The organism is Bacillus sp. T17B1 (assembly GCF_026796395.1).
GTDB lineage: Bacteria > Bacillota > Bacilli > Bacillales > Bacillaceae > Bacillus > Bacillus spizizenii_A.
Genome location: NZ_JALAYA010000015.1, coordinates 57672 through 138969, shown reverse-complemented (window position 1 = coordinate 138969; position 81298 = coordinate 57672). Strand labels below are relative to the sequence as shown.

Below are 81298 nucleotides of genomic sequence, written 5' to 3'. Positions count from 1 at the left end.
TAGGGGGTCACTTCACTTCAGGCGTCTTTTTTAATTACACCTGCTTTCGAAACAGGTAGCTTTCTATAGAAAAACCCATTTTGTCTGTATAAAATCGGTGTGCGTCCTTACGCTGAAGGCCAGATGAAAGACTGATAAAGCCAAATCCGGCTTTCCTCGCCCAGTTTGCCGCATAATCTAAAAGCATTTTGCCGTATCCCTTTGATCGGCAAGGCGCGGTTGTCACAAGATCCGCAATCCATAAGTGCTCCCCTTTATGAATGGATACTCTCGGCAGCGCGCCGCACAGCGCTCTGATTACTGTATCCTCATATAAGGCAAACAGCATATACGATTCTTTCTGTACACAGGCTTCAAGCCTGTGTAAATACGTCTCTTCATCCAGTTCTGTTCTCAATTCACTCATTACCGGATACGACTCGGCCCATTCTTCTTTTGTGGTTAGTTGTTTCATATAAATCATCTTCTCAATCCCCTTTCCTTTCGTTACAATGATCATAGCGAATAAATGGCATTTGCCAAATAGCCAATATTAGAAAAAATGACCATGCCAGATACAAAGGAGATATGAGATGGATATCACGCCGTTTCTTGATAAAAAAAGCAAAACACCGTTGTATGAGCAACTTTATACCTTTTTCAAACAAGAAATTTCACATGCGCGAATCACGAAGGGAACAAAACTTCCGTCAAAACGCAGCCTCTCCGGCTTGCTCGGTGTCAGTACGGCAACAATCGAACGGGCTTACGAGCAATTAACTGCTGAAGGCTATGTCAAAAGCAAACCAAAAATCGGCTGGTTCGCGGCGGGAGTAGAAGCGGCCTTCCCGGCGGCTCCTATCCATTTCTACCAGTCTATGCAGCAGGTCTTACATGAGAAAAACGCACCTTCTATTGACTTTCATCAGGGCAATGTTGATCATATCCACTTCCCCTTTAACGCCTGGAGAAAAAGTACGGCAAAAAGTCTGGAGTGCTATCCTGGATCGTTCCACACCTCTGGAGATCCACAAGGAGAACCTGAACTCAGGCACATGATTTCCCATTTCGTCAGAATGTCACGAGGTGTCAATTGTGAGCCCAGCCAGATCATCATCGGCGCAGGAACAACCGTGCTTCTGCAAATTCTCTGCCTTACGCTTGAGCCAGGAACAAAAATCGGCTTTGAAGAACCGGGCTTTCACCGTTCAAGAAGGATGTTTGAAGCAAATCACATGAATGTCATTCCGATTTGTTCTGATGAAGAAGGCGTCCTGTTGGGTGAGCTTGAACGCCAGAATCCGTATCTCGTGTATACGACTCCTTCGCATCAGTTTCCGCTCGGGACCATCATGACAATAACCCGCAGACAGGAGCTGCTGACATGGGCGAAAGAATCAAACTCGTTCATTATAGAGGATGATTACGATGGAGAATTTCGTTACAGCGGCCATCCTATTCCCTCTTTGCAGGGTCTTGATCCGAATGGCAGAGTCATATATCTTGGCACTTTTTCAAAGTCACTGTTGCCTTCCTTGCGGCTTAGCTACATGATTTTACCCCCTGCACTCATTGAAGCGGTCAGAAAGAACGCTCAGTTAATGAAGCAAACGGTCTCTTTCCACTCGCAAATGGCACTGGCAGACTTCATCGAAAGCGGAGAGTGGCAAAAGCACGTAAATAGAATGAGAGCCTTATACCGAAAAAAACACGCTGTCCTGTTAGATGCCATACGCTCTGAACTGGGAAATAGCGTTGAGATTCTCGGTAAAAACTCCGGGCTTCACGTCCTGCTGCGGATTTTGTTTCCAGCAAGTGAAGAAGAAGCGATCAAAGCTGCCGCCGACAACGGCGTAACCATCTATCCCGTATCCCCCTCCTATAAAGGACAGCCGCCATTTGTTTCTGTCTTAATCGGCTATGGCAGTTTGTCAGAAGAGGACATCAGGCTCGGTATCGAAAAACTGAAAACGGCATGGGCACCGTTTATATCATCTTATTAAATAAAAAAACAGGCCCCGGAAGCGGAGCCTGTTTTTTAAAATCATAAAATCCCGATTAAATTTAAGAATACAATAATAATAGCTAATGGCACGATAAACCGCAGCAAATAAAACCATGTGTAAAAGAATGCTTTACCTGCATGTGATCCATTTCTCATTTCTTCCCAGAGCTCGCGCTTCGAAATTTTGAGCGGGATAAAAAGAGAAATTAACAGAGCGCCTAATGGCATTAAAACATTGCTGACGGTAAAATCGGCAATATCAAAAAACGTTTTACCAAATATGTGCACATCGCTCAGTATCCCATAAGACAAGCAGCAAGGGATTCCGACCAAAAAGATGAAAAGCCCGCTCGTCCATGACAGTTTTTTTCTCTTCTTTTCATTTCCTTTTCCAATTGTGGCGACAATAATTTCAACCATCGAAAACGCTGAGGTTAAGGCTGCAAATAAAAACGCAACGAGAAAGCCGATAAAAAACAGCGTGCCGAACGGAAGCTGTTCAAATACGGCCGGAAGCACTGTAAACAGCAGTGTCGGGCCCTCGTTTGGCTGAAAGCCGAATGAGAAAACCGCCGGAAAAATAGCCAAACCAGCCAAGAGTGTCACAATAATATTCATCACGACAATTGAGGCTGCCGAACGAGGGACATTTTGTGTTTTCGGCAAGTAAGAGCTGTAAGTCACCATCACCGAAACACCTAGTGTCAACGTAAAAAAGGCCTGTCCCAGCGCAAATAATATGGATTCAGGAGTCAGCTCGCCGAAATGAGGCACAAGCAAAAATTTCACACCTTCCATCGCACCATTAAGTGTGAGAGACCGAAGAACGAGAAGAATAAACAATATAAACAAAACCGGCATGATCACCGCGCTGACCCGTTCAATCCCTTTTTGAACCCCTCTGGCGACTACTAAGACAGTCAGCACCATAAATACGAACTGAGCCGCGAGTGTCTGCACCGGGTTTTGGATAATAGAAGAAAAAAGGGTGCCATACTGCTCTTCAGAAAGTCCGGCCAGTGAACCTGATGCTGTTTTCACGATATACAGCAAAATCCATCCTCCGATTACACTGTAAAACGACAGTACTAAGAAACATGCGGCTACGCCGACCCACCCTGTAAGAAACCAAGCTGTTCGCGGCGCTTCTTTTTTATATGCATCAATGGCATTCGTCTGGTTCCGTCTTCCAAAAATAAACTCCCCCACTAAAAGCGGATAGCCTAAGAGGATGGTAAATAACACAAAGATAAGAAAAAAGGCTCCTCCTCCATTGGTCCCCGCTACATAAGGAAACTTCCAAATCGCGCCCAAGCCGATGGCCGAGCCGGCTGCTGCCATGACGAAACCGATTTTCGAAGCCCATTGGACTGGTTTTTGCTCAGACAATAAACGTCACTTCCTTTCCAGCCTATATTATCTCTTATTTTTATCTTCATTTCTATATATCATGATCAAGAATATAAAAGAGAGCGGCCTGAATCACCGCTCTCTTTTTGAAAAGATTATTGATTTAATTTTGAATGCTTTCTTGAATACAGAAAATAGATTGCCAAACCGATTAACAGCCACACAAGGAAGCGGACAATCGTCACCCATCCAAGATTTAAAATGAGGAACAGGCAGAACAGAATTGCCAGGCCTGGAATCACTGGAACTCCCGGGCATTTAAAAGCTCTCGGAAGATCCGGCTGTTTCTTTCTCAAAACGATAACTGCCACAGAAATCAACACAAACGCTGACAGCGTCCCGATGTTTACCAGCTTTGCAAGTTCATCCAGCGGAACAAGTGAGCCGAGAAGCGCTGACATCGTTCCGAAAAACCAAGTGGCCACATAAGGTGTTTTGTGCTTTGGATGCACCTTAGAAAGGGAGCCGGGCACCAGTCCGTCACGTGACATGGAAAACATGACGCGTGTCTGTCCATAAAGCATTACGAGCATAACTGTTGTCATTCCCAAAACAGCGCCAATATCAATAATGCCTGCGACCCAGTTTTGCCCGGCGCTTTGAAGAACAAGAGAAACCGGATGAGCCACACCCGCAAACTCAGCAAATGGGATTACCCCTGTCATAACCACTGATACGGTGACATATAAAGTGGTGCAAACCAATAAAGAGAATAGAATGCCTTTAGGCAGATCCTTCGCAGGATTTTTCGTCTCTTCTGCTGCAGAGGATACAGCGTCAAACCCAATAAATGCAAAGAATACGAGCGCCGCTGCACTGAATACGCCGCCAAAGCCCATCGGCATAAACGGCTGCCAATTATGCGGCTTCACGTAAACGGCTGCCACCGCGATAAACAGCAGAACGACCAGCACTTTCAAGATCACCATGATGTTGTTGACTCTTTTGGATTCTTTAATGCCTAAATAAAGCAAAAACGTTATCGCCATGACAATCACGAATGCAGGCAGATTAAAAATGGTAAAGGTGCCTTCCACCGCTCCCGGTGCCGCGGTTAAAGCAACCGGTAGATGAATGCCGAGCCCTGATAAAAACGATTGGAAATAACCAGACCAGCCGACTGATACTGCACTTACCGCCAGCATGTATTCTAAAATTAAATCCCACCCGATAATAAAGGCCATAAGCTCTCCCAATGTCGCATAAGTGAATGTATACACCGAGCCTGAAACAGGCACACTTGAAGCAAATTCTGCGTAAGACAGAGCGGCGAATAAACAAGCCAGCGCCGCCACAACAAATGAAATGGTCAGCCCGGGACCTGCCGTGACTGCACCTGTACCTGTCAGCACAAAAATCCCTGTGCCAATAATGGCTCCAATTCCAAGCAATGTTAAATCGAATGCCCCTAATTCTCTTTTTAAAGATTTTTCACCGCTCGTCGCAGCAAGTAAATCCTGAATGCTTTTCTTCCTAAATACGCTCCCTTTCATTCCCCTTCAACTCCTAGACTCATTATCTATTCCTCATCTATTTTATTTGAATATTCTGAATTCATGTGCGACAATGGTCATTTTTCTTTTTTTCTACTCTATTTGTACCAGTGGCGATTCATCCCTTTCTCCTATTCAATATTTTATATAAAATCACAAAATTGAAAACAAAGTTGTTAGAAAGATCGACAAACTTCTTACTTTTAGAATTTTTTATCATAAAAAAACCAGCCCTCGGCTGGTTTTTCGTTAATTATGTTGAAATAAAACGTCCGCCATTCACATGAATGGTTTGACCTGTCATATAGGAAGATTCGTCAGACGCCAGCAGGACATAGGCACCTGCATGCTCAACCGGCTGTCCCGGTCTTCCCATTGGCGTATCCAAACCGTGCTGTTTCACTTTTTCCTCAGGGAATGTCGCCGGAATGAGCGGTGTCCAAATCGGGCCGGGCGCCACCGCATTTACTCTGATGCCTTTATCCGCAAGCGACATCGCCATAGATCGCGTAAAGGAGACAATCGCACCTTTCGTGCTGGAGTAATCAATTAATGCCGTGTCCCCTTCGTAAGCGGTAATCGATGTCGTATTAATAATAGCACTCCCCTCTTTCAAGTGAGGCAACGCTTTCTTCGTCATATGAAACATGGAAAAAATGTTTGTGCGAAATGTTTTTTCCAGCTGGTCTGTTGAAATATTGAGAATACTGTCCTGCGGGTCCTGTTCAGCGGCATTGTTCACCAAAATATCAAGTTTGCCAAAATGGTCTACGGTTTGCTGCACAGCTTGTTCACAATGGTTTTCGTCACCCACATCTCCCGGAATAAGCAGGCAACGGACATTTTCCTTTTCGATCCGTTTACGCGTTTCCTCTGCGTCCGAGTGCTCATCTAAGTAAAGAATGGAGACATCAGCCCCTTCTTTAGCAAACGCAATAGCAACTGCTCTCCCTATTCCGCTGTCGCCCCCGGTAATGATGGCGACTTTTCCTTTCAGCCTTCCGCTTCCTTGATAATCCTCGTCCTCTGACAGAGGAAGCGGATTCATTTCAGACTCAATGCCCGGCTGTCTATTCTGATGCTGCGGGCCTTGTCCTTCTGTTTGTCTGTCCATTGGGTTCATATTCATCACTCCTACACATGTGGTTGATACTGAACGTTACCACGCCATAGAAGCGAATAAACGACAAAATAGGTTATGAAAGAACTTCTTCAGGAATGAAGCCTGTATATTTTGCTGATGGACGGAAAATCATGTTGTTTTCAGCCTGCTCCAACACATGGGCGCACCACCCTACCATTCTGCTTGCTGAAAAGGTCGGTGTAAACAATTCATCGTCAAAATCGATCGCCTTCATGACAGCCGCCGCATAAAATTCAACATTTGTATAAAGCTTGCGTCCCGGTTTGTAGATTTCAAGCAACCGAATCGCTTCTGCTTCTACATGCAGCGCAAGATCAAGATCGCGGTCATTGCCAGCCACCTCTTCTGCTTTCTGTCGCAAAGCTTCGGCCCGCGGGTCCTTCGTCTTGTACACCCTATGGCCAAATCCCATCAGGCGCTCTCCTTTTTCGAGTTTTTCTGACAGATATGCTTCAGCATTTTCTTTTTCTCCAATGTCTTCAAGCATTTTTGTCACCGCAGAAGGAGCGCCTCCGTGCAGCGGGCCTTTCATCGTGCCAAGAGCAGCAGTGACAGCAGACACTATATCACTCTCTGTCGATAATGTGACCCGTGCCGAAAAAGTGGATGCGTTCATGCCGTGCTCCATGGCCAGAATCATATAAGTTTCAAGCGCTTTCTTTTTTGCCTCTGAAGGCTGTTCACCTGTGAGCATATAATAGTAGTTTTCGACATGTCCGTACTGGGAAGATGGCGCAATTGCCTGTTCACCGCGCGTCCATTGTTTTCTGTACGCAATGATGGAAGGCGTGATTGCAATCAGCCGAAGCGCTTCTTCTGTTTTTGGATGGAATGTGTACGCATTTTCTCCCAAAGCTGAAACAACCGTTCTCAGTACCGACATGTCGTCCATGTTGTTTGGCAATGACTGAATCAAGCGCTCGATGTGTTTGGGCAGATGCCGCTCCGCAGCCAGCTTATTTTCAAATGTCTGCAATTCTTCAGTTGATGGCAGCTTACCAAATAAAATCAAATAAGCGGCTTCCTCAAAGCTGTAATTCAAAGCAATGTCTTTTGCATGATGGCCTCTGTAAATCAGACGGCCTTTTTCGCCATCAATATGGCTGATAGATGTTTCCACACATGTAATTCCCTTTAATCCGTAATGTACCATTTGTATTCCCCCTATCCTTTTCTGTTATTATAGTAAATATAATATTTAAAAAATAATGAATATTTTAAAGCAAATTAATTAAAAATATTAATCAGAGGGAGAATAGAAATGGATTTCAAATGGCTTCACACTTTTGTGACCGCTGCGAAATATGAAAATTTCCGAAAAACAGCGGAAACACTTTTTTTATCTCAACCCACTGTGACTGTGCATATCAAGCAATTAGAAAAAGAAATCAGCTGCAAGCTGTTCGAGCGAAAAGGCAGGCAGATTCAGCTGACTGATGAAGGCAGGGCTTATTTGCCGTACGCGCTCCGGCTACTTGATGATTACGAAAACAGCATGGCAGAGCTTCATAGAGTGAGACAAGGCTACTCTCAAACCTTACAGCTCGCGGTCTCTCCGCTAATTGCAGATACTGTGCTCCCTTCTGTCATGAAGCGGTACACAGCGATAAATACGGAAACAGAAATGGCAGTTACAATTTTCGAATCGGCAGAAATTGCGTCACTGATTAAAGCCGGGGAAGCAGATATCGGTCTGAGCTGTTTAAAAGTACAGTCTTCCTCTTTAACCTGCCACTGCTTATATAAAGACCCTGTTGTCCTTGTTGCTCCGCCCGATCAGCGTTTTTTAGATGACAAAGAAATTGATGCCAAAGAGGTGCTCGAGCAGTACCTGCTTTTGACCCACAATCACCCTGATTACTGGGACGACTTGCTCCGTCAAGTCAGAGTGGCATTTCCATTTGTAAGAACAATGAAAGTCACACAAACACATATAACGAAACGGTTTATCAAGGAAGGACTCGGAGTTTCATTTCTGCCCTTATCTACAGTAAAGCGCGAATTGGCAGAAAAACAGATGATCAGAATCCCTTATCAATCTGTACAGCTGCCCTATGCCGGCGCTTACGCAATCGCCCTTTATGAAAATAAGAAAGAAAAAAAATTTTTGGATTTTTTATCACATTTTCATTTTTAGGAGCAACCTAAACGGATGTGCTCCGTCTAATGAAAAAAACCCGTTCCAATGAACGGGTTTCCTTGAAAATTAGAATCTTTTCGCACCGAGGTAGCGAGGCTTCCAGTAGCTGTTGTCCAGGCTGCTGATTTGCACGCCGTCAGAACCTGCATGTACGAAACTGTTGTTTCCGACATAAATTCCCATGTGGGAAGGGCCGGATTTATAAGTTGTGAAGAAAACAAAATCTCCGACAGACGGGCTGGAAATGCTCTTCATAGAACTCCAGTATCCCGCAGTGCTTGTTCTGCCCACGCTTGTTTGCTTATTCAGTACGTACCAGATGAATCCGCTGCAGTCAAAGCCGGAAGTTGTCGTTCCGCCCCATTTGTATGGCGTTCCAATTAACGCTTTGGCATCAGAAACCAGCTTGTTCACATTAAGTGATGTGGTAGATGATGGTTTACTGCTTGAAGATGCTGAAGAGCTGGAAGAAGCAGGTTTTGAGCTTGTGCTTGTGCTTGTTCCTTTTACTTTCAACACTTGGTTGACATAGATTACATCTGATTTTAACCCGTTTAAGCTTTTTAATTTGCTAACGGTCGTGCCGTATTGCTTTGCGATTTTAGACAGACTGTCCCCGCGCTTCACTTTATAAGTTGAACTTGATGATGTTGATACGCTTGATGAGCTTGAGCTGCTTGAACTTGCTGAACCTTTCAGTTTCAGCACTTGTCCGATACGAAGCAAGTCTGACTTTAAGCCATTCAGTTTTTTCAGTTCACTGACCGTCATGCCGTATTTTTTCGAAATTTTCCAAAGGCTGTCCCCGCTCTTTACTGTGTATGTAGAAGAGGATGAAGAACTGCTGCTATTTGAACTTGTAGATTTGCCTTTAATCGATAAAGTCTGCCCTACATAAATAATGTCTGAACGAAGGTTGTTCTCTGATTTTATTTTACTGATCGTAGTGTCATATTTTCTCGAAAGATCCCATAAAGTGTCGCCTTTTTTCACCTTGATGCTTTGTGCAGATGCCGCTCCTGCAAATAATGTTGATCCTAAAACAACTGCTGTCGTAGCTGTAATGATTTGCTTTTTCATATTCTTCCTCCCAAAATTTTATATCTATATATGTATCTCTTTTTTAAATTAAACTTATTGTTTTCTATTATAAGGATAGATTCCCAACATAAATAGTCTTGACTTCATACGACAAATTACTTAATTATTCGTTCTTAAAAAAAGTTTTTAAGGGTATAAAATATTTCATTTTCGTTTCAAAGGTGACAAAAAACGAGTGCTTTTGTCATGTTTTATGGGAGGTTTTTCAATAAAAAGGAAGCAAATGAAAAACTTTCGGGGTCAACTCACTTATTGGAGAATTGTGTGATAAAGAATATACGAGGAAAGCTGCGGTTATCCGCGGTTTTTTTTATTTAAACAAACATATCATGCAAGGACAAATCAGGTAAAGATCTTTCTGAAAAATGAATGCTTTCAACTAACTAAGGCAAAATAACGAAACGACGTTTTTCATTTCCTTACAATGCTTTACTTAATGTTTACACGATCACCAGATGCATTTAACAAAATTCCCCTAATATAATATACAGAATACCTTAAAGGAGGCATGCAAAATGAATTTGTTTCAAAACATGAAGTCAAAACTTTTGCCAATTGCCGCTGTTTCTGTCCTTACAGCTGGGATTTTTGCCGGAGCCGATCTGCAGCAAACTGAAACGGCAAGCGCCAAAAAACAAGACAAAGCCGAGATCAGAAATGTCATTGTGATGATCGGAGACGGCATGGGAACTCCTTACATAAACGCCTACCGTTCCCTGAAAAATAACGGCGAAACACCGAATAACCCGAAGTTAACTGAGTTTGACCGGAACCTGACGGGGATGATGATGACGCACCCGGATGACCCTGACTATAATATTACAGATTCAGCAGCTGCCGGAACAGCATTAGCGACGGGCGTTAAGACATACAACAATGCAATTGGCGTCGATAAAAACGGGAAAAGAGTAAAATCTGTACTTGAAGAGGCCAAACAGCAAGGCAAATCAACAGGGCTTGTCGCAACGTCTGAAGTTAACCACGCCACTCCAGCCGCATATGGCGCCCACAATGAATCCCGGAAAAACATGGATCAAATCGCCAACAGCTATATGGATGACAAAATAAAAGGTGAACAAAAAATAGACGTTTTGCTTGGCGGCGGAAAATCGTATTTTAACCGCAAGGACAGAAATTTGACGAAGGAATTCAAACAAGCAGGCTACAGCTATGTAACAACAAAACAAGAACTGAAGAAAAATAAAGATCAGCAGGTGCTCGGGCTTTTCGCAGACGAAGGGCTTGCAAAAGCGCTCGACCGTGACAGCAAAACACCATCTCTCAAAGACATGACGGTTTCAGCAATTGACCGCCTGAACCAAAATAAAAAAGGATTTTTCTTGATGGTCGAAGGCAGCCAAATTGACTGGGCGGCCCATGACAATGATACAGTAGGAGCCATGAGCGAGGTTAAAGATTTTGAACAGGCCTATAAAGCCGCGATTGATTTTGCGAAAAAAGATAAACATACACTTGTCATTGCAACTGCTGACCATACAACCGGCGGCTTTGCCATTGGCGCAAACGGCAAAAAGAATTGGCACGCGGAGCCGATTCTCTCCGCGAAAAAAACGCCCGAATTTATGGCCAAAAAAATCAGTGAAGGCCAACCGGTCAAAGATGTACTCTCCCGCTATACAAATCTGAAATTTACATCAGAAGAAATCAAAAGTGTTGAAGCCGCTGCACAGGCTGACAAAAGCAAAGGCGCCTACAAAGCCATCATCAAGATTTTTAACACACGATCTAACAGCGGCTGGACGAGTACCGATCATACCGGCGAAGAAGTGCCAGTATACGCGTATGGCCCCGGAAAAGAAAAGTTCCGCGGACTGATTAACAACACCGATCAGGCAAACATCATATTTAAGATTTTAAAAACAGGAAAATAAAGAGGATGCAGAACGCTGCATCCTCTTTTTTTTATAAATACCTGCGGTGAACACCTTTTCCGTCATACGAAAACATGACTTCCTTCCCCTCAAGCACAGATTCGATGTGTACGCTTCTTCCCCATAGCTGAAATAAATAAGGAAGCACTTTCTCCAAATATTTCAAATCCAGTTCTATGCCTTCATACCAATGCTTTATATAGAGCTCGTTATTTTTCATGTAATCGCCGTCGTTTACTGTCAAATATGGAAACCCGCCGTTTACCCGCATGCTCACAAGCTGGTCGCGCACAGCCTCCCACTCTTTATCGACGATTTTGTAGTCTCTGCCCTGCTTTTGGAACAAGTAAAGGTCCTCGCGCATCACTAAATCTTTTGTTAAATAATTGCGGATGAATGAGATATCTGATTCAATCTCTCTGACTTCAAACATTTTTTCCCGGCCCGCGTTCGGCTTGACGCCCATTTTCTTCATTTCCTCAGTCGGATTGTTGTACCGTTCCTCAATATCTTCAAAAATCTTCAGTCCCAAATAATAAGGGTTGATTCCCGTTTTTGACGGCTGGACAACCCCGGCATTCAGCTTGGCGAACTCTATCGCTTCATCAGAGGTTAAATCAAGCTCCCGGATAATTCTTTGATGCCAGTATGAAGCCCATCCTTCATTCATAATCTTCGTTTCCAGCTGAGGCCAGAAATAAAGCATTTCTTCTCTCATCATCGTCAAAATATCACGCTGCCACGGCTCAAGTTCCCTTGAATGCTCCTCAATAAAAAGCAGAATATCTTTTTCGGGCCGAGGCGGGAAAGGTTTTTTTGATTTTTTCAATTGTTTTCTCGGTTTCTTCTCATCTAAATTCCATAGATCATCGTACGGCGTAGCCATTTCCTCACACTCTTCTTCCTCATCATCCACACTCCACTGGAGCTTCGGACGCACCAAAGACGGATCGATATGCTCCTGGATTGAAAGAATTGCGTCTAAAAAGGCCTCTACCTCCTGTATTCCATGAATGCGTTCATAATGCTTAATCCGCTCCGCCGTGGCTGCCATGCTTTCCACCATGTCACGCTTCGTGTTTTGGAAGCGGCAGTTGTTTTTGAAAAAGTCACAGTGGGCGAGAACGTGGGCGACAATCAATTTATTTTGAATCAGTGAATTGCTGTCAAGCAAAAAGGCGTAGCATGGATCTGAATTAATGACCAGCTCATAAATCTTGCTTAATCCAAGATCATAATGCAGCTTCATTTTGTGAAACTGCTTGCCAAAGCTCCAGTGGCTGAATCTTGTCGGCATCCCGTACGCGCCGAATGTATAAATAATTTCAGCCGGGCAGATTTCATATCTCATCGGGTAGAAATCAAGGCCGAATCCTTTTGCAATTTCGGTAATTTCCTCAATTGCCCGCTGTAATCCCTTCTTCTCATCCGCGTTCAACCGAATCCCCCCTACTTGAACTTATCTATAATGTATGAGCCCGCCTGACAAAAGATGATAACCCCACTTGGGCAAGAAGAAATTCGATTTAGCTGTTTGCTGATTGTGGCAGTGCGATACCCATTTAATGTAGCGGACATGCTTTCTTCCTCAGTAAGCTGCCAAACTTATTTGCTTTACTCGTCTTTTAGACGGATGGGCTCTTGCTAAAATCATTGTTTACAAAGGGCTCAGAATAACAAAAATCGACAACAAGCGCTTTGCTGGGAAAAAGCCATCACGCTATTCTCCAGATAAAGTCATATCATTCTATTATTTTAAATTCCAAAAACAGTGGCGTCACCGTTTGTCAGTATGCTAAAAAGGCACGTTTTTTTGTGGGAAATTCCTTTTTTTTCATTTTTCAATTGATTATGATAAGATATAGAAAATGTCTTATTAAGAGGTCTTATTATTATGAAGTTAACAAATTATACAGATTACTCATTAAGAGTGTTGATTTTTCTGGCTTCAAAGCGTCACGAAGAACTTTCAAATATAAAACAGATTGCCGAAACGTATGCTATCTCAAAAAACCATCTCATGAAAGTAATATACAGGCTCGGCCAGCTTGGCTACGTAGAAACAATACGCGGACGAGGCGGCGGTATCCGCTTAGGCATGGAACCTGAAGACATCAACATCGGTGAGGTTGTCAGAAAAACGGAAGACGATTTTAATATTGTGGAATGTTTTGATGCAAACAAGAATCTCTGTGTTATTTCCCCGGTGTGCGGCTTAAAACATGTGCTTAACGAAGCGCTTATGGCCTATCTTGCTGTTTTGGACAACTACACTCTGCGTGACCTTGTCAAAAACCATGAAGACATCATGAAGCTTTTAAGAATGAAGGAATAGATATAATTCCTTCTTTTTTATGTCCTTTTTCCCCCTTTTTTCTGAGATAATATGGCTGTTTTTCAAAAAAGGCAAAACGATGGGGCGAACTTGCCGATATAATAAAGAAACAGCAAAATCATTGGGGAAAAAGGAGAGCTCAGATGAAAAAGAAATTAGCAGCAGGGCTGACAGCATCTGCAATTGTCAGTACAACTTTAGCAGTGACACCAGCTGAAGCAGCAACGATTAAGGTCAAAAGTGGAGATTCTTTATGGAAACTGGCCCAAAACTACAACACAAGTGTGGCGGCGATCACATCCGCCAACCATCTTTCGACTACCGTTCTGTCTATCGGCCAGACGCTTACGATACCGGGAAGCAATACAGGCAACTCATCTACTTCAAGCTCAACAACCAAGAAGAGTGGAAGTTCTGTTTACACAGTGAAAAGCGGAGATTCTCTTTGGCTGATTGCAAATGAATATAAAATGACGGTGCAGGAGCTGAAAAAATTAAACGGACTAAGCAGCGACATGATTCGTGCAGGTCAGAAATTAAAGGTAGCCGGTACGGTTTCTTCAAGCTCCAGCGCTAGTTCCAGTACAAAAAACAGTTCCAATAAGAGCTCAAGCTCTTCATCTTCTACCGGAACATACAAGGTGCAGCTTGGAGATTCGCTTTGGAAAATTGCAAACAAAGTCAATATGTCCGTCGCTGAATTGAAAGTCTTGAACAACTTAAAATCGGACACCATTTATGTAAATCAAATATTGAAAACAAAATCAAGCGGCTCTAATACGTCATCCAAAGATACTTCATCCAATTCGAGCCACACTTCAGCAACAAAGACTTATACTGTAAAAAGCGGAGATTCACTTTGGAAAATTGCAAACAACTATAATCTGACTGTACAGCAAATCCGAAACAGCAACAATCTAAAATCAGACATGCTGTACGTCGGACAAGTGCTGAAGCTGACAGATCAAGCATCTACAGGCACTTCACCATCATCGTCCTCTTCGTCAAATGCCAGCTCAAGCACGACGACTACATACACGGTGAAAAGCGGCGATTCCCTATGGGTGATTGCACAAAAGTTTAATGTGACAGCTCAGCAGATTCGGGAGAAAAACAATTTAAAAACTGATGTCTTGCAGATTGGCCAAAAGCTGGTCATTACCGGAAAAGCTTCATCTTCTTCCTCTTCTTCATCCGGTTCTTCAAGCAACACCAGCTCAACAAGCGCGAAGATTAACACAATGATTGCCGCCGCTAAAGAGCAGCTTGGGGTTCCGTATCGCTGGGGAGGCACGACACCGGCCGGATTTGACTGCAGCGGATTCATTTACTACGCACTGAACAAAGTCACATCCGTATCTAGATTAACGGCAGCCGGATATTGGAACACAATGAAACCAGTCAGCCAGCCAGCTGTCGGAGATTTCGTTTTCTTTACAACATATAAAGCCGGCCCTTCCCACGTCGGAATTTATCTTGGAAATGGGGAATTCATTAACGCCAACGATTCCGGAGTTGTCATTTCCAGTATGAACAACTCTTACTGGAAACAGCGCTATCTCGGTGCAAAACGATATTTCTAAAAATAGAAACTGTATGGCCTTAGCGGCTGTACAGTTTTTTTTGATTAGAGCCTAAAGACGTTGATGCTGATCATATGCTTTGTCACCGGATGAAAATAGACTTCGGCCCGAACAGAAAAAGTATCAGCTTTCTGTCTGACCGTCACCCGAAAAACATCTTTCGTCTGCTCATCATTCACCTCTGTCCGCCCCATGTAATCGTAATCAGAAAATGAAGCGTCCTTATATTCATCCTGAATTTTGCTCCAGGCGAGCTGTTCCCACTTTTGAACGGACTCGTCTGTGTCCGCTGAATGCCCTTTTGCAGCCATTGACATGATGATTAATCCGCAAAAAAGAAGCGCAATGGTATACGGCAGAGATTTCATGTTTTCAGTCTCCTGTACCCAGATTATGTTCTCTCATAGGTTTTCCAAAAGCAACGGCTTCATTCAGGCATTTTGATTTTATGTCTCCCTCATATTACTATCCCTGTAAAGCCGCAGACGCCAAGTTTTGCCCCGTCAATAACCTGGGATGCGGCATAAACTAATCATGAACTTCTCACACAAGAAAGGAGAAGCGATTCATGGATTATGCCGATTACGATAAAGCGCTGTATTACACCCATCGTTCTCAATGGGATAATTTATTAATTTTAATGGTGCGTACAGAGGATGATTTGTTATCAAAACGAATCGAACATTTTCTGCATGCGTATCATTTTGAACAGGATTACGCGGTTCTTGAAAAGATGCTGTACTCCCTTCTTCGTTATATTGATCATGCCACAGAGCTGACTTATGAAGATCAATTAGCCTTGCTCACATAAACAAATCCCGGCGTTCAGACGCCGGGATTTCCTGCTTTTGCAAACTGGCCGAGTTCTTCGACAAGCTCTTTTATGCTGGCCTTTATATTTTCCGTCACTGTTGCATTGTCAATATCAATGTCCACCGGATCAAGCACGAGCTGCTTCGGAATGACATTGGCGTAGACACCCCGCATTACCGTTCTCATATTGTTCAGCGCGTTGATGCCGCCTTTTCCGCCTCCCGCCACTGCCAATAATGCCACGGGCTTATATTTAAATTGTTCGCTGCTTAGAAAATCAAGCGCATTCTTTAAAGCGCCGCTCATGCCGCTGTGATATTCAGGAGATAATAAGACAATTGCATCTGCTTTAGTGACGCGCTGCCTAAGCTCCTGTACCTGCAAAAGTTCGGATTGCTCCGCTTCACCGTTAAAAATCGGCAATATAAACTCGCTTAGGTCAATTAAGTCCGTATGATACAACGCTGAAATATAGGATGAGGCAATTCTCGTTCTTCCATGTTTTCTAGGCGTACCGTTTATGACTAACATGTTCATTTCGTGATCTCTCCATTCAGGTTATATTTCACTGCGAAAAGCGCTGCTTGCGTGCGATCGGCCACTTCAAGCTTCGCTAAAAGATTTGACACATGGGTTTTCACTGTTTTTTCTGATATAAACAAAGCTGCCGCGATTTCTTTATTGCTTTTCCCGTTCGCAATTTCGTTTAGAACGTCCTTTTCCCTGCGTGTTAATTGATAAAATTTTTCTTTTTCCGGATCATGCTGATTTTTCATATGTGTCAGCACATGGGGCATAATAGCTGAAGAAAGCTTGTATTGGCCGGCATGCACTTGTCTTAGTGTTTTCACCAATTCCTCGGGTTCCGTATCCTTTAATTGATACGCCTTCGCACCTGCCTGAAGCGCGGGGATGACGTGCTCCTGATCGGAGTAGCTCGTCAGCACAATGATATTGATCCCCGGAAATTGCTTTACTGCTTTTTTTATCGCTTGAATGCCGTCCATCTCAGGCATAGACAGATCCATCAGCACAAGATCAGGTTTTGTCTCTTCGATGACACGAAGAGCCTCTGCTCCGGTAGCCGCCTCGCCAACAACTTCAAAATCACCCTGGGTGGCAAAGAAAAAACGAAGCCCCTTTCTGACAACATGGTGGTCATCCGCAATTACAATTTTCATTGCACTGTCCTTCCTTTCCGATTGGTAAGCGGAAGCCTAATGGACAGATTTGTCCCCGCTCCAATTTCTGACTCAATCAAAAACTCCGCGCCGGCTTTTTCCGCCCGTTCTTTCATCCCCTTGATGCCGAGTGTAGGCAGACCTTCATGTGCTTCATAGCAAAACCCTGCCCCATGGTCGATGATACACAGCTCCGCATGGCACGAAGAAGCAGTCAGACTGACATACACCGTATCAGTTCCGGCGTGCTTTTTACAGTTATTTAAAGCTTCCTGAACAACACGCCACAGCATATGCTCCTGCTCATCGGTAAGAATAGGACAGCCTTTTTGTGTAAAAATGACATTCAATCCAATCAGCGCGCCATAGCTTTTAATGGCTTCAGACAGCCCTTTTTCCAATCCTCCGGGGCGAAGCTGCCAAATTAACGCTTTCATCTCTGCGAGCGCGTCCTGTGATAGATTTTGAATGAATTCAATCATCTGCTGCAAATTCTCATCTTTTGTCAGTGTCTTTGCCGCTCTGGCTGTTAAACTGACGGAAAACAGCATTTGATTGACAGAATCGTGAAGCTCCTGGGCGAGGCGGTTGCGCTCCATTAAAAGAGCATTTTTTTGTTTATATTCAGAAAGCTTTATACGCTGAATCGCCGTTCCGATCTGAAAGGCGACAGATTCCAGTAAATGCAGCTCTTCCTCATCAAACATGGTTTTTCCGGCTGCTGCTACATTTAACAACCCGAATCTCCTGTCCCCGCCTTCTAAGGGCACAGTTGCATGATGCGTAATCCCTTCTGTGTCAAAACAGTGCAGTTCCTTAGCTGATTCTATGCGCTTGCAGTTCATTATATTAGCCGCCCTTCTAAGCCCTCCGTTATTGAATTTTGTCAGGCAGTAGCACTCCCCTTCGCACATCAGCACTTTTTCCTTACTGCTTAAAGCCGGGGGCAGATAAGCGTCGGCTGCTAACGTATAGGACCCGTCTTCTTCGATCAGAAAAATCCAGCCGGATTGAAGGTTCGTCAGACTCAGCAATTCTTTTAAAACCTCATCCAGTGTTGCTTTGACATCGTGCCCTTGGTTTAAGGTTTCGGCAATTGTTTTCAGCGTTTTTAATTTTTCCATCCTCGTTTTGGTCACGTTTCTCACTCCGGCAATGGTCTTGTTATTTAAGATTATACCAGTTTTTTGTATGTCTCTACTTCGCTTGAAGGAGGATTTCCTTTCATACTTTTGTATGAGAAAAAGAAAAAAGCCGGATCATTTACAATGATCCAGCTATACTCAAATTATTTTGCTGTATCCTCTACAATGTCATCTACCGTCTTCATTACATCGTCAGAAAGAGCGGAAAGACGCTTTTCACTGTCTTCTAAAGAGGTTCCTTTTACGGCGAAATAAAATTTGACCTTCGGCTCAGTTCCGGAAGGACGAAGGCAAAACCAAGACCCGTCTTCCAAGAAGTATTTCAGTACATTTGATTTTGGCAAGTCGATCGCTTCTTTTTTGTTTTCCTTCAGAAGCGTTCGTTTGCTTACAGCGTAGTCTTCGGCTGTCACAACCTGTTTACCGGCCATTTTTTGCGGCGGATTTTGTCTGAAGGAAGCAAGGATCGCTTCAATGTGCTCTGCTCCCTGTTTTCCTTTCAGCGTTAGTGATTTCAGTCCTTCACGGTAAAAACCGTACTCGTTAAAGAGTTTGATGAGCGCTTCATACAATGACATCCCTTGTTTTTTATAAAACGCGCAAACCTCAACTGCCAAAAGCGCTGCCTGAATAGCGTCCTTGTCGCGGGCAAAATCCCCAATTAAGTAACCGTAACTCTCTTCATAACCGAATTGGAAGGTGTATTGGCCTGATGCCTCGTATTCCTTAATTTTTTCACCGATAAACTTAAAGCCTGTCAGCGTATCAATCGTATCAAGGCCGAACGAAGAAGCAACCGCACGCCCGATTTCACTTGTGACAATTGTTTTGAGTACAACGCCATTTTCAGGCAGGATGCCTTGTTTTTTCTTTTCAGAAAGCAAGTAATGAAGCAGCAGCGCACCGGTTTGGTTTCCTGTCAGTACTGTATATTCGCCTCGTTCGTTTTTTACTGCTATACCGAGACGGTCAGCGTCCGGGTCTGTTGCGATAAGAATATCTGCGTTCTGCTCCTCCCCGAGCTTAATAGCATATTCGAATGCCGCATGCTCTTCCGGGTTTGGAGAGGCAACAGTAGAGAAGTCTGAATCCGGCAGTTCCTGTTCTTTGACAACCGTTACATTTTTGTAGCCGAGTGCTTCAAGACCGCGTCTCACCGGTTTATTCGCAGTTCCATGCAGCGGTGTGAAAACGACGTTTACATCTACTTCTCCGGATAATTCAGGATGAACGGAAATGGACGTCAATTTTTCTGTATAGACTTTATCAATCTCTTCACCGATGATCTTGATTAAGCCCTTTTCTTTTAACGCGTTTTCATCGGCGACTGTGATCGTCAGCTCATTTTCAATCGCGTTTACCTGCTCAATGACGATGTCCGCTTCCTTTGGAGGCAACTGGCCGCCGTCATCCCCGTATACTTTGTAGCCGTTATATTCAGGCGGGTTATGGCTTGCCGTCACCACAATTCCCCCATAGGCGTTCAGCTGTCTGACAGCGAATGACAGCTCTGGTGTCGGGCGAAGCTCATCAAATACGTATGTTTGGATGCCTTGTGTCGCAAGTGTTTTTGCCGCTTCCATCGCGAACTCCGGCGATTTATGGCGGGAATCATAAGCAATGACAACGCCCCGTTTTTTCGCTTCCTCACCTTGCTGCGAGATGTATGCCGCAAACCCGGCTGATGCTTTGCGCACAGTGTAAATATTCATCCGATTCGTCCCGGCGCCGATTTCTCCGCGCATTCCTCCGGTACCGAATTCAAGATTTTTATAGAAACAGTCCTCAAGAGCCTGTTCATTCCCCTCTAATTCAATGAGGCGCTCTTTCAGTTCCGAATCTAAATTTTCTGTCTGTTTCCAACGTTCATAGCTCTTTCTCCAAGTCATATTCGTCCTCCTATGTATCAGCTTATGCCATTATTTTATATGAAGCGGGTGCCTCTGTCACTTGATAACCTGAGGTCTGGCACTTTCGGCACATAAAAAGAAATAACGGGCTGAAAGACAGCCCGTTATGATTTATTGTTCGAGCGGTACAACCGCATCGTGTAAAAGCTTGTTGAGGTTTTCTGTATGTTGGTTTTTCGCCTGCTCATCCCATTGGAATCGCTCGCTCATAAAATCAATAACGGCATCTTTATATGTTCTTACCCAATTGATATCAAAAAATAAACGTCCCGTTCTGCGGACAAAGAAGTCAGCAGGTGTTGCAGTCATTTCTTCTTCTATACTGTATTCTGCCTCAGCAAGAATATGAACCGGAATGTGACGTTTCGCAGCCTCATCTTTCAGTGCTTCTACCCGGTTAAATACTCGCTCTACATTGGAGCCGTATCTGATCGCCAGCTGTTTTGCATCTTTTTCTGATAAACCGGCTGCGATTCCTTCTTTTGTTTTCGTAGCAACGAAGGACATGAGATTTTTCGAACCGCCGACGTGCCCTCCTGAGATTGGCATGTTTTTCGTTTTACATGGACCGAAATCCTTTTCGCCTTCTTCTTTTAAGCGATCACGCACAAGATCGACAATGTGCTCCGCCATTTTTCTGTATCCTGTCAGCTTCCCGCCGGCGATGGTAATCAAGCCTGAGTCAGATGTCCAAATCTCGTCTTTCCGTGAAATTTCTGAAGGGTCTTTGCCTTCTTCATGAATCAGCGGACGCAGCCCCGCCCAGCTGGATTCGATGTCATTCGCAGTGATATTCAGTTCCGGGAACATGTAATTGATTGAGTTGATGACGTAATCACGATCCTCCGTTGTCATTCGCGGATGCTCCAGCGCCTCTTTGTAAACGGTGTCTGTTGTTCCCACGTATGTTTTACCTTCACGGGGAATCGCAAATACCATACGGCCGTCAGGTGTATCGAAATATACTGCCTGTTTTAACGGAAAAACAGACTGGTCAAATACAAGGTGAATGCCTTTTGTATGTTGCAAATGCTTTCCGTTTTTTGAATGGTCTTTTTCCCTGAGCTGGTCTACCCAAGGGCCTGTCGCATTGACAATTTTTTTCGCGTACACTTTATATTCTTTCTTTGTCAGCATGTCTTCAATTAATACGCCAACTGCTTTCCCTTTTTCATAAAGGAGCTCTTTCACTTTGGAATAATTCACAGGCTCTGCCCCAAATTTGACTGCTTCCTTCATGACCTCGATTGTCAGTCTTGCATCGTCAGTGCGGTATTCCACATAGTACCCGCCGCCTTTTAAGCCGTCTTTTTTCACCAATGGCTCTTTTTGCAGCGTTTCTTTTGCCGAAAGCATGCTTCTACGTTCTGATTTTTTCACACCTGCCAGGAAATCATAAACTCTTAAACCGATAGAGGTTGTGAATGAACCGAATGTGCCGCCTTTATGAAACGGAAGGAGCATCCATTCCGGTGTAGTGACGTGCGGGCCGTTTTCATAAACAATCGCCCGCTCTTTCCCTACCTCAGCAACCATTTTCACTTCAAATTGTTTTAAATAGCGCAAGCCGCCATGAACCAATTTGGTTGATCGGCTTGATGTTCCCGCCGCAAAATCCTGCATTTCGCTAAGCGCGACTTTCATTCCCCTTGATGCCGCGTCAAGAGCTGTTCCCGCTCCTGTAATTCCTCCTCCGATAATAAATAGATCATAGGTTTTTTTCGTCATGTCTGTCAGCATGCGGTCTCTTTCAAGACTTGAGAATTGTTGTTTCATTATTGCTCCTCCTTGTTGTCACGGTGTGTAAATAGAAAAAGAGACCACAACAGCCAAAGTGCATGCTTACACTTTGGTGCTGTGGTCTCTCCTCATCTCAGGACCGTTCTTATTAACTTGTAACTATTATATCATATTATGATTTTATTTAAAAGCCATAGCTGCTTTGACGGCTTTTTGCCAGCCTTTATACAGTTCATTTCGTTTTTCTTCTTCTAACTCAGGTTCAAACCGTTTATCCAGATTCCACTGGTTCGCGATTTCAGAACGGTCCTTCCAGAATCCCACAGCAATACCTGCCAAATAAGCTGCACCAAGCGCAGTTGTTTCATTAATTTCCGGACGCTCAACAGGAACATTCAGAAGATCCCCCTGGAACTGCATCAGGAAATTATTTTTCACAGCCCCTCCGTCTACACGAAGCGTCTTTAACGAAATGTTTGAATCAGCTTCCATTGCATCAAGCACATCTTTTGTCTGATAAGCCAATGACTCCAGTGTCGCACGAATAAAGTGCTCTTTTGTTGTCCCTCTTGTCAGGCCGAAAACCGAACCGCGCACGTCGCTGTCCCAGTATGGCGTTCCCAATCCGACAAATGCCGGAACAACATATACGCCGTCAGTTGAATCCACTTTCTCTGCATAAGATTCACTAAGCGAAGAATCTTGGAACATTCTCAATCCGTCTCTCAGCCATTGGATGGCAGAACCTGCGACAAAAATGCTTCCTTCTAACGCATAGTTAACTTTTCCGTCAATGCCCCAAGCGATTGTTGTCAAAAGCCCGTGTTCGGACTTAATTGCTTTTTCCCCTGTATTCATCAGCATGAAACATCCAGTGCCGTATGTGTTTTTCCCCATGCCTTCTTCAAAGCACGCCTGGCCGAACAGTGCGGACTGCTGGTCACCCGCCGCTCCCGCTATCGGGATATTTTGTCCGAAGAAGTGATAATCAATAGTTTCCGCATACACATGGGAAGACGGCTTCACTTCAGGCAGCATGGATTTCGGAACGCCTAGGATGTCGAGCAGTTCTTCATCCCATTTTAAATCGTAAATATTAAACATCAGCGTTCTGGAGGCATTGGAGTAATCGGTCACATGCGCTTTTCCGCCTGACATTTTCCAAATGAGCCATGTATCAATCGTTCCAAACAGCAGCTCGCCTTTTTCCGCTTTTTCTCTTGCGCCTTTCACATTGTCTAAAATCCATTTCACCTTCGTGCCAGAAAAGTATGGATCGATTAAAAGACCAGTTTTTTCTCTGAATTTATCATTATATCCTTTTTCACGAAGTTCCTCACAAATGCCCGACGTCTGTCTGGACTGCCAAACAATTGCATTATAGACAGGCTTTCCTGTATCCTTATCCCACACAACCGTCGTCTCACGCTGATTCGTAATGCCGATGCCGGCAATTTGAGAAGCGCTGATGCCCGATTCAGAAATGACTGATGCAATAACAGCGAGCACTGATCCCCAAATTTCATTCGCATTATGCTCAACCCAGCCTGGATGCGGGAAGTATTGTGTAAATTCCTTTTGAGCGGAGTGAACGATTTTGCCTTCTTTGTTAAACAGAATCGCTCTTGAACTTGTCGTCCCCTGATCTAAGGATAAAATGTACGTTTCCATAAGATGTCTCCCCTTTGATTACATATATTCTGAATTTGATAATGTTTTAGCAGAATGTGATTTCGTATAGACATAGAGTCCTAACAATACCACAACCAATACAACGCTTACAATCCAGAAACTGCATGTGATGTGCCCTTTAAATGCGGCATTGTAAAATACGCCGCCGAATGAGCCGCCCAAAATCGGGCCGACTACCGGAACCCATGCGTACTTCCAGTTTGATGATCCCTTACCTGGGATCGGAAGAAAAGCGTGTGCAATCCGCGGACCTAAGTCACGGGCCGGATTAATCGCATATCCTGTGGTTCCTCCTAGAGAAATACCGATCGCTACAATGAGGAAACCGACGATTAAAGGATTAAGCCCTTCTGTAAATTGATTTGCCCCAATGGCCAGGATTCCAAGCACAAGGACAAATGTCCCGATCACTTCACTTAAAACGTTTGCAAATGTATGCGGAATGCTCGGGCCTGTTGAGAAAACACCCAGCTTGGCAGCGGGGTCATCCGTTGACTTCCAATGAGGCAGGTAATGCAGATAGATAATCACCGCACCGATGATCGCCCCAATCATTTGCGCCGCAATGTAAACCGGTACTTCATTCCACGGAAATTCACCAACAAAAGCAAATGCTATCGTTAACGCGGGATTAAGATGGGCTCCGCTGATGCCGCCGACCGCATAAGCTGCCATTGCCACACCCAACCCCCATCCAAATACAACAACAATCCAGCCAGATTGATATGAAAGCGATTTCTTTAAATTGACTCCTGCACAAACACCTGCACCAAAAATAACAAGCAGCATCGTACCGATTAGTTCTCCCCAAAATGCTGTCATAGATAATTCCTCCTAAGTTGCGATTAAGAAGTATGATAGAGAATAAAAAAACCACAACAAACCGCTTTACGGGTGCATAAACATTTACCGTAAAGAGCTGCTGTGGGTCTCCGGATTCTCCATCACATTGTATTAACCTAGTGCTATTGTATCAGTGAATGAAAGCGGTGTCAATCACTTTCCGTTCAAAAAGTTTTCATACTTCTTCCATAATTTGGTATTAGATGTTGTAACAGCTACAGCCCCTGCTTTCAAGGCCTTGTCTACATCCTCTTCCGTACGAATGAAACCGCCAGCAAAGATGGGAATTCCCGTTTTCTCTTTAATTTCTTGAATGAGTGATGGGACGATGCCGGGCAGCACTTCAATAAAGTCGGGCTTATGCTTGCCGACAAACTCCATGCTTTTCTCCATCGCACTTGTATCAAGCAGAAACAGGCGCTGAATCGCATAAATTTTCTTCTGCTTCGCCTTGGCAATCACGTTTGATCTTGTGGAAATAATACCAGCGGGCTTGATGTCCTGGCAAATAAACTCGGCTCCGTATTCGTCATGCTTAATTCCTTGAATGAGGTCGACGTGTACCATCATGTTCTTTCCGTGCTTTTGCGCTTCTCTGATTACGCCTTTTAGCTGGCCGAGATGAATATCAAGAATAACACCGTAGGTAAATGAACTGTTCAAAAACTCATCAAATTGCTTCATATTGCGAATAGCCGGTAAAATGGGCTGGTTGTGAAAACTCATCGTGTGCTCCTTTAACAAATCACTTTTATTAAATCGTCTGGAAGCTATCTTTCACCGTTTTCACGATAAAGGAAAGGTCCTCTTCTGTCAGGCAAAATGGCGGCGCGAGCTGGATGACGTTGTTGTAGCCGGCGACTGTATCGCCGTTTTTGCCGATGATCAGCCCCTTTTCTTTGCACGCCGCAACCACTTGGTTTACTATACCGGCATCAGCCGGCTCTTTTGTCAATTTATCTTTGACGAGCTCGATTCCGATCAGCAGTCCTTTCCCTCTAACATCTCCGACTGCCGGGTGCTCTCTTAAAGCCTGAAGCTCACCCAAAAGTGTTGCCCCAAGGTCGCGGGATCGCTGAATCAGCTGTTCATCCTCCATAATTTGCAGGTTTTTCAACGCCAATGCACAGGCAGCCGGACTTCCGCCGAACGTGTTTACGTGGCGGAAACGGTCATAGGGAGCTTCACCTTGATATGCTTCGAAAATGTCCCGTTTAACAGCAGTCGCTGACAATGGCAAATACGCGCTGGTGATTCCCTTTGCCATCGTAATGATATCAGGCTTCACACCATAATGCATAAATCCGAACGGCTCGCCTGTCCGTCCGAACCCGCAGATGACTTCATCGCAAATCAAAAGAGCTCCGTGACGGCGGCAAATGTCCTCCACCTTCTTCATATATCCTTCCGGCGGCATTAAGATGCCTCCGCCTGTAATGATGGGCTCCATGATGACCCCGGCAATCGTTTCGCTTAATTCCCATGTCATGATGCGGTCAATTTCATTTGCGCTTTCTAGCGTGTCCGCATCCTCTGGATTCCGGTATACATCTGGAGGAGCTGCATGCAGGAACCCCTGGCTTAAAGGCTCATATTTATATTTTCGCTGCGCCTGGCCGGTAGCTGAGAGCGCTCCCAATGTGTTGCCGTGGTACGCTCTGTATCTAGAGATGAATTTATAACGGCTGTGGTCGCCGTTTTGCAGATGGTATTGGCGGGCGATTTTAAAAGCAGTTTCATTTGCTTCCGATCCGCTATTGGAAAAAAAGATGACATAATCGCCGCCAAGCCATTCATTCAGCTTTTCCGCCAGTTGAATCGCCGGTGTGTGACTTTGCGTTAACGGGTAGTAAGGCAGCTCCTTTAATTGCTCATAGGCAGCCTCCGCAAGCTCTTTTCTCCCGTAACCAATGTTGACACACCACAAACCGGACATTGCATCCAAATAGCGGCGTCCATCTATGTCGGTCACCCAGGCTCCTTCGGCCTTTTGGGCAATCAGGCTGTCCGCTTGATGCGCTCCCTTCATAGCATGCCACACAAATTGCTCATCTTTTTGCTTTATTTCCTGATTTTGCTGAATGTTTTCCATCCCATCATCTCCATTTCATTAGCGTTCACTAAAGTGCCAATTCAATTGAAACAGACCTATTCTTATGTGATGTCTTGGTGATGATTTCCCTGCCTTCAATATAAAGCCAGACGGGGTTGGAGTCAATAAACCCAGGAAATAATAAAACTTCCTCTTTCTCAAGTTGAAAGAGGATGCAGCATCCAAAGCAAAACAGGCAAGGTGACAATACTCAGCATCGTGCTGATAAAGGTCGCGCTCGAAACGACTTCCGGCCTTGTATTAAACTGGACAGCCATTAAAGTCGTATTGGCAGCTGTCGGCATAGCGGCGACGAGAATCATGATTTGTTTTGTCATGTCATCCACCGGCAAGATAAACGTGAAGCCAAGCGCAATTACCGGAGATACCATCAGCTTTAAAAGCAATGCATAAGAAATTTTTCTGTATTCAATATGCTTAAAAGATATCAGTGCAAGCTGCATGCCAAGTATGATCATAATCGTCGGAATGGCCGCATTTCCGACCAGTTCAATACCCGTCATTATCTCTTTAGGAATTGAAATACGCGTAAGCTGTAGTATTGCGCCTAAAAGTGCACCATACGCAACAGGCATACGGATGACCCGGGCCATGACCATTTTAAATCCGCCTTCCTTCGAACCTCCTTTTGCCGCATAATACATGCCAATAGTGCTCATGATTAACTGCTGCAGCACCATTAACACAACAGCCGTGTCCAGCCCGGCTGTCCCAAACACCAGCAGAACAACAGGCGTCCCGTAATTGCCGTTATTCATAAAAGCGGATGATAGGATCATGGCACAACGATCTTGATTCGGGTACTTATGAAAGAAAGATAAAAAGTAGACAAATAGAACAAGAATCAAGCAAAGCCCCAGCACAAAAATGGAAAGATAGACATAATCCATCGTCAGTTTATTCGTATAAAACGTATCTAACGCCAGAAACGGAGACATTAAGTATAATGACATTTTGGACAGTGTTTGAATATCAAAGCCAAGCGTTTTCTGTCCGATATAACCAATTGCGAAAATTCCGAAAACAGGAACTAAAACAAGCAGAAACTCCATAAGGGCACCTTCTATTCCAATATACAATTTACTTTTATTTTAAAGAAAGCGCGTAATCGTTTCAATTCCGTTTTCTTTTAAAAAACCCGCCAATTCCAGGCGGGTTTCGGGATTATTTTTTATATTGAATATGATAAACATCTCGCCGTCTGTCTTTTAGCTGGCGCACCGTACCGTTTTGGCGCTGCCTTCTGAGAATTTCCAGGTCAACATCGCCGATGACGACCATTTCGATATTCGGATTTGTTTCACCGACAATACCGTCTCTGGCGAATTCAAAATCTGATGGTGCAAAGATGCCTGACTGAGCGTATTGGATATCCATATTTTCCGTTTGCGGAAGGTTTCCAACCGTTCCTGAGATAACCGTATAAATTTGATTTTCAACTGCTCTAGCCTGCGAACAGTATCTGACACGCAAATAGCCTTGGCGGTCTTCTGTACAAAATGGCGTAAAAATGATCTTTGCGCCTTTATCCGCCGCAATCCGGGCGAGCTCAGGAAATTCAATGTCATAACAGATTTGAATCGCGATTTTTCCGCAATCCGTATCAAACACGCGAACCTGGTCTCCGGCGCTGATTCCCCACCATTTACGTTCATTCGGCGTAATATGGAGTTTATATTGCTTCTCAATCGTTCCGTCCCGTCTGAACAGGTAAGCGATATTATAAATCTTGCCTTCCTCTTCAACGAAATGAGATCCGCCGATAATGTTGACGTTGTACTTCACGGCCAAATCAGTAAATAGGCTAATGTAATCTTCCGTATACTCGGTAATTCTCTGTATCGCCAAGCTCGGTGACCGTTCCTCAAGGAAAGACATGAGCTGGGTTGTGAAAATTTCCGGGAACACCGCAAAATCAGATCTCGCGTCAGAAGCGACATCGACGTAGTATTCCACTTGATTCGCAAATTCCTCAAAGGAATAAATTTTCTTCATTTCATATTGGATCACACAGATTCTCACAGGGAACGCCGATTTATAATAACGTTTTGTCTGCTGCGGAAGATAATCGACATTATTCCATTCCATCAGCGTCGCATATTTGATCGAAGCTGTATCATCCGGGAGATAATTCGGATTAATCCGCATAAGGGTAAAGCCGTTCATCAGTTGAAAAGATAGGACCGGATCGTAAATTTGGTGGCGGGTTACTTGTTCAACATACTCTCTCGCCGTCATTTCTTCTGCATATTTATGATAGTTCGGGATCCGACCTCCTATAATGATGCTTTTCAGATTTAAGCGTCTGGCCAAGTCCTTTCTCGCCTCGTACAAACGGTGGCCGATCTTCATTCGTCTGTACTTCGGATGCACCATGACCTCAATTCCGTACATATTTAAGCCGTCTGGATTATGGTTGGTGATGTAACCATCATCTGTAATGTCCTGCCACGTATGGCGGTCATCATATTCATCAAAATTAATCAGGAGACTTGAGCACGAACCGATAATTTCACCTTCAAATTCTGCACAAAACTGCCCTTCGGGAAAGTGTTCCAGATGGCTGATTAAATGCTCCCGCTTCCAAGGCTCCATTCCTGGAAAGCTGTCCTTTTGAAGATCGATAATCTTGTCAATGTCTTTCTCTTCGATATTGCGAATGACCATTTTCTTTTCAAAACGGGTCAAATCTAATTTCTCAGACAATCTACTCGCTCCTCTCTAGTGTTTATTCAGATGATCAAGCAATAAGGCGAGTTCCATCTCCGCCATTGATTCAAGCCTGTGATCATAATCTTCAAACATCAAGGTGCTTGTTACTTTATTCGGGACGATGACACACTTCATGCCCGCTCTTTTCGCAGCAATCGAACCATTGACCGAATCCTCAAACGCGAGACATTCTGATGGTGATACGCCCAAATTCTTTGCGGCCAATAAATACAGTTCAGGATTCGGCTTCACCTCTTCCACATCATCCGCCGTTTGAATGACCTCAAAATCATCAAACAGGCCGATTTGCTTCAAATGGCCCGATACCCATTTATAATCAGAGCTGGAGGCAAGGCCTACTTTTAAGCCTAAATCCTTTGCCGCATTCAGATACGCCTCGACACCCGGTCTTGCTTTTTCTGTTTCGATGCGTTTCGCAAACCGTTCTCTTCGCAATGTTGTCAGCTCTTCATGGTTCAGCTTTTTGCCGATCTGCTCTTCTAAATATTCAAACGGCCGAAATCCCGCGGCTGTTCCAATGACCTTTCCCCAGACGGATAACGGCAGGACTGAGCCGTGTTCCTCAAATATTTCCTGAAGGACTTCATATTCGTGTGTTTCTGTATCAAGAATCAGTCCGTCAAAATCAAAAATTAACGCTTTAATCACTGCGTACAACTCCTTTAATCCGAATTAAGACATATGTATACACTCACTATACCCCGAAACATGCCTGCTTTCAAAAAGTAAGGTTTATGTGAAGAAAGAGCCTGCACACCGCAAGCTCTTTCTTATTAATGAATGTTTTGATGAGAAATGTTTGTCAGCGCTTCTCCAGCAGACTCGTTCGACATCTGATTGACTGCCAGGTCTCCAAGCGCAACGATCCCGACTAGATTGTTTTGATCTACAATAGGAAGGCGGCGGATTTGGTGCTGGGCCATCAGCTGTGACGCGTCTTCCAGACTCATATTAGGATTTCCCGATACGAGGTCTGTTGACATCACTTCTGAAACGGGTGTCTGGCCATCTCGGCCCTGAGCTGTGGTTCTTAATGCAATGTCACGGTCAGTCAGCATTCCTTTTAAAACACCTTGCTCTACAACGGGAATTACCCCGACGTTATGCTGTTTCATGAGAGAAGCCGCTTCCTGAATCGTTTGATTCGGAGAGACGGTTGCCACCTGCGTTGTCATTGTATTTCTTACTGAACTCATTGTCAGCACCCCTTTCAATCATTAGTATGTTCAGACACGTGCCGATTAAAAAGGGAGTTAGAGGAAAGGTTTTATGATATGATTTCTCTGATACAAAAAAGAGCTTTTCTGAAGATGAAAAAGCTCTTGCTGCCTAATTATATCAGCCTTCTGTTGCCGAAAAAGGCTTTGTTTGTCTTCGTTTGAAAGTCAGAAAAAGCAAACGGAAAATAAATCCCAAAATCATTCAGCATTTTGCTGTTTCTATCAAAAATCTCTTGATTATTCAAATCAGTGTGCGGTGAAGGCTTTGTCAGGATAATATGTATCATTTGGAGACAAGCCATGATTTGAAATGCTTCTTTTAATGTTCCTTGGTAATAATGGTTATTGAAAGACAGAACGCCTTTCTTTTTAAAGCGCTGAATGTCCAGTTCGGAGAAATAAAAAGGAAAAACATCATGGATCAGCTCCATTGACAGCTCCTTGATAACGCTCTCCTGTTCTGCAGTTGCTGCGTTCACAATTCTCACGTCAATCACCTTTCTTGCCATCGAATATCCTAAGTCTTAATCAAGAATAGCACAGAAAAAAACACGAAAGCTAAGGTAAGTGTTTCCTATGAGAAACAGCAGCCTTCTGCTTCGAAAAGGAGCCAATTAGCATGAAACAAAAAGGCAGAGGGCTTGAGCTCCTCATCAATGAAAAACAAGATGGCCAATGGCTGTTTTCTGTACTGAAAACAGCGCTTAAAGCCTCTAAACCCGTGATTCAAGACTGGATGTCCCATCATCAGGTAAAGGTCAATCACGAATCCGTCATAAATAATGTTATCGTCAAAAAAGGAGACCGTGTGTTCATTGACCTTCAGGAAAGTGAAGAATCATCCGTCATACCAGAGTATGGAGATCTTGATATTTTATTTGAGGACAATCATATGCTGATCGTCAATAAGCCTTCGGGCATACCAACGCATCCAAATGAGGATGGCCAAACCGGCACACTGGCTAATTTGATTGCTTACCATTATCAGGTGAATGGGGAAATAGGCAAGGTGCGCCACGTCCATCGTCTTGATCAGGATACGTCTGGCGCAATCGTTTTTGCCAAGCATCGTTTGGCACACGCCATCCTGGATCAGCAGTTAGAGAAAAAGACGCTAAAGCGCACGTATACCGCCATGGTTGAAGGAAACCTAAAAGCAAAAAAAGGTACAATTGATTCACCGATCGGCAGAGACAGATCACACCCGACAAGACGCCGGGTTTCACTAAGCGGACAAACAGCTGTCACGCATTTCAATGTAATTGCAAGCAATGCGAAAGAGCGACTGACGCTCGTAGAATTGGAGCTAGAAACAGGCAGAACACACCAAATTCGTGTTCATATGGCGAGCATTGGCCATCCGCTGACAGGAGATGCGCTCTATGGAGGCGGGAGCAAGCTGCTAAACAGACAGGCGCTGCACGCCAAAAAGGTACAAGCTGTTCACCCGATAACCGGCGAGCTGATTGTTGCCGAAGCGCCTTTCCCAGTTGATATAGAAAACCTGTACGACACATATTTTTCATGAAGAAAAGCCGCAGGAATTGACTGCGGCTTTTTAAGTGACTCGTTTTCCGTATATAATATACCGCTTTGGGGCGTTTCCGACATATGAAAACGGATAGCAGGTCGTCAGAATGAGCTCTTCCTTTTCATGCTGGAGCGTAATAATGGATGTGTCATCTTTATCGACAATTTTTGTTTTCACAATTTCATATGTGAAATCTCCATATGACAGGATTATACGAAGCCTGTCCCCTTTTTCCAGCTCCCCCGTCCGGCGAAACACGGTATCCCGATGTCCCGACAGCACAATTTGCCCGTTTTCGTCAGGATAATAGCTGTCCTTGTAATGGCCGACACCTTTTTCTAAATCATCTGCATCGGTACCCTCAACGATCGGAAGCTCTGCGTTGATTTTAGGTATTTCTAAAATGCCGCTCGCTTGGCCGGTCTCAGGCTTAAATGATGCTTTGTTCCCTGCTTGACCTGCGCTTTGTTTCGTATCAGAAGCTTCCTGCGACTTTTTAGTCGCCAGTTTTGCTTCTTTTAATGTCTGTTCGGTCTTCATATTCGTATCGATCAATTTAAAGCCCCCATAGCCTATGATCACAAGACCGACCACAATGATGACGAGTGGAATAACCTTTCTCACGTTCTGGAGGCGCTCCTTTTTCTTCTGACATATAGATAAGTTCCTGACAGTGTGACCGCCGCACCGATTACCATAAAGTTATAATGGCCTGCTGAAGTATCTGGAAGCTGATGTTCAGACCCGCCTTTCGAAGTTCCGTTTTGTAAAGACAATGTGCTGATCTTGCCGGCAGTGTTAGCTTTTCTTTCACCACTCGGCTTTTCACCTAATCTCAACATGTCTGAAGGCGGCAGCTGATGAACTGGCACAGTACCTGGAGTTTCTTTTATATCAGTCTGGTCTTCCCCAGGCTCTGGATCCTCTTTAACCGGCTCTTCCGTAACTGGGGCTTCTGTTACTGGGTTTTCTGTTATTGGGTCTTCTGTTACTGGGTCTTCTGTTACTGGGTCTTCAATGCCAATTGCTTCAGCTAGTTTAATTCTTCCCTCTTTTGTATACACAATAGGCTCATCAAAGCTTTTTACGTACTCAACTGTTGCGTCCAAATCCTCAGGCCCTGTTACCGGATTTTTCCCAAGCAATCCGATTGGCTGATATTTAGTGCCTGTTGCTGTCGCCATAAAATTGTTGACTGTCAATGTATATGTGGCATCAGGCTGAATCTCGGTGCCATCTGCCATTCTCATATCGACAGCTTTTCCGGTTTTTTTGTCCCACGTATACGTAAACCCGCTGATGCTGTAGTCAGGCCCAAAAAACGGCGAGATTTGCGCATTGATAATCTCTCTTAAGTCTTTTCCTTTAATCTCAAGCTTCGTTAACACATTTCCGAATGGCTGGATATTGTAAAGATCTCCCCACGTAATGGGACCTTTCTTCAGCGCTTCCCGAATTCCGCCGCCATTCATAAGAGCAAAATCCGTTTTCATGGCCGCTCGCATGCCATCCGCAATGAGGTTTCCTAGAGGCGTATCACCGTCATTTGAATACCCCCCTTCCATATCAACAGCCGCTTCGCCGACAACCTCGCTGATAATTGGCTCAGCCATTGTTTGGTATTTCTTTAAAATGGCTGACGCGCTGGCATCCGGTTCTATTTTACTTTGATCGACATATACGATGTCGGCTGACTTTTTGACAATGTCTTTTGTCGTTTTATCGAGCTCTACATCAACAACACCTATCGCTTTTCCATATTCAAACGCCTGAACAATCAGTTTTCCATTCACTTCACCGTTAACAACCTTATGATTATGCGCTGCAAAAATGACGTCGATTTCGGAATCTGTTTTGTTTGCAAGATCAGCAGATTCACCGGTAATTGCGGCACCGTTTTGTTCGGCTGACATATGCGCGAGAACCGCGATGGCCTTCACGCCTTTTTTCTTCAGCTCTTCGGCCGCCTCATTCACTGCTGTTACTTCATCTGTAAACTCGATGTTTTTTATTCCGTCAGGCATGACCATACCCGCGGCCGACTGTGTGACAACCCCGATAAAAGCAACGGGTATGCCCTCCACGTTTATGATGTCATATGCCGGCAAAAAGGGCTCTCCTGTAGATTTCATTTTACAATTAGCGCATACTAGAGGAAAGTTCTGTCCATTATATCCGCTTGTGCCTTTCGGGTGATCTCCGCCATTTAGGATCCTTAGCAGTTCATCCGTACCTTCATCGAACTCGTGGTTACCTACAGTTCCGACATCAAATCCGATGTCCTCCATCAGTTCTACAGTCGGTTCATCTTGAAGAAGAGATGAAACTGGAGAGCTGCCTCCGATCATATCTCCAGCGTGCACAATCAGTGTGTTTTTCTTTTCGGCCTTTTTCTCTTTCAAATATGCGGCAGCATAGTCCATGCGCCCAAATGTGCCGTCTGCAGTTCCGTTCCCATCGAGATCAAGCTCATATTGCTGATCAATTTTGCCATGCAAATCATTCATGCTGAGAATTCGAAGCGGCACATTTTCTTGAGGTGCCGTTTGCCTCTTTTTATATCCTGCGTTCTCCGCTTCACTTGCTGAGGTGAAGAAAATTCTGTTTTCCACAGCAACCTGCTTCCAGTCAGCCGGATGTACATATGTTTTATTTGAAGAATCTCCCACATATCTTGTCAGGCCTTTTCCCTGCTCTCTGGCTCTAAATTCAAACGGCATTTCCAAGAGGGGATCGTCTTCATTCCAAATTCCTTTTTTCTCTTTTTTCGCAGCAGCTACGGCAGCTTGAAACTGCTGATAATCCTCTTCATTGTCAACCGGCCAAATAAAATACGTCGGAGCATAGCCATTTTTCACAAGCTCTAAGTTCACATTTGAGCCCGATTCGGTTATGACCTGTCCAAGAAGTCTGCCATAGTTGTCCTTGGCTTCACTTCCGACCTTGACAGTAATTTTATCTCCTGGGGACAAAACCGTTTTTAGATAGTCAGATGCTTTTTTGCCAAATCGTAATTGATTTTCGTCTGCTTCATTTTTGGGTGTGTGATACGTTTCAGGTGTATCTACATTTACAAACCTGATTTTTGTCGTTCCAAGTACTGGAGTTTTAAGATGAATGGTATCGCCGTCAACAACCCGGTCAACAATACCTTCATATTCACCCTCCACAGCCGGAGGTGCGGGCTGTTCTTCAAGCAGCTTCAGGTCAGACGATTTTCGCGGTAGCAGCTGAAAGGATTGGTATCTGCTTAACACACCGGTAAATTCATACCATTTGCCTTCATCAAGTTCGCCAATCACACCTGTTTCAGTCATAGCCCGGAGCGTCATCGCATGATGGTCTTCATCAATCATCGTGACATTGTAACCGCCGCCGGCAGGAGAATTTGGAATAGAGGAAACAAATGCTTTTAATGTCACAAGGCGACCTTCAAACTGATCACCAAGACTGCTGTTAATCAGTTCATTTATTGTTAAATGTATAGGAGCAGGGATAGGTTGGTTTGACTGGTTGATTTTGATGCCTGACGAGTTTGGAACGATTTCTGTCAGCCCTTGGTATGTCGTGATTTTCCCTGTTACTGTGACATCCATGCCTTCTTTTAATTCGGGAAATGATTTAGGGGAGGGCGAATAAATGTTAATGCCTCCGGTATCATCCTGCATAAAGGTTGACAGCTTTCCGCCTCCGATCGCACTTTGATCAGCAGTGACGACCCCTTTTATCGTTACTTCTTCATTCAGCCGCCCCCGCGCTTCATTTATTGTGACTGGCTGTTCAGCCGGAGGAGATGTCGTATCATCATTTAATTCCATTGACTGAACGTTCTTAAGTCCTGTCGTGTTAAAATAATCTTCAAGCTTTCCTTGAACAGTCATCTTTTTTCCAAGAAGAAGCGGATTTGTTTGCAGCCCAAATTGGCTTCTGAAGGCAGAGGGGATTTGTACGGGAAGGATGTGATCGGACGATGTCTCGTTTTTACTGTCTGCCAGTGCGACATTATAATCATTTGAAAAAGGGCTTGTCAGCTTATAGTTCCGCGGGGAAACAGCCTGTCCGACAGCGTATCCTTCGACAAGCGCCTGACCTTCTTTTTGCTGTATTGCCTTCTCAACCGATATCGGCTGGTGCGGTTCAGCTGCCTTTACGGCTTCGCACGTGTACATTACATTCAAGAACATCAATGCCGTGATCAACAAAATATGCAGAATACGCCTCATTGTTTTTTCCTCCCTTAAGATACACTTCGACTTTGTCTGCTTATCATTTCGACAAACAGCATATAATTCCTTTCAGGCTTCTGCATAAATCACGGCAGACTGACAGAAAATATAGCTGATCTGAAAAAAAAGGAGGAATTCGGTTTGGATCAGTTAAATCAGCAGCAATCCCAAATGAACAAAGGTATTCCTGGCAAGCCGCATAAAAATCACGGCGGACATGAAATGTTTGATATGCACGAGGTGCTTTCCGGAACACTTACTGTGCTTGATCAGTTTATGATGCTGAGACAATTTTGTAAGGATCAGGAATTATTAAACATCCTTGATCGTCAGCATCAATTCATTACGTCTCAATATAACTTAACTGCAGAATGCTTCAAAACAGGAAGCAAACCTTCACAAAAAACTGCAACTTATATGATGAATGAAGACAACCAGACTGTTTATGGCATGCAGCCGTCACAGCCTAAAAAACCGGTTCAATCCATGAATGATATTGATGACAGCATCATCAGCCGACAAATGCTTTGCGCAGTTAAAGCACAGGCCTCTATGCTGACAATGGCTTCTCTAGAAATGACAAACCCAGCCGTAAGGCGCGTACTGTCTGCGCAAATTCAGCAGTATGTTGAAATGGCTTTTGAAATTTTCTTATACCAAAACAAACACGGCTATTACCAAGTTCCTCAGCTAGATGCTCAGGATATGGAACAATTGAGAAATTCATTTGCTCCGGCACAAGGACAGATGCCTCCAACTCAAGGCGGTATGGGCCAGCAAGGACTTCATTAATAACAAAGGCATTGGATAGATATATCCAATGCCGCACTATTTTTTTCAAATGTTTTCTTAAAATCTCTCTCAAAATGATCAAGACTTTCATTTGTTGCCGATTGAAACCCTTTTTTAAAGTCCCCTTTTTTTGCCGTTTCCTTTATCATTTCTAAAATAATGTCTTTCCCGTATTTGCCCGTCAGCTCATTGATCATATAAAAGCTTTGCAAATAGACATCAGTGTCATATTCGACTCGGGCCTCCTGCCAATCTTGATCTGTCTGCAAACTGTCAAAGGGCACGACAGAAAAAGTGATCGGATCTATGAGCAGTTCATAGTTCGCGATCCACTCGCTTAACCCTTCGTGAAACCATAATGGAAACTCATCGGGATCAGCTTCAAGCTCCTTCAATTTCTGGTGAAACGCATGGTGCGTGTATTCATGAATCAACAATCTCTGGTATAAATATACCGCTACTTCGTCACCTTCTAAAAGTTTCGCTTTCTCTTCAGGCAACAATCCAATTAGCTGCTCCCGTTCAGAATAAAAACCGACGACATCCAGTAAACCAGAGTAAGCCTCCATCTGTTTTTCGTTAGGAAAAAAAATAATATCAATAGGCTTTTGATTCGTATATCCGATCATAATCTGATTAATACTTACCGCATATTCAAGCGTATCTTTCGTCAATGGCAGTAAGGACTTTTCCTTAGATGTGTAATAAATATCGGCCTGTTTGAATGACTCTTTCTTCATGTGCTTCGTCACTTGTTCTTTTGTTATACCAGATGCCTGCCCTGGCAAAGACAGTATATACATCGTGCTTGAAACGATGGCCGAGCTTACAGCCAGCATCACAAGGACTCCACACAGGAATAGAGCGGATGCCGCACGCTTTCCTATGCCATCCCGCAAACGTCTCCCTCCCTGAGCCGGTCCGTCTTGTACCTTTTATTTTTACTCTATGCAGCCTGCATTGGCGGTGTGTCATTAACGCAATGAAAAAGCCGCACAAATTATGCGGCTTTTTCATTTATTCAGCTTGCGGGAATATACGCTGTACAGTTTCACTGAATTCATCAAAGAATCCTGCAACCGGATCGCCATTTTGTATCCGCTCGCCATATCCCTGCATCCGGTCTACAAAGTCTGGATTCGCAGAAACGTAAACATTATCCATGTTTTTATCAGTGTCTCTCACTTTATCAGAAATTTTCTTTTTGAGATCTTTTCCAACTTCTTTATTTCCATTTGCTAATACAACCGCAACATATGCTTGATTTCCAGCAACAATGACATTTGCATGTTTTACTTCTTTGATATCTTTGATTTTATCAGCAGCGTCGTCAGCAACTTCTAATTTACGGTTATCATTACCATCGATGTTGCCGTTATCGTTATTGTTGACATTGTCAGTCACATTATTATCGACATTGTCACGATTATTATTGGCACCGTTAATATTTCCTGTGCCATTATCGTTTACTGGATTTCGGTAGTTAACGTTTTCTGGATTTGCATTATTATCACGTCTGCCCTCACCCTGATTGGCCATACCGCAGCCAGTCATAAGCAAAGGGATCAGAAGCATGGACGCAAGGACTTGTTTTTTTCCAAGCATGTGAATTCCTCCTTTATCACTTTAGTTATAGGTTTTTCTAATTGGTTCTAAATATGCATGAAAATATAACGAAATGCTTTCCCGGGAAATAAAGCGGTTAATTTGTCTAATTTGAGGGGAAAATATCAATACACTTTTAAAGGAGGGATCACGTTGTTCAATCAGCGGAAAGGACTCAGCCCCGCAACAATGATTATAGGGTCAACTTTGCTTATTGCTGCTTTATCACCACAGATCCGCCACAGAATTAGCGGGTTTATTTCAGGACAAATGAACAGACAAAATTCTAAAAATAACATGTTAGATGATTCTAATGTAGGGAATATGGTCAAACAAGCACTTGGCGGCGGTAATAATCAGGAACGTTCGCAAAATCAAAGCCAACAGCAAAATGGCCGTCAGCATCAGCACGCTGGAGCGCAGCAAACCCAGCACCAGCATACCCAGACTCAAACAAGGCAAACTGAGACAGCAGCGAAAAAAAGACAGCCGCATTATGCTGAACCCATTCAATTTGATCAAAGCGCTATGAATGTGATGGACGACAACACCATGATGGAAATGCTGGAGGACTTAGAACCCGGACGTTAAACGTGTAATCGTTTTATATTTTTACACCTGTTTTGGAGTACAATTGGTGAGCATAAAAAAAATCCTTCTATCGTTCAATAGGAAACATTGGAAGGATTTTTTTTATTTATGCTGCCACTCTATCCAAAACAATCACTATTGATCCATTGTTACTTTCCTCATCAAAAGCTGAAAAGGACAGAACATTAGATAACACCGCTACTGGTAGATCTAACCCGACTGAGATTTTATTTTTTGCTTCAACGCTCAACATATAATAGAAACAGTAGACACAGCAAAAGGATCCCTGACTGGAATATTGAGCAACAATTGTTTTTTAGATTTCTCGTTTGTTAATATGCTTCGTTTCCTCAAGGAATAATAAAAAGGATGCTACACGATCTAACACCCATTTTATGCTTTGATTCTCCATATAAACGTTAAACTAGTCATTAAAACTTCCGGCAAATATCTTGTATTGTAGAAGTAACGATATTCAGCAAAGCCTTTTATTCGTTCACCTTCGACAACCAACATGCAATCTCTAAAACTAAAGATGGGATACCCACATTAAAACCCTTGCTACTGAATCGTTTGTCTACAGCCGACATTGGACTTTTTCACCTCAATTTCTTTATATAAATAATGGATGTTAAGAAAAAAAGTATGATATATTGAGATTAAATATAATTTGGAGTGTGATAACTTGATTAAAAAATCTGCCTATCTTAGCAGCCCTCTGTTCAGTTGGAGTATCTCTAGTTACTATAAGTAGGGTCATTGAATTATCAGTTACTTTTAATTGGATAGTATTATTACTTGGTGTTGCTATGACATTATATAGTGCAGTATGTCTTGTGGCATATTCAATGCAATTAAGAGAAACAACTAAGTAGTAACTAGTGATATCTCAAATAAAAACAAGCATGTTTCAATATGCTTGTTTTTTCATTTACATAAACTGGTTGATACCTTCAAACTTCATCAGTCTCAACATTTCCATCCTCTTTAATACACCAAATCGAAACTACTTAAATGAATTATAAAGCCCAAGCATGTGAAAAATACAACCTTAATATCCCTCCAGAGTTCCAGTTGAAAGGAAAGTCTGTCTTGATAACTGAAAAAGATGATTATATCGAATCAAACAGCTGGGTCATTTATTATTAATATTTTCGTAGATATAGATCTAATTAAACAATAGTTAGTATTATTGGACTCATTGTAATTATTATGGGCATTGTTTTACGAAAAATTCTGGTAGCTATTCTGAAAAGTAATCTTTTGTCGTCGAGTTAGGTTCTATACGACGATCACGGAGTTTTCGTCAATTTGATTTATTTTAATCCTTGGGTTTGAATTTTGTAGAATATCCAGCAGCTAATAAAAAGATAATAGCAAGAACATATGCTAAAATACCTTGATGAAATATGAATATAGAAATTAAATTAGACGCTACAGCAAGAATAATAAAAATAATTGTATATATGTTTAATCTCAATAGGGTGACCTCCCTTGGTTTGCTAAGCAAGTGTTCATACAGCTAAATGGCCTTATGCAGAAACCTCACCTTCTGAAGTTGGTGTAGTCCCCGTTTTATATACGATCAATAAAAACTTCTATGCAGGAAATCTCCGTGCCTAACTTGATACCAATAATATTTAACTTTAAACCCAACAGCCATCGTTTTTAACTCTAATTGGTTTTGAATTTAATATCTGCTTTCCCATTAGTCTTTTCATAATTTTATCATTTAAATCGCCATTATGAAACTCATTGTTTAGTATTACCCGGAAGGTCAGTCAGACGTTTTTCGACTGTTTAGCAACATTGTTTACTAACCTGCTTCTTCCACTTGCCGTAGTAATCTTATAGTTTTTAACCTCTATACTATGCCTATCTTTATAAAAGTCAGGACGCGAACTTCAAGCACTTTTACCTTTTGAGGTTGCTCTAATCAAGGCCTGGTAATCTGCCTGAATCATTTGTTCATTGGTTCTGATAGAGCATATTCAGATGTTAAGTTTACATCAACTTCACTTATTTTCTCGACTGTGTGAAGTAAAAGAGTAAAAATAAATCACAAAAAAGAAATAACCCATGAAACCTTTACATTAAAGGATTCATGGGTCTTTCATTGAAATGATCAAAACGAAGCGGATTACACGCTGTTACGCTTCTTCAGCTTCAATTACTCTGGATTGATCATTGAATATACCTGAATCAATTTCCTTCGTTACCTTACTTGTAATGAGGCCTGATGTCATACTTCCGCTGACATTCAGAGCAGTACGCCCCATGTCGATTAACGGTTCGATTGAGATTAATAAACCGGCGAGTGCAACAGGCATATTTAATGATGATAAAACAAGAAGCGCCGCGAATGTCGCTCCGCCGCCAACACCGGCCACACCGAAGGAGCTGATGGCAACGACTGCGATAACTGTGATAATAAACACCGGGTCAAACGGATTTTGGCCGACAGTCGGAGCAATCATCATCGCCAGCATAGCAGGATAAATGCCGGCGCATCCATTTTGGCCGATTGAAAGTCCGAACGAACCGGCGAAGTTTGCAATTCCTTCCGGCACACCCATGCTTTTCTGCGTTTTAATATTCAGCGGCAAAGCACCCGCGCTTGACCGTGACGTAAACGCAAATACAAGTACTGGCAGCGCCTTTTTCAAATAAACAATCGGGTTCAAACCGCTGAGTGTCAGCAGCAGCAAATGAATGATAAACATTGTGATTAACGCGGCATATGAAGCAACCACAAACATCCCTAATTTTAAAATGCTGTCAATATCACTCGTCGCAATCGTTTTTGTCATAATGGCCAGCACCCCATAAGGCGTCAGTCTCAAAATGAGGGTGACAACACGCATGACAATGGCATAAACGGCATCAACCATTTTTTTAAATGTTTCTGCCTGTTCCGGCTGTTTATGCTTCACACCGAGAAATGCCATTCCAAGGAAAGCAGCAAAAATGACGACTGCGATCGTTGAAGTCGGTCTAGCTCCTGTAAAATCTAAAAACGGGTTTCCCGGCAGCAGTTCAACAATTTGCTGCGGCAGCGATTTCGCTGTCATATCTTCTGACTTCTGCTGAAGCTCCTGTCCCCGCGAAAGCTCTGTATCTCCTTGGTCAACCTGAATCGCCTGCAGGTCAAAAGAAAGCGCGGAGGCAATACCGACAGCTGCCGCTACAGCTGTTGTTGCCACTAATATCCCGATGATCAAACCGCTGATTTTTCCGAGGTTTTTTGTCAGCTTCAGCTTTGTAAATGCGCCGAGAATTGAAATGAAAACAAGCGGCATGACAACCATTTGAAGTAATTTGACATATCCGCCCCCGGCAATATTAAACCAGTCCGCTGTTTGAAAGACTATATTTGAAGTCGGGCCGTAAATCAGCTGAAGTGCAAATCCGAACACAATCCCCAGCCCCAGCGCAGTAAATACACGTTTAGAGAAGGAAACATGTTTTTTCTGCATAACAAAAAGCCCTAAGATAAGTAACAATAAAATAAATACATGTAATACAACCAGTAAAGTTTCCAAAGCAGGTAAACTCTCCTTTTCAAATTTTCTCATTTACTATATTACACTAATTCCGATAGGTCAAGTGCGAATTACTCAAACTAAGACTTCAAGGAAAAAAACCTTATGTAATCCCTTTTTGTTCTTTTCTTTCCCTTCCATCTTTAGTACTTTATATAAGGGTGATACTATTTGCTGAAAGAACTGTTTGTAAACTTGACCATTTTAATCACATTCAATTATCTCTTCACCCACCTGTTTAAAGAAAGGTTAGTACATAAAAAAGACAGCATATCCTTCCAAGCTGTTAAAGGGCTGGCCTGCGGTTTGCTCGGGGTTATTCTAATGGTTTTTGGATTTACCTATCAGCATTCAATCATTGATCTTTGAAATATCCCTATCATGATTGCCGCTCTTTATGGGGGCTGGGTATCAACGGCAGCGGCCTTAGTTATAATCGCTGCAGGCCGCATGCTGATCACGATAAACACATCTGCAATATACTCGGTTATGATCATTTGTATCACTACCATCCCTTCACTCATTGTTTCTAGAAGAAAAAAAGTTGATTTAAAACATGCTTTCTATCTTTTAATGATCACAAATAGCATGATCTCCTTTTCCTTTTATTTTCTTATAGATTTACATTCATATGAACTTCACTTATATTTTTGGATCACCTCGATAGCTGGCGGCATGCTCAGTTTATATATTATTGATCATGAAACAAATGCACATCTTCTTTTTAAACAATATAAGTTTCAAGCGCACTTTGACTTTTTAACAGGCATTTATAACCGAAGAAAGTTTGAAGAAATCACACAAGATCTGTATCAACAAGCAGCCAATACCCCACATATTCAATTCGCACTAATTTATATAGATATCGACCATTTTAAAACCATCAATGACCAATACGGCCATCATGAAGGGGATCATGTGCTGAAAGAACTGGGTTCTCGTCTGAAGCAGAGCATCCGAAATACTGATCCTGCCGCACGAATTGGCGGTGAGGAATTTGCCGTGCTCCTGCCGAACTGTACACTTGATAAAGCAGCCCAGATCGCGGAACGGATCAGATGTGCTATCAGTGACACACCAATTAGATTAACAAATGGTGAAGAGCTGTCAGTTACGATATCACTGGGTGCCTCTCATTATCCCAATAATACGGGTCATCCTGAATCTTTGCCGATTCTTGCCGATCAAATGCTGTACAAAGCGAAAGAAAACGGACGAAACAAAGTATGCTTCTCAGAAAAAAAAGAATGAATTCAATGTTCGAATTCATTCTTCCAATCTGAAAGACGTTTTAAAGGCAGAAAAGCCGGTATAAGATCTCCCTGATACACGTTTGCTATAAATGCCGCTGTATCATCAGCTTGATAGAGCTCAAGAATGGTTTGCAGCGCTTCCCGATCTTGGTCCTCCGCTCTGACAACAATTAAATTCATCTCTACCTTAGGCATTAGTCCGCCGCTCTTTATCGTATGTTTTTCCGGGTTCAGTCCCGCTTTTTTTGCTTCAGACGGTTTCATGACAAAGACGTCGGCGCCACTCACTGCATCCTGTTGCCGGACGGCTTTTAATTTCAGGTGCCTCAGATTATCTTTAATCATATCGACTGAACCTGTTCCGTTAAATCCGTTTTTCAACGTTAGCAATCCTGCCTCCTGAAGCACCGTAAGCGCCCTGCCAAAATCAAGTGCTTTATCCGGTACAGAAACGACAGCCCCTCGTGGTATATCTTGGATTCGATTATATCGTTTTGAATATATGCCCATAGGCGTTATGTATGTCGTACCGAGCGGTGCCAGCTTAAGTTTGTATTTTTGGGTGAACGACTGAAAATAAGAAATGTTTTGAAAAGCGTTGGCATCAATTTCTTTGTTAGCAAGCGCGATATCAGACTCCGCATAATCAGAAAAAGGTTTCAGCTGAATATCCAGCCCTGCTTCTTCAGCTTTTTTAGCAATATAGTTCCATATTGCTTCGTCAGACTCAGCAATTCCAATTTTTATTGTTTCATGTTCTGCTGACGGTGAGCATGCAGTAAATGAAACGAGAAGAACAACAACGAAACTGCATATAAGCCACTTTTTCATTGTGACCATACTCCTATCTATGTATTAGAGCATACAAGCAATATCAGACATAAAATCAAACGCTCTCTTAGTTGATAGACGTTGTCATTTGAATATTGATTAACTTTTACCTTACTCATATCCAATAAGGTTGTCAATTCCTATCACATAGTCTTCCCGAAAAGAAGGAATATCTAAGGCAAACGTATGATCACATATCGAGAAAACAGATGAATTTCCGTAAATAAATATCAAATTGAAAAATAAATATGGTATTTTCCGAAAAAAGTTTCATTTAGCAGTTGTTTTTTTTGACGATTACTGGTAGAGTAAAGGTAATTATTTTTGTTCGAACTATCTTTAAGAAGAAAGTTTTGTAAGAGTTTTCGTCTTGAAAGTTTGTTAAGAGCAAGAATAGTGAATTTAAGCGTTATGATCGCTTTAGGAGGAAATTTCATGTTAGAAGGTAAAGTAAAATGGTTCAACTCTGAAAAAGGTTTCGGATTCATCGAAGTAGAAGGTCAAGACGATGTATTCGTTCATTTCTCTGCTATTCAAGGCGAAGGCTTCAAAACTTTAGAAGAAGGCCAAGCTGTTTCTTTTGAAATCGTTGAAGGAAACCGCGGACCACAAGCTGCTAACGTTACTAAAGAAGCGTAAGCATAAATTGATATGAAAAACTGCAGGTGCAAACCTGCAGTTTTTATTTCGATAAAAAGCTGTTTTGCATATGCAAAACAGCTTTTTTTATTAGTTTGCAATATCCCGTTTTATGAAGATTCCGAAAGCAAGCAACAGGAAGACAACAAAATAAATCACCAGCATCACAATGGAGAATGTCATTGTCATCCCTTCCACTAACGGTGTTCCCTCTACATACTGCATCAGATTAACATTCGCAAATAAAATATACTTTGCCCAGTCAAACTTCACCGCCATAAACGCAGTGGCTGTCGTGCCCGTTACCAATAAAAAGATAGAAAACCCTACAGCAAGAGAGCTGTTTCTAAATACCGCGGACAGCATAAATGCCATCGTTGCCAGCATTAAAGCCGCAACAGATTCTGAGAGATACGTTTTGGCCAAATATCCCAACATATTTTGCTCCAATACATGACCATCCTTATAGATTAAATGAACATTCGCGGCAGTGTCCCCGCCTGTTCCAAAAAAGACCAGTCCCAGCAAAGTTGAACCTATAAATAAAATAAACAGCAATAAGAGACCAAATAAAAGAACGGTAATATATTTAGAAAGCAGAATTTGAAAACGGCTGAGCGGCCGGATCATTAACAGCTTAACCGTACCCCAGTTAAATTCGTTTGCGACGATGCCAGCTGCAATTATAATCGTGAACAGCCCAGTAAGGATAGTAAAACCGGCAGAATCCGTTACATAAGACCAAACGGTATATCCAGTGTCACTCGGGATATTATGTTCAATGCGATAGTTATTGATTGTGATCGTTTCTTCATATTGTCCTTTCAGGGAAGGATCTTCTTTCATTGCCTTCTTCAAATCACTATTTTGTGCTTGAAGCGTCTCTTTCCACTTCGGATTTGCTTCATCAGTTGAAAAGTGGTTTGTTAAAAATGCCCACCCGATCATTGTCAAAGCAAGAATTCCGATCATCACCCATGTTCCGACACGGCTGAAAATTTTGATCCACTCATTATAAATCAAATTAAGCATGTTGAACCTCCTCTTTTGCTTCGCCTGTGATTTCTAAGAAACGGTCCTCTAATGATTTTGCAATTACTTTGACTTCATAAATGCGGATTTGCTGCATGACCAGCAATTCAATCACTGCAGGGACGTCCTCTTTAGCCAGTTTGATTTCCAAACCGTTTGTCTTGATTACCGAATCATATTCTCTTAGAATCGCAGCAGTTTCCTTCGGCTGCTCCACTTGGAAGAAATATGTATCCTTTTCATCAGTTATTTCATCTCTTACATTCTGAATATCGATAAGCTTTCCTTTTTGGATAATCGCAATTCGGTCACACATCAGTTCCATTTCTGACAGCAGGTGACTTGATACGATGACAGCCATTCCTCTTTCTCGCGTCAGCTTCTTTAAATGGTCTCTAATTTCTCTGATTCCCGCCGGATCAAGGCCGTTTGTCGGTTCATCCAAAATCAGCACTTTCGGATCGTGCAGAAGGCATTGTGCCAAGCCGAGACGCTGTCTCATTCCCAGAGAGTAGGTTTTCACTTTATCATGAATTCTATCTTTGAGGCCGACTAGTTCCACCACTTCATCAATTTTTTCCTTCGTGACACCCTTTACCATCCTTGCGTATTGCTGGAGATTTTTATATCCGCTTAAAAATTTATACAGCTCTGGATTCTCTACAATAGCCCCGATATGTTTGATTGCCTTGGCATAATCTTTCGTGATTGATTGGCCGCAAATAAGCACATCACCTTGTGACAGCTTCATTAAACCGACCATCATTCTGATTGTCGTCGTTTTCCCCGCTCCATTCGGTCCCAGAAATCCAAATACTTCGCCTTCGCGAATCGTAAAACTTAGTTGATCAATGATCGTCCGGCCTCTGATGTTTTTTGTCACATTTTTTAATTCCAATACTGTTTTCATCAAATTCCTCCTCTTTCTAGTAAACTTCCATATTCGTTTTAAACCATTGCAGCACGGACATACCCTCCTGCTCGCGAATCTCTTCCACATTACGCTGTGCCACTTTTTCTCCGTCGGCGAGTACGATGACCTCGTCAAGCAGGGTTTCAATTTCATCAATTTCATGTGTGGCTATGACAACGATTTGCTGCTCAAAATCAATATAAGAAACGAGGCTGTTGACAATTGAATCCCTGACCATCGGATCAAGTCCTGAAAAAGGTTCATCAAGCAAGATGACAGGTGCCCGTCTTGCTAAAGCAAGGACGATTTTTAGCCTTCCCCGATTTCCTTTTGATAACTTTTTGACCTTTTTTTCCGGGTCAAGCTGCATGTCATTCAACAGCTTATAAGCTTGTTCTGTTTGAAAATCAGGAAATTGCGACTGATAAAAATCCGCCATATCCTTTACAGTGAAATGCGGATAAAACATATCAAGCTCTGTAAGATAAGCCGCTTGACGCACCATATCTCTCGTAACCTGCTTTTCATCCGCTTTTACACATCCTGAAGTCGGAAAGAGAAGGCCAGCCATCATCTTTAAAGTCGTTGACTTGCCGCTGCCGTTAGGTCCAATCAGTCCATAAATTCGTCCGGATGATAAGGTGATCGATACATTATTGACGGCGGTGTGCCGGCCGAATTTTTTTGATACATGTTCCAAGTTGATTTCCATTTTAGCTCCCCTCAGTGAATGTTTTAATCCTTTCTACCATTTCCTCTTTCGATAGCCCCAGCTCTGTCATTTGCTTCACAAAGCCTTCCAGCACTTCCCGTGTCAGCCTGTCCTTCAGCTCATCTACAATTTCTGCTTTCTCCGCAATATATGTGCCTTGACCCCTTCGTGTCTCCACAATACCCAGCCTTTCCATCTCACTGTATGTCCTTTGAATTGTATTGGGATTTACCTTGGTTTGAATCGCCATTTCTCTCACAGAAGGAAGCTTGTCTCCTGGGAGCAGCTCCTTCCTGACCAGCCGATAAAAGACCTGATCTGCGATTTGCAGATAGATCGGTTTCGAGGATTGGAGATGATTATCCATATTCACACCTCGACTTTACGATCAAGCAGTTTTGAAGCCAGGATGAGTAGCAAGACCGTGATGATTATAGCAATAGGAAACCCTAGCACAGACATATGTATAGGTTTTAATTCCAAACTCCAAACATTTTGGAAGTGGAATTCAAAATTGCAATAGACTGTTACCGGCCAGAAATGCTTTTGAGATTCTAATAATGGGCTTATGAGGTATTTATCGAGAAAGAACCACACTGTGGCCAGCAGCCCCATTGCAGCCCATCGCATTCCGCGCCAATTCCTTACAGAGTGATATACAGTCCAGAATACAATGACTGTTACTGACATATATAACGAGGAAATAAGCCCGTATATATTCAGCAAAACCACTGTACTTGTTATATCAGCTCGATGCTCCAACAGATTATTTACCGAGAGCATGTGATAAATCCAAATACCATAGGCTGTTAATGCCAATTGAATCATAAATTGATAGAGCAAAGATGCTGCCAATTTGGAAGAAAGCAGCCTGAAACCGCCATTTGGATTATACAGCCAAAGCTGCGATTTCCCCTCTTTGTGAAGATGATAAAACACAAAAACAGGGGTTAAGAACAGAAGTAAAACAGCAACTGCAACAAAGAAACCAAAAATGACAAGTGGTTCTTTCGTGCGAGAAGCTATGATATGACCTGTCATCAAACAGAATATGATTCCGCAAATCCATACTAGCAACCATATTCTCGAAAGCTTTATATCTTTCTTTAACAGACCTAAAAAAGAATCCATGTCTTTCCCTCCCGGAAGCCTCTTCAGTGTATGAGTAACATAGTACACTAGATCTAAGTCTAATACAACATATTCCATGGATTTATTTGATAAAAAAACATAATATATACATACAAACAGCAAAAAAAGGCAAATCCGCCATGTGTATACGGATTTGCCTTTTTGATTACTTTTTCTTATTTTTCATGGAGAGCAGTGCATCACGATAGCTGCGGTCCTGCATTTTGTCACTTTCCTCAGTGACCTCTTCTTCTGCCTGATCTGCATCAGAATGCTTAAACTTTTGCAGCGCCTGCCTGTAAATATCATCCCCCATTGTGTCACGTTTCTCTTTTGGAGAATCGCTTTTGACAACGGATGGCGTATGCTCGGCAGACCTAGCTTCAGCAGGGTATTGCGCATCGTTTTTTTCCTCTTCTGGAGGGACGATTCTATCAGTTGCTTCTTGCTTCTCGGGTCCAGGTGAGGCATTGCGGACATTAAATGTAATAAGGGCCGCAATGACAATGACAGCAGCAATAATTGCTATAATAATGGCCATTTCAACCTCTCCTTACTGTCCTGCTGTTAGGTTTCCTGTGACTTGGCTGACGCGTCTTCCTAAGGCGCGTCCAAGCTGAATACCTTCCTCAGACATTAACTCATCACTGTCAACCGGACAAGTGACGCCTGCTCCGTAATAAGAGCCGTACAGTGCGTTTTCAGGCACGTTGCCAGGCAGACCGACAACAATCATCCCTTGATGGAACATTGGGGTGATTAAGTTGTGCATTGTCATTTCCAAACCGCCGTGTGTCGTTGCCGTTGTGCAGAATACTGCGCCGACTTTGTTAATCAGTTCGCCTTCAGCCCACAGGTAGCCGAGTCTGTCGATCCAAGTTTTTAGACCTGCACTGATTGTTCCGAAATGCCCCGGGCATCCCCAAATAATCGCGTCCATGTCTTTAAGCTTGCGGATATCCGCCTGATCTACGTGGTCGATGAACACTTCAGCCGCGTCGTTTTCCCGAGCGCCTTCAGCAATCGCTTCTGCCAATACCTTCGTATGTTCGCCTTCACTGTCATACACTACATAAATTTTCATTCAGGAAACCTCCATGTACAGTTTAAGATTCCTTAACTTCTTTTGGAGCCGGAAGCAATGAAAGCTCCTCTTTTTTCTTCTTGCGCAATTTATCTTTTCTGACGTCACGCAGGAAGATACTTAAAATTAATCCTGCTACGCAGAATAATGTTGCCCACATAAAGGCGTCATTAATTCCCATGACGTTTGAATCGAGTGTCGCGTGTTTATAAATATGAGTGTAAATATACGTTTTCGCTGTCTCATAAGGTACATTCATATTCACCATTAAATTCGAAACTGCATTTTGGAATGTATGGAGGAAGTTCGGGTCCGCCGTGTTTGTTTTATCTGCAATTTGTGAATAATGGAATGTCGTTCGGTTAGTATAAATCGTCGTAATTAAACTTGTTCCGATTGATCCGCTGATTTGGCGAAGCGTATTGCTCATCGCCGTTCCGTGGCTGTTCAGACGGGCTGGAAGCTGGTTCATCCCGGCTGTCATGACTGGCATCATTAAGAGAGACATACCAAATGCTCGAATAGCATAGATCAGCATGATGTGCGTATATGGTGTATCAATTGTCAATTGTGTGTATTGATATGTTGTCACCACTGTCACGAGAAGCCCAATAATCGCAAGCGGTCTCGGTCCGAATTTGTCAAACAAAATACCTGAGATCGGTGACATAATCAGCATCACGATCGCACCCGGAAGCAGAAGCAGACCGGATTGAAGCGCCGTAAATCCGACCAGGTTTTGCAGATAGATCGGCAACAGGAACATACCAGTGTAAAGTGCCACTGTAATAATGATATTGATTACACTTGATAATGAGAAAATGTCATATTTAAACACTCTGAAATCAAGCATCGGATCATCGTGCCGCAATTGCTGAACCACAAAAGCAACGATTGCAATGACGCCGATTATAACTGTAGACAGTACAATCGGGTCGGTCCAGCCGTCAGAACCCGCTTCACTGACTCCGTATAACAAGGATGCGAATCCGACAATCGAGAGGATCGCTCCAAGTGTGTCGAGTTTGATTTTTTGCGGCTCCACCAGATTCTTAAATATGAAGAAAGCCACAATGATAACAATTGCGCCGATCGGCACAAGTCCGTAAAACATGATGCGCCATGTGTAATGCTCGATAATCCACCCAGAAAGAGTCGGGCCGACCGCTGGCGCAAACATCATCGCAAGTCCGAAAATCCCCATTCCTTTCCCCCTGCTTTCAGGCGGGAAGATTAACAGAATGGTTGTCATAACGAGCGGCTGCAAGATACCTCCGCCGACGGCTTGGATCAAACGGCCGATCAGCATTACAGAGAAGTTAGGTGCGATACCGCAGACTAACGTACCAAGCGTAAAACAGAACATAGCGACGAGAAAAAGACTCCGTTGGCCGAACCGTGTAATCAGGAAGGCAGATAACGGAATCAATACGCCGTTAACAAGCATGTAACCTGTTGTCAGCCACTGAATCGTCGTTGCACTTACACCAAATTCAGTCATTAAGTGCGGCATTGCGACGTTAAGCAATGTTTGGTTTAGTATTGCCAAAAATAAACCCGCCATTAGCACAATCAGCAATGTCATAGGGTTTTTTGTGTTTTTGTCTTTGCCTGTAGCCATCTAAGACAACCTCCTTTCATGGTTTGATGACTGATCTGTTTTACTCAGAAATCTTAACAGATGCATTCATACCAGGAAGCACCTTATCAGATGGGTTTTTGATTGAAATTTTAACAGGAACTTTTTGCGTTACTTTTGTGTAGTTTCCGCTTGAATTTGTAGATGGAAGCATATCAAAAGTTGAGTTAGTCGCATAGCCAATTTCTTCTACAGTGCCGTCAAAAGTTGTATCAGGATCTCCGTCAACGACTACATCTACACTATTACCCACTTCAATATCGGCAATATCTGTTTCTTTAATATTTGCTGTGATGTACAGGTTGTCCATATCAATGGTTTGCGCAATTGTAGTACCAGCTTGTACAGTTTGTCCGTTTTTCACTTCGTTTTTCACAATTGTTCCATCCATAATGGATTTCACATCAACAGTTTGTTCACCTTTAATTTTTGCAACTGTGTCGCCTTTTTTCACTGTTTTTCCTTCTTCAAGATTCCAGTCGGATACTTTACCTGCTGCTGGGGCTGAGATAGCTGCCATATCGCCGGCTACTTTTGCTTCATCTGTTTTTACGTAGTTTGTGCTTTGATAATAGTAGTAAGCACCTCCGCCTATAATTGCAAGAACAACAATCAAACCGATAATGTTGGTCAGAATTAAACGTCCTCTGTTCATTTTGTTTTTCTCCTTTCGTTTCATCCTCTATCATTTTGTGGAAAGATGGTGAAAATATGTGGGGAGTTTTCAATTACCGCTTTTTTCTGAACAGCCTTCAGCGAGCTTCGCTAAGCTCCCTGCAAGCTTGCACAAATATTGAAGCTGAGACGTGTCAAGCTCCTGATACAGGCTCGCGCCCATTTTTGCGTATTGCACAGCAGCTTTCTGTAAAAGCTCTTCCCCCTCTTCGGTTAACTGAATCATTACGATACGGCGGTCACCCGGACTGTCATACCGATTCATCAATTGCCGGTTATATAGGATATCAGTCATCCGCGTAACAGAAGCAGGCTTAAGATCAAGCGGCATGGCCAGCTTGCTGAGCGGCGTGCTTCCGCTTTGATGAATTTTAAACATCAGTAAATATTGAAGGACTGTAATATCAAAAGGCTCAAGTACAATCTCCAATATCTTCTTCTGCTTTTTATAGATAGCCCGAGACGTATCAAAGAGCTGTTCAAAAGTGAGCAAAGCACGTTCTGATTCAGTCAACTCCTTTTCACCTCATTCCTCAATAATAGTTCACAAGATAAAATATTAATAAATGAAAGAAGATTTGTCAAAGGAAAAATTTCTTTTTTCCTTGTATTTTTTTCTCAAACGGTTTCTTGCTTTTATTAAATAAAAAAAGCCCTAAAAAGGGGCTTTTCATTACGAAAATTGATGGCTGACACCGGATTCTTCATTTCTGAAAAAGTTCTTCAACGCCTGAAAAACATCAGATTTCTGTTTTAAAATATAGTACTTAAATTTCTCGTCTTTCACATTTTTATATGCAGACATTAATGTTGAATGCCTGTTGTACTGATTGACCTCGCCGTAACAGAATAGATTGGCCTTCTTCATAATATCATTAACCAGTTTCACACAACGCGCGTTATCCGATGTCAGGTTATCACCGTCAGAAAAATGAAAAGGGTAAATGTTGTAGCTGGCGGGATTGTACTTTTCGTCAATAAGCTCAAGCGACTTCCGGTATACGGAAGAACAGATCGTTCCGCCGCTTTCCCCCTTTGAGAAGAAGTCTTCCTCCGACACGACTCTTGCTTCTGTATGATGGGCAATAAATTCAATTTCAACGGTCTCATATTTTGTCCGCAAAAAACGGGTCATCCAGAAAAAGAAACTTCTGGCCATGTATTTTTCCCAAACCCCCATACTGCCGCTTGTATCCATCATTGCTAAGACGACGGCTTTTGACTCGGGCTTTGTTATGTCATTCCACGTCTTATACTTCAGGTCCTCCGGGTAAATCGGATAAAACGACGGCTTCCCTGACATCGCGTTTCGTTTAAAAGCTGACATCATTGTTCTTTTCTTATCAATATTACCTGTTAACCCTGTTTTACGGATATCATTAAATTCAATATCTGTATGAAGGATATTGTCCCGCTCTTTTTGCTGGAGATTCGGAAGTTCTAATTCCTTAAAAAGCGCTTCTTCTAAATCCATTAATGAAACTTCTGCTTCATAATAATCTTCGCCTGCCTGATCACCGGCGGCCTGCCCTTTTCCAGGTCCCTGTTTTTTGTCTGATCCATCCCGGGCCACAACATCTCCAACCTTGCTGTCGCCTTCTCCTTGCCCTACGTGTTTATTTTTATCATAGTTATAACGGATTTTATACTCATCCAATGAACGGATTGGGATCTTCACTACATCTTTTCCATTAGACATAATAATACTTTCCTCAGTCACGAGGTCCGGAAGATTGTTTTTGATCGCTTCCTGCACTTTTTTCTGGTGGCGCTGCTGGTCATCGAAGCCTTTGCGATGGAGGGACCAGTTTTCCTCAGAAATCAAAAAATGGCCGCTGTCATTTTGGGACATGAATTCCCCTCCTTAACCATTTGTGGTCGTGATACATACGTATTCCGGCTTGTGCCAGATTATGAAACAAGTCTTTCGATAAGATTTATATTCATCATATGCACAAAAGCATGGTTAATTGACAAACTATTTAGAAAATGGGACAAAATAACCCGCCCTATTCGGACGGGTCAAGGTACTTATCGGTTCAGCAGGCTGCCGACATATTTCAGCAGCTCATTAGCACTCGTCGAGTTGTAGCCGTGCTCATCAATTAAACGGGCCACGACTTCATTTACCTTTTTCAGCTGCTGCTCATCCGGCGTTTTTGTTGATGTCGTAATTTTAACAACATCCTTTAGATCAGCAAACAACTTTTTCTGAATGGCTTCACGCAGCCTCTCATGAGAATTGTAATCAAACCGCTTCCCTTTTCTCGCATAAGCCGAGATGCGGATTAAGATTTCTTCGCGGAACGCTTTTTTGGCGTTTTCCGAAATGCCGATCTGCTCTTCGATCGATCTCATAAGCTTTTCGTCAGGGTTCATTTCTTCTCCTGTCAAAGGATCACGAAGCTTGTTTTTATTGCAATAGGCCTCTACGTTATCGAGGTAATTGTCCATAAGGGTTTTAGCTGATTCTTCATATGAGTACACAAACGCTTTTTGAACTTCCTTTTTCGCAATGTCGTCATATTCCTTGCGGGCGGCAGAAATAAAGTTCAAATACCGCTCCCTGTCCTCGCTTGAAATCGAAGGGTGCTGATCAAGACCTTCTTTTAAGGAACGAAGAACATCAAGAGAATTGATCGACTCCATATTTTTTCTGATAATCGTTGAAGAAATCCGGTTGATCACGTACCGCGGATCAATGCCGCTCATTCCTTCGTCGTTATATTCTTTTTTCATATCCTCAACGTCGACAGAATTATACCCTTCCACACTTTCTCCATCATACAGTCTCATTTTCTTGACCAGATCAATATCCGACCGCTTCGGTTCTTTTAATCGGGTAAGAATCGAGAACATCGCAGCAACCTTCAACGTATGCGGAGCAATATGAACATCCGACACATCGCTCTCCGCGATCATTTTTTCATAAATTCTCTCTTCCTCAGACACTTTTAAGTTATAAGGCACCGGCATCACAATGATTCTAGAGTGCAGGGCTTCATTTTTCTTATTAGAAATAAATGAGCGATACTCCGTTTCATTCGTGTGAGCCACGATCAGCTCATCAGCAGAAATTAACGCAAATCGCCCGGCTTTAAAATTCCCTTCCTGTGTCAATGAAAGCAAATGCCAGAGAAATTTCTCATCACATTTCAGCATCTCCTGAAACTCCATCATCCCGCGATTCGCTTTATTCAGCTCTCCGTCAAACCGGTATGCGCGCGGATCTGATTCTGAACCGTACTCAGCAATGGTTGAGAAATCAATACTTCCCGTCAAATCAGCAATATCCTGAGATTTCGGATCAGACGGACTGAATGTTCCAATTCCCGTACGTTTATCTTCTGAAAAGAAAATGCGCTCAACCTTCACATCCTCAATTCTTCCTCGATACTCTTCCTCCAGCCTCATGACATTTAAAGGAGAAAGACTTCCTTCTATTCTAATGCCGTATTCTCTGTAAAAGTCATCACGCAAATGATGGGGAATTAAATGTAGAGGGTCTTCGTGCATCGGGCAGCCTTTAATCGCATATACAGCGCCATTATCCGTCAATGTGTATGCTTCGAGACCTTTTTTTAGCATCGTGACCAGCGTGGATTTACCGCCGCTCACAGGTCCCATCAGCAATAGAATCCGTTTTCTGACATCAAGACGTTTCGCGGCCGGATGAAAATACTCTTCCACAAGACGCTCTAAAGATTCCTCAAGCCCGAACAGTTCGCGGTCAAAAAAGCTGTACTTCTTACGTCCGTCAATCTCCTCTATCCCGCTGTCTTTTATCATATTAAAAACACGAGAATGAGCAGATTGCGCGACCATTGGATTTTCTTTAATAATCTCCAAATAATCGGAGAATGTTCCTTCCCATTTCAGCCGCTGCTCTTCCTCTCTGTACTGTTCAATTTTCTTTAATATATCCATAAGGACCTCCTCCATCATGTTTGATGCGCTATGCAAATAAGGTACTTTATAAAATCTATGCTACCATCTCGTGATACATGCTTTGGTTTCTTAAAAATAAGATACTTATACAGCGTTGACAAGGCAGACCGCAACCGTTCATAATGAAGAAAATACAGAATCATCCAGACTCTGACAGCACGGAAAAATTGAAGAGGGGGAGAGACGGTGAAAACAATCATCATGATGGGTGTCATTGTCACTTTTTTAGTATCAATTTTTACTGCAGGGTACGAAAGCAAGCCGGGAAAAGAATAAAAAAGGGTGCTCCTCGTAAGAGCACCCTTTTTTGTATAACAGAACAATGTTTTATGGTTTTTCTTTAATCTTTGATTGATGATCACTTCTTTTCCCCTGACAACTGCGCCTCGATATTCTCCACATAAACCTTGATATCCTTCTATGACGCCGGCAATCAGTTTCACTTTCTACCATTTAAAAAAGCTCGCGTGTCTTTTCACTGTAATGGTTGTTCCGCCGATTTCCCGCAGGCTTTTATCATGGCTCAATCCAAGCTTGATATCACCGGCATTTAATAAACCGTGATACATTAATGCAGCCTGAACATTTACATTTCACAATCACCTTTAACGCTAAGCTTCCCTTTCTCAGTCATATTCCCGCAAATATCAGTCAGGCTTTATAAATTGAATCGATCAAATTGAAGGAAGCCGCTGATTTTCATTATGCGAATACACACAGCCGCTCATTCTCTGCTTCCCCGAGAAAAAGACCTCTGCAGCCCGCGGCAGACAGCACTTCACTGATTACACCTTCACCTTTGATGCTGGCATGGTGGTATCCACCGCCTGCAGCGTGTCCGGCGCCATAAATTTTAAATGTCCCAGCTTTGTTGCCTCCATTACGATCCTTCTCACATCCTCGTGCATGTTTCTACCGATGCGCTCGGATCACAAGTATAGACCCCGCTGTATTCCACGGCTTCGATCTGGCAATTCGGCCCGATCTTCACTTTATTTCCGCGCACGGTTTTCACTTTTGTATTTGTCAGATCAATTTCGTCACCTTCGATCAGTTCAGCCGTTAAAACAGGCTGCGGCAGCAGTCTAAGCAATGTCAGCATCCCTTTCCTGCCTGTCACTTGAAGGTGGCGGCATCCGATCTCACGTACATAACTTTCCCCGGCAGAAAGCTTAATGAACACCTGGTCAGCGTTTAAAAGCCCGCTGACTTTGCATTTCCCTTCCGATTGAAAGGTTTCCGTTTCACAATCCGCTTCCATGACTGCTTTTCCGCTAATGACAATGTTATCAGCCTTGACTGTGCCGCCAATTGTTGTTGATCCAGCAATCTTTAATTGTTTTGCAGATAAATCTCCTTCAATGATACCTGTTCCGTTAATTCGAATAGATTTTGCTTCAACGTCTCCATGTATCTTTCCTGAACCGCTGATGGTTACCGCTTTCGCTTTGACGCTGCCGTCAGCTGTTCCGGTTCCATTAAAAGAAAAAGTGTCACACTCCACATCCCCGGCCACTGTTCCGCTGCCGTTGATTTCAACTGATTGAAATGTTCCTCCCTTTGAACTTCCTGATCCGTTTATCACCAGCTTTTCCATTACATCCATTGATGGCCCACCTGTATATATGTTGTTTTTAACTCCTCTGACGCTTTTACTAAATCTACCCGTTCCACAACCTTGACGGACGATTCAAACAGAATGCTGTCCGCTGCAGCCGCTATAAAACAAGTTGTGACACCGAGCTTCCGCAGCACAATCAGCTCCGTCTGTTTCTTGATCTCTTCAGTATCATGCTGTTTTAACACCTCTGCAGCCATTTTTGCTTCTGCCAGACTGACATTGCCGGACTGCAGGAGTCCTTCAAGCACATACAGCGATAGCAGATCTCGGGAAGAAAAAACCGAATCTCCTCCGCCATTTGAAAAAACATCAAGTGCAGTTCTTGAAATCAATCCTCTATGAATCAATTCATCAGCAGTCATGCTGACATCCTTCATTTTCGGTGACAGCATTTCCCTCATTTCATCCAGTGACAAATTTTCCTTCATCTTTTGAATCATTGAAATGCGGTTTAAAATATCCTCTCTCGGAAAAAACGTTTCTTGTCCTGTAAATGTGGATTTGCGTATAAACCATTCCTCAGGAATTAAGTTTTTCCGCTTCCACCGATACAGCTGACCATATGAAATTGATGTTTTTTCAAGCAATTCTTTTTTAGAGATTAATTGTTCTTCCATAAGTCCAGCTCCTTTGGTGGGTTCATTGTAACATAACACTGTTATGTTTTTAAGCCCAAAAACAAAACAAAGCATTTCCCACAGCACAAAAAAATCCGCCCATCATCAATGAGCGGATTTTCTCACTATGTTAAATCACGGTAATTTTGCTGACGCAGCGCTTCATAAACGAGAATCGCCGCAGTGTTGGACAGATTTAACGATCTAACGTGCTCTGTCATCGGAAGACGCAGGCAGCGTTCCATGTTATTTTGAATTAAATCCTTTGGCAAACCGCTTGTTTCTCTTCCGAATACGAAGAAATAATCCTCGTCAAGATCAGTGTAATCAAACGATGTATGAGGCTGCTGACCGAATTTCGTGATAAAGAAAAACTGGCCTTTTTGATATTCCTCAAACAATTCTTCTAACGAATCATGATACACAACGTTAACAAACTCCCAATAATCGAGTCCGGCACGCTTCAGCATTTTATCATCCGTTGAAAAGCCGAGCGGACGAATCAGGTGGAGCGTTGTATTGGTTGCTGCACAAGTACGTGCAATATTCCCTGTATTGGCGGGAATTTCTGGTTGATATAAAACAACATGTATTGCCACAATGTTCACCTCTGTTTTTCTTATCCGCTCATCATTATATCATTAATTAGTCTTTTGTCGTATCATCAACGATGTGAAAAAAGGCATATCGTATCGACGGCGTATATGCTGTAGAATCCTCGTATGACCAATACCTCATCCGGCTGTCATAGGACTGGGCATTGACAAGCGGCATATTGCCTTTGTCCTTCGCCACGACAATCGTTGTATGATTAAACCGGCCGTCTCCTTCAAAGTCATAGCAAATCACATCGCCCGGCATCAGCTCTTCCGCAGATTTCACCCGCACCGCACGAAGACCGGCCTTTGAATTCGACAAATACATTTTCATAGAATGAGCCACCGTCCAGCTGTAGCTCCATGAGCTTTGTTTCATCCACCAGCCTGATCCTCTATTCGGATGGCCGCGCATCGGCGCGCCTCCCGCTTGAAGGCACTGTGAAATAAAATTCGTGCAGTTATCGCTGAAATTTTTATATGCCGGGTTGCGCTTGTTCCAAAATTTCTCGGCATATTGCACAGCGCCGAGACGATCGTATTGAAAGGCCCTGCCAAACGCTTCCCTTTCCTCTTGAGTATAGTCAATAATACTGGTCCCTTCTTGAAATCCAGCCGGCTTTTTCGCAATGTCTTGATCACTAATCAAAATATGATCATAAAGGAAAGCCACCCGCTCCTCTATGTGCTCTTCCATATACAAGCTGTCGTCCTGCTCCTTACACACGTATTCGTAATGGATGGTATACGTAAGGCAGGTCGTTCCGTCATCCTCTACCCGCATATGATCGATGATGGCCTTTGCTTTCGCTTTTATGATGTCAACTTTACGTTTTTCCAGAAGCTTCTTCTTTCGCTCCATGACTTCAAGGTCTCCGACTTCAGACTCTTGTCTCATAGCATGCCCGTTAACCAAATAGCACAGCCGCTCCTCCGCTAATTGTTCTAAAATGTGCTTCAAGCTCACCCCACCCGCCATACTTTTTTTTTTCCTTCTGTTCTATACGTATGTCAGGACAGGCCTTGTTTAGTCATGCCTGAAGCTTTTAGCAACTCAATTCCTTTTTCAATTTCCAGCTTTGCCTCTTCATCCTTCTCTTTTTCAAGCGCTTTTTCAAGCTCTTCCGCATATCCATGGTCACCGATTTTACCGATCGCCCATGCAGCTGTTCCTCTGATAACAGGACGCGGATCTTTATGCATCAGTTCCGTCAATTCAGGCAGTGCGGAAGCATCCTTAAAATGGGCAAGGGCTAGAATGGCGTTTCGCTGAATCGGTTTCTTCCCGCGCCAAGAACCTGAGACATGTCCGAATTTCTCCTTAAATTCACGGTTGCTGATGGTCAATAACGGCTTCAATAATGGTTTGGCTATCTCAGGGTCAGGCTCCATTTCCGGATGAAGGTGAAAATCCTTCCCCTTATTGAGAGGACACACCGTTTGACACGTGTCGCACCCATACAGGCGGTTTCCAATCTTTGTCCGGAATTCATCAGGCAAAAACCCTTTCGTCTGGGTCAGAAAAGAGATACAGCGCTGCGCATTCAGCTGTCCCGGATTTACAAGGGCTCCCGTCGGACAGGCGTCCAGACATTTTGTGCAGGACCCGCACATATCTTCAATTGGCACATCAGGCTCAAAAGGTATATTCGTAATCATTTCTGCCAGATACACATAAGAGCCATACTCAGGCGTTGTGATCATACAATTTTTCGCGCTGAATCCGATGCCTGCCCGCTCTGCAACGGCCCGGTCAGACAATTCGCCAGTATCGACCATTGACTTTGTTCTGATATCCTCATGCTTGCTTCTCAGAAATTCCTCCAGCAGATCGAGCTTTTCCCTCAGCACATCGTGATAGTCTTTGCCCCAGGAGGCTCTGCAAAAAATGCCTCTGCGCTCAGTTCTCGTGCTTCTCGGCGCATCCTTCATTCTGGAAGGATATGCGAGAGCGATCGCCACAATTGATTTCGCTTTCGGCAAAAGCAGCTTCGGCGTCACCCTTTTCTCGATATCAGGCTCTTCAAAGCCGGAGAGATAGCCGAGTGATTCTTGAAGAATCAAACGGTCTTTTAAACTGTCAAATGTATCAGCGGTCGTAAAACCAATCTTGTCCACGCCAATGCTTTTCGCGTATTCAATTAATTCTTCTTTGAGCTGATAAACGTTCATGTTTTGCACAGCCTCCTTTCTTTGTGATAAAACGATACAGCGTATATAATAGGTTGATATCACGTAACTGGAGTGAATGCTAGTGAATATCAAACTTGATTCTGTTATTACTGAGCGTGCGGCCGGCTTACATGCGGCTGCTGTGATTTATGAGAATATTGATGTCAGCTCCTCTCCGCAAATGCTGAAAGGCAGGCTTCGCCTATTTCAAGAATCCCTGTTTTTCGATTATGCGGACGGCGGAATATCTGATGAGCCCTTCGTCAAGGAATGGCAGGAACTCTTTAAACAGCTTAACCCTACATTTGAGGGAGAAACAACCCCAATGGAGGACATGCTGATCCCAATATCCAGAGAACAATTCATGGAAAGTAAGGATTCAGCCCATGACACCAACGATTTTTTCGCCTTAAAATATTCTCTGCCCATTATGATTTATGATGCCGGCAAGCTACATGAGCCAGTCCGAATCTCATTGGGAGAAAAAGAAAACATACTGCTTTTCTCTGATAAAAACGGCATATTTGGCGATTTAAAAAACAGTGTCAATCGCTATCCCGTTTCAGACAAGACCAAGAGCATGCTACAAATCATTTTTTTCCCGCCATCCATTGAAAAAAGCAGTGCTGTTAGACTCTTATCATCATTAACGAAAATGTTTGAACAAATTCACGGCGGTGCCCATACAGTACATTGGCTTACGTAAAGAACACGATTGACGTGTTCTTTTTTACATAAAAAAACGCAATACTTCGTTTATCTAAGAAACGAAACACTGCGTTAATAACGTATGTATGGAGCGGGTGATGAGAATCGAACTCACGACATCAGCTTGGAAGGCTGAGGTTTTACCACTAAACTACACCCGCATTTTTGATTGTCAGTAACAGTACCGTCCTGACTTGTCTAATATTACACGTTTATTAATTTTTCGTCAAGGGAATATAAAAATTTTGTCGAAAAAAAGTTTTATATTTGTAAATTTGTTAAGTCACATTTACATAATGTCAAGTATACTATACAATATAATCAATCGACCATGCGAAGGGGACAGACGTCATGATGAAAAATAAAGTAAAAGAGCTGAGGGCGCGCTTCGGCTATTCTCAGGAAAAACTCGGAGAAACGATTGGCGTTACAAGACAGACTGTGGCAGCTATCGAAAAAGGCGATTATGTTCCCTCACTGTTGTTAGCACTGAAAATCTGCAAGGCCTTCTCCATGAAAATGGAGGATGTCTTTTGGTTAGAGGAGGAAAACTAGATGAGCATGAAAACAAAAGCAGCTTTTCAACTTGTTTTATTTGGCCTTGCATGCTGGACGCTGATTGCATACTTTGAAGCATCAGAAGGCATTGCATCTTTTATCCGCACAAAGAGCGGCGAGATGGTGTTTGAATTAAACCTCACTCCCTTTATTCTGTTTGTTGCGGCGTCTGCGGTTTATTTGTACTTACAGGAAAAAAGCCGCCCTGCTGCAAAAAAGCTTCTTCTGCCAGATGAATTTGAAGAGCAGGATGAAAGAGAGAGAATGATGACGGCAAAAGCATGCCGTGCGTCATATATCGCCGTCTACTTCTCGCTACCTGTCGCAGCGGTTCTTCTCATTTTTTATCCGCTTTTTCAATCGCGTATTCCGTTTTTCCCTATTATTATTGTGTTTATCATCATGATCATCCAGCACCTATCCTATGTCATCTCTTTCAAGAAAAACGAAAAAAACTCCGGCGCTCTGTAACCGGCCGGAGTTTCTTCTTACCAGCTCGCTTTTTTCACACCGGGAATCTGGCCTTTATGAGCCAGCTCCCTGAAAGCGATTCTGGACAGTTTAAACTTCCTCATATATCCTCTCGGGCGACCCGTTACCATGCAGCGATTGTGGAGTCTTCCCGGTGCTGAATCTCTCGGCAGCTTGCTGAGTGCCTCGTAATCTCCTTTTTCTTTCAACTCGCGTCTAATATCACCGTATTGTTCAACAAGCCGTTGGCGTTTTAACTCTTTTGCCACTTTTGATTTTTTAGCCAAGACACATAGCCTCCTTTTTAAATCGAAATTATTACGATTTAAAATGTATCATGCACGCTAAAAAAAATCAAGCACACTGTTTTTAATCTTGCAATTTTACATAATATAGCAAGGCATCTTGATGTTTAATTATATCTTTTTTATGTTCAGAGGTTTTCATGGTTTTCTTGATATCTCTTATACTGCTGCCGATTAATACAGGTTTTTCAAAAGAAATCGGCTCTGCCGACGAAATATTCTGAGTCATTTCATGTGTAGCGCTACCATCACGCCGAAATGACGTACCAGCCGCAATATTCCCCTGTTTATCAACAATTCCAAAATGAACGGTGCTCAGCTTATTCTTTCCTTCCCCCTCCTCATTCTCAAAGTACACAAATTGTAATAAATCAGGTTTTTCCTCCGAGTAATCTGCACTTACCTGTCCAACGGTTTCAACAAGCTTTCCGTTTTGATAATGCTCTATATACATTTCAGCTCCAGAAATGCTATCGCTGATATTTGCAACCTCGGCAGTGAATGTTTGTGAGGCTGCAACATCGATCCTGTTTTTTTCGAGGTCTGACATATCCGCCTCTTTGATTTCCATTTGTTTTGTATCTTCGCATGCTGTCAGCATAGCGATCAGGCAAATGATTGTTGCGCTTACTAATGTTTTCAGAAAAACAGCTCCCTTCTTTACATATCATACCATGCTCAGAGGCTGTGTTTTACTTAAACCAGCGGCGCCTTTTCCCCTTTTATTCTAAAACTTTCTCGTCCGCTCATTTTCAAATGGCAAAACCAAAAACCAAGTTCTGCAACATAATACGCCTTTCTAAGAGAGGATAGCCGGACGTTGTCAACTTGTTTATCACTTACTCTGCTTGTTTCGCAAATAGAGTAGAGAAAATCATTCCCGCAAAATTTTTTATTCTTTTCAAAATCCGTTATGACAAGGGTTTATCAACATTTTCAATACTATATATCCCTTAATAAAGATAACTATTTTATAATAATTATAAAATGATATTGACTTTTTACTTAGAGATGATATTATGGTCTTATAAATTTCAAGAGGTGATGACATGAGTTCAAATAAACTGACAACTAGCTGGGGCGCTCCGGTTGGAGATAATCAAAATTCAATGACTGCCGGTTCTCGCGGACCAACTTTAATCCAAGATGTACATTTACTCGAAAAATTGGCCCATTTCAATAGAGAACGTGTTCCTGAACGTGTCGTTCACGCCAAAGGTGCGGGTGCACACGGATATTTTGAAGTGACAAACGATGTTACAAAATACACGAAAGCCGCTTTCCTTTCTGAAGTCGGCAAACGAACACCGTTGTTCATCCGTTTTTCAACAGTTGCTGGTGAACTTGGCTCGGCTGACACCGTCCGCGACCCGCGCGGATTTGCTGTTAAATTCTATACTGAAGAAGGAAACTACGACATCGTCGGTAACAATACACCAGTCTTTTTCATCCGCGATGCGATCAAGTTCCCTGATTTTATCCATACACAAAAAAGAGATCCAAAAACTCACTTGAAAAACCCTACGGCTGTATGGGATTTCTGGTCACTTTCACCAGAATCACTGCACCAAGTGACAATTCTAATGTCAGACCGCGGAATTCCTGCGACACTTCGCCACATGCACGGCTTCGGAAGCCATACATTCAAATGGACAAATGCCGAAGGCGAAGGCGTATGGATCAAATATCACTTTAAAACAGAACAAGGCGTAAAAAACCTTGATGTCAATACAGCTGCAAAAATTGCCGGTGAAAACCCTGATTACCATACTGAAGATCTTTTCAACGCGATCGAAAACGGTGATTTCCCTGCATGGAAACTATATGTGCAAATCATGCCTTTAGAAGATGCAAATACGTATCGCTTCGATCCGTTTGATGTCACAAAAGTTTGGTCTCAAAAAGACTATCCGTTAATCGAAGTTGGGCGAATGGTTCTAGATAGAAATCCGGAAAACTACTTTGCAGAAGTAGAACAAGCGACATTCTCACCTGGAACACTCGTGCCTGGTATTGATGTTTCTCCGGATAAAATGCTTCAAGGCCGGCTGTTTGCTTATCATGATGCACACCGCTACCGTGTCGGTGCAAACCATCAAGCGCTGCCAATCAACCGCGCACGCAACGAAGTGAACAATTATCAGCGTGACGGACAAATGCGTTTTGACAATAACGGCGGCGGATCTGTTTATTACGAGCCTAACAGCTTCGGCGGTCCGAAAGAGTCACCTGAGGATAAACAAGCAGCATATCCAGTACAAGGAATCGCTGACAGCGTGAGCTACGATCACAACGATCACTACACACAAGCCGGTGACCTCTATCGTTTAATGAGCGAAGATGAGCGCGCCCGCCTTGTTGAAAATATCGTTAACGCCATGAAGCCGGTAGAAAAAGAAGAAATCAAACTTCGCCAAATCGAGCATTTCTACAAAGCGGATCCTGAATACGGAAAACGCGTGGCAGAAGGCCTTGGATTGCCGATTAAAAAAGATGCTTAATAGAAATGAAAAAACCCGCTGCAAATAGCGGGTTTTTTTATAGTTAATAGTTAGTTACGTACTGCCGTATGCTTCTTATCAACCTTTATATAAAATTCCTCCATAGGCTCCGCGCAGTTCATAATCTCTCTTTTGTTTTTTCACTCAGAAGTTCAAGCAGCAAAATTTGATTCCCATATGTTTTTCGCTTCCTGAGTCGTTTTCTCCCCTCCTTTTACATACAAAAAAGGCCCTTATCTAAAACATAAGAGCCTTCGGTTTCACGATCAGCAAATACTGTAAATATATTAGCTATATTAAAACTTAAAACGTATTCCAAATTGCCTGTCAATTTTATTTATACAGCTTGCTGCCTTGATTCACAAATTCTTCAGCTTTTTCTTTCATTCCTTCTTGAATGGCATCCCATTCACTAAGCTCTTTATCCTTCGCATAATCACGAATATCCTGAGAAATTCTCATACTGCAAAACTTCGGCCCGCACATTGAACAAAAGTGAGCGGTTTTTGCTCCTTCTGCCGGCAGTGTTTCATCATGATATTCAAGCGCTCTTTCCGGATCAAGAGATAAATGAAACTGGTCTCGCCAGCGGAATTCAAAGCGGGCTTTCGATAACGCATCATCCCGTATTTGCGCTCCGGGATGCCCTTTTGCAAGATCTGCCGCGTGCGCAGCAATTTTATATGTAATGACCCCTTCACGAACATCATCACGGTTTGGCAGCCCCAAATGCTCCTTCGGCGTGACATAACAAAGCATTGCTGTCCCATACCAGCCAATCATCGCCGCCCCGATCGCTGAAGTAATATGGTCATAGCCCGGCGCAATATCCGTCGTAAGCGGCCCCAATGTGTAAAATGGCGCTTCCTTGCAAATGTCCATTTGTTTATCGACGTTCTCTTTGATTTTATGCATCGGCACATGTCCCGGTCCTTCAATCATCACCTGAACATCATGCTTCCAGGCAATTTGCGTCAGTTCTCCGAGGGTCTCTAATTCAGCAAATTGCGCTTCGTCATTGGCATCAGCGATTGATCCGGGGCGAAGCCCGTCCCCAAGAGAAAAAGCAATATCATACGTTTTCATAATTTCACAGATTTCTTCAAAATGAGTATACAAAAAGCTTTCCTGATGATGGGCCAGACACCACTGTGCCATAATTGCTCCCCCGCGTGACACGATTCCAGTTGTCCGTTTGGCGGTTAACGGGACATACCGCAGCAAAACACCAGCATGAATCGTAAAATAATCCACTCCCTGCTCTGCCTGCTCAATCAGCGTATCACGGTAAATCTCCCACGTTAAATCCTCCGCTACGCCGTTTACTTTTTCAAGCGCCTGATAAATCGGAACAGTTCCCACAGGCACAGGGCAATTGCGAATAATCCATTCTCGCGTCGTATGAATGTCTTTTCCGGTAGAAAGATCCATCATCGTATCCGCTCCCCAGCGGATGGCCCACGTCATTTTTTCCACTTCTTCTTCAATGGATGACGTAACCGCTGAATTTCCGATATTCGCATTAATCTTCACATGAAAATTCCGGCCGATAATCATCGGTTCACTCTCAGGGTGATTAATATTTGAAGGAATGATCGCCCGGCCGCTTGCTACCTCATCTCTGACAAATTCGGGAGACACATGCTCGCGGATTGCGATAAACTCCATCTCAGGTGTAATGATTCCTTTTTTGGCATAGTGCATTTGAGTGACATTTTGGCCCGCTTTCGCCCGCAGCGGGTTCCGCTTTAGTCCTGGGTAGCTTACGTTTGAATTTGCTTTTTTATAACCGTTATCTTCTGGTTTGACAGCCCGTCCTTCATATTCTTCAACATCGCCACGCCCTGTGATCCATTTTTGGCGGAGCGGCTTTAACCCTTCTTGAATATTAATGGTCACATCAGGGTCGGTATACGGTCCGCTTGTATCATAGACACGCACAGGCGCGTTTTCCTCTTCGCCGAACGACCCTGTCGTCGGACTCAATGCGATTTCCCTCATCGGCACTTGGATGTCCGAAGAAGAACCTTCCGCATACACTTTCTTGCTCCCCGAAAAACTCGACATAATGGAAATGTTGGCTTGCTGCACAGAATTGTTTTGCATTACTTATCCTTCCCCTCTCTTCGTTTGAAAGGACAAAATCAAGCCCATAACCAGCACAAAAAACCGGATTCAAATGAATGAACCCGGTTACAGTCAGAAAGAAACTTATTATTGCCCAGCAAGACAATAATAAAAACAATTCCTCTACTTCCCCACGCTGGTACGAACCAGATCAGGTCCAAAGGGTTAAGAAGCTTACCTTCTCTCTCAGCCCGAAAGCGGGCACCCCCAGTAACTATTGATTTCTGACTCATCTTAACATGAAATCAATCAAAAAAAAAGAGGAATTTAGATAATATTCAGCCAATTCACCCTAAATATTTGACAGGCAGCGGGATTTCAGCTATTTCATGTTCAGCCACCATCACCCGATATGCCTTTGCACCCGGTCTTGAACTAACTGTCTGAAACAGCTGATCATTTATGAAATGGAGAGCCGCTCCATCATCCGCAGCATAGCCATCACTCAGGAATTCATTAGATATCAGCTGGTGGTATATCGGCCTTCGGTCCTTTTCACCGTCATAATGAGGACAAAAACTTCCTTGCAACAACCCTAAACTTTTCATACTAGTTAGCGGTCCGGCTGAATCTGTCACCCCTTCTTCAAACCAGCAGATCGCACCGGCACTTAATCCCGCTAGAATCACACCGTTCATCCATGCCTCCCTGAGAATAAGATCCAGCCCCCACTCCTTCCACAGCACAAGCATATTCCTCGTATTTCCCCCGCCAACATAAATCACGTCCTTTTCCATAACAAAAGAAGTTAAATCTGTTGACGGCGGCTTAAATAAGGATAAATGAGATGGCACACAATCTAGGGTCTGAAATGCATGATAAAACCGCTGAACATAATTTTGGGAATCACCGCTAGCCGTTGGCAAAAAACAAATGCGAGGCGATTCCCGTTCCGCTTGATTGATGATATATTGATCAAGGGACAAATTCTCCGGTTCCATCGAAAAACCTCCGCCGCCCATCGCAATAATCTGTTCATCATTCCACTCCCCGACAAAATTTGTTATTCATTATAGCATTTTGTATAGAAGCAAGAAAATAAAGGCCCTTGAACAATGTCTTTGAACCAATTAACGCCATAGACGTACCTTCAACTGCTCTTAATTTCTTAACAACAAAAAACATTAACAAGTATACCGCCGCCATAACGGCAACCTCGAACTCTCACCTCCGAAGACATTGCATGATCAATTAGATGTAGCTGTTTATCTGTATGGAGAACTGTCAGAACTCCTGTTGGAAAAGGCTTGATCCTAGATAAACCATTTCAAATCGACTCGCTTATATCCTGTAGAGAACTGTAAAAAGGTTATAAAAAAAAACGGTCTCTCGTTTATGAAAGACCGTCTCTTCTCCTTTAATGCTCCACTCTTCTTAAAGCCTCGTTTACTGTTTCTTTTATAAACGCGTCTTCACCGCTTAATCGGTCTAAACTGAGATCTCCGTTTCTTAGCCTTTCGGAAATATTGTTTATATCCTCTTCTACCGTGATTTGCAGCTCACCAGCCAAAAACATTCTGTGCAATTCATCAGCAACCATACTCTCTTTGTTCATTTCATCCGCTCCTTTGCTTTCAGTATTATTCTTAGTCTGTCCCTAGGCCTGACGAATCATAGGAAAAAAGTATGAATCAAACGAATCTTTTTTCCTCCTTTTTACGTATATCTGTTGAGATAAAGAAAAAGGGGAAGATCTAACATGTCATTTTTTAAAAAGCTTGCGGCAAGTGCCGGTATTGGTGCTGCAAAAGTAGATACAATTTTAGAGAAAGACGCATATTATCCAGGAGAAGAAATACGGGGAACTGTCCATGTCAAAGGCGGAAAAATCGCTCAGGACATCCGCTATATTGATTTACAGCTTAATACACGGTACGTCATTGTAAAAGACGATGAAGAGCATCGGAAATACGCTACAATTCATTCTTTCCGGGTCACTGGTTCATTTACGATTCAGCCTGGAGAAGAGCATCAATTCCCGTTCTCATTCACTCTGCCTCTTGATACGCCGATCACTGTTGGGAAAGTAGAGGTCGCCGTGGTAACAGACCTTGATATCGAAGGCGGTATTGATAAGTCCGACCATGACCGCATTTTCGTTGAAGCGCATCCTTGGGTTGAAAGTGTGCTAGAAGCCATCGAAAACCTAGGCTTCCGTCTTAACGAAGCAGATTGCGAACAAGCACCTTACTTCCAACGCCGCCTACCGTTCGTTCAAGAATTTAAGTTCGTTCCGACATCAGGCTACTATCGTCAGATGCTTAATGAACTAGAGCTTATATTCCTTTTAGACGATGACGGTTTAGATATGATTTTCGAGGTCGACCGCAGGGCAAGAGGCCTGCGAGGATGGTTTGAAGAGATGTATAATGACGGAGAACAGCTCGTACGTGTCCGCTTCAGCCAATCTGAGCTTGAAGATGCAGAAGGGCTTAAAGAGGTACTAGAAGAGATCATAGACCAATACGCTGAGTGAATGATAAAAAATAAAAACCCGTTTCTTATGAACTATTCCCTGCTAGTAGAATTTTAATTTTCCCCAAAACAATCCAATGGGTCTTTAATCAATGCAACGGCCTATCCGGGATATGCTTTGTGTCATGTTTGCTTCCAACCATCCTTCTAAATTGGTGAGATATGTATTGAAAATCTCTGTCGCTGTGGAGAGGCTGTGTTAGGTGCTGCTTCGAGCGCTAACTTTTAAAGTTTCAAACACAAGGGCATAATTAATGGATTTCCCCCAGCACATAAGACATGATCATTCCCTCGTGAAGATCCATAATGCACTGAAATAGGCTTTCCGATGACCGTATTTCAGCTCTGTCAAATCGGTGACCCATTTTTGATTTGGCTTGTCCGCTGTAAATTGACGATTTAGGCTGTTTTCAGCCACTTGTTTGCGAGTCGCTTTGCCATAACGTTTTTTCCTTGGCGAATCACACACCGGAGCTTAGCGATTTTCATCAGCCAATATATCCGTTTATGATTGAGACACTCTTGAAAGTGGCGTTCATATGTAGGGTGATTCTGTGGTAACCGTAGATACCGCCAATTTGTTTGTGGAGAAGTGCCATCTCAGCTATTATCTGTTCATTCCGTTTTTCCCTCGCCGTCCGGCATTAAATTTAGAAATAATGTTTAATTTTTCTTATTTTAATATTTAATCTCCAGCCATGAAAAACTCCCCAAAGCAAACAGATTTTTCATTTCATCTGTCTACCTTTAGGGGAGCATATAAGATGAAGAAACGTTTTTTCAGTATACCGGTGGTCGGGGTCCAAATAGTTCTTAAACTCTCGATAATACTGGGTTTTATAATGTGTAAATTTGTGTAAATGTTATTGAAATGGAGTTTTATATATAATTATCGAACTTAGGAACTTAAATTTTTACTAATTTACTACTCTAGTCAACTTGCTAATAGACAAGGACTTCTATTAGCAAGATTTCATTTCACATCGTAACTATCTATTAGGATATTATTCTTTTTGTTTGTTAAGTTTAACTGTCAATACTTTTCCCTTCTTTATGCACATGTATCTTATCTTCCTCAATAGAAGCTGGTAGAAATATGAATGAAACCAATATACCGAATATCGCTATAGCAAAACATATCCATAGTACATTATTCATTCCCATAATAAATGACTGATAAAGATTATCTAGTAGCTCCGGGATCGTTAAATTCTCCACAACTACAGCTCCTGCCGTAACGCTCTCCTGAACAACAGCTCTTACTTCATCAGGAAATTGTTCTAACTGTAAATTACTTCGATATCCAGAATTTAAAATTGACCCAAAAATTGCAACTCCTAGAGCACCACCAACCTGTCTACCTGTTTGTATAACAGAAGAACCAATCCCACTTTGCTTACTCAATAGAGACCCTAAAGCTAAATTCATCACAGTTGGCATAGCCAAACCCATACCTAAGCCAAAAACAGCTAACCATGCCCCTACAAACCATTCAGTACTATCTATCGTTGTCATTGCTCCTGCTATCGTTGCTAACGCAATCAGAAAAAAGCCAGAAACAATAATCTTTTTTTCTCCCAACTTAGACACGCTTATCTCTGTCAAAATCCCACCTATAACTAACCCTGCAACAAGGAATAGCAAACGTAAACCACTTCCAAAAGCATCCGTCTTTATCACAATTTGATGATATAGCGGGATGATGAAAAGCATACCAAATAACAATATATTAACAAGTATGGACAATACCACCGACCACCGAAATACTGGTGTACGAAATATAGTCATGTCAATAAGTGGATATCTAGTTTTATACTGCCATAGAACAAAAAGTCCCACTAAGAGGAATCCGGTTATTAATGTTATTAATGCTAAGCTATTATCCCATCCTCGTGCTCCTGCCTCGATGATACCATATGAAACACAAAATAATCCGATACCAGAAAGCAAGATACCAACAAAGTCAACTCTAGATTTTTGTTCACCACGAGATTCGGGCAAAAATAAGATCACAACTATGCTTGCTAACATTATAATAGGAATATTTAGTAAAAAAATCCATCCCCACCATACATAATCTAATATCCAACCTCCTAAAAGTGGACCAATTGGTAATGATAACATGGTGCCAATCATAAGAATAGAAACTGCTTTAGATCTTTCCCCAACTGAAAAAATCACCGGGAGAATGGCAGTAGATAAAGTAATAACAAAAGCTGCAGCAATTCCTAATAATACTCTGCCGGTGATAAAAAGTTCAGTATTTGTAGCAAATGCGCAAAGCAATGAACTTGCAGCAAACATTATAAATGCACTAATCAGCATTTTTTTACGCCCAAAGCGATCACCTAGTAGTCCAGCAGGCAACATAAAAACAGCAAGTGCTAAAGTATAAGAATTAATAAACCATTGCAATTGATTAGTTGAAGCATCAAAAGTAATTGATAAAGTAGGTAAGGCAATATTAAGGATTGTCATATCCAATCCAACCATAACCGCTGCTAAAGTTAATGCAATAAGTGCCCACCATTTTGACTGTTCATGTTTTGCGCTGTTATAATTTGACATTAAAACACCCCTTCTGTATGACTATATAAATTATTTTATTTTATATTCATAATATGGTGTGATAATACACATGAATTGTAAAATATCTTACAATAAATTGATGACGCTTTTCCAATTCTAAAAAATTTTTAACCACACATCACCCTTTAAAAAGGAGTTAACCCGCTTTTAATACTTTTGCCTATGCCTCTTTTACAGTCCACATTAATGTTAAACCTACTAAATTTCTCCACGAGCTTAAATCTAGTAATTTAAATTGTTAACATGACTTATGCTTAATTGTGTATTCCTCAGGTTGTGATTATCGAAATAAAGTATTGGTTGATTAAACACAACTTTCGTTATGGTAAAGTTTCTAAGTTCTTTATAACCTGTTAATTTTGAGACACTTTTTTTCCACATATCTTCCTAAACAATATTCTTCTTTTGTTAACTTGTAAGTACTTATATTCTAATATTTCAGTAGGAGTTAATATATTTATCAAATCGTTTAAACTATTGAGTCCAGAATAACCTATACTATGCAAGCCTTAAAAGTTGTATTCTCTCTAACCAATTTTATTAAGTGGTATATATCTTGTACCACACTCCCCCTTAATATTCCCAAAAGGTTTTGTAAACATAGACATCCCCCCCCCCAAGCCCTGTAGTCGGACTTGGTATAATGATAAAGATTTAAAGTAAGACCGAATGTTTATTGTAGTTATTCGTGTTGGCAACTATATATAATGTTGGTGCTCTAATTCGGAAAAAAGAGGATCTTAGAACTAATGGCTAATCTATCTTTGCTGTGAAATTCTTATGTTGACTTTCGATTAAACATTTTAAATAATATATATATATAAATAACCTGAACACAAAACCCTACTAATATATAGATATTACTATAAAGTTCCATTCCATAACTTTTCATGAACGCTTCTGAAACCCAAAATGTTGGTAAAACACCCAATAATAAAAGCCATTTTGACTCTACAATGTATGTTAGTACAGGAACTATTAAAATTACTCCCATCGCTTTCCCTATAGCTAGCCCTTCAACTTTATTATTTGCAACCTTTGCTAAAAACAATGCCATTATTGGAGTAATCATGGCTGCCATCAAGACTACAGGCAATATTCTAATTGTAAAATCAACAAGCCCTGTATATACAATAACAAAAACTGTTAAAATTGTACTAAACAACATGGGAACAATTAAGCGATATAATAAATATCCTGACTTTGACACCGGTGTAACAGCTATATAGGACAAAACGTTATTGTCCATTTCTTCTAAAATCATTAAACCTGCCATTATCCCAAGCATAAATGGTGATAATAAGATCACAAAGCTCATTATAAAAGTGTAGTGATGTTCAATAGAAAATGGAGAAATTCCTTTGAAAAATTCTGAAAAATGAGAAGTGGATAGTTTAACGAATAATGCTAATGCAATAGGTGCTAACATGGACCCTAATAACATAGAGTCACGTGTAATATTTTTTATATCTCCAATAAGGAAGGTTATAAAAGTTTTCAATTCTTATCACCCCCAATATTTAAGATGATTGATTTGTAAAAGGAACGATTCGCAAAAATATACGCTATTCCAATCCAAATTATAAGCGTGACAACTGCATATAACATCTTCCATGCCGATAAATTTATAAACCCACCTTCTATAAGAATAAGAGTTGAACGTGAAGGTATAATATAAAATAGCCTTGTATGAAAAATGTTAAGATAACCTAGCAAAGGTAGGAAGAAGATTGCTGAATAAAGAGCCGAAATTATAAAATAGCCATTAAGAGTTTTAGTTCGAACAGCCAAAGTAAATCCGACGAGTGTAAAAAGAATAGCGCTTAAAATGACACCTAATAAAACGGGCCATATATTTATTTTAAATCCAGTCGTAAAAAAGATCATGATAAGACAGACTACCACTGTTAGGAGAGTGAAAGAACACACTTTGGTTATAATATACTCCTCTATACGAAAAGGAGTCACAAATAGACTATCAAAAGTATGCTGTGACTTTTCTAAAAGGATGATTCCCCCTATAAAGTAGAATCCAAGCACAACAGGGTCTGTAAATATCACTAAAATTTTTGCAGTCACAGATACTGATTCTGGCACCATATTAAGTAAAAGGATATAAGCAATTGCGATAATTAGGTAGGTATGGACTATTCGATACCTATATAGAGACAAAATATCAAATTTTAGAGCAGATAAAAGTCTCATGTAATTGTCCTTCCTGTCACCATTATGAATATATCCTGTAACTTGGCCTCCTGCGTGTGCATTCTTTCTATATCCTTTAACTTGATAATATTCATAAATTCTTTATTATCTCTTAGCCCTTCCATAGAAAAGATGGATGACTTCATTTGATTGTTTTCCCTGTATTCAATCTGTAATTTCTTCTGACCATATCGCAATTTTAAAGCGCGTGGAGAATCAATCAAATTAATTTGGCCATCCATTACAAAAGCAACTCGGTCACAAATTTCTTCTGCAACATTCATGTTATGAGTTGTTAAAAAAATGGTTTTTCCTTCCGCTTTCTTATTTAATATAATATTTTTTACCTTCTCCATATTTACTGGATCTAGTCCGGATGTAGGTTCGTCTAAGAAGATAAGTTCCGGCTTGTTTAAAAGCGAACGTACTAAGTTCAATCTCATTTTCATGCCTTTTGAAAAATTTGAGACTCTGGTATGAGCATGTTGTTCAAGCCCAACAGATTCTAGTAATTGTTTCGGGTCCTCTTTTGATCCAGGATATAAAGAACTGAAAAAATTTAAATTTTCTAATGCAGTAAATTTATTGTACAGATTAGGTAGTTCAAAAGACACTCCGATTTTCTCATAGTAATCCTTACCAACATTACTAATCTCTTTCCCCATAACACTTACACTTCCTGAATACCCTTTGAGAATTCCGATTAATATCTTTTGTGCGGTACTTTTTCCTGCACCTGAGGGGCCTAGAAAACCAAAGATTTCTCCCTCTTCTACTCTAAAACTCATCCCCCTGATAGTTTTATGCTTGTTCGCTGGATAAGTAAAATACAACTGGTTTACGTTAATCACGTATACCCTCCTTTATAATGATGGTTTTATATAAACTAAAAAAGTAAGGTAATAGTCATTAGGTGATCATATATGGTGTACTCTGAACTGTATGAAAAAATGTAAACCCACTAAAGTATTTTATAATTAGGAACGCATCCCATTTACATGGAAACACCTTCATAATACATAGTTTTCGATAAATAACATTTAAGTACATGTTTCTATTATAAATGCTGACTGGTGGCTATTAAGGTCAATGGTTCATTACATTTATATTCCTATTTTCAACTGATGATTTATCTTTCCAGTAATAAGATTATCAATATGAATATAAAAATAAAAAAATCATTTATTCACATTAAGTTTATTCTAGGTTACTTCATTTAACTTGTCAATTGTTACCTGAAATTTCTTTGGTTATTTTAGCTGAGAATAGCAAGTTGGTTAGCCATACTATTCTCAACTTTTTTAAGGCGTCAGTACAGACTCTTCTGGGTCATATTTAGGACATGACTTCCTTCTTAGCTTTAATAATAGCTTTAATCGACCTCTTTACAATAGTTAAAGAAGGTTCTTCAAGAATGTTAAAGTGGTCGCATGGGACTTCAATAATATCTAATTTTCCTTTAACCCATTCATGCCAAGGTTTGGTATAGTCATAATCACCATATACATTAACTGGGTCTAGCCCCATCCAATTATCCGCACCAACAAATCCATCTGTTGCTTTTATATACAGAACATTACCGTAATAAGGTTTAGGTCTGTAGGTATCATATGTTGATCCTGCATAATCATTGAGTCTACAGGCACCTGAAATAAAATTATAAATATCCTCAACAGCTAGTGGGCTATTACCTCTTTCTTTTGCTAATTTCGCAATATGCGCGATGTGTAAATTTGGGTGAATACCTTCCAAATCTTCAGAAAGGATAAGTGCTGCTTTGTTTTCCCTTGCGTTCGCAAATTCGTTCCCCATCATCAATTTAAAAAATGAATTATCAGGGTCACTATTTGAATAAAATATTTCATTTGCTTCTGGGTGAGGAGGAAATGTATCAAATAAGATCAACTTCTGTACTTCCTCTCCTTGCTGTATAAAACGCTGAGCCATCTCAAAAGCAATTACCCCTCCATAAGAATACCCCCCAATGATATATGGTCCTTGAGGCTGGGCAATCCTAATACACTGCATGTAATGCTTAACCATTTCTTCAAAATCTCTCGGCATCGTTTTTCCATCAACACCCCTTGCTTGAAACACGTAAACAGGGTATTGGTTTCCTAAGGCGGATGACAAATTATTATAAAATGCAGCTAAACCAGGACCACCATGGACAAAAAATGCGTTTTGATAAGGTCCTCGTCCATTAAGTGGGATGAGTTCTGGTGGTAATTTCTCTCTTTTTGCTGGGACAGCTCTTTTCTGTTCAACCTTTCGTATTCGAACTGAATGTTGATTTCGTTGCGCTGTATTTAAGTCTTGCAATAATCCTTCACTCTTCAATTCGTCTACTATACGTCTAGATAATTCAAAAAGTGTTGGATATTCAACTATCACAGATAACGGAAGTAATAGATTGTATACTTGTTGTATATTTTGTACAATAACCGACGAAACGATAGAGTCTACCCCATACTCTTCCAGGTTTAGGTCTTCTTGAATTTCATGCTCCTCTAGCTTTAATACATTGGAAAATATTCTTTTCAGTTCAACAATGACCATGCTTAATTGTTCTGATGCTGTTTCTTCATTATGAAGTACCTCTTTAGCAGCTGCTACCCCATCATCATTTAGTACATTTTTATGATTGTTGTTAGTGGTAGTTAGAACCTCAAAGAAATTACCCCCACTTTGGGATTTGTTTTGATGCGAATCGTTGTTTTGCAGATCTTGTATCACGTTGTTCCCTTGCGGAATTATTTCTGGTTTCTTATTGCTAACAGCCCAATATCTTTCCTTGGCGAAAGGATAGGTTGGCAATGATATGCGGAATGGCTTTTCTTCTGTATAGATAGACTGCCAATCTACTTCCTTGCCTGATACCCAATGTTCTGCCACTTGACCCCATTCTCGCTTGATGGCTAACCCTTGAATATAACGATGGTCAACTTGATCACTATCTTGTTCGAACATGTTGTTATTGATTTGTTTCTGATTCGTATAAAGATTACCTCTATCGGTTCCTCCCGTAAGAAACTCACGTAACAAGTCAGCTAGTTCGTTTGCTTCCGAGACGACACAGGCCAAACGCTCCTCCATTTCTTCCCGTCCGACTTGCAAGGTATAGATAAAATCGGTAAATTTATACTCCTTTTGCTTGGTAAATGTATCCTCAAGATAATGAGTTATGTTTTTGGCATATTCTCTTAGTTGATTTCTGTTCTTAGCAGATAATATAAAGATGTGCTGTTTTTTAGTTTCATAGTTTTGTTTCGGTCTCTTATATTCTTCCAGTACAATATGTGAATTTGCACCTCCAAAACCAAATGAACTGACCCCTGCACGGCGTGGAATCTCATTTCCTTCGCCATCTTTCATTCTTTTCCATTCTTGTGTTTTATCTACAATATAAAAAGGGGTATTCTTAGTATTTACGTAAGGGTTGACTTCTTCTAGATGCAGTATACCTGGTAATGTTTTATTTTTCATGGACAGTACTAACTTTAACAAGCCTGCAATTCCTGAAGCTGGTTCGAGATGACCTATATTTGTTTTAACTGATCCAAGACCACAATAATATTTCTTGTTAATTGGTTGTTTCTGATTATCTGATAGACGCTGAAAAGCATTTTTTATTCCCTCTATTTCAATTGGATCACCCAACTCTGTTCCAGTTCCATGAAGTTCAATATAGCTTACAGTAGAAGGATCTATCTGAGCTTCCTCATATGCTTTTACAAGGAGATCGGTTTGTGCTTTAGGATTTGGAGCAGTTAAGGAGGCTGCTTTTCCTCCATGATTTACTGCTGTGCCTTTAATGATAGCGTGAATATTATCATGATCTTTTATCGCTTGATTTAACGGTTTCAACAGAACAGCTGCTACACCTTCACCTTTAACGTAGCCATTCGCATTTTTATCTAGCGTCTTGCACTTCCCATCTGGTGATAAAATACCAAGTTGATCAGAACTTATCATCGTATGCGGTGCTAGATTCAAACATATCCCGCCTGCAATAGCAAGTTCACTTTCTCCCATATGAATGGAGTTTACGGCACGATGTATTGCTGTCCCAGCACTTGCACAAGCTGTGTTTAATGGCTCACTAGGTCCGTGGAAGTTGAGGAAATGTGAGACTCTATTTACTAAAATGGAGTGTTCATTTCCTAATCCCATTTGCGGATTCATTTTTCCTTCGCTTGCAAGCAATTTCTGATAATCACTAAATTGAACACCTGCAAACAGACCGATATTTTTACCGGATAAATCTGATGCCTTATAGCCGCTATCTTCAATCGTATGCCACACAACTTGCAAGAATAATCGTTGTTGTGGGTCCATCATTTCTGCTTCCAGTGGAGATATTTTGAAGAAACGGGGGTCGAATTTATCAACATCCGGAATAAACCCTCCCCATTTTGACTTCGTGGTAAGATGACCATCAGAATAATCCGCATGGAAATCACGCCAATCCCAGCGTTCTCTCGGCACTTCTGTGATAAGATTGGTTTCCGATTCAAGATGCTTCCAAAATTCGTCCAGATTTATTGAACCAGGAAAAATCCCACTCATCCCAATGATAGCAATATCTTCCGATTGCCTAGAGCTTTTGTCGGTTGTGAAGCGCACACCATCTTTATAGCGCTTAGATAAAGGCTCTAACATTGCTTTGGGCTCATTAATCTTTTGTACTTTTTGTACTTTAGGTGCTTCTTTTTGTTCATAATGATATCTGATTTCGCTTTCATAATCTATAATCAATTGCTGACTTAAACCTTTAATATCAGCAGCTGAAAAAATAATAGTAGGTAATATCTCCACATTATACGCATCACTCAATTGATCAGCGTAAGCCTTTATTCCCACTGAATCAAAGCCATATTTATCAAATTCAATGTTTATATCTAGCTGTTCAGGCTCCATTTTCAAAATATCGGCAGCATACTTTTGAATATCACTTGCAACCATTTTTTGCAATTTTTCAATTGATCGAGAGTTAGATGCTACTGATTCTACCATTTGAGGTGAAATATCTTCTTTCACCACATCCGTAACAAATAACTGAGCAATAAGACCTCTTATCGTAATAATAACTTGTTCTGCCTCGTTAATCATTTGGATATTGAATACTTTATCACTATCATCTCCCTGATTTACTTGTTGTACATGAACGTAACATTTGTTTGATAAGCGCTTCCTTGTTGATACAACTTTACTCAATTTATATGGAACATAGTTATCTGTTGACTGGTTTTGAATAAGTAACGCCTTAACAGCTTGCCATGCCCCTTTTAGTAAAGCTGGATGTATCGTGTATTCAAGGATTTCTTCAGTCTGTTCCTCTGAAATATCTAGTTGAACAATGGCTTCATTCTCTCCTATATAACAGTTTTGAATGACCTGATAACCAGCCCCGTATATTACCCCTTGGTCCTTTAAACGTTCGAATAACTCTCTGGTGTTTATTTCTTGACATCTATTAACAATGGCTTTTAGATCCACCATTTCTAGATCCGTTTCTTGATGATCACCATAGGTGAGTTTCCCTTGTGAAGAGACTTTTAAGATTTCATCATTCACTTCAGCTATCTCAAATTCTACCGTTTCTCCAAGCGGATATAGAGTAACCTCCATGTCTAGTAACCCTTCCTTAAAAGCTAAGGGTTGATCCCAAACTACATCCTCCAATTGATAAACCATTTGTTGATTTGCCAGATTACCTGCTGCAAAAGCGATTTCT

At 42.1% G+C, this 81298-nt stretch carries 65 protein-coding genes, 1 tRNA gene, 11 pseudogenes and 1 riboswitch (1 of these 78 running past the window's edge); of the genes and pseudogenes, 17 read left to right on the top strand and 60 right to left on the bottom strand.

What is annotated here, in order from left to right:
• Nucleotides 1-34 precede the first annotated feature (34 nt).
• Nucleotides 35-463 carry a GNAT family N-acetyltransferase gene (locus MOF34_RS08805; RefSeq protein WP_268399837.1) on the bottom strand — a complete coding sequence of 143 codons (429 nt, stop codon included), beginning with the start codon at nucleotides 461-463 and terminating at the stop codon, nucleotides 35-37.
• A gap of 109 nt (nucleotides 464-572) precedes the next feature.
• Between MOF34_RS08805 and MOF34_RS08800 the strand changes: the two genes are divergently transcribed.
• Nucleotides 573-1982, top strand: coding sequence for a PLP-dependent aminotransferase family protein (locus tag MOF34_RS08800; RefSeq protein WP_268399836.1), 1410 nt, complete (start codon nucleotides 573-575; stop codon nucleotides 1980-1982).
• 41 nt (nucleotides 1983-2023) lie between these two features.
• Here MOF34_RS08800 and MOF34_RS08795 read toward each other — a convergent pair whose 3' ends face one another.
• The 4 genes from MOF34_RS08795 to citA form a co-directional block, all read right to left on the bottom strand.
• Nucleotides 2024-3373 (bottom strand): sodium-dependent transporter, encoded by a 1350-nt coding sequence (locus tag MOF34_RS08795; protein WP_268399835.1) that lies wholly within the window; start codon nucleotides 3371-3373, stop codon nucleotides 2024-2026.
• Between the two features lie 116 nt (nucleotides 3374-3489).
• The gene (bcaP, locus tag MOF34_RS08790) at nucleotides 3490-4887 is read right to left on the bottom strand and encodes a branched-chain amino acid transporter BcaP (protein ID WP_268399834.1); all 1398 of its coding nucleotides are present in this window, start codon (nucleotides 4885-4887) and stop codon (nucleotides 3490-3492) included.
• A gap of 253 nt (nucleotides 4888-5140) precedes the next feature.
• Nucleotides 5141-6010: an SDR family oxidoreductase gene (locus MOF34_RS08785; protein ID WP_268399833.1), complete on the bottom strand. Its 870-nt coding sequence runs from the start codon at nucleotides 6008-6010 to the stop codon at nucleotides 5141-5143.
• A gap of 73 nt (nucleotides 6011-6083) precedes the next feature.
• On the bottom strand, nucleotides 6084-7184 hold the full coding sequence (gene citA, locus MOF34_RS08780; RefSeq protein ID WP_268399832.1) for a citrate synthase CitA: 1101 nt from the start codon (nucleotides 7182-7184) through the stop codon (nucleotides 6084-6086).
• 108 nt (nucleotides 7185-7292) lie between these two features.
• On the opposite strand from citA, the gene citR reads away from it, so the two are divergent.
• Complete coding sequence (citR, locus tag MOF34_RS08775; RefSeq protein WP_019713781.1) at nucleotides 7293-8168, top strand: transcriptional regulator CitR; 876 nt, start codon at nucleotides 7293-7295, stop codon at nucleotides 8166-8168.
• Between the two features lie 69 nt (nucleotides 8169-8237).
• Here citR and MOF34_RS08770 read toward each other — a convergent pair whose 3' ends face one another.
• Complete coding sequence (locus MOF34_RS08770; RefSeq protein ID WP_268399831.1) at nucleotides 8238-9251, bottom strand: peptidoglycan endopeptidase; 1014 nt, start codon at nucleotides 9249-9251, stop codon at nucleotides 8238-8240.
• 536 nt (nucleotides 9252-9787) lie between these two features.
• On the opposite strand from MOF34_RS08770, the gene phoA reads away from it, so the two are divergent.
• Nucleotides 9788-11164, top strand: coding sequence for an alkaline phosphatase PhoA (gene phoA / locus MOF34_RS08765; RefSeq protein WP_268399830.1), 1377 nt, complete (start codon nucleotides 9788-9790; stop codon nucleotides 11162-11164).
• Between the two features lie 31 nt (nucleotides 11165-11195).
• Here the strand turns inward: phoA and spoVR are convergent, their stop codons facing one another.
• Complete coding sequence (gene spoVR / locus MOF34_RS08760; RefSeq protein WP_268399829.1) at nucleotides 11196-12602, bottom strand: stage V sporulation protein SpoVR; 1407 nt, start codon at nucleotides 12600-12602, stop codon at nucleotides 11196-11198.
• A gap of 158 nt (nucleotides 12603-12760) precedes the next feature.
• On the opposite strand from spoVR, the pseudogene MOF34_RS21015 reads away from it, so the two are divergent.
• The 3 genes and pseudogenes from MOF34_RS21015 to MOF34_RS08750 form a co-directional block, all read left to right on the top strand.
• Nucleotides 12761-12962 (top strand): annotated as a pseudogene (locus tag MOF34_RS21015) (hypothetical protein); the annotation flags it as partial.
• A 96-nt stretch (nucleotides 12963-13058) separates the two neighbouring features.
• Nucleotides 13059-13499, top strand: a complete 441-nt coding sequence (nsrR, locus tag MOF34_RS08755) for a nitric oxide-sensing transcriptional repressor NsrR (RefSeq protein ID WP_268399828.1) — start codon at nucleotides 13059-13061, stop codon at nucleotides 13497-13499.
• Between the two features lie 143 nt (nucleotides 13500-13642).
• A complete protein-coding gene (locus MOF34_RS08750; protein WP_268399827.1) occupies nucleotides 13643-15082 on the top strand; it encodes a peptidoglycan endopeptidase in 1440 nt (479 codons plus the stop codon).
• Between the two features lie 44 nt (nucleotides 15083-15126).
• On the opposite strand, the gene MOF34_RS08745 is transcribed toward MOF34_RS08750, so the two are convergent.
• Nucleotides 15127-15450, bottom strand: a complete 324-nt coding sequence (locus tag MOF34_RS08745; protein ID WP_268399826.1) for a YqzG/YhdC family protein — start codon at nucleotides 15448-15450, stop codon at nucleotides 15127-15129.
• A 200-nt stretch (nucleotides 15451-15650) separates the two neighbouring features.
• Here MOF34_RS08745 and MOF34_RS08740 point away from each other — a divergent pair, with 200 nt between their 5' ends.
• Nucleotides 15651-15893 (top strand): YhdB family protein, encoded by a 243-nt coding sequence (locus MOF34_RS08740; RefSeq protein ID WP_003224139.1) that lies wholly within the window; start codon nucleotides 15651-15653, stop codon nucleotides 15891-15893.
• A 14-nt stretch (nucleotides 15894-15907) separates the two neighbouring features.
• Here MOF34_RS08740 and MOF34_RS08735 read toward each other — a convergent pair whose 3' ends face one another.
• The 14 genes and pseudogenes from MOF34_RS08735 to MOF34_RS08670 form a co-directional block, all read right to left on the bottom strand.
• Nucleotides 15908-16432, bottom strand: a complete 525-nt coding sequence (locus MOF34_RS08735; protein ID WP_268399825.1) for an NADPH-dependent FMN reductase — start codon at nucleotides 16430-16432, stop codon at nucleotides 15908-15910.
• Complete coding sequence (locus MOF34_RS08730; RefSeq protein WP_268399824.1) at nucleotides 16429-17076, bottom strand: response regulator transcription factor; 648 nt, start codon at nucleotides 17074-17076, stop codon at nucleotides 16429-16431. Before MOF34_RS08730 ends, MOF34_RS08735 begins: the two co-directional genes overlap by 4 nt.
• Nucleotides 17073-18215: a GAF domain-containing sensor histidine kinase gene (locus MOF34_RS08725; RefSeq protein ID WP_019713772.1), complete on the bottom strand. Its 1143-nt coding sequence runs from the start codon at nucleotides 18213-18215 to the stop codon at nucleotides 17073-17075. Before MOF34_RS08725 ends, MOF34_RS08730 begins: the two co-directional genes overlap by 4 nt.
• Before the next feature lie 149 nt (nucleotides 18216-18364).
• On the bottom strand, nucleotides 18365-20110 hold the full coding sequence (gene pgcA, locus MOF34_RS08720) for a phosphoglucomutase (RefSeq protein ID WP_268399823.1): 1746 nt from the start codon (nucleotides 20108-20110) through the stop codon (nucleotides 18365-18367).
• A 132-nt stretch (nucleotides 20111-20242) separates the two neighbouring features.
• Entirely contained in the window at nucleotides 20243-21910 is a 1668-nt protein-coding gene (glpD, locus tag MOF34_RS08715; RefSeq protein ID WP_268399839.1) for a glycerol-3-phosphate dehydrogenase, read from the bottom strand.
• Between the two features lie 141 nt (nucleotides 21911-22051).
• The gene (gene glpK, locus MOF34_RS08710) at nucleotides 22052-23542 is read right to left on the bottom strand and encodes a glycerol kinase GlpK (RefSeq protein WP_268399822.1); all 1491 of its coding nucleotides are present in this window, start codon (nucleotides 23540-23542) and stop codon (nucleotides 22052-22054) included.
• Nucleotides 23543-23560: 18 nt separating this feature from the next.
• On the bottom strand, nucleotides 23561-24385 hold the full coding sequence (gene glpF / locus MOF34_RS08705; RefSeq protein ID WP_268399821.1) for a glycerol uptake facilitator protein GlpF: 825 nt from the start codon (nucleotides 24383-24385) through the stop codon (nucleotides 23561-23563).
• 170 nt (nucleotides 24386-24555) lie between these two features.
• Nucleotides 24556-25132 (bottom strand): annotated as a pseudogene (glpP, locus tag MOF34_RS08700) (glycerol uptake operon antiterminator GlpP).
• Nucleotides 25133-25160: 28 nt separating this feature from the next.
• Nucleotides 25161-26498 (bottom strand): aspartate aminotransferase family protein, encoded by a 1338-nt coding sequence (locus MOF34_RS08695; RefSeq protein WP_268399820.1) that lies wholly within the window; start codon nucleotides 26496-26498, stop codon nucleotides 25161-25163.
• A gap of 158 nt (nucleotides 26499-26656) precedes the next feature.
• Nucleotides 26657-27571, bottom strand: coding sequence for an AEC family transporter (locus MOF34_RS08690; RefSeq protein WP_019713765.1), 915 nt, complete (start codon nucleotides 27569-27571; stop codon nucleotides 26657-26659).
• Nucleotides 27572-27683: 112 nt separating this feature from the next.
• Nucleotides 27684-29225 (bottom strand): carbon-nitrogen hydrolase family protein, encoded by a 1542-nt coding sequence (locus MOF34_RS08685; protein ID WP_019713764.1) that lies wholly within the window; start codon nucleotides 29223-29225, stop codon nucleotides 27684-27686.
• 15 nt (nucleotides 29226-29240) lie between these two features.
• Entirely contained in the window at nucleotides 29241-29900 is a 660-nt protein-coding gene (locus MOF34_RS08680; RefSeq protein WP_019713763.1) for an HAD family hydrolase, read from the bottom strand.
• Nucleotides 29901-30025: 125 nt separating this feature from the next.
• A complete protein-coding gene (locus tag MOF34_RS08675) occupies nucleotides 30026-30448 on the bottom strand; it encodes a CBS domain-containing protein (RefSeq protein ID WP_014113165.1) in 423 nt (140 codons plus the stop codon).
• Between the two features lie 137 nt (nucleotides 30449-30585).
• Nucleotides 30586-30981, bottom strand: coding sequence for a YhcU family protein (locus tag MOF34_RS08670; protein WP_268399812.1), 396 nt, complete (start codon nucleotides 30979-30981; stop codon nucleotides 30586-30588).
• 110 nt (nucleotides 30982-31091) lie between these two features.
• Between MOF34_RS08670 and MOF34_RS08665 the strand changes: the two genes are divergently transcribed.
• The gene (locus tag MOF34_RS08665) at nucleotides 31092-32000 is read left to right on the top strand and encodes an RluA family pseudouridine synthase (RefSeq protein ID WP_268399811.1); all 909 of its coding nucleotides are present in this window, start codon (nucleotides 31092-31094) and stop codon (nucleotides 31998-32000) included.
• 30 nt (nucleotides 32001-32030) lie between these two features.
• Here MOF34_RS08665 and srtA read toward each other — a convergent pair whose 3' ends face one another.
• Together srtA and MOF34_RS08655 are read right to left on the bottom strand one after the other, a co-directional pair.
• Nucleotides 32031-32627: a sortase SrtA gene (gene srtA, locus MOF34_RS08660; RefSeq protein ID WP_268399810.1), complete on the bottom strand. Its 597-nt coding sequence runs from the start codon at nucleotides 32625-32627 to the stop codon at nucleotides 32031-32033.
• Nucleotides 32624-36288 (bottom strand): annotated as a pseudogene (locus MOF34_RS08655) (5'-nucleotidase C-terminal domain-containing protein). Before MOF34_RS08655 ends, srtA begins: the two are co-directional and overlap by 4 nt.
• Before the next feature lie 82 nt (nucleotides 36289-36370).
• On the opposite strand from MOF34_RS08655, the gene MOF34_RS08650 reads away from it, so the two are divergent.
• Complete coding sequence (locus MOF34_RS08650) at nucleotides 36371-37021, top strand: spore coat protein (RefSeq protein ID WP_268399809.1); 651 nt, start codon at nucleotides 36371-36373, stop codon at nucleotides 37019-37021.
• On the opposite strand, the pseudogene MOF34_RS08645 reads toward MOF34_RS08650, so the two are convergent.
• A pseudogene (locus tag MOF34_RS08645) lies at nucleotides 36953-37920 on the bottom strand (hypothetical protein). The gene MOF34_RS08650 and the pseudogene MOF34_RS08645 overlap by 69 nt on opposite strands.
• 118 nt (nucleotides 37921-38038) lie before the next feature.
• On the bottom strand, nucleotides 38039-38626 hold the full coding sequence (locus MOF34_RS08640) for a YhcN/YlaJ family sporulation lipoprotein (protein WP_019713757.1): 588 nt from the start codon (nucleotides 38624-38626) through the stop codon (nucleotides 38039-38041).
• A gap of 189 nt (nucleotides 38627-38815) precedes the next feature.
• On the opposite strand from MOF34_RS08640, the gene MOF34_RS08635 reads away from it, so the two are divergent.
• Entirely contained in the window at nucleotides 38816-39217 is a 402-nt protein-coding gene (locus tag MOF34_RS08635; protein WP_080010264.1) for a hypothetical protein, read from the top strand.
• Between the two features lie 316 nt (nucleotides 39218-39533).
• Here MOF34_RS08635 and MOF34_RS08630 read toward each other — a convergent pair.
• The 3 genes and pseudogenes from MOF34_RS08630 to tcyP all read right to left on the bottom strand — a co-directional run bounded on the left by MOF34_RS08630 (nucleotide 39534) and on the right by tcyP (nucleotide 42759).
• A pseudogene (locus MOF34_RS08630) lies at nucleotides 39534-39807 on the bottom strand (hypothetical protein).
• Nucleotides 39808-41124: 1317 nt separating this feature from the next.
• Nucleotides 41125-41249: pseudogene (locus MOF34_RS08625) on the bottom strand (hypothetical protein); the annotation flags it as partial.
• Nucleotides 41250-41367: 118 nt separating this feature from the next.
• A complete protein-coding gene (gene tcyP / locus MOF34_RS08620; RefSeq protein ID WP_268399807.1) occupies nucleotides 41368-42759 on the bottom strand; it encodes an L-cystine transporter TcyP in 1392 nt (463 codons plus the stop codon).
• Nucleotides 42760-42930: 171 nt separating this feature from the next.
• On the opposite strand from tcyP, the pseudogene MOF34_RS08615 reads away from it, so the two are divergent.
• Nucleotides 42931-44010: pseudogene (locus MOF34_RS08615) on the top strand (GGDEF domain-containing protein).
• 2 nt (nucleotides 44011-44012) lie between these two features.
• Here the strand turns inward: MOF34_RS08615 and MOF34_RS08610 are convergent.
• Nucleotides 44013-44843 (bottom strand): MetQ/NlpA family ABC transporter substrate-binding protein, encoded by an 831-nt coding sequence (locus MOF34_RS08610; RefSeq protein ID WP_268399805.1) that lies wholly within the window; start codon nucleotides 44841-44843, stop codon nucleotides 44013-44015.
• Nucleotides 44844-45278: 435 nt separating this feature from the next.
• Between MOF34_RS08610 and cspB the strand changes: the two genes are divergently transcribed.
• The gene (gene cspB, locus MOF34_RS08605) at nucleotides 45279-45482 is read left to right on the top strand and encodes a cold shock-like protein CspB (protein WP_003224086.1); all 204 of its coding nucleotides are present in this window, start codon (nucleotides 45279-45281) and stop codon (nucleotides 45480-45482) included.
• 90 nt (nucleotides 45483-45572) lie between these two features.
• On the opposite strand, the gene MOF34_RS08600 is transcribed toward cspB, so the two are convergent.
• From MOF34_RS08600 to queG, 18 genes and pseudogenes are all read right to left on the bottom strand, one after another.
• Nucleotides 45573-46514 carry an ABC transporter permease gene (locus MOF34_RS08600; protein WP_268399804.1) on the bottom strand — a complete coding sequence of 314 codons (942 nt, stop codon included), beginning with the start codon at nucleotides 46512-46514 and terminating at the stop codon, nucleotides 45573-45575.
• On the bottom strand, nucleotides 46507-47424 hold the full coding sequence (locus tag MOF34_RS08595) for an ABC transporter ATP-binding protein (RefSeq protein ID WP_268399802.1): 918 nt from the start codon (nucleotides 47422-47424) through the stop codon (nucleotides 46507-46509). Before MOF34_RS08595 ends, MOF34_RS08600 begins: the two co-directional genes overlap by 8 nt.
• 16 nt (nucleotides 47425-47440) lie before the next feature.
• Nucleotides 47441-48139, bottom strand: a complete 699-nt coding sequence (locus tag MOF34_RS08590; RefSeq protein ID WP_268399800.1) for an ABC transporter ATP-binding protein — start codon at nucleotides 48137-48139, stop codon at nucleotides 47441-47443.
• A 1-nt stretch (nucleotide 48140) separates the two neighbouring features.
• On the bottom strand, nucleotides 48141-48506 hold the full coding sequence (locus tag MOF34_RS08585; RefSeq protein ID WP_268399798.1) for a GntR family transcriptional regulator: 366 nt from the start codon (nucleotides 48504-48506) through the stop codon (nucleotides 48141-48143).
• A gap of 2 nt (nucleotides 48507-48508) precedes the next feature.
• On the bottom strand, nucleotides 48509-49270 hold the full coding sequence (locus tag MOF34_RS08580; protein WP_268399796.1) for a hypothetical protein: 762 nt from the start codon (nucleotides 49268-49270) through the stop codon (nucleotides 48509-48511).
• Between the two features lie 166 nt (nucleotides 49271-49436).
• Nucleotides 49437-49811, bottom strand: coding sequence for a hypothetical protein (locus tag MOF34_RS08575; RefSeq protein WP_268399794.1), 375 nt, complete (start codon nucleotides 49809-49811; stop codon nucleotides 49437-49439).
• A gap of 12 nt (nucleotides 49812-49823) precedes the next feature.
• Nucleotides 49824-50354 (bottom strand): NAD(P)H-dependent oxidoreductase, encoded by a 531-nt coding sequence (locus MOF34_RS08570; RefSeq protein ID WP_003224063.1) that lies wholly within the window; start codon nucleotides 50352-50354, stop codon nucleotides 49824-49826.
• A gap of 22 nt (nucleotides 50355-50376) precedes the next feature.
• Nucleotides 50377-51975, bottom strand: a complete 1599-nt coding sequence (locus tag MOF34_RS08565; RefSeq protein ID WP_268399791.1) for an MFS transporter — start codon at nucleotides 51973-51975, stop codon at nucleotides 50377-50379.
• Nucleotides 51976-52015: 40 nt separating this feature from the next.
• Nucleotides 52016-52682: pseudogene (locus MOF34_RS08560) on the bottom strand (HlyD family secretion protein).
• 35 nt (nucleotides 52683-52717) lie between these two features.
• On the bottom strand, nucleotides 52718-53182 hold the full coding sequence (locus MOF34_RS08555) for a MarR family transcriptional regulator (RefSeq protein ID WP_268399790.1): 465 nt from the start codon (nucleotides 53180-53182) through the stop codon (nucleotides 52718-52720).
• Nucleotides 53183-53341: 159 nt separating this feature from the next.
• The gene (yhbH, locus tag MOF34_RS08550; RefSeq protein WP_268399788.1) at nucleotides 53342-54520 is read right to left on the bottom strand and encodes a sporulation protein YhbH; all 1179 of its coding nucleotides are present in this window, start codon (nucleotides 54518-54520) and stop codon (nucleotides 53342-53344) included.
• A 179-nt stretch (nucleotides 54521-54699) separates the two neighbouring features.
• Nucleotides 54700-56595, bottom strand: a complete 1896-nt coding sequence (prkA, locus tag MOF34_RS08545) for a serine/threonine protein kinase PrkA (RefSeq protein WP_268399787.1) — start codon at nucleotides 56593-56595, stop codon at nucleotides 54700-54702.
• Between the two features lie 374 nt (nucleotides 56596-56969).
• A pseudogene (locus tag MOF34_RS20855) lies at nucleotides 56970-57497 on the bottom strand (hypothetical protein); the annotation flags it as partial.
• An 11-nt stretch (nucleotides 57498-57508) separates the two neighbouring features.
• On the bottom strand, nucleotides 57509-58222 hold the full coding sequence (locus MOF34_RS08535; protein ID WP_268399784.1) for a polymer-forming cytoskeletal protein: 714 nt from the start codon (nucleotides 58220-58222) through the stop codon (nucleotides 57509-57511).
• Nucleotides 58213-58854 carry a YhbD family protein gene (locus tag MOF34_RS08530; RefSeq protein WP_268399783.1) on the bottom strand — a complete coding sequence of 214 codons (642 nt, stop codon included), beginning with the start codon at nucleotides 58852-58854 and terminating at the stop codon, nucleotides 58213-58215. The genes MOF34_RS08535 and MOF34_RS08530 overlap by 10 nt, the downstream gene beginning before the upstream one ends.
• Nucleotides 58855-58979: 125 nt before the next feature.
• Nucleotides 58980-59462 (bottom strand): tRNA (uridine(34)/cytosine(34)/5-carboxymethylaminomethyluridine(34)-2'-O)-methyltransferase TrmL, encoded by a 483-nt coding sequence (gene trmL, locus MOF34_RS08525; protein WP_080010258.1) that lies wholly within the window; start codon nucleotides 59460-59462, stop codon nucleotides 58980-58982.
• A 37-nt stretch (nucleotides 59463-59499) separates the two neighbouring features.
• Complete coding sequence (locus tag MOF34_RS08520) at nucleotides 59500-60429, bottom strand: amidase domain-containing protein (RefSeq protein WP_080010257.1); 930 nt, start codon at nucleotides 60427-60429, stop codon at nucleotides 59500-59502.
• Between the two features lie 32 nt (nucleotides 60430-60461).
• Nucleotides 60462-61622 carry a tRNA epoxyqueuosine(34) reductase QueG gene (gene queG, locus MOF34_RS08515; RefSeq protein WP_019713736.1) on the bottom strand — a complete coding sequence of 387 codons (1161 nt, stop codon included), beginning with the start codon at nucleotides 61620-61622 and terminating at the stop codon, nucleotides 60462-60464.
• 82 nt (nucleotides 61623-61704) lie between these two features.
• On the opposite strand from queG, the gene MOF34_RS08510 reads away from it, so the two are divergent.
• Nucleotides 61705-62328, top strand: coding sequence for a B3/4 domain-containing protein (locus tag MOF34_RS08510; RefSeq protein ID WP_268399781.1), 624 nt, complete (start codon nucleotides 61705-61707; stop codon nucleotides 62326-62328).
• Nucleotides 62329-62417: 89 nt separating this feature from the next.
• Here the strand turns inward: MOF34_RS08510 and MOF34_RS08505 are convergent.
• Nucleotides 62418-62491 (bottom strand) — tRNA-Gly (locus MOF34_RS08505).
• Nucleotides 62492-62684: 193 nt separating this feature from the next.
• On the opposite strand from MOF34_RS08505, the gene MOF34_RS08500 reads away from it, so the two are divergent.
• The gene (locus MOF34_RS08500; protein WP_003224033.1) at nucleotides 62685-62885 is read left to right on the top strand and encodes a helix-turn-helix transcriptional regulator; all 201 of its coding nucleotides are present in this window, start codon (nucleotides 62685-62687) and stop codon (nucleotides 62883-62885) included.
• A complete protein-coding gene (locus MOF34_RS08495) occupies nucleotides 62886-63359 on the top strand; it encodes a hypothetical protein (RefSeq protein WP_268399779.1) in 474 nt (157 codons plus the stop codon). It begins immediately after the preceding gene.
• Between the two features lie 17 nt (nucleotides 63360-63376).
• Here MOF34_RS08495 and rpsN read toward each other — a convergent pair whose 3' ends face one another.
• Together rpsN and MOF34_RS08485 are read right to left on the bottom strand one after the other, a co-directional pair.
• A complete protein-coding gene (rpsN, locus tag MOF34_RS08490; RefSeq protein WP_019713732.1) occupies nucleotides 63377-63646 on the bottom strand; it encodes a 30S ribosomal protein S14 in 270 nt (89 codons plus the stop codon).
• A gap of 82 nt (nucleotides 63647-63728) precedes the next feature.
• Nucleotides 63729-64265, bottom strand: coding sequence for a hypothetical protein (locus MOF34_RS08485; protein ID WP_019713731.1), 537 nt, complete (start codon nucleotides 64263-64265; stop codon nucleotides 63729-63731).
• 448 nt (nucleotides 64266-64713) lie between these two features.
• Here MOF34_RS08485 and katA point away from each other — a divergent pair, with 448 nt between their 5' ends.
• Entirely contained in the window at nucleotides 64714-66165 is a 1452-nt protein-coding gene (gene katA / locus MOF34_RS08480) for a catalase KatA (protein WP_003239645.1), read from the top strand.
• Between the two features lie 50 nt (nucleotides 66166-66215).
• Here the strand turns inward: katA and MOF34_RS08475 are convergent.
• From MOF34_RS08475 to MOF34_RS08460, 4 genes and pseudogenes are all read right to left on the bottom strand, one after another.
• Nucleotides 66216-66379: pseudogene (locus tag MOF34_RS08475) on the bottom strand (FbpB family small basic protein); the annotation flags it as partial.
• Nucleotides 66380-66498: 119 nt separating this feature from the next.
• Entirely contained in the window at nucleotides 66499-68271 is a 1773-nt protein-coding gene (gene thiC, locus MOF34_RS08470; RefSeq protein WP_268399778.1) for a phosphomethylpyrimidine synthase ThiC, read from the bottom strand.
• A gap of 132 nt (nucleotides 68272-68403) precedes the next feature.
• Nucleotides 68404-68511, bottom strand: a riboswitch (TPP riboswitch).
• A gap of 68 nt (nucleotides 68512-68579) precedes the next feature.
• On the bottom strand, nucleotides 68580-69254 hold the full coding sequence (locus MOF34_RS08465; protein WP_268399777.1) for a Type 1 glutamine amidotransferase-like domain-containing protein: 675 nt from the start codon (nucleotides 69252-69254) through the stop codon (nucleotides 68580-68582).
• Between the two features lie 395 nt (nucleotides 69255-69649).
• Nucleotides 69650-69847: a hypothetical protein gene (locus tag MOF34_RS08460; RefSeq protein ID WP_268399776.1), complete on the bottom strand. Its 198-nt coding sequence runs from the start codon at nucleotides 69845-69847 to the stop codon at nucleotides 69650-69652.
• 144 nt (nucleotides 69848-69991) lie between these two features.
• Between MOF34_RS08460 and MOF34_RS08455 the strand changes: the two genes are divergently transcribed.
• Nucleotides 69992-70768 (top strand): sporulation protein, encoded by a 777-nt coding sequence (locus MOF34_RS08455; RefSeq protein WP_268399775.1) that lies wholly within the window; start codon nucleotides 69992-69994, stop codon nucleotides 70766-70768.
• A gap of 1025 nt (nucleotides 70769-71793) precedes the next feature.
• On the opposite strand, the gene MOF34_RS08450 is transcribed toward MOF34_RS08455, so the two are convergent.
• The 5 genes and pseudogenes from MOF34_RS08450 to MOF34_RS21010 form a co-directional block, all read right to left on the bottom strand.
• Nucleotides 71794-73335, bottom strand: coding sequence for a DHA2 family efflux MFS transporter permease subunit (locus MOF34_RS08450; protein ID WP_268399774.1), 1542 nt, complete (start codon nucleotides 73333-73335; stop codon nucleotides 71794-71796).
• A gap of 799 nt (nucleotides 73336-74134) precedes the next feature.
• Nucleotides 74135-74857 (bottom strand): ABC transporter permease, encoded by a 723-nt coding sequence (locus MOF34_RS08445; RefSeq protein WP_268399772.1) that lies wholly within the window; start codon nucleotides 74855-74857, stop codon nucleotides 74135-74137.
• Nucleotides 74854-75561 (bottom strand): hypothetical protein, encoded by a 708-nt coding sequence (locus MOF34_RS08440; protein WP_268399771.1) that lies wholly within the window; start codon nucleotides 75559-75561, stop codon nucleotides 74854-74856. The genes MOF34_RS08445 and MOF34_RS08440 overlap by 4 nt, the downstream gene beginning before the upstream one ends.
• Complete coding sequence (locus MOF34_RS08435; protein ID WP_268399770.1) at nucleotides 75558-76412, bottom strand: ABC transporter ATP-binding protein; 855 nt, start codon at nucleotides 76410-76412, stop codon at nucleotides 75558-75560. The genes MOF34_RS08440 and MOF34_RS08435 overlap by 4 nt, the downstream gene beginning before the upstream one ends.
• Before the next feature lie 484 nt (nucleotides 76413-76896).
• Nucleotides 76897-81298 (bottom strand): annotated as a pseudogene (locus MOF34_RS21010) (alpha/beta fold hydrolase) (its annotated part continues 791 nt past the right edge of the window); the annotation flags it as partial.

Bases quoted from the DNA above. Each gene is read 5' to 3' on its own strand.
- MOF34_RS08805 (WP_268399837.1), bottom strand. From the start codon at position 463: ATGATTTATATGAAACAACTAACCACAAAAGAAGAATGGGCCGAGTCG.
- MOF34_RS08800 (WP_268399836.1), top strand. From the start codon at position 573: ATGGATATCACGCCGTTTCTTGATAAAAAAAGCAAAACACCGTTGTAT.
- bcaP (WP_268399834.1), bottom strand. From the start codon at position 4,887: ATGAAAGGGAGCGTATTTAGGAAGAAAAGCATTCAGGATTTACTTGCT.
- MOF34_RS08785 (WP_268399833.1), bottom strand. From the start codon at position 6,010: ATGAACCCAATGGACAGACAAACAGAAGGACAAGGCCCGCAGCATCAG.
- citA (WP_268399832.1), bottom strand. From the start codon at position 7,184: ATGGTACATTACGGATTAAAGGGAATTACATGTGTGGAAACATCTATC.
- citR (WP_019713781.1), top strand. From the start codon at position 7,293: ATGGATTTCAAATGGCTTCACACTTTTGTGACCGCTGCGAAATATGAA.
- MOF34_RS08770 (WP_268399831.1), bottom strand. From the start codon at position 9,251: ATGAAAAAGCAAATCATTACAGCTACGACAGCAGTTGTTTTAGGATCA.
- phoA (WP_268399830.1), top strand. From the start codon at position 9,788: ATGAATTTGTTTCAAAACATGAAGTCAAAACTTTTGCCAATTGCCGCT.
- nsrR (WP_268399828.1), top strand. From the start codon at position 13,059: ATGAAGTTAACAAATTATACAGATTACTCATTAAGAGTGTTGATTTTT.
- MOF34_RS08750 (WP_268399827.1), top strand. From the start codon at position 13,643: ATGAAAAAGAAATTAGCAGCAGGGCTGACAGCATCTGCAATTGTCAGT.
- MOF34_RS08745 (WP_268399826.1), bottom strand. From the start codon at position 15,450: ATGAAATCTCTGCCGTATACCATTGCGCTTCTTTTTTGCGGATTAATC.
- MOF34_RS08740 (WP_003224139.1), top strand. From the start codon at position 15,651: ATGGATTATGCCGATTACGATAAAGCGCTGTATTACACCCATCGTTCT.
- MOF34_RS08735 (WP_268399825.1), bottom strand. From the start codon at position 16,432: ATGAACATGTTAGTCATAAACGGTACGCCTAGAAAACATGGAAGAACG.
- MOF34_RS08730 (WP_268399824.1), bottom strand. From the start codon at position 17,076: ATGAAAATTGTAATTGCGGATGACCACCATGTTGTCAGAAAGGGGCTT.
- pgcA (WP_268399823.1), bottom strand. From the start codon at position 20,110: ATGACTTGGAGAAAGAGCTATGAACGTTGGAAACAGACAGAAAATTTA.
- glpK (WP_268399822.1), bottom strand. From the start codon at position 23,542: ATGGAAACGTACATTTTATCCTTAGATCAGGGGACGACAAGTTCAAGA.
- glpF (WP_268399821.1), bottom strand. From the start codon at position 24,385: ATGACAGCATTTTGGGGAGAACTAATCGGTACGATGCTGCTTGTTATT.
- MOF34_RS08695 (WP_268399820.1), bottom strand. From the start codon at position 26,498: ATGGAAAACATTCAGCAAAATCAGGAAATAAAGCAAAAAGATGAGCAA.
- MOF34_RS08690 (WP_019713765.1), bottom strand. From the start codon at position 27,571: ATGGAGTTTCTGCTTGTTTTAGTTCCTGTTTTCGGAATTTTCGCAATT.
- MOF34_RS08675 (WP_014113165.1), bottom strand. From the start codon at position 30,448: ATGAGTTCAGTAAGAAATACAATGACAACGCAGGTGGCAACCGTCTCT.
- MOF34_RS08670 (WP_268399812.1), bottom strand. From the start codon at position 30,981: ATGGCAAGAAAGGTGATTGACGTGAGAATTGTGAACGCAGCAACTGCA.
- MOF34_RS08665 (WP_268399811.1), top strand. From the start codon at position 31,092: ATGAAACAAAAAGGCAGAGGGCTTGAGCTCCTCATCAATGAAAAACAA.
- MOF34_RS08640 (WP_019713757.1), bottom strand. From the start codon at position 38,626: ATGCTTGGAAAAAAACAAGTCCTTGCGTCCATGCTTCTGATCCCTTTG.
- MOF34_RS08635 (WP_080010264.1), top strand. From the start codon at position 38,816: ATGATTATAGGGTCAACTTTGCTTATTGCTGCTTTATCACCACAGATC.
- MOF34_RS08610 (WP_268399805.1), bottom strand. From the start codon at position 44,843: ATGAAAAAGTGGCTTATATGCAGTTTCGTTGTTGTTCTTCTCGTTTCA.
- cspB (WP_003224086.1), top strand. From the start codon at position 45,279: ATGTTAGAAGGTAAAGTAAAATGGTTCAACTCTGAAAAAGGTTTCGGA.
- MOF34_RS08600 (WP_268399804.1), bottom strand. From the start codon at position 46,514: ATGCTTAATTTGATTTATAATGAGTGGATCAAAATTTTCAGCCGTGTC.
- MOF34_RS08595 (WP_268399802.1), bottom strand. From the start codon at position 47,424: ATGAAAACAGTATTGGAATTAAAAAATGTGACAAAAAACATCAGAGGC.
- MOF34_RS08590 (WP_268399800.1), bottom strand. From the start codon at position 48,139: ATGGAAATCAACTTGGAACATGTATCAAAAAAATTCGGCCGGCACACC.
- MOF34_RS08585 (WP_268399798.1), bottom strand. From the start codon at position 48,506: ATGGATAATCATCTCCAATCCTCGAAACCGATCTATCTGCAAATCGCA.
- MOF34_RS08580 (WP_268399796.1), bottom strand. From the start codon at position 49,270: ATGGATTCTTTTTTAGGTCTGTTAAAGAAAGATATAAAGCTTTCGAGA.
- MOF34_RS08575 (WP_268399794.1), bottom strand. From the start codon at position 49,811: ATGGCCATTATTATAGCAATTATTGCTGCTGTCATTGTCATTGCGGCC.
- MOF34_RS08570 (WP_003224063.1), bottom strand. From the start codon at position 50,354: ATGAAAATTTATGTAGTGTATGACAGTGAAGGCGAACATACGAAGGTA.
- MOF34_RS08565 (WP_268399791.1), bottom strand. From the start codon at position 51,975: ATGGCTACAGGCAAAGACAAAAACACAAAAAACCCTATGACATTGCTG.
- yhbH (WP_268399788.1), bottom strand. From the start codon at position 54,520: ATGTCCCAAAATGACAGCGGCCATTTTTTGATTTCTGAGGAAAACTGG.
- prkA (WP_268399787.1), bottom strand. From the start codon at position 56,595: ATGGATATATTAAAGAAAATTGAACAGTACAGAGAGGAAGAGCAGCGG.
- MOF34_RS08535 (WP_268399784.1), bottom strand. From the start codon at position 58,222: ATGGATGTAATGGAAAAGCTGGTGATAAACGGATCAGGAAGTTCAAAG.
- MOF34_RS08530 (WP_268399783.1), bottom strand. From the start codon at position 58,854: ATGGAAGAACAATTAATCTCTAAAAAAGAATTGCTTGAAAAAACATCA.
- MOF34_RS08520 (WP_080010257.1), bottom strand. From the start codon at position 60,429: ATGGCGGGTGGGGTGAGCTTGAAGCACATTTTAGAACAATTAGCGGAG.
- queG (WP_019713736.1), bottom strand. From the start codon at position 61,622: ATGAACGTTTATCAGCTCAAAGAAGAATTAATTGAATACGCGAAAAGC.
- MOF34_RS08500 (WP_003224033.1), top strand. From the start codon at position 62,685: ATGAAAAATAAAGTAAAAGAGCTGAGGGCGCGCTTCGGCTATTCTCAG.
- MOF34_RS08495 (WP_268399779.1), top strand. From the start codon at position 62,886: ATGAGCATGAAAACAAAAGCAGCTTTTCAACTTGTTTTATTTGGCCTT.
- MOF34_RS08485 (WP_019713731.1), bottom strand. From the start codon at position 64,265: ATGCTGACAGCATGCGAAGATACAAAACAAATGGAAATCAAAGAGGCG.
- katA (WP_003239645.1), top strand. From the start codon at position 64,714: ATGAGTTCAAATAAACTGACAACTAGCTGGGGCGCTCCGGTTGGAGAT.
- thiC (WP_268399778.1), bottom strand. From the start codon at position 68,271: ATGCAAAACAATTCTGTGCAGCAAGCCAACATTTCCATTATGTCGAGT.
- MOF34_RS08465 (WP_268399777.1), bottom strand. From the start codon at position 69,254: ATGGGCGGCGGAGGTTTTTCGATGGAACCGGAGAATTTGTCCCTTGAT.
- MOF34_RS08460 (WP_268399776.1), bottom strand. From the start codon at position 69,847: ATGAACAAAGAGAGTATGGTTGCTGATGAATTGCACAGAATGTTTTTG.
- MOF34_RS08455 (WP_268399775.1), top strand. From the start codon at position 69,992: ATGTCATTTTTTAAAAAGCTTGCGGCAAGTGCCGGTATTGGTGCTGCA.
- MOF34_RS08450 (WP_268399774.1), bottom strand. From the start codon at position 73,335: ATGTCAAATTATAACAGCGCAAAACATGAACAGTCAAAATGGTGGGCA.
- MOF34_RS08440 (WP_268399771.1), bottom strand. From the start codon at position 75,561: ATGAGACTTTTATCTGCTCTAAAATTTGATATTTTGTCTCTATATAGG.